General features: G+C 63.5%; 102 protein-coding genes, 2 tRNA genes and 3 pseudogenes. 60 read left to right on the plus strand and 47 right to left on the minus strand.

Translation table 11 applies throughout. The features are described from left to right. Positions 1–214 (minus strand): hypothetical protein (locus tag P3T42_RS28840; RefSeq protein ID WP_429308099.1); only part of this gene is annotated, 214 nt, incomplete at its 3' end. On the opposite strand from P3T42_RS28840, the pseudogene P3T42_RS28845 reads away from it, so the two are divergent. Further along, positions 190–1,521, plus strand: a pseudogene (locus P3T42_RS28845) (collagen-like triple helix repeat-containing protein); the annotation flags it as partial. The gene P3T42_RS28840 and the pseudogene P3T42_RS28845 sit on opposite strands and share 25 nt — an antisense overlap. Positions 1,522–2,222: 701 nt before the next feature. Beyond that, positions 2,223–3,554: pseudogene (locus tag P3T42_RS28850) on the plus strand (collagen-like triple helix repeat-containing protein); the annotation flags it as partial. Positions 3,555–3,668: 114 nt separating this feature from the next. Here P3T42_RS28850 and P3T42_RS28855 read toward each other — a convergent pair. Together P3T42_RS28855 and P3T42_RS28860 are read right to left on the minus strand one after the other, a co-directional pair. Continuing rightward, entirely contained in the window at positions 3,669–4,673 is a 1,005-nt protein-coding gene (locus tag P3T42_RS28855) for a cupin-like domain-containing protein (protein ID WP_429307983.1), read from the minus strand. 146 nt (positions 4,674–4,819) lie between these two features. After that, a complete protein-coding gene (locus tag P3T42_RS28860) occupies positions 4,820–5,965 on the minus strand; it encodes a branched-chain amino acid ABC transporter substrate-binding protein (RefSeq protein WP_074301038.1) in 1,146 nt (381 codons plus the stop codon). A gap of 509 nt (positions 5,966–6,474) precedes the next feature. Here P3T42_RS28860 and P3T42_RS28865 point away from each other — a divergent pair. Both P3T42_RS28865 and P3T42_RS28870 read left to right on the plus strand, forming a co-directional pair. Next, a complete protein-coding gene (locus tag P3T42_RS28865; protein WP_074301039.1) occupies positions 6,475–7,173 on the plus strand; it encodes a dienelactone hydrolase family protein in 699 nt (232 codons plus the stop codon). Positions 7,174–7,209: 36 nt separating this feature from the next. Beyond that, positions 7,210–8,703 (plus strand): amidase, encoded by a 1,494-nt coding sequence (locus tag P3T42_RS28870; RefSeq protein WP_074301040.1) that lies wholly within the window; start codon positions 7,210–7,212, stop codon positions 8,701–8,703. Positions 8,704–8,733: 30 nt separating this feature from the next. On the opposite strand, the gene P3T42_RS28875 is transcribed toward P3T42_RS28870, so the two are convergent. The 5 genes from P3T42_RS28875 to P3T42_RS28895 form a co-directional block, all read right to left on the minus strand. Beyond that, positions 8,734–10,023 (minus strand): MFS transporter, encoded by a 1,290-nt coding sequence (locus tag P3T42_RS28875; RefSeq protein ID WP_429307984.1) that lies wholly within the window; start codon positions 10,021–10,023, stop codon positions 8,734–8,736. A gap of 244 nt (positions 10,024–10,267) precedes the next feature. Further along, positions 10,268–10,579, minus strand: a complete 312-nt coding sequence (locus P3T42_RS28880; protein ID WP_074301041.1) for a high-potential iron-sulfur protein — start codon at positions 10,577–10,579, stop codon at positions 10,268–10,270. A 198-nt stretch (positions 10,580–10,777) separates the two neighbouring features. Then, a complete protein-coding gene (locus P3T42_RS28885) occupies positions 10,778–11,884 on the minus strand; it encodes an NAD(P)/FAD-dependent oxidoreductase (protein ID WP_074301042.1) in 1,107 nt (368 codons plus the stop codon). A 306-nt stretch (positions 11,885–12,190) separates the two neighbouring features. Continuing rightward, positions 12,191–12,691 (minus strand): DUF4148 domain-containing protein, encoded by a 501-nt coding sequence (locus P3T42_RS28890; RefSeq protein WP_429307985.1) that lies wholly within the window; start codon positions 12,689–12,691, stop codon positions 12,191–12,193. A gap of 73 nt (positions 12,692–12,764) precedes the next feature. After that, positions 12,765–13,742 carry an AAA family ATPase gene (locus tag P3T42_RS28895; RefSeq protein ID WP_074301044.1) on the minus strand — a complete coding sequence of 326 codons (978 nt, stop codon included), beginning with the start codon at positions 13,740–13,742 and terminating at the stop codon, positions 12,765–12,767. A 298-nt stretch (positions 13,743–14,040) separates the two neighbouring features. Between P3T42_RS28895 and P3T42_RS28900 the strand changes: the two genes are divergently transcribed. Beyond that, positions 14,041–14,532 (plus strand): hypothetical protein, encoded by a 492-nt coding sequence (locus tag P3T42_RS28900; RefSeq protein WP_074301045.1) that lies wholly within the window; start codon positions 14,041–14,043, stop codon positions 14,530–14,532. A gap of 28 nt (positions 14,533–14,560) precedes the next feature. Beyond that, positions 14,561–15,358 (plus strand): endonuclease/exonuclease/phosphatase family protein, encoded by a 798-nt coding sequence (locus P3T42_RS28905; protein ID WP_074301046.1) that lies wholly within the window; start codon positions 14,561–14,563, stop codon positions 15,356–15,358. Between the two features lie 55 nt (positions 15,359–15,413). Here P3T42_RS28905 and P3T42_RS28910 read toward each other — a convergent pair whose 3' ends face one another. After that, positions 15,414–16,382: an aldose 1-epimerase gene (locus tag P3T42_RS28910; RefSeq protein WP_074301047.1), complete on the minus strand. Its 969-nt coding sequence runs from the start codon at positions 16,380–16,382 to the stop codon at positions 15,414–15,416. Between the two features lie 283 nt (positions 16,383–16,665). On the opposite strand from P3T42_RS28910, the gene P3T42_RS28915 reads away from it, so the two are divergent. The 19 genes from P3T42_RS28915 (at position 16,666) to P3T42_RS29005 (ending at position 38,616) form a co-directional block, all read left to right on the plus strand. Beyond that, the gene (locus P3T42_RS28915; protein ID WP_074301048.1) at positions 16,666–17,718 is read left to right on the plus strand and encodes a LacI family DNA-binding transcriptional regulator; all 1,053 of its coding nucleotides are present in this window, start codon (positions 16,666–16,668) and stop codon (positions 17,716–17,718) included. 118 nt (positions 17,719–17,836) lie between these two features. Beyond that, entirely contained in the window at positions 17,837–18,856 is a 1,020-nt protein-coding gene (locus P3T42_RS28920) for an ABC transporter substrate-binding protein (protein WP_429307986.1), read from the plus strand. Positions 18,857–19,142: 286 nt separating this feature from the next. Further along, positions 19,143–20,771: a sugar ABC transporter ATP-binding protein gene (locus P3T42_RS28925; RefSeq protein ID WP_429307987.1), complete on the plus strand. Its 1,629-nt coding sequence runs from the start codon at positions 19,143–19,145 to the stop codon at positions 20,769–20,771. Further along, positions 20,761–21,795, plus strand: coding sequence for an ABC transporter permease (locus P3T42_RS28930; protein WP_429307988.1), 1,035 nt, complete (start codon positions 20,761–20,763; stop codon positions 21,793–21,795). The genes P3T42_RS28925 and P3T42_RS28930 overlap by 11 nt, the downstream gene beginning before the upstream one ends. Before the next feature lie 59 nt (positions 21,796–21,854). Then, on the plus strand, positions 21,855–22,817 hold the full coding sequence (locus P3T42_RS28935; protein WP_074301052.1) for an ABC transporter permease: 963 nt from the start codon (positions 21,855–21,857) through the stop codon (positions 22,815–22,817). A gap of 560 nt (positions 22,818–23,377) precedes the next feature. After that, complete coding sequence (locus P3T42_RS28940) at positions 23,378–24,148, plus strand: ferredoxin--NADP reductase (RefSeq protein WP_074301053.1); 771 nt, start codon at positions 23,378–23,380, stop codon at positions 24,146–24,148. A gap of 570 nt (positions 24,149–24,718) precedes the next feature. Continuing rightward, positions 24,719–25,570, plus strand: a complete 852-nt coding sequence (locus tag P3T42_RS28945) for a sensor histidine kinase (protein ID WP_429307989.1) — start codon at positions 24,719–24,721, stop codon at positions 25,568–25,570. 10 nt (positions 25,571–25,580) lie between these two features. Beyond that, entirely contained in the window at positions 25,581–26,237 is a 657-nt protein-coding gene (gene rqpR / locus P3T42_RS28950) for a response regulator transcription factor RqpR (RefSeq protein WP_074301055.1), read from the plus strand. A 160-nt stretch (positions 26,238–26,397) separates the two neighbouring features. After that, positions 26,398–27,801 (plus strand): amino acid permease, encoded by a 1,404-nt coding sequence (locus tag P3T42_RS28955; protein WP_429307990.1) that lies wholly within the window; start codon positions 26,398–26,400, stop codon positions 27,799–27,801. A gap of 424 nt (positions 27,802–28,225) precedes the next feature. Beyond that, positions 28,226–28,732: a (2Fe-2S)-binding protein gene (locus P3T42_RS28960; RefSeq protein ID WP_074301057.1), complete on the plus strand. Its 507-nt coding sequence runs from the start codon at positions 28,226–28,228 to the stop codon at positions 28,730–28,732. Positions 28,733–28,742: 10 nt separating this feature from the next. Further along, entirely contained in the window at positions 28,743–31,124 is a 2,382-nt protein-coding gene (locus P3T42_RS28965; RefSeq protein WP_074301058.1) for a xanthine dehydrogenase family protein molybdopterin-binding subunit, read from the plus strand. Between the two features lie 15 nt (positions 31,125–31,139). Continuing rightward, positions 31,140–31,937, plus strand: a complete 798-nt coding sequence (locus tag P3T42_RS28970) for an FAD binding domain-containing protein (RefSeq protein ID WP_074301059.1) — start codon at positions 31,140–31,142, stop codon at positions 31,935–31,937. Beyond that, entirely contained in the window at positions 31,930–32,814 is an 885-nt protein-coding gene (locus P3T42_RS28975) for an AAA family ATPase (protein WP_074301060.1), read from the plus strand. Before P3T42_RS28970 ends, P3T42_RS28975 begins: the two co-directional genes overlap by 8 nt. A gap of 8 nt (positions 32,815–32,822) precedes the next feature. Further along, complete coding sequence (locus P3T42_RS28980; RefSeq protein ID WP_429307991.1) at positions 32,823–34,070, plus strand: vWA domain-containing protein; 1,248 nt, start codon at positions 32,823–32,825, stop codon at positions 34,068–34,070. Then, entirely contained in the window at positions 34,061–34,639 is a 579-nt protein-coding gene (locus P3T42_RS28985; protein ID WP_429307992.1) for a CoxG family protein, read from the plus strand. The genes P3T42_RS28980 and P3T42_RS28985 overlap by 10 nt, the downstream gene beginning before the upstream one ends. Beyond that, the gene (locus P3T42_RS28990; protein ID WP_429307993.1) at positions 34,612–35,634 is read left to right on the plus strand and encodes an XdhC family protein; all 1,023 of its coding nucleotides are present in this window, start codon (positions 34,612–34,614) and stop codon (positions 35,632–35,634) included. The genes P3T42_RS28985 and P3T42_RS28990 overlap by 28 nt, the downstream gene beginning before the upstream one ends. A gap of 220 nt (positions 35,635–35,854) precedes the next feature. After that, positions 35,855–36,232 carry a type II toxin-antitoxin system RelE/ParE family toxin gene (locus P3T42_RS28995; protein WP_074301064.1) on the plus strand — a complete coding sequence of 126 codons (378 nt, stop codon included), beginning with the start codon at positions 35,855–35,857 and terminating at the stop codon, positions 36,230–36,232. After that, a complete protein-coding gene (locus P3T42_RS29000) occupies positions 36,213–36,545 on the plus strand; it encodes a helix-turn-helix domain-containing protein (protein WP_074301065.1) in 333 nt (110 codons plus the stop codon). Before P3T42_RS28995 ends, P3T42_RS29000 begins: the two co-directional genes overlap by 20 nt. A 127-nt stretch (positions 36,546–36,672) precedes the next feature. Then, the gene (locus tag P3T42_RS29005; protein ID WP_074301066.1) at positions 36,673–38,616 is read left to right on the plus strand and encodes a DUF3857 domain-containing transglutaminase family protein; all 1,944 of its coding nucleotides are present in this window, start codon (positions 36,673–36,675) and stop codon (positions 38,614–38,616) included. A gap of 40 nt (positions 38,617–38,656) precedes the next feature. Here the strand turns inward: P3T42_RS29005 and P3T42_RS29010 are convergent, their stop codons facing one another. Next, on the minus strand, positions 38,657–39,685 hold the full coding sequence (locus P3T42_RS29010) for a serine/threonine protein kinase (protein ID WP_429307994.1): 1,029 nt from the start codon (positions 39,683–39,685) through the stop codon (positions 38,657–38,659). 69 nt (positions 39,686–39,754) lie between these two features. Continuing rightward, positions 39,755–39,967, minus strand: coding sequence for a hypothetical protein (locus P3T42_RS29015; RefSeq protein WP_074263085.1), 213 nt, complete (start codon positions 39,965–39,967; stop codon positions 39,755–39,757). 148 nt (positions 39,968–40,115) lie between these two features. Between P3T42_RS29015 and P3T42_RS29020 the strand changes: the two genes are divergently transcribed. Together P3T42_RS29020 and P3T42_RS29025 are read left to right on the plus strand one after the other, a co-directional pair. Beyond that, entirely contained in the window at positions 40,116–40,394 is a 279-nt protein-coding gene (locus P3T42_RS29020) for a hypothetical protein (protein WP_074301067.1), read from the plus strand. A 175-nt stretch (positions 40,395–40,569) separates the two neighbouring features. After that, complete coding sequence (locus tag P3T42_RS29025; RefSeq protein WP_074301068.1) at positions 40,570–40,755, plus strand: hypothetical protein; 186 nt, start codon at positions 40,570–40,572, stop codon at positions 40,753–40,755. A 26-nt stretch (positions 40,756–40,781) separates the two neighbouring features. On the opposite strand, the gene P3T42_RS29030 is transcribed toward P3T42_RS29025, so the two are convergent. Both P3T42_RS29030 and mgrA read right to left on the minus strand, forming a co-directional pair. Continuing rightward, on the minus strand, positions 40,782–41,822 hold the full coding sequence (locus P3T42_RS29030; protein WP_429307995.1) for a fatty acid desaturase: 1,041 nt from the start codon (positions 41,820–41,822) through the stop codon (positions 40,782–40,784). A gap of 165 nt (positions 41,823–41,987) precedes the next feature. Continuing rightward, the gene (gene mgrA, locus P3T42_RS29035; protein ID WP_074301070.1) at positions 41,988–43,031 is read right to left on the minus strand and encodes an L-glyceraldehyde 3-phosphate reductase; all 1,044 of its coding nucleotides are present in this window, start codon (positions 43,029–43,031) and stop codon (positions 41,988–41,990) included. A gap of 280 nt (positions 43,032–43,311) precedes the next feature. On the opposite strand from mgrA, the gene P3T42_RS29040 reads away from it, so the two are divergent. Beyond that, on the plus strand, positions 43,312–43,518 hold the full coding sequence (locus P3T42_RS29040; RefSeq protein WP_074301071.1) for a DUF3185 family protein: 207 nt from the start codon (positions 43,312–43,314) through the stop codon (positions 43,516–43,518). Between the two features lie 45 nt (positions 43,519–43,563). On the opposite strand, the gene P3T42_RS29045 is transcribed toward P3T42_RS29040, so the two are convergent. Next, positions 43,564–44,325, minus strand: coding sequence for a phytanoyl-CoA dioxygenase family protein (locus P3T42_RS29045; protein WP_074301072.1), 762 nt, complete (start codon positions 44,323–44,325; stop codon positions 43,564–43,566). Between the two features lie 405 nt (positions 44,326–44,730). On the opposite strand from P3T42_RS29045, the gene P3T42_RS29050 reads away from it, so the two are divergent. Both P3T42_RS29050 and P3T42_RS29055 read left to right on the plus strand, forming a co-directional pair. Next, entirely contained in the window at positions 44,731–45,084 is a 354-nt protein-coding gene (locus tag P3T42_RS29050; protein ID WP_074301073.1) for a hypothetical protein, read from the plus strand. Between the two features lie 270 nt (positions 45,085–45,354). Beyond that, the gene (locus tag P3T42_RS29055) at positions 45,355–46,857 is read left to right on the plus strand and encodes a Fic family protein (RefSeq protein ID WP_429307996.1); all 1,503 of its coding nucleotides are present in this window, start codon (positions 45,355–45,357) and stop codon (positions 46,855–46,857) included. A 129-nt stretch (positions 46,858–46,986) separates the two neighbouring features. Here the strand turns inward: P3T42_RS29055 and metK are convergent, their stop codons facing one another. Beyond that, on the minus strand, positions 46,987–48,174 hold the full coding sequence (metK, locus tag P3T42_RS29060) for a methionine adenosyltransferase (RefSeq protein ID WP_074301075.1): 1,188 nt from the start codon (positions 48,172–48,174) through the stop codon (positions 46,987–46,989). 276 nt (positions 48,175–48,450) lie between these two features. Between metK and P3T42_RS29065 the strand changes: the two genes are divergently transcribed. From P3T42_RS29065 to hslU, 9 genes are all read left to right on the plus strand, one after another. Beyond that, positions 48,451–49,335 (plus strand): lipid A biosynthesis lauroyl acyltransferase, encoded by an 885-nt coding sequence (locus P3T42_RS29065; RefSeq protein ID WP_074301076.1) that lies wholly within the window; start codon positions 48,451–48,453, stop codon positions 49,333–49,335. A gap of 112 nt (positions 49,336–49,447) precedes the next feature. Further along, positions 49,448–50,311 carry a diaminopimelate epimerase gene (gene dapF, locus P3T42_RS29070; protein ID WP_429307997.1) on the plus strand — a complete coding sequence of 288 codons (864 nt, stop codon included), beginning with the start codon at positions 49,448–49,450 and terminating at the stop codon, positions 50,309–50,311. A 109-nt stretch (positions 50,312–50,420) separates the two neighbouring features. Continuing rightward, positions 50,421–51,134, plus strand: a complete 714-nt coding sequence (locus P3T42_RS29075; protein ID WP_074301078.1) for a DUF484 family protein — start codon at positions 50,421–50,423, stop codon at positions 51,132–51,134. 32 nt (positions 51,135–51,166) lie between these two features. Continuing rightward, positions 51,167–52,090 (plus strand): tyrosine recombinase XerC, encoded by a 924-nt coding sequence (gene xerC, locus P3T42_RS29080; RefSeq protein WP_074301079.1) that lies wholly within the window; start codon positions 51,167–51,169, stop codon positions 52,088–52,090. A 91-nt stretch (positions 52,091–52,181) separates the two neighbouring features. Beyond that, positions 52,182–53,384, plus strand: coding sequence for a class I SAM-dependent rRNA methyltransferase (locus tag P3T42_RS29085; RefSeq protein WP_074301080.1), 1,203 nt, complete (start codon positions 52,182–52,184; stop codon positions 53,382–53,384). 193 nt (positions 53,385–53,577) lie between these two features. Then, positions 53,578–54,666, plus strand: a complete 1,089-nt coding sequence (locus tag P3T42_RS29090) for a CobW family GTP-binding protein (protein WP_429307998.1) — start codon at positions 53,578–53,580, stop codon at positions 54,664–54,666. Between the two features lie 611 nt (positions 54,667–55,277). Then, the gene (gene dksA, locus P3T42_RS29095; RefSeq protein WP_074301082.1) at positions 55,278–55,697 is read left to right on the plus strand and encodes an RNA polymerase-binding protein DksA; all 420 of its coding nucleotides are present in this window, start codon (positions 55,278–55,280) and stop codon (positions 55,695–55,697) included. Between the two features lie 475 nt (positions 55,698–56,172). Continuing rightward, the gene (gene hslV / locus P3T42_RS29100) at positions 56,173–56,709 is read left to right on the plus strand and encodes an ATP-dependent protease subunit HslV (protein WP_074301083.1); all 537 of its coding nucleotides are present in this window, start codon (positions 56,173–56,175) and stop codon (positions 56,707–56,709) included. A 9-nt stretch (positions 56,710–56,718) separates the two neighbouring features. Then, on the plus strand, positions 56,719–58,065 hold the full coding sequence (gene hslU, locus P3T42_RS29105; protein WP_074301084.1) for an ATP-dependent protease ATPase subunit HslU: 1,347 nt from the start codon (positions 56,719–56,721) through the stop codon (positions 58,063–58,065). Positions 58,066–58,256: 191 nt separating this feature from the next. Here hslU and P3T42_RS29110 read toward each other — a convergent pair whose 3' ends face one another. Both P3T42_RS29110 and P3T42_RS29115 read right to left on the minus strand, forming a co-directional pair. Then, positions 58,257–58,799 carry a response regulator transcription factor gene (locus P3T42_RS29110; protein ID WP_074301085.1) on the minus strand — a complete coding sequence of 181 codons (543 nt, stop codon included), beginning with the start codon at positions 58,797–58,799 and terminating at the stop codon, positions 58,257–58,259. Then, positions 58,796–60,106 (minus strand): ATP-binding protein, encoded by a 1,311-nt coding sequence (locus P3T42_RS29115; RefSeq protein ID WP_429307999.1) that lies wholly within the window; start codon positions 60,104–60,106, stop codon positions 58,796–58,798. Before P3T42_RS29115 ends, P3T42_RS29110 begins: the two co-directional genes overlap by 4 nt. Positions 60,107–60,208: 102 nt before the next feature. Between P3T42_RS29115 and P3T42_RS29120 the strand changes: the two genes are divergently transcribed. Beyond that, complete coding sequence (locus P3T42_RS29120) at positions 60,209–61,843, plus strand: hypothetical protein (RefSeq protein ID WP_429308000.1); 1,635 nt, start codon at positions 60,209–60,211, stop codon at positions 61,841–61,843. Between the two features lie 131 nt (positions 61,844–61,974). Here P3T42_RS29120 and P3T42_RS29125 read toward each other — a convergent pair whose 3' ends face one another. Further along, positions 61,975–62,205, minus strand: coding sequence for a cysteine-rich CWC family protein (locus P3T42_RS29125; protein ID WP_074301088.1), 231 nt, complete (start codon positions 62,203–62,205; stop codon positions 61,975–61,977). Between the two features lie 280 nt (positions 62,206–62,485). Between P3T42_RS29125 and argB the strand changes: the two genes are divergently transcribed. From argB to P3T42_RS29160, 7 genes are all read left to right on the plus strand, one after another. Beyond that, positions 62,486–63,385 (plus strand): acetylglutamate kinase, encoded by a 900-nt coding sequence (gene argB / locus P3T42_RS29130; RefSeq protein ID WP_074301089.1) that lies wholly within the window; start codon positions 62,486–62,488, stop codon positions 63,383–63,385. Between the two features lie 237 nt (positions 63,386–63,622). Next, positions 63,623–64,423: a pyrimidine 5'-nucleotidase gene (locus P3T42_RS29135; RefSeq protein ID WP_429308001.1), complete on the plus strand. Its 801-nt coding sequence runs from the start codon at positions 63,623–63,625 to the stop codon at positions 64,421–64,423. Beyond that, complete coding sequence (gene slmA / locus P3T42_RS29140; protein ID WP_074301091.1) at positions 64,390–65,076, plus strand: nucleoid occlusion factor SlmA; 687 nt, start codon at positions 64,390–64,392, stop codon at positions 65,074–65,076. Before P3T42_RS29135 ends, slmA begins: the two co-directional genes overlap by 34 nt. 369 nt (positions 65,077–65,445) lie before the next feature. Next, positions 65,446–66,591: a homoserine O-succinyltransferase MetX gene (gene metX, locus P3T42_RS29145; protein ID WP_074301092.1), complete on the plus strand. Its 1,146-nt coding sequence runs from the start codon at positions 65,446–65,448 to the stop codon at positions 66,589–66,591. Beyond that, positions 66,588–67,196: a methionine biosynthesis protein MetW gene (metW, locus tag P3T42_RS29150; protein WP_074301093.1), complete on the plus strand. Its 609-nt coding sequence runs from the start codon at positions 66,588–66,590 to the stop codon at positions 67,194–67,196. Before metX ends, metW begins: the two co-directional genes overlap by 4 nt. A 14-nt stretch (positions 67,197–67,210) precedes the next feature. Then, a complete protein-coding gene (locus P3T42_RS29155) occupies positions 67,211–68,605 on the plus strand; it encodes an AmpG family muropeptide MFS transporter (RefSeq protein WP_429308002.1) in 1,395 nt (464 codons plus the stop codon). 47 nt (positions 68,606–68,652) lie between these two features. Beyond that, positions 68,653–69,837 (plus strand): M48 family metallopeptidase, encoded by a 1,185-nt coding sequence (locus P3T42_RS29160; protein WP_429308093.1) that lies wholly within the window; start codon positions 68,653–68,655, stop codon positions 69,835–69,837. A gap of 42 nt (positions 69,838–69,879) precedes the next feature. Here P3T42_RS29160 and P3T42_RS29165 read toward each other — a convergent pair whose 3' ends face one another. The 5 genes from P3T42_RS29165 to gatC form a co-directional block, all read right to left on the minus strand. Next, positions 69,880–70,659 (minus strand): exodeoxyribonuclease III, encoded by a 780-nt coding sequence (locus tag P3T42_RS29165; RefSeq protein WP_074301095.1) that lies wholly within the window; start codon positions 70,657–70,659, stop codon positions 69,880–69,882. Between the two features lie 79 nt (positions 70,660–70,738). Further along, positions 70,739–71,578, minus strand: coding sequence for a PPK2 family polyphosphate kinase (locus P3T42_RS29170; RefSeq protein ID WP_074301096.1), 840 nt, complete (start codon positions 71,576–71,578; stop codon positions 70,739–70,741). Positions 71,579–71,727: 149 nt separating this feature from the next. Further along, a complete protein-coding gene (gatB, locus tag P3T42_RS29175) occupies positions 71,728–73,203 on the minus strand; it encodes an Asp-tRNA(Asn)/Glu-tRNA(Gln) amidotransferase subunit GatB (RefSeq protein ID WP_429308003.1) in 1,476 nt (491 codons plus the stop codon). Positions 73,204–73,207: 4 nt separating this feature from the next. After that, entirely contained in the window at positions 73,208–74,698 is a 1,491-nt protein-coding gene (gatA, locus tag P3T42_RS29180) for an Asp-tRNA(Asn)/Glu-tRNA(Gln) amidotransferase subunit GatA (RefSeq protein WP_429308004.1), read from the minus strand. 62 nt (positions 74,699–74,760) lie between these two features. Next, positions 74,761–75,060, minus strand: coding sequence for an Asp-tRNA(Asn)/Glu-tRNA(Gln) amidotransferase subunit GatC (gene gatC, locus P3T42_RS29185; protein WP_074301099.1), 300 nt, complete (start codon positions 75,058–75,060; stop codon positions 74,761–74,763). 384 nt (positions 75,061–75,444) lie between these two features. Here gatC and P3T42_RS29190 point away from each other — a divergent pair, with 384 nt between their 5' ends. From P3T42_RS29190 to rodA, 5 genes are all read left to right on the plus strand, one after another. Beyond that, positions 75,445–76,488 (plus strand): rod shape-determining protein, encoded by a 1,044-nt coding sequence (locus tag P3T42_RS29190; RefSeq protein ID WP_004189550.1) that lies wholly within the window; start codon positions 75,445–75,447, stop codon positions 76,486–76,488. A gap of 151 nt (positions 76,489–76,639) precedes the next feature. Then, complete coding sequence (mreC, locus tag P3T42_RS29195; protein ID WP_429308005.1) at positions 76,640–77,770, plus strand: rod shape-determining protein MreC; 1,131 nt, start codon at positions 76,640–76,642, stop codon at positions 77,768–77,770. Next, on the plus strand, positions 77,767–78,279 hold the full coding sequence (gene mreD, locus P3T42_RS29200) for a rod shape-determining protein MreD (RefSeq protein ID WP_074301101.1): 513 nt from the start codon (positions 77,767–77,769) through the stop codon (positions 78,277–78,279). The genes mreC and mreD overlap by 4 nt, the downstream gene beginning before the upstream one ends. A 144-nt stretch (positions 78,280–78,423) precedes the next feature. Then, complete coding sequence (gene mrdA, locus P3T42_RS29205) at positions 78,424–80,841, plus strand: penicillin-binding protein 2 (protein ID WP_074301102.1); 2,418 nt, start codon at positions 78,424–78,426, stop codon at positions 80,839–80,841. A gap of 10 nt (positions 80,842–80,851) precedes the next feature. Then, on the plus strand, positions 80,852–82,000 hold the full coding sequence (gene rodA, locus P3T42_RS29210; protein ID WP_074301103.1) for a rod shape-determining protein RodA: 1,149 nt from the start codon (positions 80,852–80,854) through the stop codon (positions 81,998–82,000). 95 nt (positions 82,001–82,095) lie between these two features. On the opposite strand, the gene P3T42_RS29215 is transcribed toward rodA, so the two are convergent. From P3T42_RS29215 to def, 14 genes are all read right to left on the minus strand, one after another. After that, positions 82,096–82,812: a tetratricopeptide repeat protein gene (locus P3T42_RS29215; protein WP_074301104.1), complete on the minus strand. Its 717-nt coding sequence runs from the start codon at positions 82,810–82,812 to the stop codon at positions 82,096–82,098. Further along, on the minus strand, positions 82,809–83,591 hold the full coding sequence (locus P3T42_RS29220) for an HpcH/HpaI aldolase family protein (RefSeq protein ID WP_429308006.1): 783 nt from the start codon (positions 83,589–83,591) through the stop codon (positions 82,809–82,811). Before P3T42_RS29220 ends, P3T42_RS29215 begins: the two co-directional genes overlap by 4 nt. A gap of 216 nt (positions 83,592–83,807) precedes the next feature. Continuing rightward, positions 83,808–84,251, minus strand: coding sequence for a 6-carboxytetrahydropterin synthase QueD (gene queD / locus P3T42_RS29225; protein ID WP_143788563.1), 444 nt, complete (start codon positions 84,249–84,251; stop codon positions 83,808–83,810). Positions 84,252–84,260: 9 nt separating this feature from the next. After that, the gene (gene queE, locus P3T42_RS29230; RefSeq protein WP_074301107.1) at positions 84,261–84,893 is read right to left on the minus strand and encodes a 7-carboxy-7-deazaguanine synthase; all 633 of its coding nucleotides are present in this window, start codon (positions 84,891–84,893) and stop codon (positions 84,261–84,263) included. A gap of 73 nt (positions 84,894–84,966) precedes the next feature. After that, on the minus strand, positions 84,967–85,701 hold the full coding sequence (queC, locus tag P3T42_RS29235; RefSeq protein ID WP_074301108.1) for a 7-cyano-7-deazaguanine synthase QueC: 735 nt from the start codon (positions 85,699–85,701) through the stop codon (positions 84,967–84,969). A 403-nt stretch (positions 85,702–86,104) separates the two neighbouring features. After that, a tRNA-Phe gene (locus P3T42_RS29240) sits at positions 86,105–86,180 on the minus strand. A gap of 111 nt (positions 86,181–86,291) precedes the next feature. Next, the gene (gene esaR, locus P3T42_RS29245) at positions 86,292–86,981 is read right to left on the minus strand and encodes a response regulator transcription factor EsaR (RefSeq protein ID WP_074301109.1); all 690 of its coding nucleotides are present in this window, start codon (positions 86,979–86,981) and stop codon (positions 86,292–86,294) included. Then, positions 86,982–89,399, minus strand: a complete 2,418-nt coding sequence (locus P3T42_RS29250; RefSeq protein WP_074301110.1) for a sensor histidine kinase — start codon at positions 89,397–89,399, stop codon at positions 86,982–86,984. Continuing rightward, complete coding sequence (locus tag P3T42_RS29255; RefSeq protein ID WP_074301111.1) at positions 89,389–89,979, minus strand: DUF4390 domain-containing protein; 591 nt, start codon at positions 89,977–89,979, stop codon at positions 89,389–89,391. Before P3T42_RS29255 ends, P3T42_RS29250 begins: the two co-directional genes overlap by 11 nt. Next, positions 89,976–91,409: a 16S rRNA (cytosine(967)-C(5))-methyltransferase RsmB gene (gene rsmB, locus P3T42_RS29260; protein ID WP_429308007.1), complete on the minus strand. Its 1,434-nt coding sequence runs from the start codon at positions 91,407–91,409 to the stop codon at positions 89,976–89,978. The genes P3T42_RS29255 and rsmB overlap by 4 nt, the downstream gene beginning before the upstream one ends. 177 nt (positions 91,410–91,586) lie before the next feature. Then, the gene (gene htpX / locus P3T42_RS29265) at positions 91,587–92,444 is read right to left on the minus strand and encodes a zinc metalloprotease HtpX (protein WP_074301113.1); all 858 of its coding nucleotides are present in this window, start codon (positions 92,442–92,444) and stop codon (positions 91,587–91,589) included. A 107-nt stretch (positions 92,445–92,551) separates the two neighbouring features. After that, positions 92,552–93,193 (minus strand): LysE family translocator, encoded by a 642-nt coding sequence (locus P3T42_RS29270; protein WP_074301114.1) that lies wholly within the window; start codon positions 93,191–93,193, stop codon positions 92,552–92,554. 197 nt (positions 93,194–93,390) lie between these two features. Then, the gene (gene fmt, locus P3T42_RS29275; RefSeq protein WP_429308008.1) at positions 93,391–94,374 is read right to left on the minus strand and encodes a methionyl-tRNA formyltransferase; all 984 of its coding nucleotides are present in this window, start codon (positions 94,372–94,374) and stop codon (positions 93,391–93,393) included. A 31-nt stretch (positions 94,375–94,405) separates the two neighbouring features. Beyond that, positions 94,406–94,909: a peptide deformylase gene (gene def / locus P3T42_RS29280; protein ID WP_074301116.1), complete on the minus strand. Its 504-nt coding sequence runs from the start codon at positions 94,907–94,909 to the stop codon at positions 94,406–94,408. Positions 94,910–95,154: 245 nt separating this feature from the next. On the opposite strand from def, the gene dprA reads away from it, so the two are divergent. From dprA to P3T42_RS29295, 3 genes are all read left to right on the plus strand, one after another. Continuing rightward, positions 95,155–96,465, plus strand: coding sequence for a DNA-processing protein DprA (dprA, locus tag P3T42_RS29285; RefSeq protein WP_429308009.1), 1,311 nt, complete (start codon positions 95,155–95,157; stop codon positions 96,463–96,465). A gap of 94 nt (positions 96,466–96,559) precedes the next feature. After that, entirely contained in the window at positions 96,560–96,937 is a 378-nt protein-coding gene (locus tag P3T42_RS29290; protein WP_074301118.1) for a thioredoxin family protein, read from the plus strand. Positions 96,938–97,178: 241 nt separating this feature from the next. Further along, positions 97,179–99,848: a DNA topoisomerase III gene (locus P3T42_RS29295; protein WP_429308010.1), complete on the plus strand. Its 2,670-nt coding sequence runs from the start codon at positions 97,179–97,181 to the stop codon at positions 99,846–99,848. A 269-nt stretch (positions 99,849–100,117) separates the two neighbouring features. Here the strand turns inward: P3T42_RS29295 and P3T42_RS29300 are convergent, their stop codons facing one another. Together P3T42_RS29300 and P3T42_RS29305 are read right to left on the minus strand one after the other, a co-directional pair. Next, positions 100,118–101,215: a LysR family transcriptional regulator gene (locus P3T42_RS29300; RefSeq protein WP_429308011.1), complete on the minus strand. Its 1,098-nt coding sequence runs from the start codon at positions 101,213–101,215 to the stop codon at positions 100,118–100,120. 339 nt (positions 101,216–101,554) lie between these two features. Further along, positions 101,555–103,411: a phosphoenolpyruvate carboxykinase (GTP) gene (locus tag P3T42_RS29305; protein ID WP_429308012.1), complete on the minus strand. Its 1,857-nt coding sequence runs from the start codon at positions 103,409–103,411 to the stop codon at positions 101,555–101,557. A 379-nt stretch (positions 103,412–103,790) separates the two neighbouring features. Between P3T42_RS29305 and P3T42_RS29310 the strand changes: the two genes are divergently transcribed. Continuing rightward, positions 103,791–104,804: a D-2-hydroxyacid dehydrogenase family protein gene (locus P3T42_RS29310; protein ID WP_074301122.1), complete on the plus strand. Its 1,014-nt coding sequence runs from the start codon at positions 103,791–103,793 to the stop codon at positions 104,802–104,804. A gap of 130 nt (positions 104,805–104,934) precedes the next feature. On the opposite strand, the gene P3T42_RS29315 is transcribed toward P3T42_RS29310, so the two are convergent. Next, a complete protein-coding gene (locus P3T42_RS29315) occupies positions 104,935–105,801 on the minus strand; it encodes a patatin-like phospholipase family protein (protein WP_074301123.1) in 867 nt (288 codons plus the stop codon). Positions 105,802–105,834: 33 nt separating this feature from the next. Beyond that, positions 105,835–106,239 (minus strand): PaaI family thioesterase, encoded by a 405-nt coding sequence (locus tag P3T42_RS29320; RefSeq protein ID WP_074263033.1) that lies wholly within the window; start codon positions 106,237–106,239, stop codon positions 105,835–105,837. 202 nt (positions 106,240–106,441) lie between these two features. On the opposite strand from P3T42_RS29320, the gene P3T42_RS29325 reads away from it, so the two are divergent. Together P3T42_RS29325 and P3T42_RS29330 are read left to right on the plus strand one after the other, a co-directional pair. Then, positions 106,442–106,517: transfer RNA gene (locus P3T42_RS29325), tRNA-Lys, on the plus strand. Between the two features lie 248 nt (positions 106,518–106,765). Continuing rightward, positions 106,766–108,445: an anti-phage dCTP deaminase gene (locus P3T42_RS29330; protein WP_429308013.1), complete on the plus strand. Its 1,680-nt coding sequence runs from the start codon at positions 106,766–106,768 to the stop codon at positions 108,443–108,445. A 224-nt stretch (positions 108,446–108,669) separates the two neighbouring features. Here P3T42_RS29330 and P3T42_RS29335 read toward each other — a convergent pair whose 3' ends face one another. From P3T42_RS29335 to P3T42_RS29345, 3 genes are all read right to left on the minus strand, one after another. Further along, the gene (locus P3T42_RS29335) at positions 108,670–109,080 is read right to left on the minus strand and encodes a hypothetical protein (RefSeq protein WP_429308014.1); all 411 of its coding nucleotides are present in this window, start codon (positions 109,078–109,080) and stop codon (positions 108,670–108,672) included. Continuing rightward, positions 109,077–109,742: a DUF433 domain-containing protein gene (locus tag P3T42_RS29340; RefSeq protein ID WP_429308015.1), complete on the minus strand. Its 666-nt coding sequence runs from the start codon at positions 109,740–109,742 to the stop codon at positions 109,077–109,079. Before P3T42_RS29340 ends, P3T42_RS29335 begins: the two co-directional genes overlap by 4 nt. A 220-nt stretch (positions 109,743–109,962) precedes the next feature. After that, the gene (locus tag P3T42_RS29345; RefSeq protein WP_429308016.1) at positions 109,963–110,904 is read right to left on the minus strand and encodes a PDZ domain-containing protein; all 942 of its coding nucleotides are present in this window, start codon (positions 110,902–110,904) and stop codon (positions 109,963–109,965) included. A 12-nt stretch (positions 110,905–110,916) separates the two neighbouring features. Between P3T42_RS29345 and P3T42_RS29350 the strand changes: the two genes are divergently transcribed. Beyond that, positions 110,917–111,414: a hypothetical protein gene (locus P3T42_RS29350; RefSeq protein ID WP_429308017.1), complete on the plus strand. Its 498-nt coding sequence runs from the start codon at positions 110,917–110,919 to the stop codon at positions 111,412–111,414. Positions 111,415–111,628: 214 nt separating this feature from the next. Here the strand turns inward: P3T42_RS29350 and P3T42_RS29355 are convergent, their stop codons facing one another. Both P3T42_RS29355 and P3T42_RS29360 read right to left on the minus strand, forming a co-directional pair. After that, positions 111,629–112,090 carry a hypothetical protein gene (locus P3T42_RS29355; protein WP_429308018.1) on the minus strand — a complete coding sequence of 154 codons (462 nt, stop codon included), beginning with the start codon at positions 112,088–112,090 and terminating at the stop codon, positions 111,629–111,631. Positions 112,091–112,269: 179 nt separating this feature from the next. Next, positions 112,270–112,701, minus strand: a pseudogene (locus tag P3T42_RS29360) (phage portal protein); the annotation flags it as partial. Between the two features lie 71 nt (positions 112,702–112,772). On the opposite strand from P3T42_RS29360, the gene P3T42_RS29365 reads away from it, so the two are divergent. Then, a complete protein-coding gene (locus P3T42_RS29365; RefSeq protein WP_429308019.1) occupies positions 112,773–113,132 on the plus strand; it encodes a phage virion morphogenesis protein in 360 nt (119 codons plus the stop codon). 60 nt (positions 113,133–113,192) lie between these two features. On the opposite strand, the gene P3T42_RS29370 is transcribed toward P3T42_RS29365, so the two are convergent. Next, the gene (locus P3T42_RS29370) at positions 113,193–114,806 is read right to left on the minus strand and encodes a DUF4403 family protein (RefSeq protein ID WP_429308020.1); all 1,614 of its coding nucleotides are present in this window, start codon (positions 114,804–114,806) and stop codon (positions 113,193–113,195) included. Positions 114,807–115,343 lie beyond the last annotated feature (537 nt).

The following is a 115,343-nucleotide window of genomic DNA, read 5'->3' on the forward strand; positions in this document are numbered from 1 at the left end:
CCGACTCCGACTCCGACTCCGACTCCGACTCCGACTCCGACTCCGACTCCGACTCCGACTCCGACTCCGACTCCGACTCCGACTCCGACTCCGACTCCGACTCCGACTCCGACTCCGACTCCGACTCCGACTCCGACTCCGACTCCGACACCGACACCGACACCGACACCGACGCCGACGCCGACGCCGACGCCAACGCCAACGCCAACGCCAACGCCGACTCCGACTCCGACTCCGACGCCCACACCAACGCCGACGCCCACACCGACACCAACGAGCGCCAACCCCATCGGCGTCGTCGTCCAGAACACCGGCAACGTCGTCACCGCCACCGGCCAGACCGTCTCGTCAATCGGCAGCCAGATCGGCCTCACCCCGATCCCCGGCGGCAACTCCGCGACCACCGCCGCGCTCGGCAACGTCCTGTCCAATCTCGGCAATGGTGTCACCGCCGTCGGCATGGGCGCGACCAACGGCCTCGGCCAGCTTGGCGCCTCGGCCAATCCGCTTGGCGTCACCCTGTCGAGCAGCGGCAACCTCGTCTATGACGCCGGCCAGGCCGTCAACAGCGCCGGCCAGCTCGTCACCAGTCTCGGCACCGGTCCGACCGCGGCCCTCAGCCCGTTGACCACCCCGCTCGGCAGCACGGTCTCCACACTCGGCAACGCCGTCAGCGGACTCGGCACCCAGCTCGGCACGGCCCTCTCCACCGGTCCGATCGAGCAGGTCACACAGTCGGTCAGCACCGTCATCACGCCGATCACCACCACCGTCGCCCAGACGACGCAGACCATCGGCAACACCACCGGCCTCGGCGCGCCGCTCAACGGCCTGCTCTCGACCATCGGCCATGGCCTGGACAGCGCAGGCAGCCAGATCAGCAGCGCAACCGGTAACCCGATCGGCCAGAACCTGGGCAACGTGGTCACCAAGCTCGGCGACACCGTCACGTCCGCCGGCGGCCTGCTGACCGGCGGCACGGGTGGCAACCCGCTGGCGCCTATCACCGGCATCCTCAGCGGCGGCACCAACCCGCTCAGCGGGACGCCGCTGGCACCGCTCACCAGCATCCTGACGGCCTTGCCCGGCACGCTGAGCGGCGGCCTCACCGGCGGCAGTTCGGGTAACCCGCTCGCTCCGCTCACGGGTGTGCTGACCTCGGTGACCTCGTCGCTGACGGGGGCACTCGGTGGCGCCAGTGGCGGCTCGGGCAGTCCGCTTGCGCCGCTGACCGGCATCCTGACCTCGGTCACCGGTGCGCTCGGCGGGGCCAGTGGTGGCTCCGGCAATCCGTTGGCGCCGGTCACCTCGGCGGTCTCGTCGCTGACCGGTGCGCTGGGTTCGGCAACCGGCGGTGCGGCGGGATCCGGTTCGTCTGGCGGGTCCGGCTCGGCCGGCAACCTGCTGGCGCCGGTCACGGGCCTCGTCTCCTCGCTCACCGGCGGGCTGACCGGCGCGACCTCGGGTAGCGGGTCCGGTACCACGGGCGGCCTGCTCAGCGGACTCGCAGCGAAAAAATAACGACAGTAGATAAAAAGAAGCACTAAGGGGGGCGGCGGGCCGGGCAACCGGTCCGCCGTTTTTTTATTGTACGGACGCGAACAACCCCTCCGCCGATCGGGCCGTCCGCGGCGGCGACCTATTTCGCGCGGGTCGCGCGCACCGGACCGACTGTGTTGCAGTGTTTGAAAGTGCGATCAAGACCGGCTCGGCGCGCCGCTTTGCGGCGAGTGAGATCGCTAGAAACGCGCCGCGTTGCGTTACGTTACACGCGCCGGACGCGAGGTTTTGTTCCGCGACACATCGCTGCTCGCAGCGACTGCCGGAATCGTCATCACATCCCGCACACCCTTGATTCTTCTAGGTTTACTTCGGACGACCGATCACATCGCACGAATGGCATAGGGCTTGCAGTTAGCTCTCCATCAGTTCAATGACGGGGGAGCAGAGACATGAATCGCAATTTCCAAATGACGGCCATCGCCATGTGCGTGTCGTCGCTGATGATTCTTCAAGGTTGCGGCACAACGGTCAACAAACCGCCGACAACTGGCAGCGGCGCGGGAGGCGGTACGGTAAGCACGGGCGGGGGTTCGGGTGGAGGCTCGGGTGCCGGTGGTTCGGGTGGAGGCACGTCGACTCCGACGCCGACTCCGACGCCCACACCGACGCCAACACCGACTCCGACTCCGACACCGACGCCGACACCGACTCCGACTCCGACTCCGACTCCGACTCCGACTCCGACTCCGACTCCGACGCCAACACCGACGCCAACGCCAACGCCAACGCCAACGCCGACACCAACTAGCGCCAACCCCATCGGCGTCGTCGTCCAGAACACCGGCAACGTCGTCACCGCCACCGGCCAGACCGTCTCGTCAATCGGCAGCCAGATCGGCCTCACCCCGATCCCCGGCGGCAACTCCGCGACCACCGCCGCGCTCGGCAACGTCCTGTCCAATCTCGGCAATGGTGTCACCGCCGTCGGCATGGGCGCGACCAACGGCCTCGGCCAGCTTGGCGCCTCGGCCAATCCGCTTGGCGTCACCCTGTCGAGCAGCGGCAACCTCGTCTATGACGCCGGCCAGGCCGTCAACAGCGCCGGCCAGCTCGTCACCAGTCTCGGCACCGGTCCGACCGCGGCCCTCAGCCCGTTGACCACCCCGCTCGGCAGCACGGTCTCCACACTCGGCAACGCCGTCAGCGGACTCGGCACCCAGCTCGGCACGGCCCTCTCCACCGGTCCGATCGAGCAGGTCACGCAGTCGGTCAGCACCGTCATCACGCCGATCACCACCACCGTCGCCCAGACGACGCAGACCATCGGCAACACCACCGGCCTCGGCGCGCCGCTCAACGGCCTGCTCTCGACCATCGGCCATGGCCTGGACAGCGCAGGCAGCCAGATCAGCAGCGCAACCGGTAACCCGATCGGCCAGAACCTGGGCAACGTGGTCACCAAGCTCGGCGACACCGTCACGTCCGCCGGCGGCCTGCTGACCGGCGGCACGGGTGGCAATCCGCTGGCGCCTATCACCGGCATCCTCAGCGGCGGCACCAACCCGCTCAGCGGGACGCCGCTGGCACCGCTCACCAGCATCCTGACAGCCTTGCCCGGCACGCTGAGCGGCGGCCTCACCGGCGGCAGTTCGGGTAACCCGCTCGCTCCGCTCACGGGTGTGCTGACCTCGGTGACCTCGTCGCTGACGGGGGCACTCGGCGGCGCCAGCGGCGGCTCGGGCAGTCCGCTTGCGCCGCTGACCGGCATCCTGACCTCGGTTACCGGTGCACTCGGCGGGGCCAGTGGTGGCTCCGGCAATCCGTTGGCGCCGGTCACCTCCGCAGTCTCGTCGCTGACCGGTGCGCTGGGTTCGGCCACCGGCGGTGCGGCGGGATCCGGTTCGTCAGGCGGGTCCGGCTCGGCCGGCAACCTGCTGGCGCCGGTCACGGGCCTCGTCTCCTCGCTCACCGGCGGGCTGACCGGCGCGACCTCGGGCAGCGGGTCCGGTACCACGGGCGGCCTGCTCAGCGGACTCGCAGCGAAGAAATAACGACAGCAAATAAAAAGAAGTACCAGGGGGGCGGTGGGCCGGGCAACCGGCCCGCCGTTTTTTTATCGCGCGAACGCGAACGACATCGCGCCCGCATCACAGCGCATTGCGCGCCTAGAGTTCGTGATACGTATCGTAGGTATTGCAGAAATCGTTGCGCACGACGAAGTTCGTATAGGTCATCGTGACAGAGGCCTCGAGGCCTTCCACGTAATGCCACCAACCGATCGGCAGGAACAGCAGGTCGCCGGGCCCGATCGTGCATTCGATCAGGTTCGCCTGCTGCAAAGCCGGAAAGCGCGACGCGTCGATCGCACTGCCGTCTACCTGCGAATAACAGTGCAACAGGTTATACATGTGCGGCGTATCCGACATCGGCACCAGCTTGACCCGCTTGTGCCCGATCACCTGCGCCATGAAATTATTGGTCAGGTCATGATGAAACGGCGTCTTCGTGCCGGCCGGGCCAAACCAGAAAAAGCCGGTATCCGGCGACGCGGGATCGAGATACTCGCGGATAGTCGGCGCATCCGCCCACAACGCCGCTAGCGACACGCGATTTTGCGACGTGTTGTTCGCCGTCATATAAAAGTCATTGGTCGCGCCACTGCCTTCAACCAGATCGACATACTCGCGAAACGGCATGGTTCGCTTCAGATTCGGCTGGTTGATCTCGTAGTTCGGATCGGCGTTGCGACCGAACTGCACTTCCACTTCGCAATCGCCGCAGCGCGCGCGAAAGTAATCGAAATTCCATTGCGTACGCGCCGGCCATGCATCGAATGCGCCGGTGATAATCACCGGCCGGTTCTGAAAGTAGTACTGCTCAAAGAATTCGTCACGCGAGAGCCGCTCGCGCCGTTCGACTTCGCCGCCGCGCTCCCGCATGCGGCTCAACTGGCCATACACGGAAAGCGTCCAGTCGCGCTTGCGCAAACGATTGCGCAGACGCGTGCCGCCCTGAAGATACGGGCTCGCCAATGCGGTGTTGATTTCGAGCGCCGCTTCTTCGGGATTGAATCCCTGTTGCAACAGCGCGGCATGCAAGTCGGGCGGCGGCGCGCCCAGCAGCAGATTTTCGGCTATCCAGCGGCGCCAGTCGTCGATCGATCGGGTCACGGTTTGTCTCCCCCTGCGTTGATTCGTCCTATCGTTAGACTCTCATGCAAGCGCCCAAAAGAAAAGGCACGCGTTTCTAAAAAACGCGTGCCTTGAATCATCCGGCAGACGGCAGGTGAAACACCTACCGTCATGCCATGTGATATTTACATCTTGACCACGTCGAGCAGCGTCTTCTTGCCGCCCTTGTAGTTGTACAGCGAGATCACGCCGTGCTGCAGGTCGCCGTGCGAATCGAACGTCGTTTCGCCAATCACGCCCTTGTAGTCCGTCGTCGGCATGGCTGCCAGGATCTTTGCCGGATCCGTCGAGTTAGCACGCTTCATAGCGTCGACGATGATGTACACAGCGTCATACGTGAACGGAGCGTAGATCTGGATCGGTTGGCCAAAACGCTTTTCGTACTTGGCTTCGAACGCCTTGCCGCCAGCCATCTTCTCGAGCGCCATACCGGCTTCCGAGCAGACGATGTTGTCGGTTGCGTCGCCAGCCAGGTCCGACAGCTTGTCGGTACACACGCCGTCACCCGCCAGAACCTTCGCACGCAGGCCGAGCTGCTTGGCTTGCTTAGCGAACGGGCCGCCGGTTGCGTCCATGCCGCCGTACATGATCGCGTCAGGGTTTTCGCCCTTGATCTTCGTCAGAATGGCGCGGAAGTCGACAGCCTTGTCGTTAGTCGCGTCATGCGACATCACGTTCATGCCGAGCGACTTGGCGGTCTTCTCGAACTCGTTTGCCAGACCCTGGCCGTAAGCCGTCGAGTCGTCGACAATCGCGACGCTCTTCACCTTCAGGTCCTTGGATGCGTAGTTAGCCAGTGCCGGGCCTTGTTGCGCATCGGTCGCGACGACGCGGTACGTCGTCTTGAAGCCCTGTTGCGTATAGGCCGGGTTCGTTGCCGACGGCGAGATCTGCACGATGCCTGCATCGCTATAGATCTTCGAAGCCGGAATCGAAGTGCCCGAGTTCAAGTGGCCGACCACTGCAACGACCTTATCGTCGACCAGCTTCTGCGCAACTTGCGTTGCCGTACGCGGGTCAGCTGCGTCGTCTTGTGCGTCCAGTTCCAGCGTAACCTTCTGGCCGCCAATCGTCAGACCCTTGGCGTTGATCTCTTCAACTGCCAGACGAGCGCCGTTTTCGTTGTCCTTACCCAGGTGAGCAATACCGCCAGTAAGCGGTGCGACGTGGCCGATCTTGACGACCTCGTCCGCCACCGCGCCCGTTGCCAACGACGCAAACAACATGGCCGCAGCGCTGATCGGCAACAGCTTTTGAATCTTGATGTTCATGTAAGTCTCCAGTTTCGGTCCCAAAAACAACGTAATCGCCCTGTGCCCCGCTTCCTTCTCGTGTCGCTCAATCCCGTGGACGACCACGCCGGTTGCATCGTTATGCACTTGGCCAGCACGTGAACCAGTCTGTTTGTGGCAGGCGGCTATGCGTACTTGCGCGCAAGTGTAGGCTATCAAATTAATTTGTGGGATTTTTTTGAGGAAGTGGGATGAACACCAATAGCGTTTATCCCATGAGGTTGAATGGAGAACCGGTGGTCACCCCGGAAAGCACCAGCCCATGCGGGTTTCCGCTAAGCGAGGCGAATTTTTCGGCGCGCCTGCCTAAAGGGTTTTTCGCGCCTAAACCGTTAATTGGCCGAATAAGGATTGCGTGGCGGAAACAAATCCGCCACATGCGCCGCGCCGCCTCCCGCCTCGCTGCACGGCCTTTCTTTTAGTGGCAAACTGACCGCCCGCTGCGGGCATTGCCCGCCTGCACCCATAGTCATTTGAAGGAGAGCAACGTGAGCGTGACTTCCCGATGGATCGACATTCCGGCCGGCAATGAAAGCTTCCAGGGCTATCTCGCGCTGCCCAAAGGCGGCAAGGGTCCGGCCGTCATCATCATTCAGGAAATCTTCGGCGTGAACAGCCATATCCGCGCGGTCGCCGACCAGTACGCGCAAGATGGCTACGTGGCGCTCGCGCCGGACATCTTCTGGCGCACCCAGCCGCGCGTCGAGCTGACCTATGCCGGCGCCGACCGCGACAAGGGCATCGAAATCCTGCAGAAGACCGACGTGGGTCTTGCCGTGGCCGACATCGGCGCCACCGCCGCTGCGCTGCGCGCCCTGCCGGAAGTCACCGGCAAGGTGGCGGCAATCGGCTACTGCTTCGGCGGCCGCCTTGCCTACCTGACCGCCGCGCAAAACACGATCGACCTCGGCGTGAGCTACTACGGCGGCGGCATCCAGAACCTGCTCGACGAAGCAGCGAAGATCAAGGTGCCGATGCAGTTCCACTACGGCGAACTCGATCACGGCATTCCGCTGGAAGCGGTGGGACAGGTGCAGGAACGTTTCGCCGGCCGCGGCGACGCGGAATTCCACATCTATGCGAATGCCGATCACGGCTTCAACTGCACCGACCGTGCGTCGTACAACCAGCATGCCGCCGCGCTCGCACACGGCCGTACGCTGACGTTCCTCGGCGAGCGTCTCTAAGTCAGTTACGCTAGCGATACGCGAGGCTCATCCGGCGTGCTATCCGACTACCTGGCCCATGACGCAATCGGCCTCGCCACGCTGGTCCGCACCCGCGAAGCCAGCGCGCGCGAATTGCTCGACATCGCGATCGCGCGCGCCGAAGCAGCCAATCCCGCCATCAATGCCATCGTCCTCAAGGACTACGACGCGGCACGCCAACGCGCGTCACGCAGCGATGCCGCGCGGACGCCCGGCGACGGCCCGTTCGCAGGCGTGCCCTATCTGATCAAGGATCTGGGTGCGCCGGTTGCGGGTTTACGGATGTCGATGGGCAGCCGCCACTACCGCCACTTCGTGCCCACCGAAGACGCGCCGGTCGTCGCCCTGGCGCGCGCCGCCGGCCTCAATATCTTCGCCAAGACAAGTACCTCGGAACTGGGCCAGATGCCCTACACCGAGCCTGAACTGTTCGGCCCGTGCCGCAATCCGTGGAGCCTCGACCACACGCCAGGCGGCTCGAGCGGCGGAGCCGGAGCCGCGGTCGCCGCCGGCATCGTGCCGCTCGCGCATGCTTCCGACGGCGGCGGCTCGATCCGCATCCCCGCCTCCTGCTGCGGTCTGTTCGGACTCAAGCCATCGCGTGGACGCGTTCCGGGTCTCTACGCTCCCAGCGCCGGCGAGCTAGGCGTCGATCATGCCGTCTCGCGCAGCGTGCGCGACAGCGCCCTGCTGCTCGATTTCATGACCGGACACACGCAGCATCAAGCCGTGGGCGCACCCGGCACGTTTCTCGGCGCGCTCAGCGAACCATGCGCGCCGCTGGCGATTGCCTACGTGACGGACCCGATGCTCGCACCCACGCTGTCCGCCGATGCACGCGCCGCGCTCGACGACGCGGCGCAGCTCGCGGCATCGCTCGGACATCATGTCGAACCGGTCACGCTCGGCATCGACTTCGAAGCGGTGCGCCATGCCTTCCTGATGCTGTGTTCGGTGACGACGCGCGACATGGTGCTGAACGCCGAGCGCATCACCGGCCGCAAGCCCTCGCGCGATGAGTTCGAAATTGCGACGTGGGCAATGGCGCAAATCGGCCGCAAACTCGGCGAACGTGCGTTGCCCGCCGCCCTCGAGGAACAACGCCGCATCACCGTCAAGCTCACCGATCTGCTGTCGCGCTACGACGTGATCCTGTGCGCGACGCTGGCCTCTGCGCCGATCAAGATCGGCGAGATGCAGCCGACCCAGAGCGAGCGCATGCAGATGCGCGCGGTCACCGCGATGCCGATCGAACCGCTGTTGCGGAAGATGCTGGCGGAAGCCGCCGACAAGGCATTCGCCTGGGCCGGTTGCACGGAGGTGTTCAATCTGAGCGGACAGCCGGCGATGTCGGTGCCGCTGTACTGGAATGCACGCGGCCTGCCGGTGGGCGTGCAGTTCGCGGCCCGCGAGGGCGGCGAGGCCACATTGTTGCGGCTCGCTGCGCAACTGGAAGCGGCGCGTCCCTGGTTCTCCAGAAGACCGCCCTTGATGCCGGCGCGCTTCTGAACGCAGCACGCGCCAAAGCGTGCGCTCAGCTCAGGCGTGTTTGCGGCGCGCGTCGAGATCGGCGTGACGCATGCCGGGAATACAGGCGAGCGCGACGATCGATAGCGCGAGTCCAGCCATCACGTAGTAGATAGGCGCGAGCGGCGAGCCGGTAGTTTTGGTGAGCCAGGTAACGATGAACTGACCAAAGCCGCCGAACGCCATCACCGCAATGTTGTATGCGAGCGAGAGTCCCGTAGAGCGCACGTTGGCCGGAAACAGCTCGGCAATCAGCGCACCGAATGGACCGTAGTAGCCGGACAGCGTGATCGAGAGAAGGGCCTGCACCAGAATCAGTTTGGACACACTCGGTGCCGCCGCAAGCCACGAGAACAGCGGATAGATGATCGCGAGGGTCAGCACCAGCGACCACATCGACAGTCCCTTACGGCCGATGCGGTCCGACCATGCACCGGTCAGCGGCGAGAGCACCATCAGCAGCAGGTTGCCGGCAATCACCGCATAGAACGACTGCGCATACGGCAGCTTCAGTTGCTTCACTGCGAAGGTGGGCAGATAGCTGATCAATACGTAAATGGTGACCGTCAAGGCGATGACGGTGCCCAGTCCGCACACCACTTCGCGGCTATGGTTCGTGAACACTTCACGCAGCGTCGCGCGACGGGCGGTCTGTTGGGCATGCAAAAACGCTTCGGAGTCGGCAAGGTGGCGGCGGATATAAAAGCCGATCGGGCCGATTACGAGCCCAAGCACGAAGGGCACGCGCCAGCCCCACGACTTGAGAGCTTCCGGCGACAGTCCATGCGTAATCAGTGCGCCCACCACCGCGCCGAGCAGCAAGGCGGCCGCCTGGCTCGCCATCTGCCAACTGCCGTAAAAGCCGCGCTTCGAGAACGGTGCGGCTTCGATCAGGAGTGCAGTTGAACTGCCGAATTCGCCGCCAGCCGAGAAGCCCTGCAGCAGACGGCCGAACACGATCATCAGCGGCGCGCCGATGCCGATGGCGGAATACGGCGGCGCAATCGCCAGCAGCAGGATGCCGAGGGTCATCAGCGCAATCACCAGCGACAAGGCCGCCTTGCGTCCCGCACGATCCGCGTAGAGTCCCAGCACGATGCCGCCGACCGGCCGCATGACGAACGCGACACCGAAACTGGCGGTGGTGAGAAGCAGCGACGAATAATCGCTGCTGGTGGGGAAGAAGAGCCCGGCGATCACCACGGTCATCAGACCGAATACGGTGAAGTCGTACCACTCGAGCGCGTTGCCGATAACCGCTGCCGTCACCGCTCGCGTGTTGAGGCTCCTGGATGCCGCCATCAGAATCTCCAGCCTTCGAAAAGTATCGCGCGCGGTGTTGAAGATGGGCCGCTCGACGCAACGACGCGCTGCTGCCATGCCAAATGCATTGCGAGTGTAAAGATCGCTGTAACGGTTTTCAAGCTGCAAAAAGGCGCCGGCCGCTCGCTGCGGCCGGCGCCTTCATCCATCAGCGGGAGAACCGTGCCGTCATGCTGCAGCGCGTTTCGCGCGACAGGTCCGGCACGCGGCCCTCAACGGCATCTCATGCCTTCTTGTTGTATGCACTGCACCAACCCTTGGCCGACACCTGCTTGCCGCCGAACATCGGGCAGCCGCCCCACGGATCGGCGGCCTTGCCCTGGTAGAAGCTGCAGTTGCCGCAGTCCTGGCCGGCGGCGTACTTGGCGTATTTGGCCTTGTCGACCTGGGCGGCGTCCTGCTTGTAGCCGAGCGCCTGAGCGGTCGGATCGGCTTCGGTGACTTTGGGAGCGTCGGCAAAGGCCTGGCGCGACAATGCAAGCGTCGACGCGACGCCGATGCTCGTAATCAGGAAACTACGACGGGATGACTTCATGGGGACTCACTCCATTTTGTATTGGGCTCAACGCCGTTCTGACGACAGCGGTCCTCAAGCATAGCAATGAAGCCCCCACGCGTGACGGCTCAAATGATAGAGATAAGCGAATGGGTAGTTCGGCGCATGACCGTGTCATAGGCGCTGCCCGCGCCGACTGCGCGTGTTGCGCGCTCCGGGCCGCAGGCCGCAATCGTTTCAGGTGCGGCCCACCAGTTCGCAGACGCGCTGCGCGATCGCCAGACACGCGGTTAGCCCCGGCGATTCGATCCCGAACAGGTTGACGAGGCCACGCACGCCGTGTGCAGCGGGGCCCTGAATCACGAAGTCGGCGGCGGGTTCGCCCGGACCGGAGAGCTTGGGACGAATGCCGGCATAGGCCGGTTGCAAGGCGCCGTCGGGCAGCGCGGGCCAGTAGGCGCGAATCGCCGCATAGAAGGAATCCGCCCGATGCGGATCGACGTCGTAGTTGATCGCGTCGACCCATTCGACGTCCGGACCGAAACGCGCCTGGCCGCCGAGATCGATAGTCAGATGCACGCCGAGACCCGCCTCGTTCGGCATCGGATAGATCAGGCGGCTAAACGGCGCGCGCCCCGAGATGCTGAAGTAGTTGCCGCGCGCCAGATAGAGCGGCGGCACATGGCGGGCATCGAGTCCGCGAATCTGCCGGGCCAGCGCATTGGCCTGCAGCCCCGCACTGTTGATCACGCACGCCGCGCTGATCGTCGTGGGCGCCGCGCCGCCTACCTTCACAACGAAGCGTCCGTTGCTCGACGTAATCGCTTCGACCGGCGCGTGGAACGCGCACACTGCTCCATCGCGTTCGGCGTCGCCCTGAATCGCCAGCATCAGTTGATGACTGTCGACAATGCCGGTGCGCGGCGAGAACACCGCCTCGACGCATTCGAGCGCCGGCTCCAGCGCCTGCGCCTCAGCGCCGCCAATGCGCATCAGGTCGAGCACGCCGTTTTCCTTGCCGCGCGCCATGATGCTCTCGAGCTGCGGAATCTGGTTGCGCGAAGTGGCCACGAGCAGCTTGCCGCAACGCGAATGCGGCACGCCGTGTTGCTCGCAGTACTCGTACAGCATCTCGCGGCCGCGCACGCAGAGTGCTGCCTTCACCGAGCCGCGCGGATAGTAGATGCCCGCGTGAATCACTTCGCTATTGCGCGAGCTGGTGCCTACGCCGATGGCTTCGGCCGCCTCCAGCACGATCACTTCGTGGCCGCGCGCCGCGAGAGCACGCGCCACCGCCAGGCCCACGACACCGGCGCCAATCACTACACACTCGATCTGATCCATGTCCCTTGACGCGGCCTACCGCACCGCGCGCTGCCTCGTCCACCTGATGAAGATGAAGACAGGATGTGGCCGTTTGATAAGGCTCGCCGCTCGCTGCCGAACGCATCCTGCACACATGACAAAATTGTACGGTGCGGTACAGAAACGAATGCCCGCAGTCGCGACGACTGCGGGCATCGGATCGGGAACCAGCCCTGATTCTGCGTGTTGATTCTGTGTGCCGCACGGCTTCAGTGTACGCCGTCGAGGGACGAGGCGCTCGCTTGATACGAGCGGACGGCGGGTTCAGGTGGTTTTTACGGCGCCTCAGTTCTGCACGGCGGCGCGATTGAGCGAGGCATCGCGCTCGGCACTGGTTCGCACCGTATTGATCTGCACACGCGGCACGGTATAGCCGCCGGTGGCGAACTGTGCGGGATATGCGGGCGCGTTCGGATTCATGCTCAGTTCGCCGTCGGCGCGCGCCTGCGCCAGTTCGGCCCGAACCTCGGCACGGGTCTTCGGGGCATTGTTCGCAGCGGCGGTGTCCTCGCCGGCGAAGGCGGGCACCGCAACGGCGGCGGAAATCAGCAAGGCAGCGAAGGGAGCAAAGCGAGCAAAGGGGGCGAGTTTCATGATGGGTTCCAGATTCGTCAGTACCGTTGAATCGACTGAGATGCCGCGCCGCCGTTTGCGCGCCGCTGCATGTCGGGACAACCCAGTGTAGGCCACGACTATCGAAAATTTATTCTGATTGGACCAATTAACAGTTACATCCAGGACAACAATCGTGGCGCCCGTGTGGCCGATTGCGCTCAGGATGGGCACGCCGCGCGCGGTCCCTCCGACCAACAAAAAACCGCCCGAAGGCGGTTGTTCGCGGTGGAACGGTGAGCCTCGCTCAAAAGCCGATCGGTTTGCGGCGGTTGCCGTAGTCGAGCCGGATATCGTCCGCGCCGATCCAGTCGCGGCCGTCGATCCGTGCCGCCCCGAAGCCGTTCAGAATCGCGCGGCGCATTTCCCGCGGCGAGGCATGTTTCAACGCATCGAGCGCGGCATCGCCCAGTTCGCCGGGAAAGCGCAATCCCCAGCCATGGGCCGTGCGGATTTCATCGTAGATGGATTGGGCGATGCGCCGCGCACCGTCGCGATCCGGCGGCGGGATCTCGTAGACGTTCATGCGGTTGAGGATCGGCTCGGGGATCGAGCGCTCGTCGTTGGCCGTCGCGATCCAGATGACGTGACCCGCGTTGATCGGGATCTCGGCGAATTCATCGATGAAGGTTTGCGCCGTGTCGTGCTCCAGCAACGCATACAGCGCGCCGAGCGGATCGTATTGCGAGTCGCCGGTGGCCTTGTCGATTTCGTCGACGGCAATCACGGGGTTCGCGTAGCTGCCATGCACGAGTGCATCGAAGACCTTGCCGGGCTTGGCGTTCTTCCATTGCGACGACGCCCCCGAGAGAATCCAGCCCGCCGTCAGCGAACTCATCGCCACGTAGTGATACGACGTGCCCAGAAGCCGCGCGAGCTGCTTCGCAAAATGCGTCTTGCCGATGCCAGGGTCGCCGAGCAGCAGGATCGGCATCAGCTCCAGCCGGTCCTCGGTCTCGAGGCACAGCGCGACCTGCTTGCGCACGTCGTCGAGCGGTTCGCTGAAGTTGGGCAGCGCCTCGACCAGATCGTCGATAGAGGGCATCCGGTTCGGCTTCACGCAGAAGCGCAGATTGCCGATCTTCAGCATCTTTTCGTAGGTGGTGCGCAGCGCGTCGTTGGCGCCGTCGCCGAGATCGTTCAGCGCGGTTTCAACCCGCTCGAGGTCATAGACCTTGCTGAACGACGCCACCGCGATTTCCTGTTTGACCATTGCTGTTGTCATAGCTCACCCCGTCGTGCTGGTCTTGCCGCTACGGCACCGGTGAGGCGCCGTTTCAAGTCCAGTGTAACGAGGCCATATTCGTGCGCAAGCCAGCAGCCATGCGGGTCTGCTGCTAACACGCGCAGTGGGCTATCGGCACAGCCTGGTTGAATGGGCCGAACTCATCCTCATCTGATACGAAACGCATTGTTGCTGAACCCGGTCCCGACATTGGTGTCAGAAAGACGTTATGCCCATCAGGCGTAAGATGGGCGCCTGTCACCCAGCCGGACACAGCGCTCCCGGAGAGCCGTCAACCATGTGGAAATCCAGTCTCGTCGCCGTGCTGTTCGGCACATCGTTATTCGCTCAGGCCCAGCAACCGGCCGACCAGCAGGTCGTGCAGTGGCAGTTGCAGGTGATGCGCGACGGCCAGCAGATCGATGCGTTCGAGGGTGAGACGACGGTCGGCCAGGCGCGCACCGACACGCATCATCAGGTGGTGCAGCACAACGTCGGCTGCAAGGATGCGCCCGCCGGCAGTATCGATCTGACGCGCACGCTCACGGTCTCGCCGATCCAGGCCGACGCGAATCAGGTCACGCTCGCCATCGACGCGCAGGAAACCCTCGAAGACGACAGCGCCCAGAAAACCGATACCGGTTGCAAGCTGCCGCCGCAGCCGCGCCAGGTGAGCGCCAATCATCCGGGTCTGCAAGTGGCTGCCGGCCAATGGGCCACCTGGCAGATCGTCGACAAGAATCCGAACCTGGTGTACCGAATCCGTGCGAGCCTTGCCCATCACTCCTGATATCAACGAACACCGTGGACCACGCGGTATGCGAAACCCCGAAGAACTGATCCGCCCAGGCGTGCAGCCCAAGGACTTCATTGCGGTCAGCTGGAACCTGCACAAAGGGCGCACGCCGCTCGGCTTTCAGGCCTGGCAGGCGATGCAGCGCTGGGTGCAGTCGACCCCCGCCGACGCCTTCTTCCTGCAGGAAGCGATGGCGCGGCGCATGCCGGCGCCGGTGCTCTCAGGCGGGTTCGGCGCACCGCTGCGCGATCCGCTCGACGATGTCTGGCATTGCCAGGCCACTGAAATCGCCCGCTCGGCGGAATTGCAGATTGCGCTGGGGCCGAACGTGTTCAAGCCGTCGTGGCGGCATGGCAATGCGATCCTGTCGCCGCATCCGCTCGATCTCGGCGGCCGTTGGGACATCTCAGCACACCGCTTCGAAAAACGCGGCCTGCTGGTAGCGCGGGCCACCTTCGCCGGCCATTCCGTGACGCTGCTGTGCGCGCATCTCGCGCTCACGCGGGCGGCCCGTCTGCGGCAGATGACGTGGATTGCTCACTGGATTGCGAAGGAAGCGCCAGAGGGGCCACTCGTGCTCGCCGGCGACTTCAACGACTGGCGCAACGACTCGGTGCCGCTGTTCGGCGAACACGGTCTGTATGAGGTGGCAACATTGCTGGGGGAGTCCGGACGGACCTTCCCGGCGTTCTCACCGGCGCTCGCGCTCGACAAGATGTTCGTGCGCGGCATGAAGCCGGTCGAGTGGATCCAGCCAACGCAGGAGACCGCGTGGCTGTCGGATCATTTGCCGTACATGGCGCGCTTGCGGGTGGAGTAACGCTGCGCGTAGCAGCTTGCGCGCGGATCGACAGCCGTCGCGCTTCGCTTGCGGGTTAGACCCGCTGCGGCGTCCAGTGCACGGTCGCGGCGATCTGCTCATCCGGCATCAGCACGCAGCCGCCTACATGGTCGCGCGTGTCGTCGGCGTTGAAGCAATCGGTGGTGTTGGTCACCGGTTCGACGCACAACAGCGCTTCGCTCGCAGGCGCAAACACCACCAGATGATCGAACGGCGCTTGCGCCGTCAACGTCAGTTGACGGCCTTCGTCCGGCCACGCAATCGTCGCGCTGCGCGACCAGCCGGCGAAGTTGTTGTCGAGATCGAACGCATCGGCGGCCATCCCTTCGCGCATGGCATCGACCGCGGGATGCGGGCCCAGGTGGGTCGGCAGCACCTCGCCGTCCGCGTGCCACATGCCCTGCACCTGCGCATGCACGCGCGTGCTGGCGGTACGCGGGTAATACGGATGATGCCCCATGCCGAACGGCATTGGCCGCTCAGCCAGGTTGTGCGCAGACAGCGTCACCCGTAGCGCATCCCCCGCCAGTTCGATGCGCTGCATCGCGCGATAGCGAAACGGCCAGTCGCCTGGCGCGTGCGGATCGGGCTCGTGATCGAAGTGCAGCTCCACCGAACTCGCGGTGCGCGCGCCCACCCGCCACGCGCGACGCCACGCATGACCATGCAGCGCGTGGGCGAACAGGTTGCCGTCGCCGGCGAGATCGACGGTGCGTCCGTCGAACTCGAAACGCGCATCGCGAATGCGGTTGCAATACGGCAGCAGCGGGAAGCTCCCCATGCGCAGCGGATCGCGTGCGGCGAGCGCCGCCTCGGTGGCGGGCCGCAACCAGTGCACCGGCCCAGTGGCCGCCGCCTCGTAGTACGCAGCAATCGAACCGCCGACGTGCGGCGCAACCAGCAGACGCATGGTGCCGCTCGCCAACGCGATCAAGGCGGGATCGTCGAGCTGGAACGCCTCTGTCGCGGCTGGCCGGATCGGATTCAAGGAAACATCGCGCATGGTGAGGATAGGAAAGGCCCTGGGCGGAACGCGGCCGACATGGCCCCGCGCGACCGAGAATCGCACGTCGCAACTCTCAGGTCAATATTATTAGTAATATTTAGTTCAAAATTGCACCAATAGAAAGCCCCGCCGGACGTCCCAAATGACGGGTTTTTGCGCGTTGCCGTCCGCATATTATTAGTGGTACCGTCAGCACGATCGTGCCCTTGGCATTCCCTGTTTTCGCCGCCGCTTCGGCGCGGCCCGCTCAATGAAAAAATCGACTCAACGCCGTCCCACGATGACCGACATCGCCAAGCTCACCGGCGTGTCGCAATCGACGGTCTCGCTTGTCCTGAACAACGCGACCGGCGCGAAATTCTCCGAGGCCACCCGCAACAAGGTGCTCAAGGCCGCCCACGATCTCGGCTACCGGCTCTCGGCGCGCGAACCGGTGCTCGCGTCCAAGGACGAGCGCAACCTGATCGTCTATCTCGCCGACGAAATCTCGACGAGTCCGCACCCGGTCGTCAACATCGACGGCGCGCGCGACGCCGCCTACGCGAGCGGCAAGATGCTCGCGGTCTACTCGACCCACGGCAACGCGGACATCGAACAACAGGTGCTCGAAACCACGCTGTCGAATCCGCACCTGTTCGGCGTGATCTACGCCACCGTCTACACGCGCAAGGTGAGCCTGCCGGCCGCGCTGTCGCGCGTGCCGACCGTGCTGCTCAACTGCTACACGAGCGAAGGCGGCCAGTCGTCGGTGGTGCCCGCCGAAGTGGCGGGCGGCCATATCGCCACCGAGTACCTGCTCAACGCCGGCCACCGGCGCATCGGCTACATCAACGGCGAGCCGTGGCAGGACGCCTCGAAGGACCGCCTGAAGGGCTACCGCACCGCGCTCGCCACCGCCGACCTGCCGTTCGCCCCGGAACTCGTGCGCGAAGGCGACTGGAGCTCGGGTGTGGGCTTCGAGCACACGCTCTCGCTGATGCGCGAGGCGCATCCGCCCACCGCCATCTTCTGCGCCAACGACCTGACTGCGCTCGGCGCGATCGAGGCGCTCAAGCAGCTTGGCCTGCGGGTGCCCGAAGACATCTCCGTGCTCGGCTACGACGACCAGGAAATTGCCCGCCACACCCATCCGCCGCTCTCGACGGTCGTGCTGCCGAACTACGAGCTGGGCCGCTGGGCAGTGGAAACCTTGCTGCAGGAAGAACAGAACCGCGCCGCGGGCGCGCCGGTGCGGCACCGCATGGTGAAGCTCGACGGTCCGCTCGTCGAACGCGCCTCAGTGAGGGTAATTACCGAGGCAAAATCGCCCATAATTAATATTATTAGTGATTGACCGATAATAATTCCGAGTGGAATAATCGGCACGTCCGGTCAACGGTGCGCAGGTGCCGACCGGCAGGAGAAACACCAAAAAGCAAATACACCTACCTCACCAGGTACTGGAGGAAGACATGGCATCGCTCGAACGGCAATTGCGTGGTCAACGTCGTCGGCTGACCGCATCCCCGCTGGCTGCATCGCTTGTGGCCCTGACACTCGGTTTTGGCGTCGCAACGGCTCACGCCGACGATGCCCTGCCCAAGATACCCAGCAAGACTCCGCTGAAGGTCGGCTTCGCGCAGACCGAAAGCAACAATCCGTGGCGGCTCGCGGAAACCAAGAGCATGAAGGACATCGCCGCCAAGTGCGGCTGGCAACTGGTCGTCACCGACGCCAACGGCTCCAACGCCAAGCAGGTCTCGGACATCCAGAACATGATCGCGCAGCACGTCGATCTGCTGGTGTTCCCGCCGCGTGAAGAAAAGCCGCTCTCGCCGGTTGTGCTGCAGGCGAAGAAGGCCGGCATTCCGGTGATCCTGGTGGACCGCGACGTCGATCACTCGGTCGCCAAGCCGGGCACGGACTACATCACCTTCATCGGCTCCGACTTTATCAACCAGGGCCAGCGCGCCGCCGACTGGCTGGTGAAGGCCACCAACGGCAAGGCCAAGATCATCGAACTCGAAGGCACCACGGGCGCCTCGGCTGCGAACGATCGCAAGAAGGGCTTCGACGACGTGATCGCGAAGCATCCGGACATGCAGATCATTGCTTCGCAGGACGGCGATTTCTCGCGCGACAAGGGTCGTCAGGTGATGGAAACGCTGCTGCAGGCGCACCCGGATGTGACCGCGGTCTACGCGCATAACGACGAAATGGCGCTGGGCGCGATCGCTGCGATCAAGGCGGCCGGCAAGCAACCGGGCAAGGACATCCAGATCGTGACGATCGACGGCACCAAGGGCGGCATGGACGCCATCGCCGCCGGCGAACTGGGCGCCAGCGTGCAGTCGAGCCCGTTCTTCGGCCCGCTCGCCTGCGATGTCGCGCAGAAATTCGCCAAGGGCGAAACGATCCCGACCTGGGTGAAAGTCTCCGACCGCTTCTACGACAAGAGCAACGTGCAGCAGAGCATGCAGTACGGCTATTGATGTCGCCCCGGCCGTCGGCACGCCAGATCCGGCGTCATAGCTGATCCGGCGCTGCCGATGGCGACGCGCAGTCAGTCTTCTACCCTCGGAGGCGGTCACCTCTGAGGATTGGGAGGCGCCCCGCAGGACGTCCCCTTTATGTCTCCGGGGGGACGGGAAGGGTTCGGAGCGACGCGCCCGTGCCACGACGGGCCGTCGCTTCGCTTTGTCTTACGGACTACTATGGGAAGGTGGCGCGAGCCGCTCCGCCGCCCCGCCGCACAGTATCTGCAGCAGGAGAATAGACGTGACGCAATCCGGCAGCCCCACGCCGCCGTCTCCCAGCGCCGGACGTTCGCCGCTCCTGGAGATGCAGGACATCCAGATCAGTTTCGGCGGCGTGCCCGCCCTGCGCAACGCCAATCTGAGCGTCGCCGCAGGCGAAGTGCATGCGCTGATCGGCCAGAACGGCGCCGGCAAATCCACCATGATCAAGATCCTCACCGGCGCCTATCGGCGCGCCGGTGGGAGCGTGCGTTTCGAAGGCCGCGAGATCGATTTCCGCACGCCGAAGGAAGCGCGTGAAGCGGGCATCAGCACGATCTACCAGGAGATCAATCTGGTGCCGTTCCGCTCCGTGGCGGAAAACATTTTTCTCGGCCGTGAGCCGCGCCGCTACGGTTTGATCGACTGGCGCGCGGTGCAGCGGCGCGCAGCTGCACTGCTTGAGTCGTTCGGCCTGCAGATCGACGTGAAGAAACCCGTGCGCAGCTATTCGACCGCCATCCAGCAGATGGTGGCGCTCGCGCGCGCGGTGTCGTCCGACGCGAAGATGGTGATCATGGACGAATCCACCTCGTCGCTCGACGAACGCGAAGTGGAACTGCTGTTCAGCGTGGTGCGCAAGCTGCGCGACGACGGCCGCGCGGTGATTTTCGTCTCGCACCGCCTCGACGAACTCTACGCGCTGTGCGACCGCGTCACGGTGATGCGCGACGGCCAGACCGTCGCCCAAAGCTCGATGGCGGAGATGGACAAACTGCAGCTCGTCACGACGATGCTCGGCCGCACGCTGGCCGCCGTCGTTCAGGACGACGCCACCGCGCGCGAGGCCAATCTCGCGCGCCGCGGCGCGCAGGTGATGGCGGCGCACAACCTCAGCGCCCATCCGAAGGTGAGCGACGTCTCGCTCGAAGTGCATGCGGGCGAAGCGGTGGGGCTCGCCGGCCTGCTCGGCTCGGGCCGCACGGAGACGATGCGTCTGATGTTCGGCGCCGACCCGCTCGAACACGGCACGCTCGCCGTGGGCGGCGAAACCGTGACGCTCAAGTCGCCGCAAGATGCGATTGCGCGCGGCTTCGCCTACCTCACCGAAGACCGCAAAGGCGACGGCATCGTCCCTGAACTGTCGGTGCGCGACAACCTCACGCTGGTGTGCCTGCGCACGCTGGCCAAACATGGTGTGGTGGACGTGAAAAAGCAGCAGGCCATCGTGGAGCGCTTTATCGCCTCGCTCGGCATCAAGCTGCGCTCGCCGGATCAACCGATCCGCGAACTGTCCGGCGGCAATCAGCAAAAGGTGTTGCTGGCGCGCTGGCTCGCCGCCGAGCCGTCGCTGCTGCTGCTCGACGAGCCGACCCGCGGCATCGACGTCGGCGCCAAGGCGGACGTCGCGAAGATCGTGCGCGAGCTGCGCGACGCCGGGCTTGCCGTGCTGCTGTCCGCGTCGGAACTGGAAGAGCTCACTGCTGTGGCGGACCGCGCCGTGGTGATCCGCGACGGCCGCACCGTCGCCGAACTGAACGGCGCTCAAATGAGCGAGAGCAGCATCATGGACGCCATCGCCTATGGCAGCGACGGCCCCTCGCAACTGGTCGAAGCCGCCCACACGGCCCATATCGAAGACGCGCTGGAGGGCGACCGTCATGGCGCTTAAGTCGCTTAAAACACTAGGCAATCAGGCTGCGCAGCCGCTGGCCGCGCAAACCCCGCTGGCCGCCCCGGATAGCGCCGCACAACAACAGGCGAAGAAACGGCACCGCGTCACGATCCAGCGCGAAGTCATCGTGCTGCTGGCGATGCTGGTGTTCAATCTGCTGTTCACGCAGCACTTCTGGTCGCTGCAAACCTTCAACGTCAATCTGACACAGGTGGTGACGATCGTGATCGTCGGCATCGGCATGACGCTGGTGGTGGCGACGGGCGGCATCGATCTGTCGGTGGGCGCGTCCATGGCGATTTCCGGCGCGCTGGCGCCGATGCTGTTCATGAATATCCCGGGCCCCGGCGGCATCGCCCTCGCGTTCGTCCTGCCGGTGATCGCCGCGGCGGCATGCGGCGTCTTCAACGGCTTGCTGGTGACGAAGCTCTCGGTGCAGCCGATCGTCGCCACGCTGGTGCTGTTCATTGCCGGTCGCGGCATCGCCCAGGTGGTCACCGACGGCAGCCTGCAGGCCTTCGACAACCCCGCGTTCCAGTGGATCGCCCTCGGCAAGGTAGGCGGCGTGCCGTTCCAGGTGCTGCTGATGTTCGCACTGGTCGCGCTGTTCGTCTGGGTCGTGCGCAAGACGCTGTTCGGCCAGTACCTGCTGATCACCGGCGGCAACGAAAAGGCCGCCTATCTGTGCGGCGTACCGACCGCACGCGTCAAGCTGATCGCCTACACGATATGCGCGGCGCTGGCGGGTCTCGCAGGGTTGATCTCGATTTCGGTGAACTCGTCGTCGGACGCGAATGTGGTCGGCCTCGGCATCGAACTCGATGCGATCGCCGCGGTGGCGGTCGGCGGTACGGCGCTGACGGGCGGCAAGGCGTATATCGGCGGCACGCTGATCGGTGCGCTGATCATCCAGTTGCTGCGCTTTACCCTGCTCGCGCACGGCATTCCCGACGCGGCGGCGCTGGTCGTCAAGGCCGCGATCATCGTCGCAGCGGTGTACGTGCAACGGCGCTCGCGCTGATCCCGAACCGCCATGTCGACCCTGCTGCCCGTGCTCTCCAAGACTCCGGACCCGATGCGATGAAAAAGAATCTCCCCATCCTGCTCGCGCTCGTCGCCCTCGTGGTGTTCGGGCTCGTGCGTTACGACCACTTCGGCTCGGCCTACAACATCAATTCGTTCTGGCGCTACAACTCGATGTTCGCGCTGATCTCGGTGGGCATGGCCTTCGTGATTATCACGGGCGGCATCGACCTTTCGGTGGGCACGGTAGCGGCCATGTCGAGCGTCGTGGCCGCGCTCACCAGCACCTATGGCGGTTGGGTCGCCGTACTGGCCGGCTCCTTGGCAGGGTTAATCGTGGGTGTGCTGAATGGCATCATCATCACGCGTCTGAAGATCCTGCCGTTCATCACGACGCTCGCCACCAGTCTCGGCGCGCACGGCGTCGGGCTGCTGCTCGGCAAGAACGACGCGGTGTCGATCGCCCCCGACTCGAATTTCGGCGCCTTCGGTCAAGGCGATCTGTTCGGCCTGCCGATCCCCGGCATCGTCGCGGTGGTGGCGGCGCTGGCCGGGTGGCTCGCACTGCGCAGCACGCGCTTTGGACGGCATTCGCTTGCCATCGGCGGCAGTGAGGAAGCGGCGCGCCTGATGGGACTGAATGTGGACCGCACGCTGGTCACGGCCTATGCCGTAAGCGGCCTGCTGGCCGGCATGGCCGGCGTGATCCTCGCGGCCCAGTTCGGCGCGGGGCAGCCGAACGAAGGGGTGGGCTGGGAGCTGTTCGCGATCTCCGCCGTGGTGCTGGGCGGCACCCTGCTGACCGGCGGCGAGGGCTCGATTGCGATGACGATTGCCGGCGTCCTGCTGCTCGGCCTGGTGTTCAACCTGCTCAACTTCGAAAACGGCCTGGGCTTCATCAGCCTGTCGGCGTACTGGCAATCGGTGATTCGCGGCGTGTTCCTGCTGGCCGTCATTGTGATGCAGGCGCGCGTGCTGAAACAGCGGGGGCGCAAGCGCACGGCTGCCGTGGCGGGCTAAAGGCGGCCTCGCACGGAATTCGGGCCACGCGCACTGACGCGCGGCGCCCCGGCGCCGTTTTGCCGGCGGCAGCAGCCCGCTCGTGGTGGCTAAAGACGGCACTTGCGCCGCTTTCCCGGCGCTTTTTCGCCGCTTTTGCGGCATTTTTGCCCCTTTTGCCGTCCCGCTAGCAGGGTCAATGCTGCGCTGCGCGACGGCTTTCTGTATCATCCCAAAAACTTGTTGTGAGGACGCATGCCTACCGGCACGCGATCCGGTCACCGGACGGCGCAACGCACCACGCGAATTTGCCCATCGCCGTACCGCTGCTGAACCCCGGCTGTACCCCCGCCGACGTGCTCCACCGCGTGCCGTTCCGACGCCGAAGCCGCAAGTCCGGCAAACCGCTTGACCACGCTCGACGCCGTGCCGATACCCTCAGGTGGCAAGCGCGGTAAAATAGCGGATTGCGCATCATTTCCCTGGCCCCGGATCAGCAGCGGGGTTAGCGCAGCATCGCCCTTGCCGTGCCGGCCGGCTAGTCGTCTGGCCGTCTTTGTTTTCGCACCATCCAAGAAGCCATGAGCAACCTGAATTCACAAACCGTCCTGAGCGTCCATCACTGGACCGATACGCTGTTCAGCTTCACCTGCACGCGCGACCCGTCATTTCGCTTCGAAAACGGCCAGTTCACGATGGTGGGCCTCGAAGTCGACGGCAAGCCGCTGATCCGCGCCTACAGCCTCGCGAGCGCGAACTACGAAGAGCACCTCGAATTCCTGAGCATCAAGGTTCAGGACGGCCCGCTCACCTCGCGCCTGCAGCACCTGAAGGTCGGCGACGAAGTCCTGATCGGCAAGAAGCCGGTCGGCACGCTGATGGCCGACAACCTGTTGCCGGGCAAGACGCTGTGGCTGCTGTCCACCGGCACGGGCCTCGCGCCGTTTATGTCCATCATTAAAGATCCGGACATCTACGACCGTTACGAGCGCGTGGTGCTCACGCACACCTGCCGTTTCGTCGACGAGCTGGCGTACAAGGAATACATCACGGACCACCTGCCGGCGCACGAGCACCTCGGCGAACTGGTTCAGGAAAAGCTGCTGTATTACCCCACCGTCACGCGCGAAGCGTTCCAGAACCGTGGCCGGATCACCGAGCTGATCGAAACCGAAAAGCTGTTCGCCGACCTCGGCGTGCCGGGCTTCTCGCTGGAAAACGACCGCGTCATGCTGTGCGGCAGCCCGCACATGCTGCGCGACACGCGCAAACTGCTCGACGACGCGGGCTTCCAGGAAGGCAGCAACAATGCGCCGGGGCACTACGTCGTCGAAAAGGCGTTCGTGGGCTAAGCCTAAGCCGCGCGTTACGCGGACGTACCCGGCTCGCCGCCCGCCGGCTGAGCCGCGAAAACCGGAGCCTTCGCGCTCCGGTTTTGCTTTTTGGGCGCTCGCCGCGAACGCTCGCCGGGTGTTTCTCTGCGCCCGGCAAACCCTCTGCGAAGACATGACCGGCTCACCGCCGACGCCGGAATCCTCGCCCGGTCATCCAGTTACAATTCCGACACACGGCCTCACCTTCAATGTCAGCATTTTTCCTACATGCAAAATGCATATGACAAGTCAACCTCAATAAATTCCTGCCGCAAAAAACCCACGCTGAGCCTTGTCCTATCTGCTTCTTTTCTTTTTTTTGGGATATGATCGCGGCGCATCACCGGTTGCCGTAAGACCCCACCAGGGTTACAGCCGATTTGTTACTGAATGTAAATTTCGTTACGCTACCTCGTAGCGATTTGTCCGTCATGCCGGGGTGCGCAGCGGACACTTCTTGAGGCCAGAGATTCGCATGCGTTCCCTTGTCTTCGCGCCGTCGAAGCGCACCCGGTTTGCTGTGCGAGCAGCATCCTAAGCGGGAGAGTCATGGATACGTCGATTGTCGTACCGATCACCGCGCATGTGCCCACTTCCATCGCCCGCGAAGGCCTCGATGGATCGAGCGCCAGCAGCCCTGCCGAGCGCGAGATCGCGCGTCTGCGCGCCCGCGTGCGCGAACTGTCCGCTGAACTCGTCCATGCCCAGGAAGCCGCCTGCCAGCGCGTCGCGCGCGAGTTGCACGACAGCGTCGGCGCCGAACTGACCGCGACGCACTTCGCGCTCGCCGGCGTCGAAACCTGGCTGCCCACCGATGCGCCGCCGCAGTGCGCCGCCGCGCTCACGGTTGCCCAGCGCTCGCTCGACGCCGTCGGCGAAGCCACCCGCCATGCGGTCGCCGAATTGCACGCGCCTTCGCTCGACGCCGGTATCGTGGGCGCGCTGTCGCAATGGACCGGCGACTTCGCCGCCCGCACACAATTGCGCACCAGCTTCGTGTGCGCTGCCGACGTCCGCCTCACGCGCTTGCCGGCGGATGCCGCGCTCGCGATCTTCCGGGTCGCCCAGGAAGCGCTCAACAACACCGCCAAGCATGCCCGCGCCAGCGCGGCGGACGTGCGCATCGAAGCGAGCCGCCGCCACCTGACGCTCGTCGTCAGTGACGACGGCATTGGCCTCGCACCGCGCGCCCGTACGCGCCGCGGCCATTTCGGCCTCGCCGGCATGCGCGCCCGCTGCGCGGCCTTCGACGGCAGCCTGCAGATCGGCGCCAGCCGCCCCGACGCCGGCACGCACGCGCGCGGCACCACGGTGCGTGCGCGTTTTGCGTGGGATGCCATGCTCGCCGGCGCTGCGTGCGCCGAACGCCTCGCGGCCGGCGCCGCGTCTTTCTCTTCCTGAGCGCGCCGTCATGAGCCTGCGCATCCTGCTCGTCGACGACCACGCCGTGGTCCGCCAGGGCGTCCGGCAACTGTTGATGGACCGTGGCGTGGCGCTCGAAGTCGACGAAGCGGAAACCGGCGCCGATGCGCTCGTTGCGGTGGCGAAGCACGTCTACGACGTCGTCCTGCTCGACATCTCGCTGCCCGACATGAATGGCGTCGAAGCGCTCAAGCGCCTCAAGCGCAAGGCGCCGCGCGCGGCGGTGCTGATGTTCTCCATGTATCGCGAAGACCAGTATGCAGTCCGGGCGTTGAAGGCCGGCGCGGCCGGTTACCTCTCGAAGACCGTCGACGCCGCGCAGATGATCGGCGCGATCCAGCAGGTCGCGGCGGGCCGCAAGTACGTCAGCCCGGCGATGGCCGAGGCGCTCGCCGATTACGTTTCGTTCGACGGCGAGCAGTTGCCGCACGAAAAGCTCTCCGACCGCGAATATCAGACGCTCTGCATGCTCGCCTCCGGCAAGCGGCTGACGGATATCGCCAATGCGCTGTCTTTGTCGGTCAAGACCGTGAGCGTGTACCGCACGCGGCTGCTGGAAAAGATGAAGCTGCGCAACAACGCCGAACTCACCTTCTATGTGATGAGCAACCGCCTCGTCGACCTGAATCCGGCCATGGCCGGCTAGGGTTAAGGGCACCGCAGCGGGGCGCGGCACGACGGCGCGCGTCCTGTCCTGCGTCATCCGCCTGCTATCCCGGAAAAGTAAGGGGTCGCACATCCGCTAAAATCCTGGGTTTCCCGACATTCGGCGCGCAAGACGCGTGCACTACTGGAGACCCACGCCAATGTCCCTGTTTCGCAAGAAAAGCGTCGAGCACATGCTCGCCGCCAGCAGCAAAAGCGGCGGCCTGAAGAAAACCCTCGGCGCGCTCGACCTCACTTTCCTCGGTGTCGGCGCCATCATCGGCACCGGCATTTTCGTCCTGACCGGCACCGGCGCCGTACAAGCCGGCCCGGCGCTAATGCTGTCGTTCATCATCGCGGCCATTGCCTGCGGTTTCGCGGCGCTGGCTTATGCCGAGTTCGCCTCCACCATTCCGGTCGCCGGCTCGATCTACACCTACTCGTACGCCACCCTCGGCGAACTGGCCGCGTGGATCATCGGCTGGGACCTGATGCTCGAATACGGGCTCGCCACCTCGGCCGTGTCGGTCGGCTGGTCGGGCTATCTGCAGTCGCTGCTGTCGGGCTTCGGCGTGACGCTGCCGGTCGCCCTGTCGGCCGCGCCCGGCGCGCTGCCCGGCCATACCACCCTGTTCAACCTGCCCGCCTTCGTCGTGATGATGGCGATCACCGCGCTGCTGTCGGTCGGCATCCGCGAATCCGCGCGCATCAACAACATCATGGTGGCGATCAAGGTGATCGTCGTGCTGCTGGTGATCGGCGTCGGCGTGTTTCACGTCACGCCCGCTAACTGGCATCCGTTCATGCCGAACGGCTGGAACGGCGTGTTCGGCGCGGCGGCGGTGATGTTCTTTGCGTTTATCGGCTTCGATTCCGTTTCGTCGGCGGCCGAAGAGGTGAAGAATCCGAAGCGCGATCTGCCGGTCGGCATCATTGCCTCGCTTGGTGTGTGCGCCGTGCTGTACGTGGCGGTGGCGGCGGTCGTGACGGGCATCGTGCCGTCGGCGCAGTTCGCCAGCATCTCGCACCCGGTGTCGTACGCACTGCAGGTGGCCGGCGAGAAATGGGTAGCCGGCTTCATCGATCTGGGCGCCGTGCTGGGCATGCTGACGGTGATTCTGGTGATGGCCTACGGCCAGACGCGTGTGATCTTCGCCATGTCGCGCGACGGACTGCTGCCCGCCGCGCTTTCGCGCGTGCATCCGCGTTTTGCGACGCCGTTCCTGACCACCTGGCTCGTCGGCATCTTCTTCGGCCTGATCGGCGCGCTGGTGCCGCTCAACGTGCTCGCGGAGTTGATCAACATCGGCACGCTGGCGGCGTTTTCGATGGTGTCGATCGCCGTGCTGATCCTGCGCAGGACGCATCCGGACCTGCCGCGCGCCTTCCGCTGCCCAGGCGTGCCGGTGGTGCCGGTGCTCGCCGTGGCGTCGTGCCTGTTCCTGATGGTGAACCTGAAGGCGGTCACGTGGATGGCCTTCGTGATCTGGCTGCTGATCGGCATGGTGATCTATTTCGGTTACTCGCGCCGCCATTCCAAACTCGCGCACGGCTCGCAGCATTGATAGAGGAGCGCCGCGAAACTGAGCGCCGCCCGCCGGCGTTCAGTGGCGCTCAGCGGTATGCATAGGCCTTCATGGGCCTTCAGCAACGCCCAACGGCCTTCCCTGCCGCCTCAAAATGGCTTTAGAACGGCTTCAGAACGGCACACCTGCCCACGCAGCGTGCCGTTTTTTCTTGTCCGGGCCGACGCTGCCGCGCGCGCCGTGCCAGCCTCCGGACGATTTCCCCCGATAGCAGCCCTGCCCGATTTGTGCTTTACTTTTTGGTGGAACCATAAAAAGCACAAACCGAAGCGAGCCCTCACAGCAGGCAGGCGGAAGGTAGTGAACGTGGGCCCGCGCCGGTCTCGATCCCTCTCGCAACCATGTTGCATGGGACCAGAGTAAGCGCCAAAGCGCTAGCTCTGGCCGACAAAGGAGACAGTTCATGGCGATCAGCATCAGTCTGACGGTGAACGGTACGCCCGTTACCGCCGAAATCGAGCCCCACACCCTGCTTGTCCAGTTCCTGCGCGATCAACTCCGGCTCACCGGCACGCATATCGGCTGCGACACCGCCCAATGCGGCGCGTGCACGGTGCATCTGAACGGACGCGCGATCAAATCGTGCAACATTCTCGCCGTGCAGGCTGAAGGCGCGCAGATCACCACCATCGAAGGTCTCGCCAAAGACGGCGAACTGCATCCCATGCAGGCGGCGTTCCGCCACTGCCACGGCCTGCAGTGCGGCTTCTGCACGCCGGGCATGGTGATGAGCGCGACCTCGCTGGCGCAGCGTCAGCCCGATCTCACCGAAGCGGACGTGCGCGCCCAGCTCGACGGCAATCTGTGCCGCTGTACGGGGTATCACAACATCGTCAAGGCCGTGCTCGAAGGCGCTGCCGGCATGAAGTCCGGCGCCGCCGCTCAGGCGAGCGCGCAAGTCACGGTCTGAGGAGACGACGATGAACGCACCCGACCCGCATCCGCTGATTGGCGCCTCCGTCCAGCGCAAGGAAGACTACCGGTTCCTGACCGGCAATGGTCAGTACACCGACGATATCGTGCTGCCCCAGCAAACCTATGCCGTGTTCCTGCGCTCGCCGTACGCGCATGCGCGGATCAAAAGCATCGACACGGCCGCGGCGAAGCAATCGCCTGGCGTGGTGGCGATTTTCACCGGCGCGGATATGGCCGCTGACAGCGTGGGCGGCCTGCCCTGCGGCTGGCTGATCCACAGCGTCGACGGCAAACCGATGAACGAGCCGCCACATCCGGTGATCGCGCATACCAAGGCGCGCCACGTCGGCGACCAGGTGGCGCTGGTGATCGCCCGCTCGGTGAAAGAGGCGAAAGACGCCGCCGAGCTGATCGAAGTCGATTACGACGTGCTGCCCGCCGTGGTGGATACGGCGCACGCCGCCGATCCGGGCCAGCCCGCCGTGCACGACGAAGTGCCGGACAACGTCTGCTACACGTGGGGTCACGGCGACAAGGCGGCCACTGACGCCGCCTTCGCCAAAGCCGCGCACGTCACGACGCTCGATATCGTCAACAACCGCCTGATCCCGAACGCGATCGAACCGCGAGCGGTGAACGCCAGCTGGTCGCCGCAGGACGACAGCTACACGGTATATGTCGCGAACCAGAATCCGCACGTCGAACGGCTGCTGATGGCGGCGTTCGTGCTGTCGCTGCCCGAATCGAAGCTGCGCGTGATTGCGCCGGACGTCGGCGGCGGCTTTGGTTCGAAGATCTTTTTGTATGCCGAAGATGTGGCGCTCACCTGGGCGTCGAAGAAAATCCGCCGGCCGGTGAAATGGACTGCAGAACGTTCGGAGGCCTTCATTTCGGATGCACATGGCCGCGACCATGTGACGAAGGCCGAGCTGGCCATGGACGCCAACGGCACTTTCCTCGCCATGCGCGTGCACACCATCGCCAACATGGGCGCGTACCTGTCGACCTTCGCCTCGAGCGTGCCCACCATCCTCTACGCGACGCTGCTGGCGGGTCAGTACGCTACGCCCGCGATCTACGCCGAGGTGAAGGCGGTCTTCACCAATACGGTCCCCGTCGATGCATACCGTGGCGCGGGCCGGCCTGAAGCCACCTATGTGGTCGAACGGCTGGTCGAAACCGCGGCGCGCGAAATGAACCTCGATCCGGCGGAGATCCGCCGCCGCAACTTCATTCGCACGTTTCCGTATGCGACACCGGTAGGCCTCACTTACGACACCGGCGATTACGAAACCACGCTGGCCCGCGCGCTGGAACTCGCCGACGTGAAAGGCTTCGCGGCCCGCAAGCAGGCCTCGGAGCGAAACGGCAAGCGGCGTGGACTTGGATACTCGTGCTACATCGAAGCCTGTGGACTCGCACCGTCGAATATCGCCGGCGCGCTCGGCGCTCGAGCCGGCCTGTTCGAAGCGGGTGAGGTACGCGTGCACCCCACCGGTTCGGTGACGGTGTTCACCGGCTCGCACAGTCACGGCCAAGGGCATGAGACGACCTTCGCCCAGGTCGTGGCGGACCGGCTCGGCATTCCGATTGAGAACGTCGAAATCGTGCATGGCGATACCGGTCGCATTCCGTTCGGCATGGGCACATATGGCTCACGCTCGATTGCGGTGGGCGGCTCGGCGATCATGAAGGCGCTCGACAAGATCGAAGCAAAGGCGAAGAAAATCGCCGCGCATCTGCTGGAAGCGGCGGCCGAAGACATCGAGTTCAAGAACGGCGTGTTCCGCGTCGCCGGCACCGACCGCACCAAGGCTTTTGCCGACATCTCGCTCGCCGCCTACGTGCCGCACAACTATCCGCTCGACAAGCTCGAACCGGGACTCGACGAAAGCGCCTTCTACGATCCGACCAACTTCACCTATCCGGCCGGCTCGTATATCTGCGAAGTGGAGGTGGATCCGGATACCGGCGAGTGCCGCATCCAGCAATTCACCGCGGTCGACGATTTCGGCAACGTGATCAATCCGATGATCGTCGAAGGCCAGGTGCATGGCGGCCTGGGTCAGGGGATCGGCCAGGCGATGCTCGAGCGCTGCGTGTACGACAACGACAGCGGCCAGTTGCTGTCCGGCTCGTACATGGACTACGCGATGCCGCGCGCCTCCGACCTGCCGAGCTTCACGGTGGAAACCGCCAAAGGCACGCCGTGCACGCACAATCCGCTCGGCGTGAAGGGCTGCGGCGAGGCGGGCGCAATCGGTTCGCCGCCGGCGGTGATCAACGCGATTCTCGATGCGCTGGCGCCGCTCGGCGTGAAGGATCTGCAAATGCCCGCCACGCCGCATCGTGTGTGGTCCGCGATCCGCGCTGCGCAACAACCCTGACCGGAGCAAGCCGACATGTACACCTTCGACTATCAACGCGCGGCCGATCCCAAAGCGGCGGTCGCCGCGCTCGCCGGCGACAGCGACGCAAAATTCCTCGCCGGCGGCCAAAGCCTGCTGCCGACCATGCGCCTGCGCCTCGCGCAGCCATCGAAGCTGATCGACGTCACGCGGATTGCCGCGCTCAAGGAGATTCGCGTCGACGCCAACAGCGTGACCATCGGCGCAGCCGTCTGTCATGCGGACGTCGCCGATCACGCCGACATCCGCCGCGTCCTGCCTGGGCTTGCCAGCCTCGCGAGCCATATCGGCGACCGTCAGGTGCGCGCGCTCGGCACGATCGGCGGCTCGCTCGCCAACAACGATCCCGCCGCCTGCTATCCGGCCGCGGTGCTGGCGCTCGGCGCCACGATCGTGACGGACCGGCGGCGCATCGCCGCCGACGACTTCTTTGTCGGCATGTACGAGACTGCGCTCGCGCCCGACGAGCTGATCACCGCCGTCGAATTTCCGCTCGCCGAGCGCAGCGCCTACGAGAAATTCCGCAATCCGGCTTCGCACTTTGCGCTGGTTGGCGTGTTTGTCGCGAAACGGGCGGATGGGGTGCGGGTGGCGGTGACGGGCGCGGGGGCATCCGTGTTTCGCTCTCCTGATCTGGAGAGCGCGCTCACCGCGAACTTTACGCCAGCGGCGGCGCAAGCCGTCACGGTGTCCGCAGACGACCTGAACACGGATATGCACGCCAGCGCCGAGTACCGGGCGCATCTGATTCCGCTGCTGACTGCACGGGCGGTGACCACCGCGAATGGTTAGTTCAATTGACGACACCCTTGCCCAGCTCGGCGCTCAAGGCTATTTCGCGAGCCGCGAGCTGGCGACCGCGCTGTTCCTTGCGCTGCGCATGGAACGGCCGTTGTTTGTCGAGGGCGAGCCGGGAGTCGGCAAGACCGAACTGGCCAAGGCAGCCGCGGGCCTGCTCGGCACGTCGATGCTGCGGCTGCAATGCTACGAAGGGCTCGACACGGCCAGCGCGCTCTACGAGTGGGACTATCCGCGGCAGATCATGGCGCTGCGGCTGGCAGAAGCGGCCGGTGAGCGGCCCGGCAACGACACGCTATATCGCAGCGAATTTCTCCTCAAGCGCCCGCTGTTGCAGGCGCTGATGCCGGACGAACTGCATCCCGGCGCGCGTCGTGTGCTGCTGATCGACGAGATCGACCGCGCCGACGAGCCGTTCGAGGCGTTTCTGCTCGAACTGCTGTCGGACTTTCAGGTGTCGATTCCGGAATACGGCACGGTGCGCGCCGAGCAACCGCCGCTCGTCGTGATGACCTCGAACCGCACCCGCGAGGTACACGACGCATTAAAGCGCCGCTGCCTGTATCAATGGATCGACTATCCGGAGCGCGATCGCGAACTGGCGATCGTCGCGGCGCGCGCCCCGCAGACGAGCGCCGAGTTGCAACGGCGTGCCGTCGATTTCGTGCATCAGTTGCGCGGCATGGATCTGTTCAAGGCCCCGGGGATCGCGGAGACAATCGACTGGTGCCGCGCGCTGGCCGCGTTGAGCGTGACCGAACTCGATCCGCAGTCGGTGCAGGACACGCTCGGCGTGCTGCTGAAGTATCAGGACGATCTGGCGCGGGTGGACGCAGCGCAGATCGGGCAGTGCCTGGCAGCGAAGGAATGACGGCGGGTATGACAGTCATGCCAAGTGCTCCCGATGACGAACTGCCTCCCACACTCGCGCACAATGTCGTCCATTTCGTGCGCGTGCTGCGCGGCGCGGGCTTGCCGATGTCGCCGTCGCACGCGGTGGATGCACTCGATGCGTTGCGCTGGATCGACCTCGGCCGCCGCGATGACGTATGCGCCGCACTGGCCGCGCTGCTGATCTCCGCCCCCGACGAACGCGAGATCTTCAACACGGCCTTCAACCTGTTCTGGCGCGATCCCGACTGGGAAAGCAAGCTGCGCGCGCTGCTGCTGCCGAAGGTGCGCAACGGTCTGCCGCCGCCCAGGCGCAACAACCGTCTCGCCGACGCGCTTGCCGCACGTCCGGCCGGCTCACGCAACGCCCAGACCGCACCCGAAACCGAGCAACACGAACTGCGCGCGCACGTCACGTTCAGCGCCGAAGAGCGTCTGCGTCACCGCGACTTCGACACCCTCAGCGCCGACGAATGGCGCACGCTGCGCCATGTGATCCGCGGTCACCGTCTGCCGCTTGCCACCGAACCGACGCGCCGCCTCAAGGCCGCCTCGCGCGGCACCCATGCGGACCTGCGGGCGAGCGCGCGTCACGCGGTACGCTCGGGCGGCGACTGGACCGTGTGGAAGTACCGCGCTGTCATCGAACGCAAGCCGCCGCTCGTGCTGCTGCTCGATATCTCCGGATCGATGAGCGCCTATTCGCGCGCGGTGCTGTATTTCTGTCACGCATTATTGCAATCGCGCGAACGGCTGCAGGTATTCTTGTTCGGCACGCGCCTCACCCATGCGACGCGCGCGCTGCGCGAGCGCGACCCCGACGTGGCGATCGCCGCGCTGGCCGATCAGGTGGTGGACTGGTCGGGCGGCACACGCATCGGCGCGGCGCTCGCCGAGTTCAACCGGCGCTGGGCGCGGCGCGTGCTGTCCGGCAGGGCAACCGTACTGCTCGTCACCGACGGCCTCGACCACGAGGCCATTGACATGCTCGACACCGAAATGGCGCGTCTGCGCCGCTTCGCCCATCGCATCATCTGGCTCAACCCGCTGCTGCGGTATAGCGGCTTCTCAGCGAAGGCGCGCGGCGTGCAGGCGATCCTGCCCTATGTGGACGCGCACCGGCCAGTTCATAATCTCGATAGTCTGGCTGCATTCGGCCGCGATCTGGCGCAACTGACGCGCGCACCTCGCGCCGCTGCCGCGGCCGGAACACAAGGAGTCACGCGATGGAACTGACCGAAAGCTACACGCTGCCCGTCTCGCAGCAGCGCACGTGGGAGGCGCTGAACGACACCGCGATCCTGCGCGCGTCGATCCCCGGTTGCGAGAGCATCGAAGCGGACGGCGAGAACGCGTTTGCGCTGTCGATGGCCGCCTCGGTAGGTCCCGTGAAGGCGCGCTTCAAAGGGCGTATGCTGCTGACCGATATCAACGCGCCGCAGACCTACACCATCGTCTTCGAAGGCCAGGGCGGGGTGGCCGGGTTCGGCTCCGGCAATGCCCGCGTCACGCTGGAACCGGAGGGCCCCGAAGCGACCAGGCTGACTTACACGGCGAGCGCGCAGGTCGGCGGCAAACTGGCGCAGATCGGCTCGCGGCTCGTCGACGGCGCGGCACGCAAGCTGGCCGGCGAATTTTTCAAGCGCTTCAGCGCTCAGGTGACCGGTGAAGGCGGCGCGGATGCAGCGGCCGACACCGCGGCGCCAGCAGACGACACAGCATCAACCGACGGCGCGGATTCCGAATCCGGCGACGCTCAAGCGAAAAGGAAGAAATCATGGACAGCGTGGATCTCGAAGTCCTGAAGTCCAGTGCACGCTGGCTCGAACTGGGACATCGCGCGCTACTCGTCACCGTGGTCAAGACGTGGGGCTCGTCGCCACGTCCGGAAGGCGCAATGCTGGCGGTGCGCGACGATGGTCTCGTGGTGGGATCGGTGTCGGGCGGCTGCATCGAAGACGACCTGATCGACCGGGTGCGGCAACGCGGCATCGAGCAAACCTTGCCGGAGGCGGTCAAGTACGGCATCACGGCGGAAGAAGCGCATCGCTTCGGGTTGCCCTGCGGCGGCACCATCCAGTTGGTGCTCGAGCCGTTGAACGAGGCAAGCGGCATCGCCGAACTGTGTGAAGCGGTCGAAGACGGCAAGCTGATTGCACGCCGGGTCGAGATGGCGACGGGCAGGGTGCAACTGGGCGCCGCGCAGGCGACCGACGGCGTCGATTTCGACGGCGAGCGCCTGCTGACGATCCACGGACCGCGCTACCGGATGCTGGTGATCGGCGCGGGGCAATTGTCGCGCTATCTCTGCCATATCGCGGTGGGGCTCGACTACCAGGTGACCGTCTGCGATCCGCGCGAAGAGTACACCGACGAATGGGATATCCCCGGCACCAGGATCGTACGTACGATGCCCGACGATACGGTGCTCGACATGAAGCTCGACGAGCGCTGCGCGGTGATCGCGCTGACGCACGACCCGAAGCTCGACGATCTTGCCTTGATGGAAGCGCTGAAGACGCCCGCGTTCTATGTCGGCGCGCTGGGATCGCGGCGCAACAATGCCGCCCGGCGCGAGCGGCTCAAGGAGTTCGACCTGAACGATACCGAACTGGCGAGGCTGCATGGGCCGGTCGGCATTTATATCGGCAGCAGGACGCCGCCGGAGATCGCCGTGTCGATTCTGGCGGAAGTGACGGCGGCAAAGAACGGCGTATCGCTGCCGACCTTGCTGCAGGTTGAAGGCGCGAAAGCCGCACGGGAAATTGCCGCGAGCGGCGGCGCGACCTGTAACGTCTAACGCGTTTCCTCTACACCTTTTCCTCCACAACGTTAGCCATCCGGCTGACTGGTTTCTCTCCCCCAAATCCCTAGCATGACCTCATGCGCGGCGCCCCGTCGCCGCGCACATGCGTTCGTCGCGCGAGGCGCTGCGAGGTCGCTTGCGACCTCTGCGTATCGCACGCGCAACGGCGTCGTTATTCCGTTGACGGAATATTCCATGGAGGGTATATTTATCTATGAGTTGGGAAATCGAGTACACCGATCTCTTCGGTGCATGGTGGGAAGATTTGACGGAAGCAGAGCAGGTGTCGGTCAAGGCATCGGTTGATTTGCTTGAGCAGGTTGGCCCGGAATTGCCGCACCCGTATTGCAGCCAGGTCAAGGGCTCGAAGTACGGTCGTATGCGCGAATTGAGAGTCCAGCATGCGGGCAAACCTTATCGCGTGCTTTATGCATTTGACCCATTCCGCACGGGCATTCTGCTGCTCGGCGGCAACAAGACCGGTAACGATCGCTGGTATGCAGTCAATGTGCCACGTGCCGATGCGTTATTTGGCGAGCATCTGGCACAACTGGAACAGAAAGGAGGCCGTAATGGCAAAGAAGTTCTCTGAACTCGCAGCAAAGATGTCACCCGAGTTGCGTGCCGAGGCAGCGCAACGGACCAACGCAATGCTCGCCGAAATGGCGCTCGCGGAATTACGCCGTGCTCTTGGCTTCTCGCAGGAGGAGCTGGCCGGCTTGCTGGATGTGAAGCAACCCAGTATCGCCAAGCTCGAGCAGCGAACGGACATGTACATCTCCACGTTGCGTGACCATATTCATGCACTGGGCGGCGAGCTGGTCATGATCGCGCGCTTCCCGGATCGCGACGTCAAACTGAGTTCGCTGGGGGAGAGGCCTGCGGCCCGGGGCGCGGCCGCCTGACTCGTCGGCACGGTGTAGAGGCGAAAACCGGGCTTATGCGCGCCGCCCGCTTGACAAGCGGCTTCTGTGAACCGACTCTGAGCGACGCAGCCCCGTCAACGTATCCGTTCGGACACCTGAACCCGCCATGCGCCTCGCCCCTTTCGCCTATATCGCGACTGCCAGCTGGCTCTTGAGCGCCTGCGCCGCCAGCGCGAGCGTTGCGGTCGCGGTCGGCCCGGACGATCCCTACACCAACGAGGGCGAAACCCAGACCTACACCGTCAACGCGGACGGCTCGTACAGCAAGCTCGACAGCATGACGCTGCACGTGAACAACGAGGCGGGCGTGGCGCGCGTGGCCCAGCAATACATCTGGTTCAACCGCAACATGGCGGATGTGCAGATCATCGAGGCTTATACGACCGGTGCGGACGGAGTGCGCCATGACGTCCAGCCCGACGAGATCCGCGACGTGCAGGAAGCTCGCTCGTTCGACGCCCCAATGTTCCAGGACATCCAGGAAAAGGTGATCGTGTTCCCTGCGGTCGAACCAGGCTCGCGCGTTCACCTGACTTACCGCAAGACGCAAAAGGTGCCGATCGTAGCGGGTGAATTCAGCGATTTCACGCCGCCCGATCTCGCACCCACTCACAACTTCCGCCTGATCTACGACCTCCCCGCCGACAAGCCGCTTTACGCCGACGCCCGCGGCTTCACGGTCGAGCCGCCGGTCACGCACGACGGCCGCACACGTTACGAATTCCGCTATGACCGGGCGCATTTCAGCCGCCTCGAGCATGGTTCGGTGGCGTATGTGTCCTACGGCGACCGCCTGATGGTGTCCACCTTCGCAGACTACGCGGCATTCGCCGCGACGTATCGCGCGTCGGCGGCCGACCCGAGCGCGCATGACGCCGCGCTGGTCCAGCTCGCGCAATCGGTCGCTGCGCACCAGAGCTCGCCGCGGGCGAAAGCCAAGGCGCTCTACGACTGGGTCCGCCGCAATGTGCGCTACGTCGCCATCAACGTGGGGCGCGGCGCGGTGGTGCCGCATCCGGCGAGCGCCATCCTCGCGGACCGCTATGGCGACTGCAAGGACCACGTCGCGCTATACGGCGCGTTGCTCGACGCGGTGGGCATCCGCAACGAGCCGGCGCTGATCAGCAGCGGCACGATCTACACGCTGCCGAGCGTGCCCGGCTACGGCGTGATCAATCACGTGATCACCTGGCTGCCCGACTTGCAGATGTACGCCGACTCCACAGCATCGAATGTGGAATTCGGCTTTCTGCCGTCCACCGACATGGACCGGCCCGCGTTACTCGTCGACCAGGGCAAGCTGGCGCAAACGCCGGCGACTGCCACCATGGCGCATCGTTCCGAGTTGTCGATCACGGTCGCGCCCGATGGCTCGGCGAGTTTCGTCTATCAGGTGCAGGCGTCCGGCTGGCCGGCGGAACAGGGACGCGCAATGCTGCGCATGCAGACACCGGCGCAGCGTGAGGAATCGATTCAGGCCGAACTGCGCAGTGCCAACCTGAACGGCACGGCCACGCTATCCACAAGCGACCTCGCCGCCACCGACGGCCCCTTGACGATCACAATGAAAGGCACGTTGGAGAGCCTCGTGGTGCCGGGCACCGCGGCCTCCATTCCCGCACTGACGAGCTTTGCGGGCGGCTTCAGTGCGGATGCGCAGTACTGGTTAGGCGAACGTCAGCGCACCCAGCCGTTCGTCTGCCGCAACCTCGAGTTGCACGAACACGCGCGCATTTCGCTGCCACCCAACTTCAGCGTGCTCGACATGCCGGAGGCGACGCAAGCGCAGGATCGCTTCATCGATTTCCACTCGCAGTACCGCTTCGATCCGCTTACCAACATCGTGACGATGACGCGCGACGGCGTCACGCATTTCGACAGCGAGGTCTGCACTCCCGACGAGTTCGCGCAGATGCGTCCCACCATCGAGCGGGTCGGGCGCGACGTGCGGGCCGAGGTGATCGTTAAGTCGACGCTGGTCGAATCGTCGCACGTGGCGGCGTTCTCACCCTCCACACCGTCCTCGTCACTCTCACCATTCGCACCTTGATAAGGCCGCCCTACGGCCGCAATACCGCCTCAACCGAAGGCTAAACCGGCCAGAGCGGCCCTTCCTGCATGGCGCCGAGTTGCTCGCGCATTTCGAGAATGCGGTCTTCCCAGTAGCGCTGCGTGTTGAACCACGGAAACGCCGCAGGAAAAGCCGGATCGTCCCAGCGGCGCGCAAGCCATGCCTGGTAATGAATCAGCCGCAACGTGCGCAAGGCTTCGATCAGATGCAGTTCGCGCGGCTCGAACTCGCAGAAGTCTTCGTAGCCCGCGAGCAGATCGGTGAGCGCGCGCGACGCTTCGGCCCGCTCGCCCGGCAACAGCAACCACAGATCCTGCACCGCCGGCCCCATGCGGCTATCGTCGAAGTCGACGAAATGCGGGCCGGCATCGGTCCATAGCACGTTGCTCGGATGGCAGTCGCCATGCATGCGCAAAGCGCGAATGTCGCCGGCCCGCTCGAACGCCTGTTCGACGCCTTGCAGCGCGAGATTCACCACGGTTTCCCATGCGGTGCGTACGTTGTCGGGCACGAAGTGCTGCGACAGCAGGAAGTCGCGCGGCTCATAGCCGAAGGTCTGGATGTCGAGCGTGGGACGCGCCGTGTAGTCCTCGGTCTGGCCCACGGCGTGGATGCGGCCGATAAAACGGCCGAGCCATTCGAGCGTGTCGGGCCGGTCCAGGTCGGGCGCGCGACCGCCGCGCCGCTCGAAGATCGAGAAGCGGAAGCCATCGAATGCATGCAGTGTGCGGCCTTCGAAGACGCGCGCGGGCACCGCCGGAATCTCGCGCGCGGCGAGCTCGGCGACAAACGCGTGCTCTTCGAGAATCGCCTCGTCCGTCCAGCGCTCGGGCCGGTAGAACTTCGCGACGACGGGCGGGCCGTCCTCGACGCCGATCTGATAGACGCGGTTTTCGTAGCTGTTGAGCGGCAGCATGCGTCCATCGGTGCGAACGCCGACCGTGCTCAACACGCTGTCGATTGCGTCGAGCACACATTCCGGCGTCAGCCGGGTAAAAGGCACAGCGCCGGAGACGCTGTCCTGCGAATCGTGAGTGTCTGGGTTCATGCCCGCATTGTGCGCCGCGACGCCGTCAAAGACGAGCGCTGCAGCGACACGCGCGGACACGCGCCGCGTTCAGTGCATCTGCGCACTGGCCGGGCGCACGAGCTCGCCCGTATCGATCAGGTCTTCGAGGAAGAAGGGTTCTGTATTCAACTGGAGCGATGTGCCGGGTTCGCCGGCATACCACGCCACCATCGCCATATCGCCAAGAATGCGCATGACAATCCCGCGCGCGCCCTGCGGCACGGCGATATGCACGGATCGGACAATAGAACCGACTTGCATGATATTTCCCCGTTCTCCCATTGCCGGCTATATGACGATCGTGCCGGTCGAGGTGATGATAAAAGCGCCGCTTCGCCGAACACGTTGCGCACGCACCTGATTGTCTCCGCGTCGCACGCGGTGGTGGACCGGCAAAAAAACCAAGCCGATGGCCCTACTCTACCGCATGCTGATGACCCATCATAAACCCTGCGGCACTGATATCTCAAAAACGTGCGTGCTGGGCGGCGGCATCGTCGTCATGTTGAACAACCTCGGACCGACGATGCTGAAGACAATCGTGGTCATCGCAGACGGTGTCGCTTCTGTCGCGTTTGGTTTTTTCCTGGGCCGTGCACGAGCGGGCGAGGCACCGGGTGCCCCATCATCCAGAAAGGACAATGTAAGCGGCCGCTACACTGCCTGGCGCGTCAACGACGCCTGGTGAAAACCCGCGCAGCCCCGCCAGGCAAGACTTCCACGCACTGCGAAGCCTCGCTGCAGCGCCGCAAACAGGTCCCCCATCGCCCAAGGGGTGGCCTATACTCACATCAAGCGTGGCAGCCGCATCAAGCCTAAAAATACAGGGCTGAACCCGCGAGCAACACCATAAGGAGACGAGCATGACGACCTACTTCACGATCGCCGATTTCATCCTGATCATTCCGATGGCGCTAGCCGGTGCGTTGTTTGTCGGCGCCCTACCGTGCAAGACGGAGTTGAGGCACAACATCTTCCGCCTGATTGGCGCGCTGATGGGTGTGGGCGTCGCCGTGCTGCTAGTCGAAGGACTACCCGCGCTAGTCTAGCCGCGCGGCCGCGGCCGGGGCGCCAGTCAATGCGCCGTCGCCGCGTCCAGCGCTCCGGGTCCCCTGAACTGGCGTAACGCGCTGCGGAAATAGGCGGGGTCGATCGCGTCCGTTTGTGCGTCCGCTTTTGCGTCCGTTCCTGCGTTTTTTTCGCCGCGCGTTTCAAGCGCGAGCGCCGGCAACGCCGTCCACGGCAACGTGGGATGCTGATGATGCAAACGATGCAGATGGTGATTCATCAGCACACCTTGCCATACCCGCGCCACGCGAAAGTTGCGCGAACGTCCGGGTACGTCGAGCGCTACGCCATGGTGCGGCAGGTTGTCCGCGAGCGACAGCCACACGCCGCGCAAATACATCGACACGGCCAGCACCGGCCACCACGTCCCATACAGATAGAAGGCAAGCGCGAACAACGCAAGGCTCAATAGCCAGTCGCGGCGGATGCGCGCGCGCCGCGCGGGATCGGCCGCGAAACTCGCGAACAGACGCTGCACGTCGGCACCGGCGGGCCCCTCCGCTCCGATCGCGCGGGACACCAGCGAGCGCGCCAACTTGGCCGGCGCAAAGGCAAGCAGCGGCAACACCAGTTCGCCCGTATACAGACCGCCCAGCAAACGTCCGTAGTAACCGGGCAGCACCTGCCACAGCGGCCGGCTTGCGTCGAGCACGTCCGGGCGATCGAACGGTTCGCGGGTAAAGCGATGATGCATCAGGTGTCCGAAGCGTACGGCGTCGAACGGCAGCGCGAAGGCGATCGCCAGGGCGCGCGCCACACCTTCGTTCAGATGCCGTGCGGCAAACAGTTGTCCGTGAATCGCTTCGTGAATCAAACCCCAGTGCATGGGAGTCGACACCACCAGCGGCACGATCAGCAGCAACGCCGGCATCCCCCATTCACGTAGCAGGAACGGCAAGCCGAAAAGCTGCAGCGCCGTCGCCAGCGTGACCACCGCAAGCAGCGTGAGATTGGCGCGTACGTCGATGGCCGCGCGTCGCGGGGTGCGTCGCGCGTTTGCCGTAGTCGGCGCTGCCGGTCCAGCCTGAGCGGCCGCACGTGGGTCCATCTTCCCTCCGTCGAGACGAGATCGCCGCGACCTTAGCAGCGCTCTGTGACAGCGGGAAGAACGGCCTCGGCGTGGCACAACGGGTGACGCGAGACCCACGCCCAAAAAGGAAAGCCGCCTTACGGCGGCTTTCCTGACATCGCTCCGACGGGTACGCCGTCAGCTTTAGATGGCCTGATCCGTGGACGGCTTCTCCCACAGGTTGACGCCGCCCTCGGTCGCATAGCGGTCGATCTCCGCCAGCTCTTCCTTCGAGAACTCGAGGTTCTTCAACGCACCGACGTTTTCACGCACCTGCTCGGCCTTGCTCGCGCCGATCAGCGCCGAAGTAATGCGTCCACCACGCAGCGTCCACGCGAGCGCCATCTGCGCGAGACTCTGACCGCGACGTTGGGCAATCTCGTTGAGCTTGCGCACATGCTCGATGTTCTGCGCGCTGAGGTGGTCCTGCTTCAGCGAACCGCCGCCCGGCTTGTTGACGCGCGCATCGTCCGGTACGCCGTTCAGATATTTGCCGGTCAACAGGCCTTGCGCGAGCGGCGTGAAGGCGATGCTGCCCGTGCCGAGATCTTCGAGCGTGTCGAGCAGCTCGTGCTCGACCCAGCGGTTCAGCAGGTTGTAGGCCGGCTGATGGATCAGCAGCGGCACTTTGTATTCGGCGAGCAGCTTCGCCATCTCGCGCGTCTTGGCGGCCGAGTACGACGAGATGCCGATGTACAGCGCCTTGCCCTGCTGCACGGCGCTCGCCAGTGCGCCGGCGGTTTCTTCGAGCGGCGTGTCGGCGTCGAAACGATGCGAATAGAAGATGTCCACGTACTCGAGCCCCATGCGTTGCAGGCTCTGATCCAGACTTGCGAGGATGTACTTACGCGAGCCGCCGCCCTGGCCGTACGGACCCGGCCACATGTCCCAACCGGCCTTCGACGAGATCAGCAGTTCGTCGCGGTACGGTTTGAAGTCGTCCTTGAACAGACGCCCGAAGTTCGTTTCAGCACTGCCGTACGGCGGCCCGTAGTTGTTCGCCAGGTCGAAGTGCGTGATGCCGAGATCGAACGCGGTACGCAGGATTTCGCGTTGCGTGGAGAGCGGTGTCGTATCGCCGAAGTTGTGCCACAGGCCCAGTGAGAGCGCCGGTAGTTTGAGGCCCGACTTGCCGCAAACGCGGTACTGCATGTCCGAATAGCGTGCTGAAGCTGCTTCGTAAGCCATTGCTTGAATCCCTTGATGAAAACGGAAGGAAGAGTCGTCAGGCAGCCGCTGCGCCGATTGCTCGGGCGGCACGGCCGCGTGCGGTTCAGTGCGGGGTGAGACGAGCTCACTATCTTAGCGAATCGTCGAAAGACTTGCTGAGGCCCATTATGCGGGACAGAAGCGAGCGGCGAAGAGGCCTGCCAGGCGATTGAAGCGGCGGCTGGCAACACGGCTGACGCATGGACGCGGCAGCAACCCTCCCCTACACTTCGACGACCCTGTTTATAGGAGGTTTTTCATGACCAAAGCGATTTCGCTCGCATTGATTGTCGGCGGCGTGGTGCTGCTGTACTTCGGCGGCGAGGCGTACCACTCGCTCAGCAGCGACGTGTCGCGCGTGTTCACCGGCTCGCCCTCCAACAAGGCGATTTACCTGATTGCAGGCGGCGTGGTGGCGACGCTCGCAGGCCTGATTGGGATGGCTACATCGAGCGGCAAGCGCTAGGACGCGCGGCAGAGGGCACCCGCCCGGCGGGTGCCCGGCCTTGGTTCAGAAGGCCACTTCGGGCTTCGACGCGGAGCGCGAACCCGGCAGCGGCACGTTGCTCGCACCGTGATAGGTGTACACCAGCGAAAACTTCACGTCGTCGCTGATGTTCTTGCCGGCCGAATGCAGCGTATTGCAGTGGAAAAACACCACATCGCCGGCCTTGAGCTCCGGGGACACAGCCGTCTGGATCAGCGCCTGATTCTCGGGCAAATCGGAGCGGAAGAACTTCGCGTCGTCGAAACGCTCGGAAGTGAACGTCGCACTGTGCGACTGCGGCACGAGCCACAGCGCGCCGTTATCGACGGTTTCCGGGCCGAGCGCGAGCCACACGGAGACCAGATCGTCCCGCTCGAACGACCAGTAACGCACGTCGCGATGCCAGCCGGTCAGACTGCCATAGGCAGGATGCTTGGTCATCATGCAGTTGTGATGGGCGCGCGACAGGCGCGGTTCCTCACCGAAATAGGTTTCCATCCAGCCGCGGATTTCCGGCGCCGTGGCCCACTCGGCGAAGCGCGGGTGGCGCGCATAGGCATCGAGCAGCCGGCGCACCGTATGGCCGCCAGGCGCATGCTTGGACTCCGGCGCGCCCGGATAGCGCAGATCCGCCTCGAACTCGACCGGCGTGGCCGCTTCCTGCAATTGCTGCAGGGCGATCTGCTTCAGTTCGCTGCAGCGCTCGGGCGAAACCAGCCCCGGCACGACGACGAAGCCCCGTTCCCGCAACATCTGAACCTGTTCTTTCTTCGAATGAACTGACATGGGGTATTCCGTTACTTTCTACTGGCTGATGCTCGATTGTAAAACGTGCGCGATCAGCGTGCGGCCTTTGCGGTGCGACAAAGGGGCCGGGTGCACGCGGCAAGGGCGGACATGCACATTTTTCGACCGTCAAGGGACGGATTTCATCTGCGCCGGCGACGGATCTGCCCCGTAAAAACCCGTAAGCCCGAGGGTTAAAACGGACTTTCTGACGTCACGATTCGCGTGTAGCCTGCTCGCATGTTGATTGCAATTCCCGCTGCTTTCCTTAGCGCACGGCCTTTCCAGGCCGCTGCCGCCACTTTCCGGTCCATTTCCGGGCTTGCGCGCCGCTCCCGCTGGCATAGTTGGTGCTGCTTTTTCTAGCACCTCCCGTCGCGCGACACGCTGCCCACCTTTGAAGCCATGCACACTCTCCTGAGCACCCGTCTTACCCGCGCCGCCCTCAAGGCAGCGCGTCCCGCGCGCCGCCATGTCGTGCGCGCGCTGCGCCACCACGCAACCCGTACCCGCGCGCTCGCCGGGCAATGGCGCGACGCCAAACCGGTGGACGGCATCCGCACCTGGTTCCAGACGTTCTTCATCGCACTGCGCACGCAAGCCGGCTCGCGCCGCTTTTCGCTGCGCACGCTGCTGCGCAAGCCTACGCCGTTGCGCGCGCTGCCTGCGCCACGCGTCGCCGCGCCACGCAGCACCAGCCGTCGGCCGCGCCGGATGTCGTTTAGCAGTGAAGGGTGGTTTGGGTTCGCAAGCCGCTGAGGCATGCGTTTAGTGCGATTTTTTGTACTACCCAGTGGCAACCATTGCTTAGAGCTCTCCGATACACCCTCCTATGGTGTCCGCCACGCTAAATAAGCTCGTTCGCGACAAAATCGCGTCCAGCTTAGCGCTTCGGCGACATTTCTCGTCCAGAATCCCAGTTCTTTAGCGGGAAAGCGACGGACCATGTGCCTCAGCACGCCTCGAATTTAGCTGAAAAACGACAAAAGCACTATAATAAAAGCTGAAATACGACACGCGCGGGCGAAAATGAGCGGCTTAAAAGCGGAAAAACGACAGTTCGATGAAGTGCTGTTTGCGACCGGCGACGCTGCATTCGACCGCGACCTCCAACGGCGCGCCAAGAGCGGACTCTTGACGCGAGTCGCCCCGGGTGTCTACGTCGAAGCTGGAGTCGATGAAGAAATCGCAGGGCGAGTTCAGCGGAACTGGCAAAAGCTTGCCGCGCACGCCGTCCCTGGCGGCGTCGTTTCGCATCTCAGCGCGTTCACGCGCGGTATCACAGCGACCAACGAGGTCGTGATATCGCATCCCACGCGCTTCAACCGGCGCATCCGCTATCCCGGCCTCACTCTGGTCTTGCTTAAGGGCCCCGGCCGCCAGCCCGGAGATTTTCCACTTGGATCATTTGACCTGTATTGGTCTTCTTTCGAACGCGCTCTGCTCGAAAATCTAAGCCGTGGCTCTGCGACGACCCGCGCGTCGCACGAGGAGGTGGAGGAGCGCCTCATCAACTGCCTGAACGCAAACAAGGAAACTGGGCTAAACCGGATTCGCGACCGCGCTCGGGAATTGTCCGTTCCATTGGCCGCCGGGGCCAGTTTTGATGTACTCAACAGTATGATCGGGGCGCTGCTGAGCACTCACTCGAAAGGGGCGCTCAAAACCAAGACAGGATTGGCCATCGCTAACGGCACGCCCATTGATACGAACCGCATCAACCTCTTCGGTACCCTCGCGACCGCGCTACGCGTCGCAGTGCTGCCGGATATTGCCGAGGTCGCTGCGCCAGGCAGCGGCCGAATCAATTTCGCGTTCTTCGAGTCGTACTTTTCCAACTACGTAGAGGGGACCAAATTCTCCGTGGAGGAAGCCGAAGGGATCGTCCTGCGCAATAAGATCGTTCCTCAACGACCTAAGGATTCTCACGACATTTTGGGAGTGTTCAATCTCGCCAACAGTACCGACACCAGGGCAGCCGTACCTCCGGTCGGTGACGACTTCGTCGATGTCCTTCAGGAGCGGCATCTGAGAATGCTTGAGCGACGCCCCGAGGCTCGTCCTGGGCAGCTGAAACTCGAATCGAACTATGCGGGCACGACGCAATTCGTACAGCCTTCGCACGTACGCGGAACCCTTGCAGAAGGGTCCCGCCTGGCGCTTGCAGTTCCCGAGGGACTTGCTCGGGCCATCTACTATCTTTTCCTGATTGCCGAAGTTCATCCGTTCGAGGACGGTAACGGCCGCTTGTCGCGATTGATCATGAACGCCGAGCTATCCAGAGTCCAGCGCTGTCGCATCATCATCCCGACGCTGTTCCACCCTCAGTTTGTCGACTGCCTTCGAGTGCCGACACAAGGGCAGCACACGGAGCCGCTAATCAAGGCAATGTCCCGAATGGCAAAGTGGTGCGCCCAATTCGACTACTCGGGCCTTGCCAACCTGATACTGCAAATCAGGGCCACGAACTCGCTGGAAGAATCGCCTGCGGAGTTTCGTCTGTTGAATGCCGACGGTTCCCGGGCAACGTAGCCGGCCTGTCACAGACAACCCGCCGCTCGGCTCAAGCACGTATTCCCGCGACGAAACACGCGTTTCAAATAAAAAAGGACAGGGATTCGCGTCCCTGTCCTTCATTCAAAACCGCCAGACAAACGTGGCTTAAGCCAGCGCAGCCACCGGCTCCGTGCCTGCGGCCTCAGCGAGGACCAGCGCCTTGTCGGTCGCCTCCCACGTGAATTCCGGCTCTTCGCGGCCGAAGTGGCCGTAAGCGGCGCTCTTTTCGTAGATCGGACGCAGCAGGTCCAGCATCTGGATGATGCCCTTCGGACGCAGGTCGAAGTGTTCCTGAACGAGGCGCGTGATCGTTGCATCCGACACACGGCCCGTACCGAACGTGTTGACCATCACCGACGTAGGCTGCGCCACGCCGATCGCATACGACACCTGAATCAGGCAGCGCGACGCGAGACCCGCAGCCACGATGTTCTTCGCGACATAGCGGCCGGCGTAAGCCGCCGAACGGTCGACCTTCGACGGATCCTTGCCCGAGAACGCGCCGCCGCCGTGCGGAGCCGCGCCGCCGTACGTGTCGACGATGATCTTGCGGCCAGTCAGGCCGCAATCGCCTTGCGGGCCGCCAATCACGAACCGGCCGGTCGGGTTGACCAGGAACTTGATGTCGCCCTTGATCAGCTCAGCCGGCAGCGTCGGCTTGATGACTTCTTCGATCACGGCTTCGCGCAGTGTGGACAGCTCGATGTCCGGCGAATGCTGCGTGGACAGCACGACCGTGTCGATTGAATGCGGCTTGCCGTCGACGTAGCGCACGGTGACCTGCGACTTCGCATCCGGACGCAGCCAGGGCAGACGGCCGTCGCGGCGCAGGTTAGCCTGGCGTTCGACCAGACGGTGCGAGAGGTGGATGGGCAGCGGCATCAACTCCGGTGTTTCTTCGCACGCAAAGCCGAACATCAGACCCTGGTCGCCCGCCCCCTGGTCGAGGTTGTTGTCGTGCGCACGGTCCACGCCCTGGGCGATGTCCGGCGACTGCTTGTCGTACGCGACCAGCACCGCGCAACCGCGGTAGTCGATGCCGTAATCGGTGTTGTCGTAGCCGATGCGCTTGATCGTATTGCGCGCGACCTGGATGTAATCGACGTTGGCGGTGGTGGTGATTTCACCGGCCAGCACGACCAGACCCGTGTTGCACAGCGTTTCAGCGGCGACGCGGGAATATTTGTCCTGAGCCAGGATGGCGTCGAGAATCGCGTCCGAGATCTGGTCCGCGACCTTGTCCGGATGGCCTTCGGAAACGGATTCTGAGGTGAAGAGATAGTCGTTTGCCACGTTGCAGACTCCTGTTATGTGGTTACGGTTGAGTTTCACGTAGCCAGCTTCGGAGGCCTGAAGCGGCGACGCTTTAGCGGATTTCCTGACTAGCGGGCGCGTATCGCGTGGATCGCACCTGCCAGCTTCGCCCCGCAAGTTGTCTATTAACTCGGCGAAGGCCTTATTATAGCGACTTCCTACATTTGTCACAGAGTACCCACGCGTGTTGTATTTCGACTCGTTTTCGGTTTCCTTGAGCGCCGCGTCCTCAGGTGCCCGCCGTGGAGCGGCGACATGCTGAGCCGCTTCGGAGCCAAACTCGCCATCGGACTGCTGAAACTGTTTGCGCTTTTGCCCTACGGCCTCATCGCCCGCATCGGCGACGGCCTGGGCTGGCTGCTCTATCAGATCCCCAGCCGGCGCAAGCGCATCGTCCATATCAACCTGAAGCTGTGCTTCCCCGAATGGAGCGACGAGCGCCGTGAAGACGTCGCGCAGAAGCATTTCCGCCACGCCATCCGCAGCTATGTGGAGCGCAGCGTCCAGTGGTTCGGCTCGGCCAGGAAGCTCGAAAAGCTGATTCAGCTCGACAGCGCGATCGACCTCACCGATCCCAACCTGCCGCCCACGCTGTTTCTCGGCTTTCACTTCGTCGGTATCGAGGCGGGCTCGATCTTCCTGAACTATTCGCTCAGGCGCCAATGCGGCTCGCTGTATCAGCCCATGTCGAACCCGGAACTCGAGGCCGTCGCCAAGGCGGCGCGCGCCCGCTTCGGCGCGGACATGGCAAGCCGCGCCGACAGCGCCCGCATGGTGCTGCGCTGGCTGCGCGACAAAAAGCCGGTGATGCTCGGCGCCGACATGGACTACGGCATGCGCAATTCGGCCTTCGTGCCGTTTTTCGGCGTGCCGGCCTGCACGCTGACCGCCGTCGGGCGGCTTGCCAAGGTCGGCCAGGCGCAGGTGGTGCCGTTCATCGGCGAAGTGCTGCCGAACTACAAAGGCTATCGTCTCAAGGTGTTCAAGCCGTGGGACCACTACCCCACCGGCGACGACGAAGCCGACGCGCGCCGCATGAACGCGTTCCTGGAAGAGCAGATTCCGCTGATGCCGGAACAATATTATTGGGTGCACAAGCGCTTCAAGACGCGGCCGCCGGGCGAGCCGAGCGTGTACTGAACGCAACGCGGGAGCCGCCTGGCGGAAATGGCGAGCCCCGCAACACGAAGGATCCCGGCGCAATAAAAACGGCGTTCGGCGCACGTCCGCGCGCGTCCCTTACAATAGCGACATGAGACTGAAATTCACCAAGATGCACGGCGCGGGTAACGACTTTGTCGTGCTCGACGGCTTTACGCAGCCGCTCAAGCTGAGCGCGGAGCAAGTGCGCGCGCTCGCGGACCGGCACTTCGGCGTCGGCGCCGATCAGCTCCTGCTGGTCGAAAGGCCCACCATCGAGGGCGTGGATTTCAGGTACCGCATTTTCAATTGCGACGGCGGCGAGGTCGAGCACTGCGGCAACGGCGCGCGCTGCTTCGTCAAGTTCGTGCGCGACACGCGCCTGACTGACAAGCGCAGCGTGCGCGTCCAGGTGCAAAACGGCGTCATCACGCTGACCATGCAGGACAACGGCGAAGTCACGGTGGATATGGGCGTGCCTGTGTTCGAACCGGACCGCGTGCCGTTCGACGCAAGCCGCCTCGACGGACGCCGCGAGGGTGGCGACACGCTCTGGCCGCTCGAGGTGAACGGCGTCGAACGCTGGATCTCGGTCGTCTCGATGGGCAATCCGCACGCCGTGCAGGTGGTCGAGGACGTCGAGGCGTTTCCGGTGCTGATCGAAGGGCCCATCATTGAACATCATCCGCGCTTCCCGCAACGGGTGAACGCCGGCTTCATACAGATCGTCGCGCGCAACGAGATCAACCTGCGCGTCTACGAGCGCGGCGCCGGCGAGACACTGGCATGCGGCACGGGCGCCTGTGCGGCGGTCGCCGCCGGGATCCGCCGCGGGCTGCTCGATTCGCCGGTGAAGGTGCATACCCATGGCGGCGCGCTGACAATTTCCTGGAATGGCGAACACGACGATGCGCCGCTCCTGATGGCCGGGCCCGCTGCGACCGTATTCGAAGGTGAAATCGAACTGGCCGACTAAGCGGCCACGACGCGTGGCCCGAGGGATGGCCGTACCCAACCAGACACGTGACCGACTGACCCCATTGACCGATGCGCCCGCGTGAGGGCGTAGTCCTTTAGCCGAAACCATGAACGATCGCGAAGTCGCTGAATACCTGCTCGCCAACCCCGAATTCTTCGCCGAACACGCGGAAATGCTCGCGACCATCAAGCTCGCGAATCCGCACGGCAAAGCCGCGGTCTCGCTGCAGGAACGGCAGATGGAAATGCTGCGCGAGAAGAACAAGCATCTCGAACGGCGCCTCGCCGAACTGCTGCGCTACGGGCACGAGAACGACAGCATTGCGTCGAAGTTCAACCGCTGGACCATCCGCGTGATGTCCGAGCGCGATCCGTACGCACTGCCGCGCACCATCGCCAACGGCCTGCGCGATGTGTTCGACGTGCCGCAGGCGGCGCTGCGCGTGTGGGACGTCGCCGAGCCCTACACCCAGGCCGACTTCGCGCGTCAGGTTGGCGAGGAAGTGCGGATCTTCGCGAACAGCCTCACCACACCGTATTGCGGCGCCAATTCCGGCTTCGAAGCGGCGCAATGGCTCGTGCCGGCGGTGACGTCCGTGCCCGCTGAAGGCGCCGAGCCGCAGGAAGGCGGGCATGCCACGGAATCGATCGCGCTGCTCGCGCTGCGCGACCCCGAGGGCAAGGAAGAGACGCCGACTTTCGGCTTGCTGGTGATGGGCTCGTCCGACCCGCGGCGCTTCCACGACGGCATGGCGACCGACTTCCTGACGCAGATCGGCGCCTTGGCCAGCGCGGCGCTCAGCCGCCTGCTGCCGCGCTGAACGGCCGATCCGCCACCCGCCGCCGACCCACTGTGACCACCGCCGATCCGATCGCCGACTACCTGTCGAATCTCGAGCACGAGCGGCGGCTATCGGCGCATACGTTGCGCGGCTACACCCATGAACTGGACGAACTGAAGCGGCTGGCCAAAGGCCGGCCGCTCGAAAGCCTGACCGCCATCGACATCCGCGGCGCGGTTTCGAGAGCCCACGCGGCCGGCATGACGGCGCGTTCGATCAGTCACCGGCTGTCGGCATGGCGGGCCTTCTACCGCTGGCTCGCCGGGCGGGTCGACCTGCCGGCCAATCCGGTTGCGACAGTGCGCGCACCGAAGCAGGCGAAAACGCTGCCCAAGGCGCTCTCGGTCGACGATGCCAACCGGCTGATGGAAGCGCCCGCCGCCGGCACGGCAGAAGGGCTGCGCGATCACGCGATCCTCGAACTGTTCTATTCGTCCGGCTTGCGCCTCGCGGAACTGGTCGGGCTCGACGCCCGCTTCGCCGACACCGGCGGCTACCGTTCCGCCGGCTGGCTCAAGCTCGATTCCGCCGAAGTCGAAGTGCTCGGCAAGGGCAACCGGCGCCGCATTGTGCCCGTGGGCAGCAAGGCGCTCGATGCGCTCAACGCGTGGCTCGCGGTGCGCGGCGAATTCGTCAAGCAAGACCCGCATCCGCTGTTTCTGTCGGCGCGCGGCAACCGGATGTCGCCGAACGTCGTGCGCGAGCGCGTCAAGCGCATGGCGCTGGTCGCCGGCATTCCCGCCAATGTCCATCCGCACGTGCTGCGCCACTCGTTCGCCACCCATGTGCTGCAGTCGAGCGGCGATCTGCGCGCCGTGCAGGAACTGCTGGGGCACGCCAGCATCACCGCCACGCAGGTGTACACCGCGCTCGATTTCCAGCACCTCGCGCACGTCTACGACCAGGCGCATCCGCGCGCCAAAAAACGCGACTGAGACGAACGCTTCTGGTGGGCGTTCGGCGCCCGCTCTCGCCAGTTTCGCCGCCTCGAGCGGCCTATTGTTCTGCTGAATACCTCACGAAGTCATGAATACCGTTACGCTCAAACCGTCGAAAGAAAAGTCGCTGCTGCGCCGCCATCCGTGGGTCTACGCGACCGCCATCGACCGCGTCGACGGGAAGCCGGCCGCCGGCGCTACCGTGCTGGTCCGCTCGCATGACGGCCGTTTTCTGGCGCGCGCCGCCTACAGCCCGCATTCGCAGATTCGCGCGCGGGTCTGGAGCTTCGACGAAGCGGAGCCGATCGACCACGCGTTCTTCAAGCGCCGCGTGCAGCGCGCCATCGAGCATCGTCAGGCGATGGTGCACAACACCGGCGCCGTGCGCCTGATCTTCGGCGAAGCGGATGGCCTGCCGGGCCTGATCGTGGATCACTACGTCGCCGACGACGCCGGCCAGCGCAGCCAGCTCGTCTGCCAGTTCATGGCCGCCGGGGTCGAGGCGTGGAAGGAGGCGATCGTCGCGGCCTTAAGCGCCGCCACCGGCTGCCCGAACGTCTATGAGCGCTCGGACGTGTCGATCCGCGAGAAGGAAGGCCTGGAACAGATCACCGGCGTGCTGGCGGGCGAGCCGCCGTCCGACCCGCTGATCGCCAGCGAAAACGGCGTGCGCTACCACGTCGACGTGCGTAACGGCCACAAGACCGGCTTTTACGTCGATCAGCGCGACAACCGCGCCCTCGTGCAGGAGCTCGCCCAGGATCGCGACGTGCTGAACTGCTTCTGCTACACCGGCGGCTTCTCGCTGGCGGCGCTCAAGGGCGGGGCAAAACGGGTGGTGTCGATCGACTCCTCCGGCGAGGCTCTGGCGCTCGCGCAACAGAACGTCACCGCCAACGGCTTCGACGCCGCCCGCGCCACCTGGCTCGACGCCGACGCGTTCAAGACGCTGCGCCGGCTCCACGAAGAAGGCGAGCGCTTCGACCTGATCGTGCTCGATCCGCCCAAATTCGCGCCGTCGCGCGAACACGTGGACCGCGCCGCGCGGGCCTACAAGGACATCAACCTGACCGGCCTCAAGCTGCTGCGCCCGGGCGGCCTGCTGTTCACCTATTCGTGTTCCGGCGCCATCGACGCGGAGCTGTTCCAGAAGATCGTTGCCGGCGCGGCCGCGGATGCCCGCGTCGACGCCCGCATCCTCAAGCGCCTCGGGGCCGGCGTCGACCATCCGCTGCTCACGGCTTTCCCGGAAGGCGAGTATCTGAAAGGCCTATTGTTGCAAATCGCCTGATCGCCCATAGTTTGAGGGTTATTTCCTGCGCGGCGGGCGGACCGGGTGCCTGAGTGACCTAAGGCCCGCCGTCTGCAGCGGCTTGACAGATATGTTTCAATAACCGATTAGCTCGAACGGCGCAGGCTTATGTCTGCCGCCGCTCCAGGCATTCCGATTCACGCACAGATTCACGCACAAACAGGCGACCACCATGATTCCCGTCACTATCCTGACCGGCTTCCTCGGCAGCGGCAAAACCACCCTGCTCAAGCGCATCCTGAACGAAAAGCACGGCATGAAGATCGCCGTGATCGAGAACGAGTTCGGCGAAGAGAATATCGACAACGAAATCCTCGTGCAGGACGCGAACGAGCAGATCATCCAGATGAGCAACGGCTGCATCTGCTGCACGATCCGCGGCGACCTGGCGCGCGTGCTCGGCGACCTGGCGGCGAAAAAGCGCGCCGGCGAGCTGGATTTCGACCGCGTCGTGATCGAAACCACGGGTCTCGCGAATCCGGGTCCGGTCGCGCAGACGTTCTTCATGGATAACGAGGTCGCCGACGAATTCCTGCTCGACGCGATCATCACGCTGGTCGACGCCAAGCACGCCAACCACCAGCTCGACGAGCACGAAGTGGTGCAGCGCCAGGTCGGTTTCGCCGATCGCCTGTTCATCACCAAGGCCGATCTGGTCGACGAAGCCACGCTGGATGCGCTGCGTCATCGCCTGCTGCACATGAACCCGCGCGCGGCGATCAAGATGGTGAATTTCGGCGAAGCGGACATCAAGGAAATCTTCGACCTGCGCGGCTTCAACCTGAATTCGAAGCTGGAAATCGACCCGGACTTCCTGGCTGAAGACGAGCACGCGCACAGCCACGCCCACGCGCACGACGAGCACGGCCATACGCATGACGACCACGCGAATTGCGACCACGATCATGGCCACTGCGATCACGAAGGCCACGACCACGGCCATCACCACCACGCGCATCACGACGACAAGATCAAGTCGTTCGTCTTCCGCAGCGACCGCCCGTTCGATCCGAACAAGCTCGAGGACTTCCTGGGCGGGATCCTGCAGATCTACGGCGAGCGGCTGCTGCGCTATAAAGGCGTGTTGTACATGAAGGGCGTCGACCGCAAGGTGGTGTTCCAGGGCGTGCATCAGATGATGGGCAGCGATCTGGCCGCCAAATGGCAACCGGTCGAAAAGAAAAACAGCAAGATGGTCTTTATCGGCATCGAATTGCCGCAAGACCTGATTACCGACGGCCTGAGCGCTTGCCTCGTCTGAACGGCCGCCGGCAGGGGCGGCAAGGGTCGCAGAGCCGGGAACGAAGAATGCGTGGGGCTCGAAAAGCCCCCGGTTCTGCCCAAAAGCACCCAGGAAGCACGCAACCTGTGAAAAACGCGTGAAAACCCTGTTGCAGGAATCGTGCACGGGCATCGCTTTTTAGGCGTTCGCGCGTTATATTTTCGGGATAATGGCGTGCCGCGGCCCGGAATAATCCCGGTTGCGGTGACGGATTGTGATTCAGTTACAATACGTGCCCACTGGAGAATGAGAACGATTGCCCGGTCAGCGCGTATCCCGCGCCGGGCCTGACACGGCGCCGGAAAATCTTGTCCGGGAAGCAGCACGCCGACAAGCTGGCTGGCCCACCGCCGCAACAGGCACGCCGCCGGTAAGCAATGCCTCAGGAGCATTTGAAGATCGTTTCCAGAGGAGTTCGGCCCCGCATCGACGCCAGGGCGCCCAGCGCTTAGGCGTCCGGCGCTTCGGCGTCACGACAGCCCACCGTCCGTGTTCGCCGGCGCTCATTGAGCGTTTCACCGCCTTTGCGGGCAACACGAAAGTGCGGGCAACATGTACGAGTTTTGCCTCACATTGAAGAAGCAAGCCAGATGACGACGAAACGACTCTTGACCGAAGCCGAAATCCTGAAGATGAGCGACAAGGATTACATGAATGAGGATCAGCTCGCTTTCTTCAAGAACAAGCTTGAACAGCTGCAGGCGGAGATTCTCCGCAATGCCGGCCAGACGACCGAAAACCTGCGCGAAACCGTGATCGTGCCGGACCCGGCCGATCGCGCGACGATCGAGGAAGAGCATGCGCTGGAACTGCGCACGCGCGACCGCGAACGCAAGCTGCTGAAGAAGGTGCAGCAATCGCTCGCGCGCATCGAATCGGGCGACTACGGCTGGTGCGAAGAAACCGGCGAGCCGATCGGCATTCCGCGTATGCTGGCCCGGCCCACAGCTACCCTGTCGCTCGAAGCGCAGGAACGCCGCGAACTGCGCCAGAAGCTGTTCGGCGACTGAACGCCTGCGGCGCGGCCTACGGCCCGCCCTGACACGCTGCTTCGTTGAGAGGCGCACGGTGAGCTGTGCGCCTTTTTCTTTGCGGCCAGTGGGGGCTGGCGCCCGGCGTCCCGCTTTACGCCGCATACCCGCCCCGCCTGTGCCCCGGTCACCAGCATCTTTTACCGCTCCGGGCACCGCGCCCGCCGCGCACCAGTCATTTGGTCGCCGCGGCTCCCATCCCCTCGCGTCCTACCCCGTCTCTGCCGCTTTTTTCCGGCGTTTTTCCGCCCTATGCCGTTCGGCTGGCTCTTGATATGACAGCGCCCGCCCTAAAATAAACCCGACATGCGTCGTACGAGCGCGCGGGCCGCCCTTTGCTGGCTTGACGTCGCGCGCCGTGCGCTCTATCGGCTTCAGGCGGTAGCGCCCGGCGCATCGGCGCGATGGCGTGCGAGCGCTGCCGCGTCCTACCCGTTTTGCAAAAGGAACGCATATGGAGCAATTTCACGGCACGACGATCGTATCCGTGCGCCGCGGCGACAAGGTAGCCCTCGGGGGCGACGGACAGGTCACGCTGGGCAACATCGTCATGAAGGGCGGTGCCAAAAAAGTCCGGCGCATCTATAACGGCCAGGTGCTGGTCGGCTTCGCCGGCGGCACAGCCGACGCCTTTTCGCTGCTCGACCGCTTCGAAGCCAAACTTGAAAAACACCAGGGCAACCTGACCCGCTCGGCCGTCGAGCTTGCCAAAGACTGGCGCACCGACCGCATGCTGCGCCGGCTCGAAGCCATGCTGATCGCGGCCGACGCGCACACCACCCTCGTCATCACCGGCAACGGCGACGTGCTGGACCCGGAAGGCGGCATCTGCGCAATCGGCTCGGGCGGCGCGTATGCGCAGGCGGCGGCCAAAGCGCTCGCCGACAACACGGAGCTGTCGCCGCGCGAGATCGTCGAGAAGTCGCTGCAGATTGCCGGCGACATGTGCATCTACACGAATCACAACCGCGTTATCGAGACGATCGAGTAAGGACCCACGATGAGCACCATGACCCCTGCCGAGATCGTCTCGGAACTCGACAAGCACATCATCGGCCAAGGCCGCGCGAAGAAAGCGGTCGCGGTGGCGCTGCGCAACCGCTGGCGCCGTCAGCAGGTGGGCGAGCCGCTGCGCCAGGAAATCACGCCGAAGAACATTCTGATGATCGGACCGACGGGCGTCGGCAAGACGGAAATCGCGCGGCGTCTCGCCAAGCTCGCTGACGCACCGTTCATCAAGATCGAAGCCACCAAGTTCACCGAAGTGGGTTACGTGGGCCGCGACGTGGACAGCATCGTGCGCGACCTGATCGAAATTTCGGTGAAGCAGACCCGCGAAACGGAAATGCGCAAGGTGCGCACCAAGGCTGAAGACCAGGCCGAAGACCGCATTCTCGAGATCCTGCTGCCGAGCGCGCGGCCGGTCGGATTCGGCGCCAGCTCGAGCCCCGCCGACACCGTCGACGAAGGCAGCACGACCCGCCAGACCTTCCGCAAGCGGCTGCGCGAAGGCCTGCTCGACGACAAGGAAATCGAGCTCGACGTCGAGCAGCCGCAAGCGGGCATGGACATCATGGGTCCTCCGGGCATGGAAGACATGACCGAGCAGATCCGGTCGATGTTCGCCAATCTCGGCGGCGGCAAGAAGACCCGCCGCAAGCTCAAGGTGAAGGAAGCGTTGAAGCTGCTGACCGACGAGGAAGCGTCGAAGATGCTCAACGACGAGGAAGTGAAAACCAAGGCGGTGCAGAACGTCGAGCAGAACGGCATCGTGTTTCTCGATGAAATCGACAAGATCGCCTCGCGCAGCGAAGCCGGCGGCGGTGAGGTCTCACGTCAGGGAGTGCAGCGCGATTTGCTGCCGCTCGTCGAAGGCACGACGATCAATACCAAGTACGGGATGGTCAAGACCGATCACATCCTGTTTATCGCCAGCGGGGCGTTTCATCTCGCGAAGCCGAGCGATCTGATCCCCGAGCTGCAGGGCCGCTTCCCGATTCGCGTCGAGCTGGATTCGCTGTCCGTGAACGACTTCGAATCGATCCTCGTCTCCACCGACGCGAGCCTCGTGAAGCAATACCAGGCATTGCTCGCCACGGAAGATGTGCATCTCGACTTCGCCGAAGACGGCATTCGCCGCCTGGCGGAGATCGCCTTCTCGGTGAACGAGAAGACCGAGAATATCGGTGCACGCCGGCTGTACACGGTGATCGAAAAGCTGCTCGAAGAAGTGTCGTTTGCGGCCGGCAATCATGCCGGCACCAACGTGCGGATCGATGCGGCCTATGTCGACCGCGCGCTGAACGAAGTCGCGGATGACGAAGATCTGTCGCGCTACGTGCTGTAACGCCGCAGCGCTTGCAGGACGGCTTTGCGCTTTGCGCATGATGTGCCTGGCGGACCTCCGCTCCGGCAAAAGCGCAACGCAATAAAAGACGGGCGGTCTCTCGCGAGGCCGCCCGTTTTTCATTGAAGCGGTGTGACCATGGGCGACGCATCGCCCATGGCTGCACTGACTGACTACTCGCGCGGCAACGCCTACTGCTTCACCGGCCGTTTCGCCAGCTTGCGTTGCAACGTGCGCCGGTGCATGTTCAACGCACGAGCGGTCGCGGAAATATTGCCGCCATGCTCGGCCAGCACCCGCTGGATGTGCTCCCATTCGAGGCGCGCCACCGAAAGCGGCGTGGGATGCTCGATTGCCTCCTCCGCCTGCAGCGCACTCGCTTCGCTTTGGAGTGCCGAGAGAATTGTCTCCACGTTGGCCGGCTTGGCCAGATAGTTATCGGCGCCGTCCTTCACCGCCTGAACAGCCGTCGCGATACTCGCATAACCGGTCAGCACCAGCATCCGCGCGTCCGGTTGCAGTTCGCGCAGCGGCGCCACCAGCGTGAGGCCCGAATCGTTGCCCAGGTGCAAGTCCACCGTGATCTGGCCGAACTTCTGCTGATTCGCGAGCTTGATCGCTTCCTCGGCGTTATGCGCTTCGGCCACCGTAAAACCGCGCCGCGTCAGACCGCGCGCGAGGATGCCGGAGAACACTTCGTCGTCGTCGATCACCAGAAAATTCATGTCGCTCATGCCTGTTTCTCCGTATTGGATGGCGCGGCGCCTGTAGGGCCCACACCGGATGATTGTCGACCCGCCACGGGCAGCCGCAGCACTGCACGCGTGCCGCGCGGTCTGGTCCCCTTGACGTCGGTCAGCTCGATCGAACCGCGAAGCCGTGCCGCCGCCGAAAACGCCAGATACAGGCCCACGCCATGGCCGCCTTGGGTACTGTCGACCGGCATCGCCCCAAGCGAGCCGCGCAACGACGCCGGAATACCCGGCCCGGCGTCGCAAACTTCAAATTCGATCCGCTCGTCCTGCTGCGACAGCGTGGCCGCCAGCGTCACGTGATCACGGCTCGCTCGCGCTGCATTGTCCAGCAGGATCGTGAGAATCTGGCTGACCGCGACCGTATCGTCAAGGTCGACTCCGGCCGGCGGCGTACCCAGGCGCTCGAATTTGACGTGCGGATGGCGCAAACGCCACTGCTGCGCGAACGACTCGAGCCATTCGCCGACCGGCTGCCGGCTCCCGGGCGTCGATGCGCGCGAGCGTAGGCGTGCCAGCGCCGACGTGCACAGCGTCATCTGCTGCTCGAGCAATTCCAGGTCGGCGCTATAGGGGGCAAGGCCCGCGTCGCTGCGCGCCGCATCGCGCAACTCTTCGGACAGCATAGCAATGGTCGACAACGGCGTACCGATCTCGTGGGCGACCGTCGCCGCCTGCACGCCGAGGGCCACCGCGCGTTCGTCGCGCAGCAGGCGTTGCTGGGCGTCGCCGAGCGCTGCGTCACGTTGACGCAGCGCTCGCGACATCCGAGCGACGAACCATGCAATCAGGCCGACACTCACCGTGAAGTTCACCCACATGCCGGCGCGGTAGTAGTCGAACAGGTTGGCGGGATTGTCGAGATTCAGCGGCACGGAATCGAACCCGAGCACGGCATAGCAGGCCACCGCGAAACCGGCGAGCCACAACATCAGGTGCCACGGCAGCACGGCGGCGGCGATCGCCAGCGAGGGCAGATAAAGCGAGACGAACGGATTGGTCGTGCCGCCCGAGAGAAACAGCAGTGCCGACAGCGCGCCGAGATCGACCCAGAGTTGGCCGAACAATTCGAGATTGGACTCGGGCCGCTGCTTCGAGACGCGCAGCCAGGTGAGGCCGTTGAATACCGTTTCGAGGCCGATGACGAGCAGCATGGCCGGCAGCGGCAAATGCACGCCGACAAAGGTCTGCACGACCGCGATGGTCACCAGTTGGCCGATAATCGCGAGACTGCGCAGCCAGAACAGATGTCCCAGGTTGACCCGGCCGGTGTTGGTTATACGATGCATGACGCCAGTTTACCTGTTCGGAGTTGTCCGACCCACTGCATTGGGGTTCGACGGTACCATCGACCGCTTGACAAAAAATCGCGACAGCGCCTGGACCGATTCATGCCACCTATGATTTCCGACTCCGGCCACCCTGCGTGGCCCGTGTTTCTCACTTTCCTGCAGCGTGCCGCGCTGGCACAGCGGAACGGCCGGGCCGAAGCGCGCGCTATCTGGCTCGAAGCCGCGGCGCTCCTGCAAGCCGTCGACCACGACGCGACCGAGCGCATCACCCGCGGTTTGCTTGAGCAACGCCGGCATGAGGACGCCGTCGCATTCGCCGCCATTATTGCGCAACTGCGGCCCGATGAAGCCATCGCCAGCTTCCGCCTCGGCTACGCGCTGCAGTTGGCGAACCGGCACCGCGACGCACTCGCGCCGTATCGCCATGCGCTCGCTCTCGATCCACAACTGCCGCAACTGCGCACCAATCTGGCTGGCGCGCTCTCGCTTGCCGGAGGCGACCTCACCGAGCAGGTCGCGCTGCTGGAAAGCGCGCTCCAGGCCGACCCGCTCGACAGCAACGCCTGGACCAATCTCGCCCAGGCGAGCCGCTTCGCGATGGACTTGCCGCGCGCGCTGGAAGCGGGCGCCCGCGCCGTCGAACTGGCGCCCGACAGCCCTCTCGCGCTGAACAACTATGCGCTGGCGCTCAAGGAAGCGCAACGCTGGGACGAGGCCGTCGGGCACACGCAAGCCGCCTGCGAGCACGCCCCTGGCGACCCCACGATGCGCTCGAACCTGGCGATGCTGCAGCTCGTGCGTGGCGACTACGTCAATGGCTGGCCGGCTCACGAAGCGCGCTGGCAGGGTTCTCAGGAACTGGGCGGCAACCGGCCGGCAATGCCGGCGCCGCAATGGCAGGGCGAGCCGCTCGCCGGCAAGACACTGCTGGTGTGGGGCGAACAAGGCATGGGCGATCTCCTGCAGTGCTGCCGCTACATCCCACTGCTGGCGGCGCGCGTGCATGCGCAAGGGGGCCGTGTCGTCTGGAACTCGTTCCCGCAGATGGGGGCGCTTCTCGCGCGCAGCCTCGGCGGCCACGTGGACGATTACTCGGCGGGCGGCGGCGTCGAGACGCTGCCCCCATTCGACTACGAGATCCCGCTGATGAGCGTGCCGCTCGTGCTCGGCACGCTCGACGACACCCTTCCCGGCACGGTGCCCTACCTGCAGCCGGATGCCGCCGCCAGCGCCGCCTGGCAGGCGCGCCTCGCCGGCGAAAAGCGGCTCAAGGTGGGACTGGCGTGGACCGGCAGCCTCAATCACCAGCGCAATCCGTTCCGGGCGGTGGGCTGGGAGCGCTTTGCAACGGCCTTTCGTGGCATCGGCGGCGCGGCGTTCTATTCGCTGCAGCCGGGCGCCACGGCCGATGTGGCCGCCGCGCAAACAGCCGGCCTGCCGATGGCCGATTACACCGCCGAGCTGAAAAGTTTCGACGACACCGCGGCCTTCGTCAGCGCGCTCGATCTGGTGATTACGGTCTGCACCTCGGTCGCCCACCTGAGTGGCGCGATCGGCCAGCGCACCTGGGTGCTGCTCGACGTCAATCCGCACTGGACATGGCTGCTGGAACGGCGCGACAACCCGTGGTATCCCACCGCGACGCTGTACCGCCAGCGCCAGTTCGGCGAGTGGGCGCCGGTGCTGGACGAGGTGACGCGGGATCTGGCGGCGCTCGCCGGTCAACCTTGGTAGGGCCGAGCGGTACATGGTGCCGCGTTAGTGCCAGCAACGAAGCACGCGACGCGCCGACCGGCATAGGCAAAGCGCAGGCAAACTCGCGCCGGGCCTCGTGCCCCTCAGGCCCTTCACGTCCCTTAAGCCCCTCAGCCCGCTTCACCCCCAACCACACGTCCCGCCTGCACGCGGGCAATCTCAGCCGCAAGGCACTCCGGGCACAGGCAGCGGCCGCCCGGCTCCAGCCGGTCTGCGGGCAACGCCGGCATCGCCTTGCACCAGCAGTCGAACGGCTGCCCGTGCATGGCGCAGTCGAACACGCTGGCGCAGCGCGGGCAGCGCGCGCTCGTCGCATGCGTCGGGTCAACGGGCGGATTCATGGCACATCCCGAATGAGTTACCGGACATCCGGTCAGGAAATAATGCCACGTCTGGCGAGCCGCCTGAAAGCGCGGTCTCGCCGCCGGCGGCACACCCCTGCAAATACCCCGCAAATGCCCTCGGAACCGCCTCCAAAGTGGCGTGCGCGCAACGTCCATTGCGCAGTGCGGAAGCGCGACGGCGCTCGTCGCCGGAACGCATATGGAAAACCCTGTTGCAGCGCGCCAGTCCTGTACAATTCGCCGTGTTTCAACTGTTCCGTGCCTGAGCCCTGCCGCCATGTCCGAAATTCCCGACCTTTCGCAGATCGCCCCCACCCTGAAGGCTGAAATTCTGGCCGAGGCGCTGCCTTATATTCGCCAGTATCACGGCAAGACCGTGGTCATCAAATACGGCGGCAACGCAATGACCGAGGAGCGTCTGAAGCAAGGCTTCGCGCGCGACGTCATTCTGCTGAAGCTGGTCGGTATCAATCCGGTCATCGTGCACGGCGGCGGTCCCCAGATCGACCAGGCGCTCAAGAAGATCGGCAAGCAGGGCACCTTCATCCAGGGCATGCGCGTCACGGACGAAGAGACGATGGAAGTCGTCGAATGGGTGCTCGGCGGCGAAGTCCAGCAGGACATCGTCACGCTGATCAATCACTTCGGCGGTCACGCCGTGGGTCTCACCGGCAAGGACGGCGGCCTGATCCACGCCCGCAAGATGCTGATGCCGGATCGCGAGAACCCCGGCCAGTATGTCGACATCGGCCAGGTCGGCGAAGTCGAGGCGATCAACCCGGCGGTCGTGAAGGCACTGCAGGACGACGCGTTCATTCCGGTGATCTCGCCGATCGGCTTCGGCGAAGACGGCCTGTCGTACAACATCAACGCGGATCTGGTCGCGGGCAAGCTGGCGGTCGTGCTGAACGCCGAAAAGCTCGTCATGATGACCAACATCCCCGGCGTGATGGACAAGGAAGGCAATCTGCTGACCGACCTGTCCGCGCGCGAGATCGACTCGCTGTTCGCCGACGGCACCATCTCCGGCGGCATGCTGCCGAAGATCTCCTCCGCGCTTGACGCGGCGAAGAGCGGCGTGCGCTCGGTGCACATCATCGACGGCCGTATCGAACACTCGGTACTGCTGGAAATCCTGACCGAACAGCCGTTCGGCACGATGATCCGCTCGCACTAAGCATGTTTGGCCAGGCAGCGCGTCCCGTGGATGAGCTGCCTGTTTCGCCTGGCAGGCTACCGCCTGGCGCTTCGCTTGACCTCACCGCAGCAGTCTCGACATCAGGCGCCAGGCCCCGCATCCGCCGTGGCGCCCTGCCCTTCCCTTTTTCTCCCGCCGCACGCATGATGGACCGCAGGCCACCGCTCGTTCATTGCAAACCGCGGCGGCACGAACCCGGTCCGGTTTCCCGTCATCATGCGCACCTTCCCCTCGAGCCACGCTAAACGCCGCCGGCCCCACATCGCAGGCGGCAGTCCGGTGTGGCTGTTCGATCTCGACAACACGCTGCACCACGCATCGCACTCGATCTTTCCGCAGATCAACCGGGCGATGACGCAGTACATCATCGACACCCTGCAGGTGGACCGCGACGAAGCCAACCGCATGCGCGTCGGCTACACCGAACGCTACGGCGCGACGCTGCTCGGTCTCGCCCGTCACACCCCGATCGACCCGCATGACTTCCTGAAGGTCGTGCACACCTTCGCCGACCTGCCGTCGATGGTACACAGCGAACGCGGCCTCGCCCGCCTGGTCGCCGCCCTGCCCGGCCGCAAGATCGTGCTGACCAACGCCCCGGAACAATACGCGCGGGCGGTGCTGGCCGAACTGCGCGTCGAGCGGCTGTTCGAGCGCGTGATCGCCATCGAACACATGCGCGACCGGCGCGGCTGGCGCGCCAAGCCCGACGCCGGCATGCTGCGCCGGGCAATGCGCGACGCCCACGTGCCGCTGGCGGACGCCATCCTGGTCGAAGACACGCGCTCGCATCTGAAGAACTACCGCAGGCTCGGCATCCGCACCGTGTGGATCGTCGGTCATCTGCCGGGCCACACGGGCGCCGGCGGCATTCCGGGCCGCTTGCCGGGCACGGGCCGGCCGCACTATGTCGACAAGCGCATCCGTTCGTTAAAATCACTCCGATTGGGCACCCGCTCAGTGCGACTGAAGGGACGACAGACATGCAACCGATTCACAAGCATGACGAAGCCGTAACCGAAGAACCGCCAGCCACGGGCAGTACCCGCGCGGCCCGCCTGAAACCGGGCGAACGCCGCGTGCACATCCTCCAGACTCTCGCCACCATGCTGGAGGCGCCGAAGAACGAGAAGATCACCACCGCGGCGCTCGCCGCGCGGCTCGGCGTCTCGGAAGCCGCGCTGTACCGGCATTTCGCCAGCAAGGCGCAAATGTTCGAAGCCCTGATCGAATTCATCGAGCAATCCATCTTCGGGCTGATCAACCAGATCGCAACGAAAGAGCCCAATGGCGTGCTGCAGGCACGAACCATCGCCTTGATGCTGCTCAACTTTTCCGCGAAAAATCCCGGCATGACGCGCGTGCTGACCTGCGAGGCGCTGGTGGGCGAGCATGAACGGCTAACCGAGCGCGTCAACCAGATGCTCGAACGGGTCGAAGCGTCGCTCAAGCAATGCCTGCGGCTCGCCCTGATGGACGCCAATGTGCAGAGCGAGGCACACGCGCACAATCCGGCAACCGTGCCGCTGCCGGCCGACTACGACCCCGCCGTGCGGGCTAACCTGCTGCTCAGCTATATCGTCGGGCGCTGGCACCGCTATGTGCGCAGCGGCTTTGCCCGCAATCCGGCCGAACATGCCGACGCTCAGTTAAGACTGATTCTTCAGTAGTCCAAGGCAGTCGTACGCATCGCGCAGGTGGCGGCACGTCGTGTCGAAACTCCGAATACCAAGGTAAGCGCTGAGCGGGACGCCCTTGCGTTCGCACACGGCGTGCGCAGCGGCGGTTCACGCACCGGGCCGCGCCCCGGCGCGCCCGGCGTTGCCACGCCGAATTTTCCGCTATACTTTGCGCCTGACTGTTGTCACCAACGGTCGTAGACGCGCCGATTTGCTGACTCGATTGCGGGCGCGCGAACCTGCCGGAATTCCATCCGGCGGTTCACTATAAATGCGGCTAAAGAGGTCGTCAGCCGCGCACATCGTCCTTTTCCGTGCCTTGCCGACACCATTTAGCCGTCCCTGTTGAAGGCGGAATGAATGGATTCAATCGGTATCGTCGCTCCCCAGAAAATGCATTTCTCCGAGCCGCTGCTCATGCAGAACGGCAGCTCGTTGGCCGGTTTCGACCTGATGGTGGAAACCTACGGCACGCTCAACGCTGCGCGCAGCAATGCCGTGCTGGTCTGTCACGCGCTGAACGCCTCGCACCATGTGGCGGGCGTCTATGCGGACGACCCGAAGAATGTCGGCTGGTGGGACAACATGGTGGGCCCGGGCAAGCCGCTCGACACGAACAGGTTCTTCGTCATTGGCGTGAACAACCTCGGTTCGTGTTTCGGCTCGACCGGTCCGATGAGCCTCAATCCCGCCACGGGCGTTCCGTACGGCGCGAGCTTCCCGGTCGTCACCGTGGAAGACTGGGTGAACGCGCAGACGCGCGTCGCCGACGCGTTCGGCATCGAGCGTTTCGCCGCGGTGATGGGCGGCAGCCTCGGCGGCATGCAGGCGCTCGCGTGGAGCATGATGTATCCGGAGCGCGTCGGCCATTGCATCGTGGTGGCATCCACGCCGAAGCTGTCCGCGCAGAACATCGCGTTCAACGAGGTGGCGCGCTCGGCGATCCTCTCCGATCCCGACTTCCACGGCGGCAACTACTACGCGCATGGCGTAAAGCCGAAGCGCGGGCTGCGCGTGGCGCGCATGATCGGCCACATCACGTATCTGTCGGACGACGACATGGCGGAGAAATTCGGCCGCTCGCTGCGTCGCGCGGAAGGCGCCGTCGATGCCTACAACTTCAACTTCGACGTCGAATTCGAAGTGGAATCGTATCTGCGCTATCAGGGCGACAAGTTCGCCGATTACTTCGACGCCAACACCTATCTGCTGATCACGCGCGCGCTCGACTATTTCGATCCGGCCAAGGCCTTCGACGGCGACCTGACGAAAGCCGTCGCCCACACCACGGCCAAATACCTGATCGCCAGCTTCACGACCGACTGGCGTTTTGCGCCAGCACGCTCGCGCGAACTGGTGAAGGCGCTGCTCGATCACAAACGCACGGTGACCTACGCGGAAATCGACGCGCCGCACGGCCACGACGCCTTCCTGCTCGACGACGCGCGTTATCACAACCTGATGCGCGCCTATTACGAACGTATTGCCACCGAGGTGAACGCATGAACCAGCGCGCTCTCGATTATCTTGCGCTGCGCCCCGACTTCCGCGCCATCGCCCGCTGGGTCGAACCGCGCGCGACGGTGCTCGATCTGGGCTGCGGCGACGGCTCGCTGCTCTCGACGCTGACCGAGGAGCTCGAAGTGTCGGGCTACGGCATCGAGATCAACGACGCCGGAGTGCTGGCCGCCACGAAGAACGGCGTGAACGTGATCCAGCAGAATCTCGAAGACGGCCTGCGCCTGTTCGAAGACGGCAGTTTCGACTTCGCCATCCTCTCGCAGACACTGCAGACCATCCACCAGACCGCCGCGATCCTGCGCGAGACGGTGCGGGTCGGCAAGGAGTGCATCGTCTCGTTCCCGAACTTCGGCTACTGGGCCCACCGGCTTTCGGTCTTGCGAGGCCGCATGCCGGTGTCGAAATCGCTGCCGTATCAGTGGCACAACACGCCGAACGTGCGGGTGCTGACCATCAAGGATTTCGAGGCGCTGGCGCCGGAGGTGGGCATCGAGATTCTCGACCGGGTCGTGCTGCATGGCGGCCAGGCGGTGCGGTGGGGGGTGAACTGGCGTGGTAGTCTTGCGGTCTATCGCGTCAAGAAAAGCTAACGCCACTCACCCAAATGTCGAACCCGCCGCACGAGGCGCCCGCACTTACCGCTCACGTCGAACACACCGGCTGGCGCGCGTTTCTCAACACGCACATGCTGATCTGCGTCTTTCTCGGCTTTACGTCGGGATTGCCGCTCTTCACGCTCGTCTATCTGGTGCAGGCATGGCTGCGGTCCGAAGGCGTCAATCTGAAGGAAATCGGCCTGTTTGCGCTGATCCAGTTTCCCTATACGTGGAAATTCGTCTGGGCGCCGCTGATGGACCGCTACGTGCCGCGCCTGCCGGGCTGGCGGCCGGGACGCCGGCGCGGCTGGATGCTGGTCACGCAAGTCCTGGTGGCCGGCGCGATCGCCGCGCTCGGTTTCGTGTCGCCGCGCGATTCGATCTGGACGGTCGCGGCGCTCACCGCGCTGGTGGCGTTTTTCGGCGCCAGCCAGGACATTTCCATTGATGCCTACCGGCGCGAGTTGCTCACCGATACCGAGCAGGGTCTCGGCAACGCGGTGCATGTCAACGCTTACAAGATTGCGGCGCTGGTGCCGGGCTCGCTCGCACTGATTCTGTCCGACCATTTGCCGTGGACCACCGTCTTCATGGTGACGGCCGCGTTCATGGTGCCGGGCATGATCATGACGCTCGTGGTGCGCGAACCGAAGGTGCACGGCGCGCCGCCGCGCAACCTGCGTGAAGCGATCGTCGAACCGTTCCGCGAATTCATCCTGCGCGACGGCTGGCGCGGCGCACTGTTCGTGCTCGGCTTTATCTTCCTGTACAAGCTCGGCGACACGATGGCGACCAACCTGTCGACGTCGTTCTTTCTGGACATCGGCTACTCGCGCACGCAGATCGGCGTGATCGCCAAGACCACCGCGTTCGGCGCGAGCCTCGCGGGGGGCATCGTCGGCGGACTCTGGATGATGCGCATCGGCATCGGCCGCGGGCTGTGGGTGTTCGGCGTGCTGCAGATGGTGTCGACGCTCGGCTTTGCCTGGCTTGCGCATCTCGGACCGGCGTCGCCGGGACTCACGGCCATCTACGATTTCGCCGTGTTCGCGAGCCACGCCGTGACGCGGCTGCTGTCCGTGTTCGGCATCGATTGGACGGTGCAGCTTGATCCACGCTCGGTGGCGCTTGCGCTCGTCTACGGCCTCGAAACCTTTGCGACCGGCCTGACGATGGCGGCATTCACCGCGTACATCGCCAGTACCACCGATCCGCGCTACACCGCCACCCAGTTCGCGCTCTTCACGAGTCTTGCTTCGGTGCCGCGCACGCTGGCCTCTGCGGCAAGCGGCTACGTGGTCGCGCAGATCGGCTGGTTCGACTACTTCCTCGCCTGTACCGCACTGGCGCTGCCCGGCATGCTGCTGTTGCTGCGCATCGCGCCGTGGAGGCTGCGGTCGTGAGCGGGCCTGCGGCACGGCACAAGGCCGCTGCGAAACCGCCCCACGGGATCGCGGCCGCCGCGCGTCGCGCACTGCGTGCGGCGCTCGCGTTGCTCTGCGCGGGCAGTGTGCTTGCGGCGCCATGGAGCGCCTACGCGAGCGCAATGCCTGCCGCGCAGGCGAGCAGCGCGGCCACGCCGGCGAGCGCGCCGGCCGCGAAGTCGGCACCGGCCGCGGCGCCGGCTGCAGCGCCTGCCGAAAGCCCCTCTGCCGCGACATCAGGCTCTGCGAGTGCAGCGAGCGGAGCCAGCGCCGGCAGCACGCCCGTCGCCCCCTCCAGCCCGACCGCACCGCAGAGTCCATCCGCGACCACCGGACAGCCGCCACACACCGCCAACCAGGCCGCAGCGCCGTCCGTGCCGCCGCCCTACTCGCCGCCCCCTCAGCAACTGCATTTCGGCAGCTATGCGGTGTTCCGCAATCTGATTCCCTCACCGGCACTGGAAGCGCAGGCCGCCGACGAATTCGAACAGATCGTCTACGGCGCCCAGCACGCCGACCGCCTCTACCCCGCCAGCGACGCACGGGTGATCCGCGCGCGCTCGATCGTCGACAAGCTGATTCCCTATTCGCTGAAGTGGAACGAACGGGCGAAGAACTGGAAGTGGACCATCGCGGTGATCCGTTCGCCGGATATCCGCATGTACTGTCTGCCGGGCGGCAAGATCGTGATCTACAGCGGCATCCTCGATCGCGTGCGTCTGAACGACAACGAACTGGCCATGCTGCTCGGCCACGAGATCGCCCATGCGCTGCGCGAGCACGCCCGCGAGCGTCTCGGCGAACAGCAGGCGGCGCAACTCGATTCGTCCGGCACGATTCCGCAGTTATTCGGGCTGGCCGATCTGGGCGCGACGGTGCTCGGCATCGGCTCGCAACTGCTCGAGATGAAGTACACGCCCACCGACGAAACTGAAGCCGACGTGATCGGCAGCGACATCGCCTCACGCGCAGGTTACGATCCGCGCGCCGCGATCACGCTGTGGGACAAGCTGGCGGCGGCGACGCACAGCAATCGCAATCAGGACTACATCTACGGCCATCCGTACACGGCCGCACGCCGTCAGGACATCGTGAAACGGCTGCCGGACATGCTGCAGCTGTACGCGAAAGCTATCGGCAAGACCGTCGACGAGCTGCCCGACTATGCGGGCATCGGCCGCCCGCGGCGCGTTCCGGTTCGCGGCGACTGAAGCGCTGAAGCACCCCGCGCAAGCGGGGCACCTGACGCCCGCTTACTTCTTGACCTTGTGGTCGTAGTCGACGGTCAACGGCGCGTGGTCGCTGAACTTGATGTCGCGGAACACGTCGGTGCGCTTCGCCTTGCCGGCAATACCTGCCGTGGCGATCTGATAATCGATCCGCCACCCGACGTTCTTCGCATACGCCTGACCGCGATTGCTCCACCACGTGTACTGCTCGGGCCGTTGATCGAGCGTACGGAACACGTCGACGTACCCCACTTCGTCGAACAGCCTGGTCAGCCACGCGCGCTCTTCCGGCAGGCAACCTGAATTTTTCTGGTTGCTCTTCCAGTTCTTGATGTCGATTTCCTTGTGGACGATGTTGACGTCGCCGCACACGATCACTTCGCGTTCCTGGCTCAGTTCGGCGAGATGCGGCATGAACTCGTCCATGAAGCGGAACTTGGCCTGCTGACGGTCTTCGCCGCTCGAACCGGACGGCACATACACCGACACCACCGAGAGCTTGCCGAAACGCAGTTCGACATAGCGTCCTTCGGGATCGAACTCTTCGCTGCCGAAGCCGATCACCACCTCGTCCGGCTCATGACGCGTATACACCCCCGCGCCGCTATAGCCCTTCTTCACCGCATGCTGAAAGTAGCCGGTGAAGTTGTGCGGGGCGAGAAACTCGGGGGTCATGTCGTCCTGCGAGCATTTGATTTCCTGCACGCAGAGAATGTCCGCTTTCTGTTCGCCGAACCATTCGAAAAAGCCCTTCTTGGCCGCAGAGCGGATGCCGTTCAGGTTGGCGGTAATCACACGCAACATGTCGTTCCTTTATTGTTGATCCGTTGGGGGTTCATGGCTCAGGGTTCGACTCCATCCGGAGCGGAAACCATGGCTCACGTCATTCGACTTTCACGCCCTTGAGCGATTCCTTCGCCGGCGGATACTCGAGCTTCAGGCCTTCGAAGCTGCGCAGCAGCAACTCGGCGACCATCACGTTGCGATGGGTCTTCGAGTCGGCCGGGATGATGTACCACGGCGCGTAGGGCGTCGAGGTCGCCGCCAGCGCGTCGTGATACGCCGTCTGATACTGATCCCACTGTTTGCGCGCCTCCAGATCCGAGACGTCGAACTTCCAGTGCTTGGTGGGATCGTCAATGCGAGCCTGCAGACGCGCACGCTGCGCATCCTTCGAAATGTGCAGCATGCATTTGATGATGGTCGTGCCGTTCTCCGCCAGCATCGCTTCGAAATCGCGAATCTGCCGGTAACGCTGCTCGCAGGTAGCCTTGTCCAGTTGACCCAGCACGACCGGCACCAGCACGTCCTCATACTGACTGCGGTTGAACACCGTCAGTTCGCCGGCCGCCGGCACCTGCGAATGCACGCGCCACAGGAAGTCGTGCGCCTGTTCGACAGGCGTCGGCGCCTTGAACGGCACAATGCGCAAGCCGAGCGGATCGACGTCGTGGAACACCGCGCGCACCGTACCGTCCTTGCCGCTCGTATCCATGCCCTGCAGCACCAGCAGCACGCGCTGTAAACGCTGGGCATGCAGGCGCTCCTGCAACGCGTCCAGCTCAGCACCGATTGCCGCCAGACGGTCGCGATCGCCGTCCTTCGTGCCTGTTGAAAACGGCTTCGCGGCCGGGTCGAAATCGGCGAGCGCGAATTTTGCGATCTTCTTGCCGTCGTCGAAATACGGCACGCGGAAATCGTCGAGTTCCGGCTTTTTTGCCATACGTTGGCTCCCATGTTCGCCACGTCTGCTACAAGCGCGCTGCAGCAAAACGAAACGGGCCGCTGCCCTACTTTCGTCCGGCAACAGCCCGTTAGTACCGAAGCCGCGCGCTTATACATGCACGCGCAACGGCCACTCCATCACTTCGTTCAGGACAGCTTTTTCTTCAGCAGTTCGTTGACCTGCTGCGGATTCGCTTTGCCCTTGGTGGCCTTCATCGCCTGGCCGATCAGCGCGTTAAACGCCTTTTCCTTGCCGGCGCGGAATTCCTCGACCGACTTCTGGTTGGCCGCAAGCACCTCGTCGATGATCGCTTCCAGCTCGCCCGTGTCGGAGATCTGCTTGAGCCCCTTCGCTTCGATGATACGGTCGGCCGCGGCTTCGTCGGTGGCCTTTTCGTCCCAGATCGCCACGAAGATTTCCTTCGCGATCTTGTTCGAAATCGTGCCGTCCGCGATGCGTTGCAGCAGCAGCGCCAACTGCGTTGCGGAGACCGGGCTGTCGGCGATGTCGAGACCTTCGCGGTTCAACAGCGACGACACTTCGCCCATCATCCAGTTCGCCGCGACCTTCGCCTGCGCCGCGCCGAGCTTCGCCACCAGCGCTTCGTAGTACGCGGCCATCGCCTTGCTCGAGGTCAGCACGACCGCGTCATAAGGCGTGAGGCCGTACTGGTCCACGAGGCGCTGCTGGATCGCGACGGGCAGTTCGGGCATTTCGGCCTTCACGCGCTCGACCCATTCCCGCTCGATCACCAGCGGCATCAGATCCGGGTCCGGGAAATAGCGGTAATCGTGCGCGTCTTCCTTGCTGCGCATGGAACGCGTCTCGCGCTTGTCCGGATCGTAGAGACGCGTTTCCTGCACCACCGTGCCGCCGTCTTCGATCAGTTCGATCTGACGGCGCACTTCGTACTGGATCGCCTCTTCGAGGAAGCGGAACGAGTTCAGGTTCTTGATCTCGGCACGCGTGCCAAACTCCGCTTGCCCAACCGGCCGCACCGACACGTTCGCATCGCAGCGGAACGAGCCTTCCTGCATGTTGCCGTCGCAGATGCCAAGCCACGTGACGAGCGTATGCAGCGTCTTCGCATAGGCCACCGCTTCGGCGGCGCTGCGCATTTCCGGCTCGGTGACGATTTCGAGCAGCGGCGTGCCGGCGCGGTTCAGGTCGATGCCCGTCATGCCCGCGAAGTCTTCGTGCAGCGACTTGCCGGCGTCTTCTTCAAGGTGAGCGCGCGTCAGGTTGATGGTCTTGACGTACGCTTCCTTGCCGGCTTTCTCGTTGGCCGGCACCTGGATCGTGACCGTGCCGCCTTGCACCACCGGAATTTCGTACTGGCTGATCTGATAGCCCTTCGGCAGATCGGGGTAGAAATAATTCTTGCGGGCGAAGATGCTGCGTGGCGCGATAGTCGCACCGATGGCAAGGCCGAATTCAATCGCGCGCTGCACGGCGCCGCGGTTCATCACCGGCAGCGAGCCCGGCAAAGCGAGGTCCACGGGGCAGGCTTGCGTGTTGGGTTCGGCACCGAACTGCGTGGCGGCGCCCGAGAAAATCTTCGAGACGGTCGACAGTTGCGTGTGCGTCTCGAGACCGATCACGACTTCCCATTGTTTGGTCATGTGTTCACACTCCTGCCGGTGCCTGGCGATGCCAGCCGGTTGCGCGCTGGAACGCATCCGCAACCTGCAGCATGCGAGCTTCGTTGAAATAGTTGCCGATGATCTGCAGACCGACCGGACGCTGCGCATTCGCGCCCGCGCCGAAGCCGCACGGCACGCTCATGCCGGGCAAGCCGGCGAGGCTCACCGACAGCGTGTAGATATCGGCGAGATACATCTGCACCGGATCGTCGCCCTTCGCCCCCAGGTCCCACGCCACCGACGGCGCCACCGGCCCCATGATCACGTCGCACTGCTTGAACGCCTGCTGGAAGTCGTTCGCGATGATGCGGCGAATCTTCTGCGCCTGCAGGTAGTACGCGTCGTAGTAGCCGTGCGACAGCACGTAGGCGCCCACCAGAATGCGGCGCTTCACTTCCGGGCCGAAGCCTTCGGCGCGCGACTTCTTGTACATGTCGAGCAGATCGCGGTACTCGGCGGCACGGTGGCCGTAGCGCACGCCGTCGAAACGCGACAGGTTCGACGAGGCTTCCGCCGGGGCGATCACGTAGTACACGGGGATCGACAGCTCGGTTTTCGGCAGCATGACCTCGACCAGCGTAGCGCCGAGGGCTTCGTATTGCTTCAGTGCAGCATCGATGGCGGCGCGCACGTCGTCGGCGAGGCCTGCGCCGAAGTATTCCTTCGGCAGGCCGATGCGCAGGCCGGCGAGCGGCCTGGCCGCCGCGCCGTCGGCGGACCAGCTCTGGCCGAGATAGCGCGTGTAGTCTTCGTCGTCGCGCACGAGGCTGGTCGAATCGCGCTCGTCGAAACCGTGCATGGCGTTGAGCAGCAGCGCGCAGTCCGAGGCGCTCTGCGCCATCGGGCCGCCCTGATCGAGCGACGAGGCGAACGCGATCATGCCGTAGCGCGACACGCGGCCATACGTGGGCTTGATGCCCGTAATGCCCGAGAACGAGGCCGGCTGGCGGATCGAGCCGCCGGTATCCGTACCGGTTGCAGCGGGCGCGAGACGCGCGGCCACGGCCGCGGCGGAACCGCCCGACGAACCGCCGGGCACGGCCTTCGTGTCCCACGGGTTCTGCACCGGGCCGAAGTACGAGTTCTCATTGGACGAGCCCATCGCGAACTCGTCCATGTTGGTCTTGCCGACGCACACCATGCCGGCGCGCTTCAGACGCTCGACCACCGTTGCGTCGAACGGGCTCGTGTAATTGGCGAGCATCTTCGAGCCGGCGGTGGCGCGCCAGCCACGCGTCACGAACACGTCCTTGTGGGCGATCGGCAGGCCGACCAGCGGACCGGCGTGGCCGGTGTGAAGCAACGCGTCGGCGGCTTTGGCCTGCTCGAGCGTCAGATCGGCGTCGACCTGCACGAAGGCGTTCAGGCTTTTGGCTGCGTCGATCCGCTTCAGATAGAGCTGCGCCAGTTCGACTGCGGAGCATTCCTTCGCAGCGAGGGCGGCACGCAGTTCGGTCAAGCTTTTTTCATGCATTGCGTTTTTCCTGAAGAACGGGACGCGCAGCCCCCTGGGCACTGCGCGCCGGATCCATATTCTTATTCAATGACCTTCGGCACCAGGTACAGCCCGTCCTGCACGGCAGGCGCAGGGCGCTGGAATTCGTCGCGCTGCACGATTTCCGTCACGGCGTCTTCGCGCAGACGCAGTGCAACATCTTCGATCTGCTCGATCGGATGGGCGAGCGGTTCAATGCCCTTGGTGTCGACGGCCTGCATCTGCTCGACAAGGCCGAAAAAATCATTGAGCTGGGCGAGCGTATGCTCAGCTTCGGCGTCGGCCAGTTCGAGCCGCGCAAGATGCGCGATGCGCTTAACATCGGTCAGGGTCAGAGCCATGCAGTCACCGGAAAATGTGGTGGACCGTCACAGGGTGGGAAAAACAATGCTGTGACAGCGGGTTACGACACTGGAGGAGCCCCTCGAAAAAGGGGCCAGCGGAGGCAAAAAGTGCCATCCGTTTCCTTCAAATCATTCAAAATTATAAGGTATCATTACGCGTTCGACCCAAACCCGGACCGACTTACCAAGGGCTTTCTGGTCATTTGCAGCAAATGATCCAGAGATAGATGCCTGACCATGTTCCGGCCTCCGGTAGATTCCCTCGCAGCTTCAAGCCTCTGTGGCGCAGCATCCGCCCGGTTGAAGCTGTTATTTTTTCCGCTGCCGCCCTGCGCATTCGGTGCGATGCGAGGCCAGGCCCCAAGCGAGACAGGATTTTGAATGTTCGGTTTTTTGCGCAGCTACTTCTCCAACGATCTGGCGATTGACCTCGGAACCGCCAACACGCTCATCTACATGCGTGGCAAAGGTATCGTTCTCGACGAACCGTCAGTGGTGTCGATCCGCCAGGAAGGCGGTCCCAACGGCAAGAAGACCATCCAGGCAGTCGGCAAGGAAGCCAAGCAGATGCTTGGCAAGGTGCCCGGTAACATCGAGGCCATCCGCCCGATGAAAGACGGCGTGATCGCCGACTTCACCGTCACTGAGCAGATGATCAAGCAGTTCATCAAGACAGCTCACGAATCGCGCATGTTCTCGCCGTCGCCGCGCATCATCATCTGCGTGCCGTGCGGCTCCACCCAGGTGGAACGCCGCGCCATCAAGGAAGCGGCTCACGGCGCAGGCGCCTCGCAGGTTTACCTCATCGAAGAACCCATGGCCGCCGCAATCGGCGCCGGCCTGCCGGTGTCGGAAGCCACCGGCTCGATGGTGGTCGACATCGGCGGCGGCACCACGGAAGTCGGCGTGATCTCGCTCGGCGGCATCGTGTACAAAGGCTCGGTGCGCGTCGGCGGCGACAAGTTCGACGAAGCCATCGTCAACTACATCCGCCGTAACTACGGCATGCTGATCGGCGAACAAACCGCTGAAGCGATCAAGAAGGAAATCGGCTCCGCGTTCCCGGGCTCGGAAGTCAAGGAAATGGAAGTGAAGGGCCGCAACCTGTCGGAAGGCATTCCGCGCAGCTTCACGATCTCCAGCAACGAAATCCTCGAAGCCCTCACCGATCCGCTGAACCAGATCGTGTCGTCGGTGAAGATCGCACTCGAACAGACGCCGCCGGAACTCGGCGCGGACATCGCCGAGCGCGGCATGATGTTGACGGGCGGCGGCGCACTGCTGCGCGACCTGGATCGTCTGCTCGCCGAAGAAACCGGCTTGCCGGTGCTCGTCGCCGAAGACCCGCTGACGTGCGTCGTGCGCGGCTCGGGCATGGCGCTCGAGCGCATGGACAAGCTCGGCAGCATCTTCTCGTACGAGTAAGCGAGAGCTTATCTCCATGTCAGCAGCGCGGATCGGACGGCCAGCCTTCTTCGGGGTGGCCTGTCTTGGGCTGGTTCATCCAGCTGCCGCGCGCTGAGTACGCGTTTCCGCGCCGAAGTCAGACCAACCGCTCACGCCCCCGGCGCCGACCATGGAATACAGTCCGCCGCCTCTGTTCAAGCAAGGCCCCTCCGCACTCGCACGGCTGATTTTCTTCGTGCTGCTGGCGCTCGCCCTGCTGATCTCGGATGCGCGTTTCAGGACGCTCGAAATCGTTCGCGGTGTCCTCGGAGCGGGTCTATATCCGTTGCAGCGCGCCGCGCTCGTACCGCGCGACATGTTCATGGGCGCCGCGGATCTGGCCGTCACCAGCGCCACGCTGCGCGGTCAGAACGACACCCTGCGCAAGAAGAACCTGCAACTCTCGCTGCAGGCCAACACGGCGGCCGAACTGGGCGCCGAGAACGAACATCTGCGCCTGCTGCTGCAACTCTCGCAGCGCATGACCACGCAATCGATCCCCGCTGAAATCCAGTACGACACGCGCGACCCGTTCACCCAGAAGGTCATCATTGGCCGTGGCGCGCAGCAGGGCATCCAGGACGGCTCGCCGGTCGTCAACGAAGACGGCGTGATCGGCCAGGTCACGCGGGTATTCCCGATGCAGGCGGAAGTCACGCTGCTGACCGACAAGGATCAGGCCGTGCCGGTGCAGGTGGTGCGCACAGGTCTGCGCAGCGTGATTTACGGCACGCCGAAGGGCGATTCGCTCGACCTGCGCTTCGTGCCGATCAGCGCAGACCTGCAGGCCGGCGACGAACTGGTGACGAGCGGCCTCGACGGCACCTATCCGCCGGGCTTGCCGGTGGCCAAGGTGGTGCGGGTCGACAAGCAGGCCGATACGGCATTCGCGCGCGTAGTGTGCCTGCCGGTTGCGCCGGTGCGTGGCGCTCGCGAGCTGCTGGTGTTGCACTATCAGAACACGGTGCCGCCACGTCCGGCGGACGAACCCGATGCCGCCAGCTCCGCAAAGGAAGCGAAGGCGAAGAAGGGGGCGAAATCCGCGGAGAAGGCGCCGGAGAAGAACGCCAAAGCGGCGGCGCCCGCATCCGCCGCTACTGCGGCGGCAGCCAGGCCGAGTTCGGCAACGGCAGCGGCAGCAACGGAAAAGAAGGCCGCTCCCGAGAAGAAGCCCGTGGGCGAGAAAAAGCCGGCTGGCGAGAAGAAAGCCGACGGCCGGCCGCCCGTAGAAAAACCGGCAACGGGAGGGATCGACGAGTGAACCGCCCTCAATACATCCTGCAGCCGGTTAACCCGTACTTCATCGCCTTCAGCCTGGCAGCAGCCTTCCTGCTGAACCTGATGCCGTGGGGACGCCTGATCGGCGTGCCCGACTTCGTCGCACTCGTGCTGCTGTTCTGGAACGTGCACCAGCCGCGCAAGGTCGGCATGGGCATCGCGTTCCTGCTCGGCATCCTGATGGACGTGCACAACGCCAGCCTGCTCGGCGAGCATGCGCTGGCCTATACGCTGCTGTCGTACGGTGCGATCACCATCCACCGGCGGGTACTGTGGATGCCGATGGGCGTGCAGACCTTCGCGGTAATGCCCCTGTTCGTGGTCGCGCAGCTCGTGCCGTTCGTGATCCGGCTGCTGATGGGTGCGGCGTTTCCCGGCTGGGGTTACCTGATCGACGGGTTCATCGAAGCCGCGCTTTGGCCCATCGCGAGTGCGCTGCTGCTGATGCCGCAGCGCCGTCCGGCCGATCCGGACGACACCCGGCCCATTTAGCGCAGTGCGCGCACCGAGCCCCTCCTTGAACCCGCGAAACACGCGCTCCCCCGGCCGGCTCGGCCCACACCGCTCTTGCCTCCCGGTCACGGCCGGCGGCTCATTCACCGTTTACGGCCGCTCCGCGGCCTTTTGACCAAAAGCATGGCAGCCGAATTCAAGGACACTCAGCAACAGCTCTCGAAGTTCCGCCTGCGGGTCGCGGCGGCGGGCCTGTTCGTGTTCGTCTGCTTCGGGCTGATCGTTTTCCGCTTCCTGTTCCTGCAGGTCTGGCACTACAGCAAGTATTCGCTGCAGGCCGACGAGAACCGCATCTCGGTGGCGCCGATCGTGCCGAACCGCGGCATCATCACGGACCGTAACGGCGTCGTGCTGGCGAAGAACTACTCCGCCTACACGCTGGAAATCACGCCTTCGAAGCTCAACGACACGCTCGACAACGTCATCGACAATCTCGCGACCGTCATTACGATCGACGCACGCGACCGGCGCAACTTCAAGAAGCTGCAGGAAGACTCCAAGAACTTCGAGAGCCTGCCGATCCGCACCCGCCTGACCGACGACGAAGTCGCGCGCTTCACCGCGCAGCGCTTCCGCTTCCCGGGCGTCGAGGTGCGTGCGCGGCTGTTCCGTCAGTACCCACTAGGGGCGACGGCCGCGCACGTGATCGGTTACATCGGGCGCATTTCGCAGCGCGATCAGGACCGCATCGACGAAGCCAGCGACCAGAACGACAGCGATCCGGATCACTACGATCCGCGCCTCGATGCGAACAACTACAAGGGCACCGACTACATCGGCAAGATCGGTGTGGAGCAGAGCTACGAGACCGAACTGCACGGCCAGACCGGCTTCGAGGAAGTCGAGGTGACCGCCGGCGGACGGCCGGTGCGGACCTTGTCGCGCACTCAGGCGACGCCGGGCAACAACCTCGTGCTGTCGCTCGACATCGGCCTGCAGCAGGTCGCCGAACAGGCATTTGCCGGCAAGCGCGGCGCGCTGGTGGCGATCGAACCGTCGAGCGGCGACGTGCTCGCCTTCGTGTCGGCGCCGAGCTTCGATCCGAATTCGTTTGTGGATGGCATCGACCAGCAGACCTGGGACGACCTGAACAACTCGCCCGACCACCCGCTGCTGAACCGGCCGCTGCACGGCACTTATCCGCCGGGCTCCACCTACAAGCCGTTCATGGCGCTCGCCGCACTGACGCTGCACAAGCGCACGCCGGGTTGGGGCTTCCAGGATCCAGGCTACTACACGTTCGGCGGCCACACGTTCCGCAACGACGTGCGCTCGGGCCAGGGCTGGGTCGACCTGAACCGCGCCATCGTGGTGTCGAACGACACGTATTTCTTCATGCTGGCGCATGATCTCGGCGTCAATGCGATCGCCAATTTCATGAAGCCGTGGGGCTTCGGCCAGATCACCGGCATCGATATTGCCGGCGAAGCGAAGGGCATTCTTCCTTCCACCGAATGGAAGCGCAAAGCCTACCGCAAGCCCGAACAGCAGCGCTGGTACGAAGGCGAGACGATCAGTCTCGGGATCGGCCAGGGCTACAACTCGTTCACGATCCTGCAGCTTGCCCACGCGGTCGCCACGCTAGCCAACAACGGCATCGTGATGAAGCCTCACCTGGTGAAGGAAATCGAAAATCCGATCACCAAGGACGAGCGTCTGACCGTGCCGAAGGACGACGGCCGCATCAACGTGTCGCAGACCGATATTGATGTCGTCAAGCGTGCGATGGTCGGTGTCGTGACCAACGGCACGGCGTCGAAGGTCTTCATCGGCGCACCCTATCAAGCCGCGGGCAAGACCGGTACCGCGCAGGTCTATTCGCTGCAGGGCGCGAACTACAAGGGCCACGCGATTCCAGAAAATCTGCGTGACCACGCGCTCTTTATCGCCTTCGCGCCGGCAGACAATCCGAAGATCGCGCTCGCACTGATCGTCGAAAACGGTGGCTGGGGTGCGGAAGTGGCGGGCCCGATCGCGCGCCGCGTGCTCGACTACTACCTCGTTGACCGGAACAAGCCGGGCGCGGAAGCGGCGGCCGTCGCTGCGGCGGCTTCGGCAACCGCGGAGGCGTCGGCGCCGGTGATCGGCTCGGCGCCGACTGCTGTCGAAATCATGCAGCCGGCTTCCGTCGCTGCGGGCTTCACTGCCTTGCCGATGCCCGGCGCCGCATCGAATGCAGCGGGGGCGTCGGCACCGGCTGCGGCGTCGGCGGCTTCGGATGTTGCACCTGCGGCGCCGGTTGGCCCTGTCGTCGCAGCGCCGGACGGCAAGGGCGCCGATAAGAACGCAGCTAATCGGGCGGCAACGGGTGCAGATCGGTCAGGCGCCACGGCAAACGACGCCTCGGCTCCGTTCGTCGCCACCACCGTGCTGGCGGACCCGGCCTCGGCCCCCACCAGGACACTGGTGCCGCGCAAATCCGGTCCGCACCATCCACGCCCGGCCAGCGAACCGTCACCCACCGCCGCTGCGCCGTCGCGCGACGATAGCATTCAGCCCACGTCACCCCGCCAGCCGGTTTCCGGCGGCATCGACGAGTAAGGAGAAAGGCATGCAATTCGACAAGCGCGCCTGGCTCGATCGCATCAAGAAGATGTTCATCGGCTTCGACCGCCCGCTCGCACTCGCGGTGTTTCTGCTGATGTGCGTCGGTATCGTCACGCTGTACAGCGCCACGCTCGACATGCCGGGCAAGGTGGAAGACCAGTTGCGCAACATCATGCTGACCTTCGTGCTGATGTGGGCGCTCGCGAATGTGCCGCCCACCACGCTGATGCGCTTCGCCGTCCCGCTGTATACCTTCGGCATTGCGCTACTGGTAGCGGTGGCGCTATTCGGTCTCACGCGCAAGGGGGCCAAGCGCTGGATCAACGTCGGCGTGGTGATCCAGCCGTCGGAGATCATGAAGATCGCCACACCCTTGATGCTCGCGTGGTACTACCAGCGCCGCGAAGGCGTGATGCGCTGGTACGACTATCTGGTCGGCCTGATCATTCTGGCCGTGCCGGTGGGCCTGATCGCCAAGCAGCCGGACCTCGGCACCGCCGTGCTGGTGTTCGCCGCGGGTCTGTTCGTCATCTACTTCGCGGGCCTGAGTTTCAAGCTGATCGTGCCGGTGCTGATTGCCGCGGCGATCGCGGTCACCTCCATTGCGGTGTTTCAGGACAAGATCTGCCAGCCTGAAGTGCAGTGGCCGCTGATGCACGACTATCAGAAGCACCGTATCTGCACCTTGCTCGACCCCACCTCCGATCCGCTCGGCAAGGGCTTCCACACCATCCAGGCGGTGATTGCGATCGGCTCGGGTGGCCCGCTCGGCAAGGGCTGGCTGAAGGGCACGCAGGCCCACCTGGAATTCATTCCCGAGAAGCACACCGACTTCATTTTCGCGGTGTTTTCCGAGGAGTTCGGGCTCGCCGGCGGGGTGGTGCTGCTGTTCCTGTACATGTGTCTGATCGCGCGCGGGCTATACATCGCGGCGAATGGCGCCACACTCTTCGGCCGGCTATTGGCGGGCTCGCTGACCATGGCCTTCTTCACCTATGCGTTCGTCAATATCGGCATGGTGAGCGGAATCTTGCCGGTGGTCGGCGTGCCGCTGCCCTTCATGAGTTATGGAGGCACGGCGCTGATTACGCTGGGAATCGCGACGGGCCTGATCATGAGCGTCGGGCGACAGAAGCGGCTGATGCAGAGTTAATCCAGAGCGGATGCACGGCTCGCGATACGAAAAGGGGCGCATCTTGAACTGCGCCCCTTTTCAATTGAACGGCCTCATTCGCCTATTCGCGCGCTTTACTGCGGTTTGGCCTCGTGCTCGTCGCGCAATTGGGCGCTCAGTTGCAGATACTTCAGCTTGGCCGCCGGATCGCCCTGCGCCGCGGCAGCCGCATAGTAAGCACGCGCCACGTTCAGGTTCTTGTCCACGCCGTCGCCGCCGCGTTCGTAGAATGAGCCAGCCACGTACTGCGCGGTCATGTCGCCGCCTTCCGCGGCCTTCTTGTACCAGACGAACGCCTGGCGATTGTCGCGCGCCGTGCCGCGGCCATCCAGAAACTGGTTCGCCAGCGCCAGCTCAGCTTGCACGTGCCCCTGCTGCGCCGCCTTCAGAAACCAGCGGTGCGCTTCCACCGGATCGCGGTCGACGAACTCGCCATCGTCGTACATCTTGCCGTAGACATACTGCGCGTGCGACATGTTCGCGTCGGCGGCCTTGCGCAGCCACTTCTTGCCCTCATCCACGTTGGCCGTCGTGCCTTCGCCGGTGAGCAACATCATCGCGTAGTTGAATTCGGCGAGCCGGTTGCCGCGCAGCGCCGCCTTGTGAAATTCGACGAGCGCCGAGCTCAGGTTGCCCGCGTTGTAATCGGCGACCGCTGTCTGCGTCTCCGGATCGTCGGCTTTGGACGGCTTGTCCTGTGCATTGACCGTCGCCGATGCCGCCACCGCCAATGCGGCACATGCGGCAAACCCCACCGCCACACGCACGACGTACTGCGAAAAACCCTTCATGACCGCACCTCCTGCAGCGCTTGACGCGTCGCGCGCAGCAGCCACATGACGTCGCTTGCCAGCGCGATAAAACGAAAACCGGCGTCGCGATACTGTCGCGCGCCGGTGGAATCCATGGCAAAAATGCCGGTTGCGATGCCGGCATTGTCGGCCGCCGCCACGACGTGGCTCATCGCCGCCTGCACCTCGGGATGCTTCGAATCGCCCAGATGGCCGAGGCTCGCGGCGAGATCGGCGGGTCCGATGAACAGGCAATCGACGCCCGGCGTCGCCGCAATCTTCTCCACCTCATGCACGGCGGATGCCGACTCGATCTGCACGATCGTCGCAATCTGCGCGTTCGCCGTCTGCACGTAGTCGCGCCGCATGCCGTACGACCCCGCACGCACGGCGCCCGCGACGCCACGCAAGCCGTCGAGCGCCTCGGGCGTCGGATACTGGGTCAGACGCACGGCATGCGCGGCCTCTTCAGCCGACTCGATATTCGGGAACATCAGCGTGCGCGCGCCCGCATCGAGCACGCGCTTGACGAGCCACGCTTCGCTCGCCGGCACGCGCACCGCGGGCTCGCTCGGCAGGTGCGCTGCAGCAATCGCGCGCAACTGGTTGGTGACGTCCGCGCTGTCGATCGGCGCGTGCTCCATATCGATCAGCAACCAGTCGAAGCCGGCATGCGCGAGCGCCTCGGCGGCGCTTTCGCAGCCAAGCGAGAGCCACACGCCAAAGAGCGCCTCAGTTTCCTTGAGACGTTGTTTGAGGGGATTGGTGAAGGTGCTCATCGCCGCACTCCGCGGCAACGCACAACGTCGCCTGAAGCACGGGAGAGGCGGCAGGCGCCGCGGGCCTCGCGCCCGCTTTGATGTGCGGTGACCGGCATGTCTCGCTCCGAGTGGTTATCGAAACGATCATACCGTGACAATAACGCGGACGCTGAGGTACGACTCGCAGCAGGCGAGGTTGCGGCGTCGATGCGGCGCCGGTGGCCCGCTTGCGACTCAGTCGCGGACCACGTCGGCCCAGCAATTCGGCGTCTCGTAGAGACGCACCTTGTGCAGACGCAGATTCACGCCGTAGTGGGCGTCGTAGACATTCGCGAGCAGGTCGAACGCGACCGCCGCGAGATTCTCAACGGTGGGAATGCGATCGAGCACGACCGTCTTGTGGCCCGGCATGGAATCGAGAAAGCCGCGCACGTGCGTGTCGCCTTCGTAGACGAGAAACGCGTGATCCCACTTGTCGACGAGGTGTTCGACGGCGAGCGACTTCACGTCCGCGAAGTCCATCACCATGCCGCGATCCGGCGCGCCTTCCGTATCGACCAGATCGCCTTGCAGCGTGATTTCCAGCACATAGCGATGCCCGTGCAGATTCCGGCACTGGCTGCGGTGATCGGGGATGCGGTGGCCCGCGTCGAATTCGAGTTTTCGGGTAATCGTCAGCACGGCAAATCAGGGAATGTTCAGATACTTGTGGGTCTGCATCGACAGGCGCCATTGCGGATGGCGTTTGCACCAGTCGATCGCGAGTTTCGTGTTGATGTCGCGCGACGGGCCGTCCATGGGCTGGACGAGGAAATATTCGAAGTCGAGCGCCGCGTACTCCGACAGGCGCTGGTTGTCCTGCGGAATCACGACTTTCAGTTCGTTGCCTTTGGTGACCACCAACGGTGCGTCGGCCTTCGGGCTCACGCAGATCCAGTCGATCGTCTCGAGCACCGGCAGCGAGCCGTTGGTCTCAATGGCGATTTCAAAACCGGCGGCGTGCAGCGCGTCGACGAAGGGCTGATCCATCTGCAACATCGGCTCGCCGCCGGTACAGACGACGAAGCGCTCGCCCTCGCCTTCCGGCCATTGCGCGGCGATCATCGCCACCAGGTCTGCGGCGCTGCGGTACTTGCCGCCGTTCTCGCCGTCCGTGCCGACAAAGTCCGTGTCGCAGAAGCGGCACACCGCCTCTGCACGGTCTTCCTCGCGGCCCGACCACAGATTGCAGCCGGCGAACCGGCAAAACACCGCCGGGCGGCCGGCATTCGCGCCTTCGCCCTGCAATGTGTAGAAGATTTCCTTGACCGCGTACGTCATGCTGCTTTCTGCCTGGCACAGCGTGCCTGATTAAAGTTGCCGCCGCCCCACGGATCACCCGGGGGCGCACGGTTCAAACCGGTGCTTCCGTGACGTTCTCGCCGGCGAGATAGGCCTCGTAGCCGCGCTTGCGCAAGCGGCACGCCGGACATTCGCCGCAGCCGAAACCCCACGCATGCAACTCGGCACGCTCGCCGAGATAGCACGTATGCGTCTCGACCCGCACCAGCTCGACCAGCTCGTCGCCGCCCAGTTCGTGCGCGAGGCGCCACGTATCGGCCTTGTCGAGCCACATCAGCGGCGTTTCCAGCGCGAAGCGGCTGTCCATGCCGAGATTGAGCGCCACCTGCAGCGCCTTCATCGTGTCGTCGCGGCAGTCGGGATAGCCCGAAAAGTCCGTTTCGCACATGCCGCCTACTAGCACCTGCAAGCCGCGCCGATAGGCAATCGCCGCGGCGATCGTCATGAACATCAGGTTGCGGCCCGGCACAAAGGTATTCGGCAAACCACTGGCCGCGGCTTCGATCTGGATCTCGCGCGTCATGGCGGTATCGCTGATCGAACCGAGCACCGACAGGTCGATCATGTGATCGTCGCCGAGGCGCGCGGCCCACGCCGGAAAGGCCCGGGCGACGGCGTCGCGAAAGCCTTCACGGCACTCCAGTTCGACCCGGTGCCGCTGCCCGTAGTCGAAGCCGAGTGTCTCGACCGTTTCATATCGTTCGAGCGCCCAGGCGAGGCACGTGGCCGAGTCCTGACCGCCGGAAAACAGCACTAGAGCGCTACTTTTAGCGTCTTTGCGGATCACCGTGAAACTCCGTGAATGATGAGTGCCACGTCGCGCTGCGCGGTGTGCGCCATGCAGCAACGCGGCGCGACGCGTGCCGGCGTGACAGCCGGCTCAAGCAGTATAGGCCGCGCCTTCCGCGTGCAGAGTCGCTGGCGCTTATACCGCTGATCGTCGGACGCAGGGGCGGTTGCGCGGTGCCGCGCCGCCGGAAAGTAGCCGGCGCTCCCCCCGAAAAACGACAAAGGACTTGTCAGGCGAACGCAGCAAGTCCTTGAACTGGCGCGATTTTATCATGCGACGCCCAATGCCGCCGCGTAGCCCTGCGAACCGGCGCCGCATGCATCGACGACAACCGCAACGCCCGGCACCCGTCAGAAAAGGAAAAGCCCCAGGAATCTTGCGAGTTCCTGGGGCTGAATCCTGGTGGCCTGGGACGGAATCGAACCATCGACACGCGGATTTTCAATCCGCTGCTCTACCAACTGAGCTACCGGGCCAACGAAGAAGCGAGAGTATATCAAAGGGTTTTCGACTGCTCAAGCCCCCTTCTCAAAATTTTTGCCTAGCGGGATGGGACACCTTTTGGGGAGTCCAGGTCCGCCAGCGCGTTACTCCCCTTTGTTCTTGCCGAGATCGACGCCGAGCTGCTTCAGCTTGCGGTACAGGTGCGTGCGTTCGAGCCCCGTCTTTTCGGCGACGCGCGTCATGCTGCCGTTCTCGCGCGCGAGGTGATACTCGAAGTACGCGCGCTCGAAGGCGTCGCGTGCGTCGCGCAACGGGATGTCGAACGAGATCGACGCCGTCTGCGCCGCCAGCGCACCACTGCCGATATTGTCGTTAGCGAGCATCGGCAACGACGCAGCCGAAGCCACCGCCGCCGAACTCACCGGCTGCGCCGGCTTCGGCGCAGCGCCCGGCGCTGCGGGCGCGGGGTTGCCGCGCGCGAGACCCTGTTCGACCGCCTTCAGCAGCTTCTGCAACGCAATCGGCTTCTCGAGAAAATTGAGCGCGCCGATCTTGGTGGCTTCGACTGCGGTGTCGATGGTCGCATGGCCGGACATCATGATCACCGGCATCGTCAACAGACCCTGCGCGGCCCATTCCTTGAGCAGCGTGACGCCATCGGTGTCGGGCATCCAGATGTCGAGCAGCACCAGGTCGGGGGCCTGGCGCAGCCGGAACTCACGCGCTTCCTGCGCGTTCTCCGCGGCCTCCACGACGTGCCCTTCGTCGCTCAGGATCTCCGAGAGCAATTCCCGGATGCCCATTTCATCATCTACCACCAGGATGGTTGCCATTTACGCTGCCCTTGTCTGCACTGTTGCTTTTGTCGTTCCCTGCGACGCGTTGCCATGCGCCGCTCGCGGCCCTGCCCCAGGCGCCGCTACATCATCGTCTGCCAATTGAAGAAAGAGGATCGAAATCTGCGCACCCTCGATCACATCGCCCGCTTTCAAACGGTTGCGAATGTCGATTCGCGCGCCGTGTTCGTCGACGATCTTCTTGACCATCGCGAGACCGAGCCCTGTTCCTTTGGCCTTGGTCGTCACGTAAGGTTCGAATGCACGCGTCAGGATGCGTGCGGGGAAGCCCGGTCCGTTATCCGATACGGTCAGACGCACCGCGACGCGCACTTTGCCTTCCGCGTCGGGATCGCCATATTCTACTGTCCTCGTCTCGAGCAGCACACGTGGCTGCCCCGCCTCTGCCACTGCATCCTGCGCATTCTGCAGCAGGTTGTGGATCACCTGGCGCAATTGCGTGGCGTCGCCGCGAATCACCGGCAGCGCGGCGAGCTCCACGTGGATCGCACTCTTGCCCTCTTCAATGCCGTAGAGCGTGAGTACTTCACTCACCAGCTCATTCAACTGCAGGTTGGCAAGCACCGCCGGCGGCGTGCGTGCGTAGTCGCGAAAACTGTCGACCATCTGCTTCATCGCCGCGACCTGATTGACGATGGTGGTCGCGCCGCGCTTCAGCACATCGGCGTCGGACGGTGTGAGCTTGTCGGCCAGCTTCATCTGCAGGCGCTCGGCCGACAACTGGATCGGCGTGAGCGGATTCTTGATCTCATGCGCGAGACGCCGCGCCACTTCACCCCAGGCGATCGAGCGCTGCGCCGAGATCACGTCCGAGATGTCGTCGAACACCACCACGTAGCCGGAAGTCTGCATGTCCTCGGCGTCGCGATCCGTGGCGGAGACGAGCCGCGCACCGCGTACCAGCAGCGTCAGCGGTTCGGTCTCGCCCGACACCTGCACCGAGAACTGCTGTTGCCAGTGACCGCGGTCGTCGTGACCGTCGCCGCTCGCCGCCTCGCGATCCGCAAACGCCTTGCGCACCATCGCGCCGAAATCGCTCAGCACGGTGATGCGGTCGAGCGCCGCACCGAGCGCCGACTGGAACTGCTGGCGGAAGATCCGCTCGGCGCCGCGGTTCGCCGTGGTGAGGCGGAACTGCCGGTCGAACACGAACACGCCCGCGGTCAGGTTAGCGAGAATGCTTTCCAGATAGGCCTTGGAATGCTCGAGCGCGATGCGGTTGTTTTCCACGGCGGCACGCGCCTCGGAGAGTTGCCGCGTCATCGCATTGAACGACTGCGTAAGAAAGCCCAGCTCATCGCGCGACTTGATTTCGCGCTTCGGCGTGTAGTCGCCCTCGGTCACTTCCTTCGTGCCCTGCGCCAGCAGGAACAGCGGCCGCGCCAGCTGATTGCCGAGCGCGAGCGCCAGCATCATCGCAATGAAGGTGGCGAGGAAGAGCGCGAGCGTCAACGTGCCGATATACATCTTGCGCAGACCCGTGCGGCCGAGCGCCTTTTCCTGGTACTCGCGATACGCGCGCTGCACGGCGTCGGCATTGCGGGCGAGCGACGGCGACACCGGCTGCGTCAGTTGCAGGAAGCGCTCCGTGGGCTGCAGCAACGACGCGTTCGAATCCGGAATGCGCTGCACGATCCGCAGCCGCAACACGCCCTTGCCGCCGTTCGCGTTCGGATCGCCGTCCACCTCACCTTCGATCGCGGCAAAACCGTGGCCGCGCGCCTGATCGATCATCATCGGCGTGGGCAAGTCGTTGGGCACGAGCGTCACGTAGTTACCCGAGGCCTGCGCCACCACGTGCATCTCAGGCGCCGCGCCGGACATGCTGCGCACCGGTTCGACGATCGTCGCATCCTGCACGCCGAACTGATCGCGCAAGCGCAGCAGCGTGAGCGTCGTTCCAGCGGCGTCCGCACTGGCCAGCTGCTCGGCCATCAGACGGCCCTTGGTTTGCAGGTCCGACAGCGATGCGTCGAGCATGCCACGCCCGAGGTTCAGCCCGGACGTGAGCGCGGTCTCGACGTTCACGTCGAACCACGACTCGATGCTGCGCGAGACGAACTGATACGACACGACGTAGATGATCCCGCCCGGCACCACGCCGACCAGCGCCATGAAGAAGGCGAGCTTGGCCAGGAGCCGCGTGCCGAACTTACCCTTGCGCAGCCGGTAGATGATGATCAGGACTAGCGCCGTCACGACCATCAGGAAGATCAGCGCGACGGCCACGTTGGCCGCGTACAGCCATTGATAGTAACGGTCGAAGAACTCGGTGTTGGCGCTTGCCGCAGCGAGCAACACCAGCAGCAGGACGGCCGTGACCGCCACCGTCGACACCAGCACGCGCACGACGATGCTGCTGACGCTGGTGGTGCCGCGTACTTTATTTAGCACGTTCGGTCACCGTGAAAGTAAAACGCTTCCAGTCGGAAGAGAGATTCCAGTCGCGGTTGTTCACAGCGTCGATCTGGAATGGCTTGGGCATCAGTGCGATGTCGAGCTGCATGCGCACGGAGGCGGAATAGGTCTCGCCGTTCTGCACCTGATTGCGGTCGATCACATGCCACGACGTCACATGCTGGATCACCGCGAGCGCGTCTTTCAGGGTGCTGAAGCCGAGCTGCAAACCGCCCGTTGACACGCGGTACTCGCGCGTGAGCGGCTGAAACGACAGACGGATGCTCTGCGACACGCTCACCGGCTGCTCGTCGAACCAGTACCAGCGTGGCCGGCTCAGTTCGAAATCGGTCGTGAAGTAGAGCGGAATACCTTTGTTGACGGCATCTTCGAGGTTGCTGTTCAGCTCGAAGTCAAAACGCGCATCGAGACTCCAGCCGCCGCCGTCCGACTGCAGGGAGGCGCGCTGCACTGCGATCGAATCGGCATACGCCACGCCCGGCGCGCTCAGCCAAAAGGCCAGCACAATCCAGAGCACGGCCACTAGCCGAAGCGAAAAGAAGCGTTTGATGGTCACCGTTTCTGAAAGCGCGCGTAGAAAAATCCGTCGTGATCTGGGTTCGAGCCGGTGCCGGTGTCGGCTCCGGCATGGGAACCCTCCGGGGCGTCGGCAGGCGCGCGGGCCGCTGTGGGCAACAGTTGCCCCGGCGCGTCCAATCGTACCGCATCCTGGTACTTGTCTCCAAACCACTGCGCCTGCAATTCGCCTTCTTCGGGAAAGATCGAGCACGTAACGTAGAGCAATTCGCCGCCTGGCTTCACGAGCGGCCAAAGTGCCGCCAGAATCCGCCGCTGTTCGGCGACGAGCGCGGGGATGTCGGCGGCGCGCCGCAACCAGCGGATATCCGGGTGACGCCGGACGATGCCCGACGCCGAACACGGCACGTCGGCCAGAATGCGGTCGAAGGGGCGGTCCAGCGGGTCGTGCCACTTCGCCGGCGCGCCGGCGTCGCCGATGCGAACCTCGGCCGTGAGGCCGAGCCGTTGCAGGTTTTCGCCGATGCGGCGGGCGCGTGTCGCGTCGCTTTCCAGCGCGACGAGTTCGAGATTGGCCCGCTCGAGCAGATGACCCGTCTTGCCGCCAGGTGCCGCGCAGGCGTCCAGCACGCGCATGCCGTCGCGCGCACCGAGCCACTGCGCGGCGAGTTGGGCGCCGGCGTCCTGCACCGAGACCACGCCGTCGTCGAAGCCGGGGATGCGGTCCACCGGCATGGGCGTGGCGAGGCGCACAGCGTCGCCGCCAGCGCGTGTGGCGTCGATATGGTGATCGTGCAGGACCTGCAGATAGGCATCGACCGTGGAGCGGCGCGCGTTGACACGCAGCGTCAGCGGTCCTTGCGTGTTGCCGGTTGCAAGCAGGTTCTGCCAGCGGTCGGGCCAGGCGCGGCGTACCGCGTCGATCCACCAGGCTGGGTAGTTCCAGCGCGCGACCTCGTCGTCCCGTACCGCGCTCAACAGCGTCTCGCGCTCGCGCAGGAAGCTGCGCAGCACGGCATTGACGAGGCCTTTGGCGAACGCGAGCTCACGGCGCGCGGCAATCGCGTGGACGGCCTGGTCGACGACGGTGAACGGCGCGTAAGCGGCGTCCTCTTCGGTGTCGACGAGCAAGGCCAGCGCGCAGGCGAGCAGGTTGGCGACGTGCGGCGGCGGCGCCTTTTTCACCAGCTTCGCGATCAGCCAGTCGGCCGTGGCCAGACGCCGCATGGTCCGGTATGAGATGTCCTGCACGGCCCCGCGCGCCGCGGCAGCGCTACCTTCGGGGGCAGAGACGAAGACCGACTGCAGCGCGGCGGGGAGCGCCGAGCCAACGCGCACCGCACCCACCGCCTGGGCCGCGCAGTCGAGCGCAAAACCCAGCGACTCGGGCGCGAGATGCAGCGTCGACAGACGTGATTCACGCGGACGCGACGACGGTGAAACGGAACGCGCGGAAGGCTTTGAAGTCATGAAGAAGGTAAAAGCAGGCCGCACGGTACGCGCGGCGCAAACAGCACACATTGTAGCTTGGGTGGGTAGGCGGGCCGCCGAGTGGTGACGGAGTGGATGCGCCAACAAAAAGGGCGAGCCCGTTGGAGCTCGCCCTTCCCGATCACTCATTGGCCTGGTAGCCGCACCCACTCCCGCTTACTCGAAGCGCCCCGTGCGCGCCATTTCCATCAGGCGCGCGATGCGCTCTTCCGTGGCCGGGTGCGTTGAAAAGAGATTCGCAATACCGCCGCCCGCGAGCGGATTCATGATCATCATCTGCGCGGTTGACGGATGTGCCTCAGCCGTGGGGAACGGAATGCCGCTCGCGTAACGATGGATTTTGTCGAGCGCCGCCGCGAGCGCCTGCGGGTCGCCGGAAATCTGCGCGCCGCCACGGTCCGCTTCGAACTCACGCGCGCGGGAGATGGCCATCTGAATCAGCGCACCGGCAATCGGCGCGAGCAATGCCACCGCGATGCTCGCGATCGGATTCGCCGGGCGGCCGTTTTCGTCGCGCCCGCCGAAGAACATCGCGAAGTTCGCCAGCGCGGAAATCGCGCCCGCCATCGTGGCGGAGACGGTGGAAATCAGGATATCGCGGTGCTTCACGTGCGCCAGTTCGTGCGCCATCACACCGCGCATCTCGCGCTCGGACAGCACCCGCAGGATGCCGGTGGTCGCGGCGACGGCCGCATGCTCCGGATTGCGGCCGGTGGCAAACGCGTTCGGCGCGTCTTCGTTGATCAGGTAGACGCGCGGCATAGGCAGGCTGGCGCGGGTGGCCAGCTCACGCACCATGCGATAGAACTGCGGCGCACTGTTTTCGTCCACTTCCTGCGCGTTGTACATGCGCAGAACCATCTTGTCCGAAAACCAGTAGGAGAAGAAATTCATCCCGAGCGCGATCACCAGCGCGATCATCATGCCGCGCGAGCCGCCGATCATCCCGCCGATCACGATGAATAGGGCCGTGATCGCGGCCATCAACATCGCGGTTTTGACCCAGTTAAACATGTTCACCACTCCTTGCCCCGAATGCGGGTTCATATCCAATACCGCCTGCCGGCGGCGAAACTGTCTGTAAGCTTATTGTTAGATATGGGCAGACAAGGAAAATTCAATTAGCGCGATGCTGTGGCGAGCTTGATGCCGAGTCCGACGAATGCACTGCCGACGCCGCGATCCAGCCACCGCTTCACGCCGGGTTTGCCGGAAAAACGTTGTGTGACGCTGCCCGCGATCCACGCGACAAAACTGTTCCACACCGTGCTCATGACGAGGAAGACGACGCCAAGCGTCAGGAAAGCCAGCGCCTTGTGATCGCTGCCGGTGGTGACGAACTGCGGGAAGAAGGACACGAAGAACAGCACCACCTTCGGGTTCAGGACGTTGGTCCAGAAGCCCTGCAGGAACAATTGGCGCAGCGACTTCGGCGCACCGGTTGCGCGGGCAGCGCCTGCTGTCTCGGCTGCGGCGGGTTTGGCGAAAACCAGACGCACGCCAAGATAGATCAGATACAGCGCGCCCACGAACTTGATCACCGTGAACGCGGTTGCCGACGCGGCCAGCAGCGCGGTCAAGCCGAACGCGCAGGCAAGCGAATGCACGCAGCAGCCGGCGGAAATGCCCAGCGCCGACACGAGGCCCGCGCCACGTCCTTGCGCGACGCTACGCCCGACGATATAGGCCGTGTCCGGCCCTGGCGTGACGTTGAGCAGGAAAACGGCAACGACGAAAAATCCGAAATGGGTGATACCGAACATCCAATCCTCTCTGGAAACGCTGAGCAACCGTACGTTTTTCACCCCGCAGGAAGTCCCCTCGGGCGCCTCGCGCGAAGCACCGGGTTTCGGGTGGCGGGCGCCTGGAAACAGGCACGTTGCATGGGCGATTCTAACGCGCCGAGAGCATGCGGCGCGAGTCGGCCGAACGGTCTATAGCGAGCGTGACGGGACGCCTGTTACTGTACTTCCGGTAGCAGGAAACGCTGTCCCGAGACGAGCGTCGAGCCGGCCAGGAATTCCCGTACCGGCAAGCGCTTGCCGCCAGGCTTCTGCAGTTGCGTGAGACGCAGCGCGCCCTCACCGCAGGCCACCACGACACCCTCCGGCGAAACGTCGAGGATCGTCCCCGCCTCTACGTTGCCCGTGGCTTCAACGGGCACAGCGGACCAGATTTTCAGCGAGGTGCCGTCAAGCGTGGCCACGCCACCTGGGAACGGGTCGAACGCGCGAACCTGACGTGCCAGAACAACGGCAGGGCGCCGCCAGTCGAGCGCGGCTTCGTGCTTGCCGATTTTCTCGGCATAGGTGAAGCCTTCTGAGGGCTGCGGTGTTGCCACGAGTTTCCCGCTGCGTTCGAGTTCGACCAGCGCCTCGACGATCAGGCGCGCGCCCGACTCTGCCAGACGGTCGTGCAGCGTCGCGGTGGTGTCGTCGTCGTGAATCGGCGTGCGCGCTTCGGAGATCATCGCGCCCGTATCGAGGCCGGCGTCCATCTGCATCAGCGTGATGCCGGTTTCGGTGTCGCCCGCTTCGATGGCACGGTGAATCGGGGCGGCGCCGCGCCAGCGCGGCAACAACGACGCGTGAATGTTGATGCAGCCGTGCGGCGCGATATCGAGCACTTCCTGCGGCAACAACAGGCCGTAGGCGGCGACCACCATCACGTCGTGCGGGGTGGTGCGCAGCAGGTCGATCGCAGCCGTCGCTTCAACCGGATACTTGCCATTACGGCGCAGAGACGGCGGCTGCGCGACCGCGAGAGCGTGCTCTTCGGCGTAGCGCTTCACCGGACTGGCCTGCAGTTTCATGCCGCGCCCGGCCGGGCGGTCGGGCTGCGTAAGCACAAGCGGCACGGGAAAACCGGCTTCGTGGATAGCGGCTAGCGCCGCCGCGGCGAACTCCGGCGTACCGGCAAAGATGACGCGCAACGAATGGCTCATGTACGGGGGCGGTAGGCGATGTGGGCGCGCATTACATCGCGTGGGCGAGCTTCTTCATCTTGTTCTTGATACGCGTTTGCTTGAGCGAAGACAGGTACTCGACGAACACACGGCCCATCAGGTGATCCATCTCGTGCTGGATGCACACGGCGAGCAGGCCTTCGCAGTCCAGTTCGAAGGTTTCGCCTTTTTCGTTGAGCGCGCGCACCCGCACTTTCTCAGCGCGTTCGACGTTGTCGTAAATGCCCGGCACCGACAGGCAACCCTCTTCGTTGATCATCTTCTCGTCGCTCGACCAGATGATCTCGGGGTTGATGAAGGCGTGCAGTTCGTCGTGCGCGTCCGACACGTCGATCACGATGACACGCTCATGCACGTCCACCTGGGTGGCCGCGAGGCCGACGCCGGGTGCCGCGTACATCGTCTCGGCCATGTCCGCGACGAGCTTGCGGATACGGTCGTTGACCGCTTCGACCGGCTTGGCAATCTTGTGCAGCCGCTTGTCCGGGTAATTGATGATGTTCAGTAAAGCCATGATCTTGATTTGGTTTTAGGCGCCGCTCACGGGTGGAAAGTCGCGACGCTGGCCATTCGGCCAGCTTGTGGGGCCGTCGCGATACGCCGAGGATAGGTGGTGTCGAACCGGTTCGATTCAACGCGCCAATCACGCGCCAACGACGAGCCCGCGCGGGTAGGCGCGGCGCTGCAGTTATTTCGGATGATGAAAATTTTAGCATGGCGGCCGCCTGCCCGCTGGCCGTGCTGGAGGATTGACACGCAATGCACACCCTGCCTACAACCGACAACGAACTCGCCGCCTGGCTGCGGCTTTCGATAGCGCCGGGGCTCAGACCCGGCGCGCTACGCGCGATGCTCAACGCGTTCGGCCTGCCGGAGGCCATCCTCGGGCAGCCGTTCGCACTGCTCGCCGCCGCTACCGACGAAGCCTCGGCACGCGCCGCGCTGACCCCGCCCGGCGCCGACTTCGCCCGCTATCTGGATACCGTGCTCGCGTGGCGCGAGCAGGAAGGCAACGCGATCGTGACGCTCGACGACCCGGTCTACCCGCCCGCCCTCCTGACCATGCCCGACCCGCCCTCGCTGCTATATATAAAAGGCCGGCTCGATCTGTTGCATGCAAAGGGGATCGCTGTGGTCGGCAGTCGCAGCGCCACGCCGCAGGGAGTGGAGGACGCCGAGCGCTTCAGCCGCGCACTCTCGGAAGCGGGGCTCGTGGTCGTCTCGGGGCTCGCGTTGGGCATCGACGGTGCGGCGCATCGTGGGGCACTGGCGAGCCGCGGCGGCACGATTGCGGTGATCGGAACCGGCGCCGACCTCGTCTACCCGGCCGCCCATCAGCCGCTCGCGCGGCAAATCGCGGCCACCGGCACGATCATCTCCGAATGGCCGCTCGGCACGCCCGCGCGCGCCGCCAACTTTCCGCAGCGCAACCGCCTGATCGCCGGACTGGTAGGCGGGGTGCTGGTAGTCGAGGCGGCGATGCGCTCCGGCTCGCTGATCACCGCGCGGCTCGCCAACGAAATGGGGCGAGACGTCTTCGCTTTGCCAGGCTCGATCCACGCGCCACTGTCGCGTGGATGCCACAGAATGCTGAAGCAAGGCGCCAAACTCGTGGAGACGCCGGAGGAAATCCTCGAAGAATTGGGTTTTGTGCCACCGCCGGCCCGTGCGGCCGGGCCTATGCCGTGGGACAGTATTCCGGCAAAACCGGGGCCTGACGGCACGTCTCGGGGTGCGGCCGGGACAGCGGCCGGGACAGCGGTTGGTACTGCGGTTGGTACTGCGGCCGGGACAGCGGTTGGTACTGCGGCTGGGACTGCCACCGGGACACCGTCCAGAGCCGCACCGGAGGCCGCGTTCCCCCATCAAACCGTTGCCGAAGCCGATCTCGGCCCGGAAGCGCAAACGCTGCTCGCCGCCCTCGGCCACGCGCCAGCGACGCTTGAAATTCTTGCCGCCCGCACCGACATGCAGGACGCCACGTTACAAAGCACGTTGCTGCAACTCGAACTGGCCGGCCGTCTGACGGTCCTACCCGGCGGCCGTTTTGCGCGAGTAACTCACCGTTAAGCGCGAGCCGCGGCTGAGCATGGTCAATCCCGACAGGCGACGGGCCATGCTACATTCGCGCCAAAGCACCTGACAAAGTACGCAAGGAACCCACATGCCCGCGCTGAACCTCGACACCGACCAAGACCGGATCGCCGAGCGCGTCAACGACCACGAAACGCTTTTCGTGGCCTGCCTGTGCGCGGAGTGGTGCGGGACCTGCCGGGAATATCGGGATGCGTTCGACCGGCTGGCGGACAAGCATCCGGAAATCTGTTTCGCGTGGATCGATATTGAGACCCACGCGGATCGCTTTGACGACCTGGACGTAGAAAATTTTCCTACGATCCTGATAGAGGACGGTGTGACCACGCGCTTTTTTGGCACGGTACTGCCGCAGGCGGCCATCGTCGACCGGATGCTGGCCGATCTGACCGCGCTACCCGGCGTGACCGGTGCGCCCAAGCTGCGGCCGGCTCTCGCGGTCGCCTAAGCGGCGTATTTTTGGCAGCGCTTTAGCCGCGCTGCCCTGCGGCACGGGCGTTGCAGGCATGCTGCAGGGCGTCCGCCGCCGCTTGCTCAATATATAGACACGCATTTATGATGGCCCGCTTTTTATGGCACTTGACACGCCCGCACGGCGCCGTGTGCTATAAAGCGGTCGTTAATGGGTCGCAAACCTAGGGGTCGCAAACCCAGGGCCTAAACCCGGATCCACCAACTCAAATCCAGTCATGTCCAAAGCACTGATCATCGCCGAAAAGCCTTCCGTCGCGAACGACATCGCGCGGGCTTTGGGCGGTTTTACCAAGCATGACGAATACTACGAAAGTGACGATTACGTCCTTTCCTCGGCAGTCGGCCACTTGCTGGAAATCGCCGCGCCCGAAGAATACGAAGTCAAGCGTGGCAAATGGAGCTTCGCCAATCTGCCCGTCATCCCCCCGCATTTCGACCTCAATCCCATCGCAAAGAGCGAGTCGCGGCTGAAAGTGCTGACCAAGCTGCTCAAGCGCAAGGACGTCGAACGGCTGATCAACGCATGTGACGCGGGGCGCGAGGGCGAGCTGATTTTCCGCCTGATCGCGCAGCACGCGAAGGCCAAACAGCCGGTCCAGCGCCTATGGCTGCAGTCGATGACCCCCGCCGCCATCCGCGACGGCTTTGCCCGTCTGCGCAGCGACGAGGAAATGCAACCGCTCGCCGACGCAGCCCGCTGCCGGTCCGAAGCCGACTGGCTGGTCGGCATCAACGGTACGCGCGCCATGACGGCGTTCAACAGCAAGGGCGGCGGCTTCTTCCTGACCACGGTTGGCCGGGTGCAGACGCCGACGCTGTCGATCGTGGTCGAGCGCGAAGAGAAGATGCGCCGCTTCGTGCCGCGCGACTACTGGGAAGTGAAAGCGGAATTCGTCTGCGCCGCCGGCTTCTACGAAGGCCGCTGGTTCGACCCGAAATTCAAGCGCGACGAGTTCGACCCGGAAAAACGCGATTCGCGCCTGTGGGCGCTGCCCGCCGCCGAAACGATCGTCGCGGCTTGCCGCGGCCAGATCGGCACGGTGACGGAAGAATCGAAGCCGACCACGCAACTGTCGCCGGCACTGTTCGACCTGACCAGCTTGCAGCGCGAGGCCAACGGCCGCTTCGGCTTTTCCGCGAAGAACACGCTGGGTCTGGCCCAGGCGCTGTACGAACGGCACAAGGTGCTGACGTACCCGCGTACCGACGCCCGTGCGCTGCCTGAAGACTATATGGACACGGTCAAGCAGACGCTTGGCATGCTCAAGGAAAGCAACAACTACTTGCCGTTCGCCAAGCAGGTGCTCGACAAGGGCTGGGTGAAGCCGAACAAACGCATCTTCGACAACTCGAAGATCAGCGATCACTTCGCAATCATCCCCACGCTGCAGGCGCCGAAGAATCTGTCGGAGCCGGAACAGAAGCTCTACGACCTGGTCGTGAAGCGGTTCCTGTCGGTGTTCTTCCCCGCCGCCGAATACCGGGTGACCACGCGGATCACGGAAGTGGTCGGCCATCACTTCAAGACGGAAGGCAAGGTGCTGGTCGAGCCGGGCTGGCTGCAGGTCTACGGCCGCGAGATCAGCGGTGAAGACGCCAACCTCGTTCCGGTGCAGAAGGACGAGAAGGTCAAAACGGACAAGATCGCCGCCCAGCAACTCGTCACCAAGCCACCGGCGCGCTACAACGAAGCCACCTTGCTGTCGGCCATGGAAGGCGCGGGCAAGCTGGTCGAAGACGACGAGTTGCGCGAAGCCATGGCCGCGAAGGGTCTCGGCACGCCGGCGACACGCGCGGCGATCATCGAAGGTCTGCTCGGCGAAAAGTATCTGATCCGCGAAGGCCGTGATCTGATCCCAACCGCCAAGGCATTCCAGTTGATGACGCTGCTGCGCGGCCTCGGCGTCAAGGAACTGACCGCGCCCGAGCTGACCGGCGAATGGGAATACAAGCTCTCGCAGATGGAGCGCGGCAACCTGCCACGCGACGCGTTCATGCAGGAAATCGCCCGCATGACGCAGACCATCGTCAAGCGCGCGAAGGAATACGACTCGGATACCATTCCGGGCGATTACGCGACGCTCGAAACGCCGTGTCCGAATTGCGGCGGTCAGGTGAAGGAAAACTACCGCCGCTTCGCGTGCTCGAAGTGCGAGTTCTCCATCTCGAAGATTCCGGGTGGCCGTCAGTTCGAAATTCCGGAAGTCGAAGAACTGCTGCAGAACAAGACCATCGGACCGCTGTCCGGCTTCCGCAGCAAGATGGGCCGGCCGTTCTCGGCGATCCTGAAGCTGTCGCTCGACGACGAGATCAAGAACTACAAGCTCGAATTCGACTTCGGTCAGGATTCCGGCGGCGAAGACGGCGAAGTGCCGGACTTCTCCGAACAGCAAACGGTGGGCGCGTGCCCGAAGTGCCAGGCGCGTGTGTACGAACACGGTATGAGCTACGTCTGCGAGAACTCGGTTGCCAATCCGAAGACCTGCGACTTCCGCTCAGGCAAGGTGATCCTCCAGCAGGAAATCACGCGCGAGCAGATGGGCAAGCTGCTGGAAGAAGGACGCACCGATCTGCTGACGAACTTCAAGTCGTCGCGCACCGGCCGCAACTTCAAGGCGTTCCTCGTCAAGCAGAGCGACGGCAAGATCGGCTTCGAGTTCGAGAAGAAAGAGCCGTCGGCGAAAACCGCAGCCAAAACGGCGGCGGCCAAAGCTGCGGCCAAAGCCGCACCGGAAGCGGACGATGAAGACGACGGAGACGGCGGCGTAGCGCAGAAGACCGTGCCGGCCAAGAAGGTTGCAGCGAAGAAGGCGCCAGCCGCGAAAAAGGCAGCCGCCAAGAAAGCGCCTGCAAAGAAAGCCGCGGTTCGCAAGACCGGCTCGTAACCCCACGCCGTGACGGGGCGGGGCGGGGCCGCTTGCTCGAGCGCCCTCTGCCCGCACGACCGTCACGGCAGAACAGAAAAGGCGTAGCCGCTTCAGTGGGCCGCGCCTTTTTTCTGCCGACTGGAACCGGGCTATCGGTCAAAGCCAAAAACGAGGCACGTTCACCGCATCGAAACAAAAGGCGCTGCCATTTTTAAAGTGGCAGCGCCTTTTTTACTAGCGGCTCGTCTGGCACGCGGTACAAACCACCGCGCCATTGAATCAAGGCATCAAAGCGGCGACAACGCAGCAGGCCGTGCCCGCGACGACGGCGCCTTTGCAGGCAGCTTCGGCGACAGCTCGCTATCCAGCAAGCGCGACAGCGGCTCCGCGCCATCGAACGCTTCGGGCGGCGCGATGTCCGATGAATCCAGACCGGACGCCAAACCAAGGCGCGGCTGGCCGTCCTTGATCCATTGCTCACCGAGGAGGCTGTTCGGGGTCTGGCTGAAATGCTCGACCAGATGATCGATGAACGTGCGCACCTTGGCCGGCAAGTGACGGCGGCTCGGGTACGCAATGTTGATTTCGACCTGCGGCAAACGGTACTCGCCAAGCAGACGCACCAGCCGGCCACGCGTCATATCGCGGCCAATCAGGTAGCTCGGCAGGATCGCAATGCCCATCCCGAGCAGCGAGAACTGACGCAGCATTTCGGTGTTGTTCGCGACGATCACGTTGGTGGGCCGCACCCGCACTTCGCCTTCCGGACCCGTGAAGACCCGCTCGTCGCCCCAGTATTCGGACGGCAAGGACAGACACGGATGCTCCAGCAGATGCTCAGGGCGCGTCGGCGTGCCGTGCTTCTCCAGATACGCGGGCGTCGCGCACACCGTCATGCAGCCCGTTGTCAGGCGCCGCGTGACGATGCTCGCACTGCGCATCTGCCGCGCGATGACAACGCCCACATCGAAACCTTCTTCGACCAGATCGACCTGGCGGTCAACCAGCGTCACGTCGGGAATGACTTTCGGATAGCGCTCGGCGTAGGTCTGCAACACCGGCGCAAGATTGTGTAGCCCGAACACCACCGGCGCGACAATACGCAGCGTGCCGACGGGTTCGTGATTGCGCGCCACCACCATCTGCTCGACGTCTTCCAGTTCGTCGAGAATCTGGCGGGCGCGTTCCAGATAAACCTGGCCTGACTCAGTCAGCGAAAGGCTGCGGGTTGTGCGATTGAGCAGGCGGGTACCGAGACGGCCTTCGAGATCGGCTACATGGCGGGTGGCCACTGCGTTGGAAATATCCATTGCGCTGGCCGCGCGGGCAAAACTGCCGAGATCCGCCACGCGGACGAAAACTCGCATCGATTGCAAATGATCCATAAGACAACTCCTGCCGTGTTACAGCTTCCTGACAAACCGGTTTGGCCAGTGAAGCGAACTGCGAATTCTCCTACGACTCCCCAAATCGTGCAGAAGTTGCTCAAGAATGGTTAATTTTCATAGATTTCGTATCACCGTACTTCCCAGTGTCGTGCCCGAGAGTCCATTGTTCCTGTTAGGGAAACAATATGGTGCGCTGCAGCTAGCACTGTGTTCATTGCCGGAACAGAGAGCGGTGTCGCAGTTGCGTCGAAAATGTGCACAACAGGCTCAGCGTATCGCAGAAAGCAAAAGACCGCCCGGAGGCGGTCTTGTTTAGCGGAGTGAGCACTCACATGATCAGGTAGCGAGTCGCCCTTCCAGGGCCGTTTTGGCCTCGCGCAGCGCCGGCGGCAGGTTTTGCTGCAGTGTGTCGAAGAGCTCCGCGTGCAAGGCGAGCTCTGCGCGCCAAGCCGCGTCGTCGACAGAGATCACCGTGTCGAACTGCGCACGGGTGAAATCGAGGCCGCTCCAGTCGATATCCTCGTAATGCGGCGAGACGCCGAACGCATGTTCTTCACCTTGGGCCGCGCCTTCGATGCGGCCCACCATCCAGCTCAGCACCCGCATGTTTTCGCCGAAGCCCGGCCAGACGAACTTGCCGTCCGCGCCTTTGCGGAACCAGTTCACGCAGAAGATCTTCGGCAGCTTCGCGTTCAGTTGTTCAAGCCGCTCGCCGGTTTTCAGCCAGTGCGCGAAGTAGTCGCTCATGTTGTAGCCGCAGAACGGCAGCATGGCGAACGGGTCGCGCCGCACCACGCCCTGCTGGCCGGCGGCCGCGGCGGTGGTCTCCGAGCCCATGGTCGCGGCCATATAAACCCCTTCGACCCAGTTGCGCGCTTCGGTGACGAGCGGCACGGTGGTCGAACGTCGGCCGCCGAAGATGAACGCGTCGATAGGTACGCCGGCCGGGTTCTCCCAATCCGCGTCGATCGACGGACATTGCGAGGCCGGCGCCGTGAAGCGCGCATTCGGATGAGCCGCCTTGCGGCCGGCTTCCTTCGCGATGGCCGGCGTCCAGTCCTTGCCTTGCCAGTCGGTCAGATGCGCCGGTGCTTCGTCGGTCATGCCTTCCCACCAGACATCGCCGTCGTCGGTCAGAGCGACGTTGGTGAAGATGACGTTTTCCTTGAGCGTCGCCATGGCGTTGAAGTTGGTCTTTTCGCTGGTGCCGGGCGCCACGCCGAAGTAGCCGGCCTCCGGGTTGATTGCGTAGAGGCGGCCGTCCTTGCCCGGTTTGATCCACGCGATGTCGTCGCCGATCGTCGAAATCTTCCAGCCGTTCAGGCCCTCCGGCGGAATCAGCATGGCGAAGTTGGTCTTGCCGCAGGCCGACGGAAACGCCGCCGCCACATGATGCTTGCGCCCTTCCGGCGAGGTGACGCCGAGGATCAGCATATGCTCGGCGAGCCAGCCTTCGGCGCGGCCCATCGTGGAAGCGATTCGCAGCGCGAAGCATTTCTTGCCGAGCAGGGCGTTGCCGCCGTAGCCCGAGCCATAGCTCCAGATCTCGCGCTGCTCGGGGAAATGGACGATGTATTTGGTGTCGTTGCACGGCCACGGCACGTCTTGCGCCCCCTCGGCGAGCGGTGCGCCCACCGAATGCACGCACGGCACAAAGTCGCCGTCGGCGCCGAGCACGTCGTACACCTTGCGGCCCATGCGCGTCATGATGCGCATGTTGGTCACCACATACGGGCTGTCGCTCAGTTCCACGCCGATATGCGCGATGGGCGAGCCGAGCGGACCCATCGAAAACGGCACGACGTACATCGTGCGGCCACGCATGGCGCCGTCGAACAGGCCGTCGAGCGTCGTGCGCATGTCCGCCGGCGCGATCCAGTTGTTAGTGGGGCCAGCGTCTTCGCGACGCTGCGAGCAGATAAACGTGCGGTCTTCGACGCGCGCCACATCCGACGGATCGGACCAGGCGAGATACGAGTTCGGACGTTTGGCCGGATTGAGCTTTCTTAGCGTGCCGGCCGCGACCATCTGGGCGCAAAGCCGGTCGTATTCTTCCTCCGAGCCGTCGCACCAGACGATCCGATCGGGCCTGGTCAACGCAGCGACGCGTTCGACCCAGTCGATCAGCTTGCGGTTTTTGACCCAGGCGGGAGCCTCAATGGCGGAAATTCCGGCAAAGGCGGGATGATTCATCGAGCTGTCTCCGTTTCGTTTGTGTAAGCAAAAAGAAAAACGGTACGAGCCCAGCGACGCTGCTGCGAGAGGCGGCAATCCAGTCGCGCCAGCCTGGGCTGGCGCACGATTGTGCAGGTCGTGATGGGCCATACAGCCTGTTGCCTGGCACCCTCCGCCAGCAGCCCTTGCAACCGTCTGTAAAGCGGCTTGCATCGAGCGGCAACAAACTGTTAAAAACGTTCTCAACTCATGCCGTTTGCGTGGTCATGCCGTCTGTGCGGCACTTTCTACGATAAGGCATCCATCCAAACCAGCGTGTGATCTACCTCACATGGTGGGACAGCAAGCTTAACACTCCGTTCCGCACCGTCATGGTGCGTCGCAAAACACCAATACTATGAAGATTGCCATCCTCGACGATTACCAGGACGCCGTCCGCAAGCTCGACTGTTTTCAGTTGCTCGCCGACCATGACGTCAAGGTGTTCAACAACACCGTGCGCGGCCTCGGTCAGTTGGCCAGCCGTCTGTCGGAGGTCGATGCGCTGGTGCTCATCCGCGAACGTACCCGTATCAACTCGCAACTTCTCGATAAACTCCCGCATCTGCGCATGATCAGCCAGACCGGCAAGGTATCGAGCCATATCGATCTGGCCGCCTGTACCGAGCGCGGCATCGCCGTGCTGGAAGGCAGCGGCTCGCCGATCGCGCCGGCCGAGCTGACCTGGGCACTCATCATGGCCGCGCAACGGCGCATCCCGCAATACGTAGCAAACCTTAAGCAAGGGGCCTGGCAGCAGTCGGGGCTGAAGACGTCGGCCCTGCCGCCGAACTTCGGCCTGGGCCAGGTGTTGCGTGGTCAGACCCTGGGTATCTGGGGCTACGGCAAGATCGGTCGTCTGGTGGCGGGGTACGGCAAGGCGTTTGGCATGGACGTGCTGGTGTGGGGACGCGGCACGACGCTCGAAGCGGCGCGCGCCGACGGCTATGGCGTGGCCGAGAGCCGTGAAGCGCTGTTCGAGCAGAGCGACGTGCTGTCCCTGCATCTGCGCCTGCACGACGACACGCGCGGCATCGTCAAGCAGGAAGACCTGCTGCGGATGAAGCCCACGGCGCTGCTCGTAAATACGAGCCGGGCTGAGCTGCTGGAAGAGAACGCGCTGGTGAATGCGCTGGCGCGCAACCGGCCTGGGATGGTGGCGATCGATGTCTTCGAAAGCGAACCGATCTTGCAGGGCTACAGCCTGCTGCGCATGGAAAACGTGATCTGCACGCCGCACATCGGCTATGTGGAGCGCGAGAGCTACGAGCTGTATTTCAGCGCGGCGTTCAAGAATATTCTGGCGTTCGACGGTGGGGATACGTCAAGCGTGGCGAATCCGGAAGCGCTGCAGGGTGGGCGTCGGCGGTAGCGGTTTTGGTGGGGCTGGGGCGGGGCTGAGGCTGGGGCAACGCACGCTCAGCTTTGATGCACGCAGATGAAGGTGACGGTCACGGTTGAGGCGCCGGGCGGGATGTGCCTTCGCCGTCGGTCGGTCGCAGTCAGTCGTGCACCGCCAGTTCGAGCAACTGGGGGATCCGCTGCAAGAACTGCTCACCGTCCGCGCGACCGAGGTTGTACGCGTGCTGCATCTGCGACGGGCTGGTGTAATCCCAGCTCGAAATGGGCACCTTGCGCGACGGCTGCACGTACAGGCGTTGCTGCGCGCCATGCGGCACGACGAACATCTGCGGCCGCGGATAAAGGCGCGTGACCATCACGAGGACGTTGCCGGGCGTTTCATCGAGCGCGCCGACCGGCACGTTGTCGACCATCCCGCCATCCAGCACCGGCCGGCCGTTGCGCCGCAAGACCGGCGTGAACGGCGGCGTCGAGGACGATTGCAGGATCAGGTCCGCGAGATCCTCGACCGTGGCGCAATCCTGCGCCCGCACGAATTCCGGATGGAAGCCGAGCGTCTGACCCAGCGTCGGATGCAGCGTCTTGCGCACGTACTTTTCGATGTTGTACGCGATCAGGCCCGCCGCGACAGCGCTGCGAGCGCCGAGCCAGCGCGGCAGATGCGATACGCCGATACGGATCTCGGGCGCCTGGGCGAGGCTCGCGAACTTGTCGCCGTAGATGTCGAGCAGTGCCTTGCGGTAGATGCGGTAGTGAGGAAACACCGATTCGCCGCGCAGCAGATTGCCCCAGTACGCGTTCTTGGTATTGTGGCGCAGCGCCTCTTCGTAATAGCGCATGACCCAGTCGGAATCGCGCGTGTAGAGCATGCACGCGGTGGCTGCGCCCGCCGAAATGCCGGTGATCACGCGCGGCCGGATTTTCAGTTCCGGCTGCACGATGTCCCAGAATCCCGCCTGCCACCAGCAGCGATTGCCGCCGCCCGCGAATACGACCTGATCGAACATTGTTCCTTTCCCTTGGAATGCGACTTGCCGCGCTTACGAGAGCAGCGCGTAAGTGGTGGTGGCGTGGACCGCCATCTTGCCGTCCTCATCGAACAGCTCCACTTCGCCGAACACCAGATTGCGGCCCATGCGCAGCACGCGGGCGGTGATCAGCACGTCGCCCTTGCGCACCGCGCGCATGAAGCTGATGTTTAGCGACACCGTGGTCATGGGCTTGAAGCCGTCGAGCGCCGCGGAAATGGCGACGATCATCGCCGTATCGGCCGCCGCCATGAAGACCTGGCCGCAGATCACGCCGCCCGAGTGACGCAGTTCACCGGAGAACGGCAGCCGCATGGTGGCGCTCTCCTCATCGACTTTCACGGGGGTCAGCGCAAGCGTGCGGACCCACGGGGCCAGCACGCGGTCGAGCAGTTCAGCTATCGCTTTGTCATCCATCGTCGGTCCCCGGTAAGCCACGTGAGGCGTCTCGCGGCATGGTGTGGCGACATGATACCGGCACGGTAGAAATTGCGCGGTTTTGGGGACTTCAGGGGGACGCGTGGAGGTCTGTCATCAGGGCGACACGAATTTTTTTAAGAAATCTGCGAACGGGGGCTTGGCAAGTTAAAAAAACTTCTGCATAATTCGCAGTCTGTTGGGGGCGTTAGCTCAGTTGGTAGAGCAGCGGACTCTTAATCCGTAGGTCGAGTGTTCGAGTCACTCACGCCCCACCAAGCTACACAAGGGTTTGCCGGCTTTCGCTGGCAAGCCCTTTTTGATTTTTCAGCCCCGTGTAACCGTCATGTAACCAGATTTCATCCATGTGGAGCGCCGCTATGCCGTCGGCTTCGGCCCGCTGGCGAACCCCAGGTCGGTATTCCGCAACAGTCGCATCAGCCCTGATTGCTCAGTTGAATTGGTTAGCGCAAACTTCCGGCCACCAGTGAAGCTATTTAAAAATAGAACAATCGAGGGGCCCTTCATGGCGGCAGCCAATTTGCAGAACGCGAAAGCGGACGCTGCGATACGAACCAATGTAGAGCGAGACATTGACTCTACCGGGGAGGCTACTGCGAGTTTAACGCCGGAACTGGTTATTGCCCTGTGCGGGCCGATCGGATCCCCGCTCCACACTGCTGCTGAACAAATTGCGCATGCGCTCAGCGATTTTGGCTATCGGACTGAAAAGGTCCGACTGAGCGAGTTTATCCGCCTTAACGCGGCGGACGGGGCGATTGATCTCACAAGCGAGTTCACTAGAATCGAGTCTTTGATTCGAGTCGGTGACGAGCTCCGCCGGACCCACAAGAACGACATTCTCGCCAAACTTGCAATCGCAAAAATTGGAGCCGATCGGCAGAAGGCCTTTGGTGAATTCAAAGACACCGCAAACGACGCGAACGCACCGGAAGAAACACAAATCCGACGTCATCGCATTTGCCACGTTATCGATTCGATCAAAAATAGTTCGGAGCTCGACCTCCTGCGGCTTGTGTACGGGGATGCGTTATTTGCTATCGGCGTCTTTTCACCACTCGAGGTTAGGCAGCGCAACCTTGAGCGCCCGGGTGCCCTGTTACCCGACGAAATCGAGCAGCTCATTGATATGGACTCTGGCGAAGAGTTTTCTCACGGGCAATCCGTTCGCGATACCTTTCCTCGCTGCGATTTCTTCCTGCGCGTCGATCATTCGGAGGTAGCGCCCTCCGAATCCAAGGCCGTTGCTCAACTAGTCGAAAAACTTCGCAGGTTTTTCAATCTGATTTTCAGGACTTCAATCGAGACACCGTCGCCCGAGGAAACCGCGATGTACTCAGCAGCCTCAGCCGCGAGAAACTCTGCGTGTATTTCACGCCAAGTGGGTGCGGCAGTCACAACGACATCCGGAGAATTGCTGGCGGTAGGTTGGAACGACGTACCGCGTAGCGGCGGCGGACTTTACGGAAAACCACCTCTCGATACGAAATTTCGTGGATTGCCGATCGCAAGCGCCGAGGAGCGCTGCTTTGCCCAGACCGGAGCGGCCTGCCACAATGATCGTGAAAAGAAAACCATCGCGGCGAAGATCGTCGAGTCACTCGTAGCGGCTGGCATGCTCCCCAAGGAGCATTTGCAAAAGGCAACTCAAACGATCCTCGACGACTCACGTGTAAAGGATCTCATCGAGTTTTCCCGCGCTGTCCACGCCGAGATGCACGCTATCTTAGGCGCCAGCAGAGTCGCCGGGGACCGCATCATCGGTGGGAAACTTTACGTAACGACCTACCCTTGCCATTCGTGCGCGAGACATGTTGTGGCGGCCGGCATTTCAGAGGTGCATTACATCGAGCCATATCGGAAAAGCCTGGCAACACGCCTGCACACAGACACCCTCACTGAATCGAGTGAAACCGGCGAAAAAGTTCGACTTCTTCAATTCGACGGAATCGCTCCGCGCCGGTTCATCGAGCTATTTGAGGGTGGGTCAAGGAAGAAGGACGGCGTGCTAAACTTGACGAAGCGTTTGGAAGCTGCGCCTTCGACGCGCGTCAGTCTGAGGGCGATTCCCCGACTTGAGGAAGTTGTTGTTGCGGAAATCACGAGCAAGCAACTGAGATTTCCAGAACTCATTCAACAGGAGAATGCGCATGCGCAAAACCCCAACTCGCAACCGTCAGCTTGAGTTGCCAGTACTCGTTACCTTAGCGGGTGGCCAAACCCCGCCAGCCGATTCCGGAAATAAGGCAGGTACGCCCCCCCCTTCGCCTGCCGCCAAAGCCCCGGCTCAGGCATCCGCTCAGGATCAGGCGATCTACCGCGCGATCAGCGACAATTACTTCCGAAATTTGGATTGAGGTGAGTCGCACGATCCATTGTCGGATCTGACCGAATCGACCGCGACTGCTTTTAAAGCTTGATCTGTTCGAACTGACCAGCGCCGAACCGCCACGGAACTCGGAACGCCGCTCCGCCTTTGATGCGCCGACTCTGGTCCATGATCGCTGGCCACCACTTGACTAGGTTTTGCGCCTTGTCCCAGTGCCGCCGCTCTGCCCACTGACGCTGGAGCACGAAAACGATTAAGCCTGACTCTCGAAGCGCCTTCCGTTCAAGGTCATTTTTGCGCAGACCATCTTGGGACAATATCACCCAGTGCCCCTCCGCAGCCAGAGCGGTGATCCAGTCGTGGTCCTTGGCGTTTGCGGCGAATTTGTCGCGCAGATGAATTACTGCTTCGACAGCTTCCTCGACCTTGCAAAGCTCACTTACGGCGTGAGCGAGATGAGGCGAGAGGTTGTTGTCGAAGAAGTACCTCATGCAACCAGCCGCTCGTAGCGGATGGCCGCGTCAACAGCAGAGATGGGGATGCCATACAGTGAGGCAGCCATCTTTTTGCTCTTCTCCACCCTGTATGTCTCGACAACTAGATCGGTTCTTACCCCGTACTCAGCCAACACGGGTTTTCCGAAAGCAATCTCCGGGTCGAGGACCACAACGTTACTTCGCTTCACAGGAAACCAACGCCTAGCCTGACCATCAGCCGTGAATTCGATGCCGGCGTAAAGCTCCGGCCGAACGATATGTTCGAACACAAGCTGTCGCCTCACAAGGTCTGTTAGTTCGATCTCGCCCTGTTCCTTCAAAGCTTCGTAGAAGACCGTTTTTCCGTCCGTGAGGAAGCGGTTTGCTGTGAAGGGGTACTCTGTCCCAAATATCGCCTTCGCGTTACCAATAGCGGTACGGATCACTCGCAGCGAAACGTTGTGATTCCGGAAAGCCTTCACGATACGTAGTTCCAGCAAATCCCTGAAGCCAATTACCTTTTCGTCGAGTTCGGCAAGCTGAGTGGTCCAAAGAGGCGCACTGGTGCCGTCCTTGAACGAATAGCCGAACAGCCACCGGCTCACTTCTCGCGCGTCAGCGCCAGTGAGCCTTTCCGCTTCCTGAAGCGTGTAGAGGCCAATTCCGGTCAGATCCATAGTCGCATTCTACCGTTTATCCCAGGACGACCTCCAGGACCAAAGAGCGTCCTGAGTTGAGGACGCGTCCGACCTAACTGGAACGCCTGACCTTCAAGACTACCCCGCGCGCTCCACGCGCCGAAGATGGTGCTGGGCTGCTCGACGTATGCCCGGAGCATCTGATTCAACGGTGACTGCGGCAGGCGGGTATCAGGATGTACGGCGTGCCGTCCGATTCTCATTTAGGAGCGTCGGCGAGTCTCACCTGTTTCGTGATCCGCTGTCCGTCCCGGAGAAGTTGAACATCGACGAGAGTACCCGCGTGTGCTCGGGCGGCACCTTTGAAATCGTCGATGCTCGCAATTGGGTCACCTCCTATCGCCATCAGATAGTCTCCCTTGAAGATGTCCGCTTTGAAGGCAGGGGAGCCGATGACCACTACTCGGACTAGAACACCCGAGTTCGTGCCAATTTGCCTATGCTGATCGGCCGATAGAGGGCTAACGTTCACGCCGATAATTGGCGGCTTAGCTTTGACCCAGTAACCGGCGTAGTAATCGGCCCTTCGAACCGTCATCGGGACATAGGTCGTGGAAGTGCCGAACGACGTTGTCGTCGCAGAGCCCATCACGTTGGTTGTACCGTAACCGGGATTGAACGCTGATCCATTGAACGACGAGTAAGACGTCGACGTGGTCGGCGTTGTCAAAGGAACCGATACCGTTTCCGATCCGGCCCCCCGCTCACTCAGTACAACGACATCCGCACCGATCGCTTTGGCTTGGGTCAATGCGCTAGATTCATCGCGCCGAGTTTGCCGCCCCTGAAAAGCGGACTCGCCCACTAGCGCATAGCCATTCTCGGCAAGATGTTCGCTTTCTCCCTTCACATCATTCGTATATATGGGTCGCGGCTCTGCCTTCGGTCGACTACCAACCTCTACATCGACCTGCTCTTTGGTCATCCCGTGATAAAAGTCCGCGAACCCATTCGCGCAGCCAGTAAGCAACGCAGAACAAGCTAGGCAAGCCGCCAACATTTTTTTCATTATCTCCCCCCGAATATTCGGCGCGAACTCTTCACGCTGTGTTTCGAGGAATCGTAGCACGCTGGGTGCAGCTTGCCCCCGCATCTTGCGGCCATACGAAATCGTCCGTAGCATTGCGCCAGAAAACAACATTGGGGGTTCAGCATGGAATCACTCTTGCACTGGATTGAAATTCACCCGGGCACCGCAACATGGGTTCAAGCGATAGGTTCAATGTTGGCAATTGCGATCGCAATTTGGGTCCCATATCGGCAAAGGAGAGGACAGATAATTGATGATCGGAAGCAGCAAACTCTGAAGACGCAATCCACCAGTCGACGATACGCTTCACTTTTGAATGACTCGATCCACTTGATACGCCAAACCAGGGAATCACTCCATGAACATGTACGTGAGCATCGAGCAACCACGGGAAACGTCATCGACCCGGCCTCTATCGATTCAATTTACGCGCGCGCTTTGGCCTTGGAGACAGAATCGCTCGATGAAGCCCAAGGCAGCGGTCTGAGTTTGTTGCGCACACAGCTTGGGCTCGTAAGTAACGGTCTGCGTCCTCAGCCTGGATGGAACGTCGTGTATGGCGAGCGTCATCTCGCAATCCTTGACGCGGCAGAACACGAGATTGCTGCAGTCGCCCGCTAGCGTATTCAAACCGAGGCTCATCGCCGCGGGATGCTGGATGTCTACGCGGCGTACCTGCCGCAGCATTGAAGGGGCCTTAAGCTGCAGTGTCGCCCGCTTTCCGGCATCTGCCAAAATGCCTACCAACGATCAGCGGGAGCGTCGCATCGTAGCAAAGCTCTCTCCGTCGCGATGTTGATGGTCTCGGCGAATTATCGGGAAGCGCGCGATTGCGTCACTGAAGGCGCGTCAGACAAGCTTCGAACTGGATCATTTCCGGGTCGAGCTTCTGAGCGATTGACGGCATCGCGTCTGCGTTCTTGACGTAATATTCGCCGTCCTTAAAGCCGATCTCGCGTTTGAACCATGCGTGGGCAAACAGGTTCGGAAGCGATGTCGACATATTTAGGTCCGGTTTGACGACGCAGTGCCAATCGTCATTCGAGTAGAAATGGCACTGCTCCACTGCGAACAGATCCGCACCGCCAATTGCCTCCACGTCTTTGAGAACCAAAGAGCCTGTACCGTTAGTTTGCGCGTGCAATGTCGCGCTCTGCGGCTTGGTCGCACAATTTGAGCAGTTGCTATCGCACATCCGATAGTTGAAAGCGAGCGGGTCGGCCGGCGCCTCGACCTCATGAACTCGATTGCACCCGGCGAGAACTAATGCTGCAAAAGCAATATGAAGAACGCGCATGCTGTATCTCAGAGACGAAAACTCCTTTATCGGCACGTTCCCGGTGAAACTTCACATCACAACTGCTTTTAGCAACCTCTCCCGCGTTGGTTCCGGCTTGCCTGACTGAGGACAGGATGTAACCCGCCGTGTCGAGCGAGCGCGTCACTCATTGCACGTCTTCTCTTCGTCTTCCTGACCGGCGGCACGCGATGCGCCGCGAGCAAGTCGTCGCGCGTGACGTTCTTGATATTGAAAAATTCGTCTTTCGCCGTGACCTCGGAAGCGGGAATGAGCTGGATACCGTCTTTCTTGCCGTTAGGCGCGTACATGAAAAGGTTTCGGAAATTGCCCGGCCCCTTGCTGTTTTTCAACGCCTCGCGCATCTTGTCGACATCGCTTTGACTCTGCGCCGCATCGGTCATGTAGAGGATGAAACCGGCGTGCGAACCATTCTCGTAATACTTGCGGCGAAAGAGCGTCGCGGACTCGTTTAACCAGGCAGAGTGCAGCGCACCGAGATATTCAGGCAAGCCGTACACCTCCTGGTTAATGTCCGGTTCCATCAAGTGATGCACCGACCCCGGCTCGAACTCGTGTTCGAGCTGCTGTAAGCCGTTGAGCTGCACGAAGCGTTGCAAGTCGATTCAACGGCGATCGCGTTCGCTGTAACGATGGATGCACACGCGGCGACGCTCGCGGTGTGCAACGTTCTCAACGCACACGCATCGCGCAGCAACGCAACCCGGACGGGAGCGCATACGAGAGGCGCAAGCCGCGCCCGAAACACCTGCGCGACAAGGCCGGCCGCGTCAAGCGTGACTCGATGTTCGCGAAGCTGCGGCAAACCCGCTATATGCGCGCCGAGACTGACGGCCTCGGCCTCGCGATCGGCTTCGCCGGTCGCATCGCACGCGTGGCGCGCATTCACCAATTCGGCGAAAGCGATCGCGTCGCACCGCACGGCCCCGAATACAAATACCCTGCCCGCGTGCTGCTCGGATTCTCCGACGTCGATCGTGAGATGATCCGCGATCTATTGCTTGCTCATTTGGTTAATTAGCCACGCGCTGCACGCGAGTTCCGTCGTCGCGCTCGAAATTCTCACTAGGGACAACAAGCGCTAGAAGCCGCTCAAACCGCTGATCGTCGCTACCGCAAGGCCGGTCGCCTTAGCTTCAATCTGAATGCCTGCGGGACTTGAGTACGCAGATAGCGGTTCCAGCACAAGGTCTGTTATTGAGAGCGTGACACCGTTTGACGTAATAGGGTTCGCGACGGCGGTCTGAACTGGGGCCAATATCGGGCCGATTGGCTGAACGATGGATTTCCTTATGCGATCGCCAAGCAAGCCCATCATGTCGGCGGCGAGTCCAACGCGAATTTTATCCAGCAAAATGCGAGATTCTTCGGCAAGTTCGATTCCCGCCACCGTGACCGCAGTCACATTACCAGACTGGTCGCGAATCAACACCGGGGTGCCCCAAAAGTATATATCTCCGTTCAACCCTCCTGAAACGCGAACGTCCAACAAGAACTGCCCGCTTGCATCCCGGGCAACCACATGGTCGACGGACAACAAGCGTCCTAGTGGACCCAGGCGAGTACCCAATCCCACGATTTGTTGCCCAACAATTTTTGAGATAGTCGAATAGTCGATCCCAGCTACCGCGATCATTTGGAACTTTTCGTCGGCAGTCGGAGGTCGACCCTGAACAAGCGTCTGAGGCTCCGAAGCTGGACATTGGTCCGTTGTAATCTCGATCGCCGGTGTACCCCCTAGTAGAAGCGCTACGTTAAGATCGTCGACTGCCGCAACAGTTTGCTTGTCTGATGTTGGCCAAGGCGGTTTTACCTGATCGCCACCCGAGATATTTCCCAATGAGACCTCGTTCAGATTCGGGTAAATACAAGCAAAAAGTGTGTCTTTGATCTTTATTCTAAATGGCCCCGATAACCGTTGAGCTAAACCTTGAACCGGCACGTCGATTTCGAAATCCCTAATTTTTGGGGTAACGAAAAGATACGCAGCAACTGAGAAGGCACTTTGGAGAAGACTACCGACCTTTAACCAACCTGCGCCGTTGACACCGCCGCAGTGCGTGTCGGAATTCGGTGCCAAAATGCCCTCCGAATAAGCATCGTCAAGTGTTATAGACCAGGTGTCCGTGGGAGCGGAGCTTTTAACCAGTTGAGGCTTTGCGCTCGCCAGCAAATCCATGTGGACTGGGTTCAGATTGCAGAAATATTTAATTCCAACAGATCCATGGAAAGGTACATACGCTAATACGTATCCGTTTGAATCCACATATAAGGCAGTTCCGGGGTCCGGATAGAAACCAAACTTGAGCATACTTTGGCCATCGTCCTCGGTTCTCGGAGGAATGATTGCCGCAAGTTTTTTATTCAACCCAGAAAGGTTTACATGTTGCGCGGTCACGATGAATTGACCTTGGAAATTATTTGCCGGAGGCTTGATAGGTGGCAAATCTACCGAGTAGCTTGGAATCGTTACGGGACACGCTGTAAGCAAAGTTACGGGCAAGCACAAAAACAGGACTCTCATGAGTTTCATTATTATTTCCCCTTGTCCGTTTGGTTCGATTGCTTGATCGCCCCTATTCGACAGGAAACTGAATGCTGTCCCTGCCACTACCACTCGATACCAGTACCTAATTGCAAGCTTGCCGAGCTTGGTGAACCATATTCGCAAAACGTTATCTTCATCTGCTTCCATCGGCTCACTGACTGCTACCTAATTTAGGAGAGTATCTCTGTAACGTCTAGAACTGTTTTGCATTCTCTATAGCGCGAATGGTGTGGTCGCGACGGTGGTCGGTAGGTCGAACTGAACAGATAGTGTGAAATGGACACCAAATATTTAGTAAGTGATTCAGTTAATTATCTTTGGTTATCGATATTCGTCCCCGTACCGGCCGGAGAATATTTTCCAATGGCTTCTCACGTGCCTCTCTAGCCGCGCTTGCGCCTGACGCGCGTGCAACTCTCGAACGAGCTGACGGACACCGGCGGGGGCGTGCAAGTCGTCGACATTAGAGGCACGACCACCGAAACCGGCGAACCGGTACCCACTGCGCCAGCCCGCGGCAATTGCTCGCTGGTTTCGGCAGCAAGGCTTCGATCTGCGCATCAAGCCCAATAGCATTCGCAATCGCTAAGTACTGCGATTGAGATGGAAAGCAATTTCCGCTTGACTCAACACGTTGTCAAATCTTGACAATTCGTATGACGAATACGGTGTAGCCTCCTGGAG

The organism is Paraburkholderia sp. GAS38, from assembly GCF_050434965.1.
Classification (GTDB): Bacteria; Pseudomonadota; Gammaproteobacteria; order Burkholderiales; family Burkholderiaceae; genus Paraburkholderia; species Paraburkholderia phenazinium_A.

Excerpts from the sequence above, each read along its gene's own strand:
- P3T42_RS28860 (WP_074301038.1), bottom strand. The coding sequence starts at position 5,965 with ATGAACATCAAGATTCAAAAGCTGTTGCCGATCAGCGCTGCGGCCATG.
- P3T42_RS28875 (WP_429307984.1), bottom strand. The coding sequence starts at position 10,023 with ATGGCGGCATCCAGGAGCCTCAACACGCGAGCGGTGACGGCAGCGGTT.
- P3T42_RS28880 (WP_074301041.1), bottom strand. The coding sequence starts at position 10,579 with ATGAAGTCATCCCGTCGTAGTTTCCTGATTACGAGCATCGGCGTCGCG.
- P3T42_RS28885 (WP_074301042.1), bottom strand. The coding sequence starts at position 11,884 with ATGGATCAGATCGAGTGTGTAGTGATTGGCGCCGGTGTCGTGGGCCTG.
- P3T42_RS28895 (WP_074301044.1), bottom strand. The coding sequence starts at position 13,742 with ATGACAACAGCAATGGTCAAACAGGAAATCGCGGTGGCGTCGTTCAGC.
- P3T42_RS28900 (WP_074301045.1), top strand. The coding sequence starts at position 14,041 with ATGTGGAAATCCAGTCTCGTCGCCGTGCTGTTCGGCACATCGTTATTC.
- P3T42_RS28905 (WP_074301046.1), top strand. The coding sequence starts at position 14,561 with ATGCGAAACCCCGAAGAACTGATCCGCCCAGGCGTGCAGCCCAAGGAC.
- P3T42_RS28910 (WP_074301047.1), bottom strand. The coding sequence starts at position 16,382 with ATGCGCGATGTTTCCTTGAATCCGATCCGGCCAGCCGCGACAGAGGCG.
- P3T42_RS28915 (WP_074301048.1), top strand. The coding sequence starts at position 16,666 with ATGACCGACATCGCCAAGCTCACCGGCGTGTCGCAATCGACGGTCTCG.
- P3T42_RS28920 (WP_429307986.1), top strand. The coding sequence starts at position 17,837 with ATGGCATCGCTCGAACGGCAATTGCGTGGTCAACGTCGTCGGCTGACC.
- P3T42_RS28930 (WP_429307988.1), top strand. The coding sequence starts at position 20,761 with ATGGCGCTTAAGTCGCTTAAAACACTAGGCAATCAGGCTGCGCAGCCG.
- P3T42_RS28935 (WP_074301052.1), top strand. The coding sequence starts at position 21,855 with ATGAAAAAGAATCTCCCCATCCTGCTCGCGCTCGTCGCCCTCGTGGTG.
- P3T42_RS28940 (WP_074301053.1), top strand. The coding sequence starts at position 23,378 with ATGAGCAACCTGAATTCACAAACCGTCCTGAGCGTCCATCACTGGACC.
- P3T42_RS28945 (WP_429307989.1), top strand. The coding sequence starts at position 24,719 with ATGGATACGTCGATTGTCGTACCGATCACCGCGCATGTGCCCACTTCC.
- rqpR (WP_074301055.1), top strand. The coding sequence starts at position 25,581 with ATGAGCCTGCGCATCCTGCTCGTCGACGACCACGCCGTGGTCCGCCAG.
- P3T42_RS28955 (WP_429307990.1), top strand. The coding sequence starts at position 26,398 with ATGTCCCTGTTTCGCAAGAAAAGCGTCGAGCACATGCTCGCCGCCAGC.
- P3T42_RS28960 (WP_074301057.1), top strand. The coding sequence starts at position 28,226 with ATGGCGATCAGCATCAGTCTGACGGTGAACGGTACGCCCGTTACCGCC.
- P3T42_RS28965 (WP_074301058.1), top strand. The coding sequence starts at position 28,743 with ATGAACGCACCCGACCCGCATCCGCTGATTGGCGCCTCCGTCCAGCGC.
- P3T42_RS28970 (WP_074301059.1), top strand. The coding sequence starts at position 31,140 with ATGTACACCTTCGACTATCAACGCGCGGCCGATCCCAAAGCGGCGGTC.
- P3T42_RS28975 (WP_074301060.1), top strand. The coding sequence starts at position 31,930 with ATGGTTAGTTCAATTGACGACACCCTTGCCCAGCTCGGCGCTCAAGGC.
- P3T42_RS28980 (WP_429307991.1), top strand. The coding sequence starts at position 32,823 with ATGACAGTCATGCCAAGTGCTCCCGATGACGAACTGCCTCCCACACTC.
- P3T42_RS28985 (WP_429307992.1), top strand. The coding sequence starts at position 34,061 with ATGGAACTGACCGAAAGCTACACGCTGCCCGTCTCGCAGCAGCGCACG.
- P3T42_RS28990 (WP_429307993.1), top strand. The coding sequence starts at position 34,612 with ATGGACAGCGTGGATCTCGAAGTCCTGAAGTCCAGTGCACGCTGGCTC.
- P3T42_RS28995 (WP_074301064.1), top strand. The coding sequence starts at position 35,855 with ATGAGTTGGGAAATCGAGTACACCGATCTCTTCGGTGCATGGTGGGAA.
- P3T42_RS29000 (WP_074301065.1), top strand. The coding sequence starts at position 36,213 with ATGGCAAAGAAGTTCTCTGAACTCGCAGCAAAGATGTCACCCGAGTTG.
- P3T42_RS29005 (WP_074301066.1), top strand. The coding sequence starts at position 36,673 with ATGCGCCTCGCCCCTTTCGCCTATATCGCGACTGCCAGCTGGCTCTTG.
- P3T42_RS29010 (WP_429307994.1), bottom strand. The coding sequence starts at position 39,685 with ATGAACCCAGACACTCACGATTCGCAGGACAGCGTCTCCGGCGCTGTG.
- P3T42_RS29015 (WP_074263085.1), bottom strand. The coding sequence starts at position 39,967 with ATGCAAGTCGGTTCTATTGTCCGATCCGTGCATATCGCCGTGCCGCAG.
- P3T42_RS29020 (WP_074301067.1), top strand. The coding sequence starts at position 40,116 with ATGGCCCTACTCTACCGCATGCTGATGACCCATCATAAACCCTGCGGC.
- P3T42_RS29025 (WP_074301068.1), top strand. The coding sequence starts at position 40,570 with ATGACGACCTACTTCACGATCGCCGATTTCATCCTGATCATTCCGATG.
- P3T42_RS29030 (WP_429307995.1), bottom strand. The coding sequence starts at position 41,822 with ATGGACCCACGTGCGGCCGCTCAGGCTGGACCGGCAGCGCCGACTACG.
- mgrA (WP_074301070.1), bottom strand. The coding sequence starts at position 43,031 with ATGGCTTACGAAGCAGCTTCAGCACGCTATTCGGACATGCAGTACCGC.
- P3T42_RS29040 (WP_074301071.1), top strand. The coding sequence starts at position 43,312 with ATGACCAAAGCGATTTCGCTCGCATTGATTGTCGGCGGCGTGGTGCTG.
- P3T42_RS29045 (WP_074301072.1), bottom strand. The coding sequence starts at position 44,325 with ATGTCAGTTCATTCGAAGAAAGAACAGGTTCAGATGTTGCGGGAACGG.
- P3T42_RS29050 (WP_074301073.1), top strand. The coding sequence starts at position 44,731 with ATGCACACTCTCCTGAGCACCCGTCTTACCCGCGCCGCCCTCAAGGCA.
- P3T42_RS29055 (WP_429307996.1), top strand. The coding sequence starts at position 45,355 with ATGAGCGGCTTAAAAGCGGAAAAACGACAGTTCGATGAAGTGCTGTTT.
- P3T42_RS29065 (WP_074301076.1), top strand. The coding sequence starts at position 48,451 with ATGCTGAGCCGCTTCGGAGCCAAACTCGCCATCGGACTGCTGAAACTG.
- dapF (WP_429307997.1), top strand. The coding sequence starts at position 49,448 with ATGAGACTGAAATTCACCAAGATGCACGGCGCGGGTAACGACTTTGTC.
- P3T42_RS29075 (WP_074301078.1), top strand. The coding sequence starts at position 50,421 with ATGAACGATCGCGAAGTCGCTGAATACCTGCTCGCCAACCCCGAATTC.
- P3T42_RS29085 (WP_074301080.1), top strand. The coding sequence starts at position 52,182 with ATGAATACCGTTACGCTCAAACCGTCGAAAGAAAAGTCGCTGCTGCGC.
- P3T42_RS29090 (WP_429307998.1), top strand. The coding sequence starts at position 53,578 with ATGATTCCCGTCACTATCCTGACCGGCTTCCTCGGCAGCGGCAAAACC.
- dksA (WP_074301082.1), top strand. The coding sequence starts at position 55,278 with ATGACGACGAAACGACTCTTGACCGAAGCCGAAATCCTGAAGATGAGC.
- hslV (WP_074301083.1), top strand. The coding sequence starts at position 56,173 with ATGGAGCAATTTCACGGCACGACGATCGTATCCGTGCGCCGCGGCGAC.
- hslU (WP_074301084.1), top strand. The coding sequence starts at position 56,719 with ATGAGCACCATGACCCCTGCCGAGATCGTCTCGGAACTCGACAAGCAC.
- P3T42_RS29110 (WP_074301085.1), bottom strand. The coding sequence starts at position 58,799 with ATGAGCGACATGAATTTTCTGGTGATCGACGACGACGAAGTGTTCTCC.
- P3T42_RS29115 (WP_429307999.1), bottom strand. The coding sequence starts at position 60,106 with ATGCATCGTATAACCAACACCGGCCGGGTCAACCTGGGACATCTGTTC.
- P3T42_RS29120 (WP_429308000.1), top strand. The coding sequence starts at position 60,209 with ATGCCACCTATGATTTCCGACTCCGGCCACCCTGCGTGGCCCGTGTTT.
- P3T42_RS29125 (WP_074301088.1), bottom strand. The coding sequence starts at position 62,205 with ATGAATCCGCCCGTTGACCCGACGCATGCGACGAGCGCGCGCTGCCCG.
- argB (WP_074301089.1), top strand. The coding sequence starts at position 62,486 with ATGTCCGAAATTCCCGACCTTTCGCAGATCGCCCCCACCCTGAAGGCT.
- P3T42_RS29135 (WP_429308001.1), top strand. The coding sequence starts at position 63,623 with ATGCGCACCTTCCCCTCGAGCCACGCTAAACGCCGCCGGCCCCACATC.
- slmA (WP_074301091.1), top strand. The coding sequence starts at position 64,390 with ATGCAACCGATTCACAAGCATGACGAAGCCGTAACCGAAGAACCGCCA.
- metX (WP_074301092.1), top strand. The coding sequence starts at position 65,446 with ATGGATTCAATCGGTATCGTCGCTCCCCAGAAAATGCATTTCTCCGAG.
- metW (WP_074301093.1), top strand. The coding sequence starts at position 66,588 with ATGAACCAGCGCGCTCTCGATTATCTTGCGCTGCGCCCCGACTTCCGC.
- P3T42_RS29155 (WP_429308002.1), top strand. The coding sequence starts at position 67,211 with ATGTCGAACCCGCCGCACGAGGCGCCCGCACTTACCGCTCACGTCGAA.
- P3T42_RS29165 (WP_074301095.1), bottom strand. The coding sequence starts at position 70,659 with ATGTTGCGTGTGATTACCGCCAACCTGAACGGCATCCGCTCTGCGGCC.
- P3T42_RS29170 (WP_074301096.1), bottom strand. The coding sequence starts at position 71,578 with ATGGCAAAAAAGCCGGAACTCGACGATTTCCGCGTGCCGTATTTCGAC.
- gatB (WP_429308003.1), bottom strand. The coding sequence starts at position 73,203 with ATGACCAAACAATGGGAAGTCGTGATCGGTCTCGAGACGCACACGCAA.
- gatA (WP_429308004.1), bottom strand. The coding sequence starts at position 74,698 with ATGCATGAAAAAAGCTTGACCGAACTGCGTGCCGCCCTCGCTGCGAAG.
- gatC (WP_074301099.1), bottom strand. The coding sequence starts at position 75,060 with ATGGCTCTGACCCTGACCGATGTTAAGCGCATCGCGCATCTTGCGCGG.
- P3T42_RS29190 (WP_004189550.1), top strand. The coding sequence starts at position 75,445 with ATGTTCGGTTTTTTGCGCAGCTACTTCTCCAACGATCTGGCGATTGAC.
- mreC (WP_429308005.1), top strand. The coding sequence starts at position 76,640 with ATGGAATACAGTCCGCCGCCTCTGTTCAAGCAAGGCCCCTCCGCACTC.
- mrdA (WP_074301102.1), top strand. The coding sequence starts at position 78,424 with ATGGCAGCCGAATTCAAGGACACTCAGCAACAGCTCTCGAAGTTCCGC.
- rodA (WP_074301103.1), top strand. The coding sequence starts at position 80,852 with ATGCAATTCGACAAGCGCGCCTGGCTCGATCGCATCAAGAAGATGTTC.
- P3T42_RS29215 (WP_074301104.1), bottom strand. The coding sequence starts at position 82,812 with ATGAAGGGTTTTTCGCAGTACGTCGTGCGTGTGGCGGTGGGGTTTGCC.
- P3T42_RS29220 (WP_429308006.1), bottom strand. The coding sequence starts at position 83,591 with ATGAGCACCTTCACCAATCCCCTCAAACAACGTCTCAAGGAAACTGAG.
- queE (WP_074301107.1), bottom strand. The coding sequence starts at position 84,893 with ATGACGTACGCGGTCAAGGAAATCTTCTACACATTGCAGGGCGAAGGC.
- esaR (WP_074301109.1), bottom strand. The coding sequence starts at position 86,981 with ATGGCAACCATCCTGGTGGTAGATGATGAAATGGGCATCCGGGAATTG.
- rsmB (WP_429308007.1), bottom strand. The coding sequence starts at position 91,409 with ATGACTTCAAAGCCTTCCGCGCGTTCCGTTTCACCGTCGTCGCGTCCG.
- htpX (WP_074301113.1), bottom strand. The coding sequence starts at position 92,444 with ATGTTTAACTGGGTCAAAACCGCGATGTTGATGGCCGCGATCACGGCC.
- P3T42_RS29270 (WP_074301114.1), bottom strand. The coding sequence starts at position 93,193 with ATGTTCGGTATCACCCATTTCGGATTTTTCGTCGTTGCCGTTTTCCTG.
- fmt (WP_429308008.1), bottom strand. The coding sequence starts at position 94,374 with ATGAGCCATTCGTTGCGCGTCATCTTTGCCGGTACGCCGGAGTTCGCC.
- def (WP_074301116.1), bottom strand. The coding sequence starts at position 94,909 with ATGGCTTTACTGAACATCATCAATTACCCGGACAAGCGGCTGCACAAG.
- dprA (WP_429308009.1), top strand. The coding sequence starts at position 95,155 with ATGCACACCCTGCCTACAACCGACAACGAACTCGCCGCCTGGCTGCGG.
- P3T42_RS29290 (WP_074301118.1), top strand. The coding sequence starts at position 96,560 with ATGCCCGCGCTGAACCTCGACACCGACCAAGACCGGATCGCCGAGCGC.
- P3T42_RS29295 (WP_429308010.1), top strand. The coding sequence starts at position 97,179 with ATGTCCAAAGCACTGATCATCGCCGAAAAGCCTTCCGTCGCGAACGAC.
- P3T42_RS29300 (WP_429308011.1), bottom strand. The coding sequence starts at position 101,215 with ATGGATCATTTGCAATCGATGCGAGTTTTCGTCCGCGTGGCGGATCTC.
- P3T42_RS29305 (WP_429308012.1), bottom strand. The coding sequence starts at position 103,411 with ATGAATCATCCCGCCTTTGCCGGAATTTCCGCCATTGAGGCTCCCGCC.
- P3T42_RS29310 (WP_074301122.1), top strand. The coding sequence starts at position 103,791 with ATGAAGATTGCCATCCTCGACGATTACCAGGACGCCGTCCGCAAGCTC.
- P3T42_RS29315 (WP_074301123.1), bottom strand. The coding sequence starts at position 105,801 with ATGTTCGATCAGGTCGTATTCGCGGGCGGCGGCAATCGCTGCTGGTGG.
- P3T42_RS29320 (WP_074263033.1), bottom strand. The coding sequence starts at position 106,239 with ATGGATGACAAAGCGATAGCTGAACTGCTCGACCGCGTGCTGGCCCCG.
- P3T42_RS29330 (WP_429308013.1), top strand. The coding sequence starts at position 106,766 with ATGGCGGCAGCCAATTTGCAGAACGCGAAAGCGGACGCTGCGATACGA.
- P3T42_RS29335 (WP_429308014.1), bottom strand. The coding sequence starts at position 109,080 with ATGAGGTACTTCTTCGACAACAACCTCTCGCCTCATCTCGCTCACGCC.
- P3T42_RS29340 (WP_429308015.1), bottom strand. The coding sequence starts at position 109,742 with ATGGATCTGACCGGAATTGGCCTCTACACGCTTCAGGAAGCGGAAAGG.
- P3T42_RS29345 (WP_429308016.1), bottom strand. The coding sequence starts at position 110,904 with ATGTTGTTTTCTGGCGCAATGCTACGGACGATTTCGTATGGCCGCAAG.
- P3T42_RS29350 (WP_429308017.1), top strand. The coding sequence starts at position 110,917 with ATGGAATCACTCTTGCACTGGATTGAAATTCACCCGGGCACCGCAACA.
- P3T42_RS29355 (WP_429308018.1), bottom strand. The coding sequence starts at position 112,090 with ATGCGCGTTCTTCATATTGCTTTTGCAGCATTAGTTCTCGCCGGGTGC.
- P3T42_RS29370 (WP_429308020.1), bottom strand. The coding sequence starts at position 114,806 with ATGGAAGCAGATGAAGATAACGTTTTGCGAATATGGTTCACCAAGCTC.